Source organism: Mycobacterium sp. DL99 (genome assembly GCF_004762045.1).
GTDB lineage: Bacteria > Actinomycetota > Actinomycetes > Mycobacteriales > Mycobacteriaceae > Mycobacterium.
Genome location: NZ_SJOM01000007.1, coordinates 655,017 through 737,331, shown reverse-complemented (window position 1 = coordinate 737,331; position 82,315 = coordinate 655,017). Strand labels below are relative to the sequence as shown.

Here is an 82,315-nt window from a genome sequence, read left to right as displayed (position 1 = left end):
GCGATCTCCCTGGTCGGCAACGGCGGTACCGGCGGGGAGGGCGGCAGAGCTCAAGGGGGTCTGGGGAAGACCGGCGGCACTGGCGGCGCCGGTGGCACCGGTGGAAAGGTGCTCGGCCAGGGCGGCACCGGCGGGCGAGGCGGCGTCGGCAGCGTTTTTGGAGCCCTCCAGGGCAAAGGCGGCACCGGCGGGCAGGGAGGTAGCAGCACCGGAATTCTCGGCACCGGCGGCACGGGAGGTGCCGGCGGCAACGGCGGTGTCGCCACCAACAGCTCCACCAGCGGCGGCGGCACCGGCGGGACTGGAGGCACCGGCGGGGCCGGCGGAATCAACGGCGGCGCGGGCGGCGCGGGCGGCTACGGCGGCAGCAGCACCGGCACCAAATCCCCCGGCAGTGGCGGCAAGGGGGGCACCGGAGGCACGGGATTCGGCGGCAGCCGCGCCGGTAGCAGCGGAAAATCCGGCGGCGCACCCAGCGATGGTAGGACCGGCGGAGCCGGAGGTGCAGGCGGCGCCGGAGGTGGACTATGACCATCCCAGCCCGCAAGCGCGGCCAAAATGGCAGTGGCCCAGCATGATCCACCACAACCAGTCATGACTTCGGCATAGGAGTCCCGAGCTAGACGAGTCGCGACGACAACGATCCGCCCCCTCCGTACTCGACGGAGGGGGCGGATTGCGGTGCAGTTCAATCTATTTGACGTGCTGTTCGCACCGCCAGCCGCCTCTACGCTGTGGTCCGATATGTCGAAATGCTCTGCAAATAAGCAAGATTCAGCCAGGCCCCTGTTAGGATCGCACCTATGTCAGAGCCAAGTGTTCAGGGAGCTCGCACACGCTCGGCCTCACACGCACCAGCGCCAGAGCCCAGTCGCGCCCCCTTCGTCGTGGCGATCGTCGCGTTGGTGGCGGCGTTAGCCGCCGCAGGGGTCTCGATATGGGCGCTGTTGGATAAGACCGAGGCATCCAAGGACGCCGCGGCGGCGACGCCGGCGCCTCCCACCTCCGAGCAGATGAGTGCCGCCCGCACGCGCACCTGCGACAACTTCAAGAAGGTCGCGTCCGGGGTCGCCATTCAGACGCACACCCAACCGGACGACAATCCCGCCTCGAGGCAGGCCGTCGCGGCGAATGCCCGGCTATCGATGCTCGGCGGTGGTACGTATCTGCTGGACAATGTCGATCCTGCGGCACCCAGCGACCTCAACCATGCGGTCAAGGAATTCGCCGGGACCCTGCAGGCGGTTGCGGTGAACGCGCTGGCCGGCATCGGCAACGACGCGCCCGACCAGGTCGGCTTGTTGCAGAACGCACAAACCGAGACCGAGCGGATCGAAGCGCTGTGCAAGTAGTCGGTGCCGCCCGTCAGAGCCGCCTGGTCGATAGCGGCAAGGTCGAATCCGACAGCTCGATTAACTCCGCTCGGTTTGACCGATGCAACAGCGTCCGGGCGACCCAGGAGGACCGTGGCATGCGTCGACAGGACCGCCGCATCGGCCGCGCCAAGACCCTGCTGCTGACGACCAGCTACACCATCACCGAGATCAGCGCGATGGTGTGCTTCGCGGCACGGAACCAGTTCACCACCGCGTTCCGGCGCCGCGCCGGTGTGTCACCCCGCGACTACCGCACATTGCCCTGACTGGAATCGACGAGCAGCAGCGCGCCAATGTCACTGACCATTCGATCGGCCGACACCGGACACGGACGCGACTACTTTGGTCAGGGAACCCTGACGATAGGAACGGCCGTGGACTCCGACACGATCTGGCGCAATGTCGATGAGCAGCGTGGACAGCTCGCCGATCTTCTCGACACCTTCCAACCCGACCAGTGGTCGACATCATCACTGTGTGCGGGCTGGACGGTGCGTGAGGTCGCGATCCACATCACGCAGTCCCACGCCAGCATCGGCGAGATGTTGCCGGCCGCGCTCAAGTCGGGCTTCCGGTTCGACGCCATGGTCCGCCGGGCAGCCCAGGACGATCCCGCCGACCCGCCTGCCATCACGGCGCGGCTGCGCGCCATGGCGGGTTCGCGGAAGCGGCCGCCGATGACCAAGGAAGTCGATCCGCTGTTGGATGTGCTGATCCATACCCAGGACATCTGCATCCCGCTGGGCATCGACCGTCCGATGCCCACCGACGCGGCCGTGGCTGTCGCGGAACGGTTGTGGCACATGAAGTTCCCGTTCGCGCCGCAGCGCGATCTACCGGGTTATCGCTTCGTGGCCACCGATGCCGATTTCACCGTCGGCCCGGAGTGGGGTGGGCGCCGCGAGGCACCGATTCGTGACATCGTGCTGATGCTCTCGCGACGACGCGATGTGCCCGACGCCGAACGCGAGGCCGACGGCGAGTCCGAAGTGGACTAGCGGCCGTTCTGCACCTCGTGCAGCCGTTTGTACAGGCCGTCCTGGCCCATCAAGGTCTGATGATCGCCGCTCTGTGAAATACGCCCGTCTTCGAGCACCAGGATCCGGTCGGCCACCGCGGCAATGAAATCCAGGTCATGGCTGACCACCACGCAGGTGCGGTCCTTGGCATAGCCACGGATCACCCCGATCATCCGGGCCCGCTCGTCGGCGTCGAGGTTCTCGGTCGGCTCGTCGAGCAGCAGTACCTCGGGCCGGCGCAACAGGCAACGCGCCAGGGCGATCAGGCGTTTCTGCCCGCCGGAGGGGATCTGGACGTCCACCACCGTGTCGTAGCCGTCGTGCATCTGGGTCGTGATGATCGAGTGGATGTGGGCTTCGGTGCAGGCTTCCTCGATGTCGGCGTCGGTGGCGTCCGGCCGCGCCAGCCGAATGTTCTCCCGGATGGTGTCCTTGGTGAAGAACGGGAACTGGGCGAGTTTGGACACCTGATCGCGCAGCGACTCTATGGTTACGGTCGAAATATCGTTGCCGTCCAACAGAATTCGTCCATATTGGGGATCCCGGAACCGCAGCAGCAGGTTGAACACCGTCGACTTGCCCGACCCGATACCGCCGACCAGTCCTACCGTCTCCCCCTCGGCGATCGAAAACGACAGCCCTTCGACGATGTTCCGACCGGGCGTGTAGGCGAAAGTCACGTCCTCGAAAACCACGTTGCCGTGCACCTCGCCCAGCGCTACGGCATCCTCGGCTTCGTGCACCGAGGGCTTCGTGTCCAACAGTTCGTAGGTGGACGTCACATTCGGCGCCAGGGCCTTGTATGTGGTGTAGGCCCCGAGAACCCGTTGTGCGGCACTGAACATCACCGGAACCACACCCGCGAAGACCAAAAGTCCTGCGAATGTCAGTCCGAAGTGTCCGCTGAGCCCGACGCCGACCAGGAGCACGACCACGGTGCTGAGCGCGACGAAGATCTGTGAGCCGTTGACGGTGGCCTGCATCCACACCACCGAGGCCGCCGATCCCTTGGCGGCCTCCTCCGAAACGGCATGAAATCGCTTGCTCCGGAGCGGTTCCGCGTTGAACGTCTGGATCTCGGCGATCCCGCTGATCGTCTGCTCGACCTCGGCGGCCATCGCCCGCTCGGCATTCATCACCCGGTGCATCACCGCCTGTACGTGGCGGCCGGCGAATCTGAGGGTGATCAGCGCCAGCGGCGTGAGTACCAGTGCGGCCACCGTCATCTGCCACGAGATGGCCAGCAGGTAGCTGATCACTACCACCAGCACTGCCGCATCGATCAGCGGCGGCAGCAGACAGTCGGTCAGAAGCCGTTGCACACCGGCAGATTCCGTCATCACCCGGTGCATCAGCTCGCCGCTGCGTGAGGCCAGAAAGAAATCCAAGGACAGCGACTGCATGTGGTCGTGGACGCGCTGGCGGATGTCCACCAGCAGCACCCGTTCGACCTTCGCGCCGATCCATGCGTTGACGAAATACATGAGCTGGGTCAGGACCAGCGATGACGCCCAGACAGCCAAAAGCACCGCGAACGGCACCGTCACGGCCAGAGAATGCAGCACCCCGTCCTGGCGGGCCACCAGCGGACCGCGCAAATCCCATACGCTGCTGAGGTTTCCGCTGTTCCCGGCGTCGGCGATGACCTGGACCATCGGCCCGAAGGCGGCCACGGTGATATAGGGCAGCGCCGAGGCGATCCCGCCGATCACCAGCAGCAGGGCCAGCACTCCCCGGACCGCGCGGAGCATGCTCAGACTGCGCCACACCATATGCAGCGACGACGCCACTGTGGCCACCGGCACCCCCTTTTCCCGCGAAGGCTATCGTGCGGGTTCAGTCGCTGTCGCGCGGAGCATCCGGCACCGTGGCGGGCGCTTCGTCGTCGAAGAACTGCCGGATCGCAGCGAACCCCCCGTGCCGGTATGCCTCGTAGGCCCAGATCGCGGCGATGATCGGCAGCGGCCCGAACGCCACCCACCACCGCGCCGACGGTGGGACCAGCTCGGCGATCACCTGGGCGCTGGACTGATCGTCGACGACGGCAGGCAACCATTCGTGCAGCAGGATGGTCAGCATCCGCGTCGCCTCGAACGGTCCGGCGATGGTGGCCAGCACCCAACTCAGGCACGCGATGATCAGCGCCCACGGCCAGGCCAACAGCAGCGACTGGTCATCGACGATGTCGGCGGCCGAGCGGATCGATTCGGCGATGAAGGAGAACCCGAGCGCCACCAGCAGTACGCCGATCTGCGCGGCCAGCAGGTCGTCGAGCACCGAGTTGGCCAACTCGTCGCCGCTGCGCGTCGGCAGGCCGAACGCCAGCGACAGCAGGCCGGCCAGCAGGGCCAGCAGCATCAGCGCCGACGTGGAGTCGTCGATGCGCATGAATGAGTCGGTCAGGATGCGCATCACCAGGCGCGACGAGGATGACGGCCGGGTGCGGTACAGGATCATCACCACCAGCCCGGAGATGACGATCGAGATCAGCCAGGCGACCACGGCCGCGCAGATGATGACGAGCGCCAGGGATCCGATGACCGGGACCAGTTGCTCGTTCGCGGTTTCCCCGTTGCGGACCACGAGCAGGGGTACCAAACCGATGGCCACCACGCCCAGGGCGCGCACCAGGATCGGCAGGGTGAATCCGGCGATGTCACCGGCATCGAGGTCAGGATCGGTGCGGCGGATCGAGGCGATCTCGGCGCTCATCACCGATCGCGCCCGGCGGAACGACATTCTGCGCGCCACGAGGGGAATCTAAACGGCGCAGCGCTCCCTGACCTTGGGGACACGCCACGCTCAGCGCAGGTAGAGCTCGCCGCCGCTCGGGTAGCCACCACCCTTGGTGGTGAGGTGGACGTGGTCGTAGTGGCCGTAGCCGCCGGCCTTCGCCCCGCCGTCGGGCGTGTAATAGGTGCCCCGCCAGATGGCGTCCTGCAGGGCGAACCGGTCGGCGTTCTTCAGGGCGTAGGCGACGATCCGGTTGCCGAGCTCGATGCCGTGGGCGCTGCTCGGGTTGGGGATCATCACGTCGAGTGCGAGGCCGTTGGGGTGCCAGCGCAGCGCGTCCGGCCGGACGCCGCCGATGTCGCGGATCTCGGGGAAGTCGGCGCTGACGCTGCGCGACGCGAGGATGGTTTTGACCTGCAGGCCGCGCTCCGGGGCGTCGCCGACGGGCAGCAGCTGCGGGATGTTGATGACGCGCCAGCGAGAGGCCGCCGCGGGCGGTGCCTGCTCCGCGCTCAGGCCCACGGTCTGGGCGACAACCGTCGATGTGGACGCCGACGGCGCGGTCACGATCTCCATGCAGCACGGCGGCTCCTGGGCCGGCGCGGGTGCCGCGACAGGTTTGGCGGCGTCGGAAAAGGGGGATGAAGGAGCATCACTGCCGCCGGCGAAGAACCCAACGACCGGCGCGATGATCGCAGCAGCTACAGCCGGCAGTTTGCGCTGACTGGGGCTGGCTAATACGTGTCGGCCCACACGGGCACCATACGGGTACTTATCCGGCGTTGCAGCAACCGCTCCCCTGTTCTGAGAGTTTCCTCAGAAACCTGTCAAGGACATTTGCGGCGTGTTTACGCAGGTCAAAGGTCACGAATTGGTCACGGGCACGCGGACCTTTTTAAGGACCGCCATCACGTGGTGGCAGGTATTTCAATGCAAAAACAACCTCGTCCCTGCCTCCCGGTCGTTACGCTCCTGTCCAGATTTACGGAGCCGCAAATCGCCCAGGAGGTTGTCTCGTGTGGCGATGAAGCCCTGGAATGACGACCGGCCGCTCACCCGACGCGTGGTGTTGGGCGAGACGGCCGTGGCCACCCGCGGCCTTTCCCTGCGATTCGCCACCGAGCAGATCGACACCACGACCGATTGGTGCTGTTTCGACGACTCCCGTCACCTGGTCTTCGTGCACCGCGCCGGACGTCTGCGCTCGATGGAGACCGATCTGGACTGGGGCCCATCGGGCCGGGCGCTGCCGAGCGTGGGCGACGTGTGGGTGGTGCCGGCCGGGGACAAGTGTGCGTCGCTGGTCGAAGGGGACACCGCGGGGTACTGCGAGATCGCCATCCCGGATCACCTGCTCGGCGAGACGACGTTGATTCCCCGGGTCAAGCACCACGACCCGCTGATTCATCAGATGGTGGAGCGCATCCACGACGTCGCCGATCGCACTGACGCGGTCGCGCGTCTGCTCACGGAGTCGATCGGTGAAACCCTGCGACTGCTGATCACCGACAACTACACGGAGTCCGTCCAGCGCCGGACCGAGCGCAAGGCCGACGTCCTGGATTCAGCCACCCGTTCGATGCTCATCGCGTTCCTCGAAGACAGCATGGATTCCGAGATCACTCTGGAAACACTTGCGCGGCAGGCGAAAATGTCGGTGGGCGGCTTCATCAAGGCATTCCGGGCAGCGTTTCACACCACGCCGTACCAGTTCCTGCTGGAACGACGGATCGAACGCGCCAAATCCCTGTTGCGGAACACATCGCATACGGTCACCGAAGTCAGTGCGATGGTGGGGTTCTCGACGCCGAATCATTTCGCGACCGCGTTCCGGCGCCGCGTCGGGGTCTCGCCGAGCACCTACCGCGACCGTCGCTGAGAGCACGGCAGTCGGCCGATCTACGTCAATATTTCGAACGTGCAAAAGAATGCGAATGTCGTTCGGCGACTTTCCAGATACCTTCGCGCGGTCAGCAGTAGCTGACATCCCCGCTGTTGCGAAGGAGACCTTCTTGAACCTCGCTTTACGGCCGTATATGACGGCCGGTGTCGCCTTGGTCGGCGCCGGCGTCATCGCAGTCACCCCGGTGGCCGCGCCCCCGCCTGAGATGCAATCCCACTCGATACAACTCAGCGCGGCGATCGATGACCCCATCGGGGTATTCTCCCCGGTATTCACCCAGGCAAGCACCGTGATTCAGAATGCGATCCAGGCCGAGATAGACGATCCGTTCCCCATCATCGTCGGGCTGGCCGGCAAGCTCGCCGCGGACGGCAAAACGCTTGGTGACATCGCCAGTACACTCGGCCAGTCCTACGCCGGGCTGGTGGCCGGCCTCCCGGGGGCATTGACCACCTACGCGCAGAAACTGGCGGCCGGCGATTTCACCGGGGCGATCGGTGCGTTCATGCCTATCGCCATGGGACCGTTCATGACCACGTTCATGCAGCTTATGAACTTCCAGAGCTTCGTGAAGACCCAGTTCGATGTCGCGAGGGATTTGACCGGTGCCGCGATCCTGTCCGCATGGTCCCTCGGCCCGGGCCAGCTGCTGTCGATCTACGGCGTTATCGGCGCGGTAACGAACACTCTCGGCGAGTTCGTAAAGGCAGTGCCCACAGGCGATCCCGGCAAGATCGTCAACGTCATCCAGCACGGTGCCGCGAATGTCGCAACCGCGGTCCTCGGCGCTGCCGACTTGTGGAGGTGGTCCCTCGACGACACCCGTCAAAAGTTCCGCGACATCCTGAACCCGCCGCCGCCTGACCCCGAAGAGCTCACCACCTCGGTCACCTCGAAGGTGACGGCGCTGTCACTGCCCGCTGCCGAGGCTCCGGTAATCGAGGCGCCTGTCACAGAACACGTAAGCGAAACCACAAGCGGCACAACAGTGAGCGACGCGGCAGCGTCATCGGCGACAGACGCAACTGAAGCAGGTCCCGCCGCGGCCGCCTCGGATACTTCAGTGGAAACAGTCAGACCCGCCGTGCGCGAGAGCCTCGTCGCCGAGCCCGGGAAGCCCGGGATAACGAGCACGACCAAGAAATCCGCCACTAAGTTCGTCTCGGAGGTACGCGACGGAATCTCCACCACAGTCAACAAGATTGGCGACGACGTGAAGAAGGCACTCGCCAAGCCTGAGAAAAAGTCAACGAGTGCTTCAGCCCATGCCGACAAGGCGGGCGACGCCGGCTGACACCGACGCGCCGGCCCCTCCTCGGCGAGGGGTCGGCGCACGTCAGGCGATCACGAACGCTGACGGTAACCACTCGGCGAGATTCCCACACGCCGCCGGAACGCGTTCGCGAAGTGGCTGGGCGTGGAAAAGCCCACCGAAGACGCGATTTCCGCGACGGTCTGCGAGGTGGTCAGCAGTGATGTCTTCGCGCGCTCGATCCGCAGGTCCAACAGGAACTGGTAGGGCGTGGTGTGAAACGCGCGGCGGAAAGCACCGATGAATCCCTGAACAGGCATCCCGGTCAGCTGCGCCAGAGCGTCCAGATGGATCTCCGAATCCAGGCCGTCGCTGAGGTACTCCACGAGCATCGCGCGCGTGGCGGTGTCGAAGGCCCGGTGTTCGCGCGCCTTCGGCGGGGCCTCGGCATACTTGTCCCTGATCAGCAGGCGCATGGTCTCGGCGACGGAGTCGGTGAGCAACCGCGCGATCGCATCATCCCGATCGGCGACGGTGTAGATCTCCTCGACCAGGTGCTGCATCAGCAGATCCCGGTACTTGATGCGTGGCAGCAACGCGGTGTCGCCGATCACCCGACGCGGGATCGCGATCTCGCAGTATCCCGCGACGTCGCCCTGAACCAACGCCGCGCATGGAATACCGGCAGGCTTCCACCACACGTCCCCCGATGTCGGCGGCACCTGCCCGGACGGCCCCCAATCGAGCGCGGTCTGCATCGAATGCATTGCCCCGCCCCGATATACGTACACCAGATGATGGGTGTCACTGAAGCTGCACCAATCCGTGGGCTCCGTTATCCGCTCAGTCCCGAACGTAAACGACAGGCCCCGAGCCGCGACATCCTTCTGCTCCAGCACAACGCGCGGAGTCAGCGGCCGACCACCATCCCACGGCTTCAATCCCATGCGAAAACCCCCAGGCACAACCATCTCGATCGGCGCCAGGCTACGCCCCAAACCGCCACAAACAGACCGTTTCCCCCGACCCACCACATCTCGACACCGCTTGACCGGAATATTGTGCAAGGCAAACAGAATGTGAATGCGCTCCTGCGGTTCAGTCCGTATTTTTCGGCCCGTCAGTGACAACTGATGCCCTCATCTGAACCGAAGGAGACCGAGTTGAGTCTCGCTCTACGGCCCTACGTAACCGCCGGCGTCGCCCTCGTCGGCGCCAGCGTCATCGCCGTAACACCCCTCGCCCCACCGCCGACCGACGTCCACCTGCCCACACTGCCGTCGCATGCGGCAGTTGAACTGTCGGCGTTCACCAACCCTCTCGACACCTGGGCCTCGGTACTGACAGCGACCCTCACCGATGTCGGAGCACTCGGCCAGGCGATCGCCGACAACCCGGCGCCGATCCTGCGCCAGGTGATCGCCAATCAGCTGGCGAATGCCACCAAGCTGGCCGGTATCGGGCAGACGGTGGCCACCGCCATCGGGGGCCTGCTGAACCCCAGTAATCCATACAGTTCGGTCAGCTTGCTACAGACGGCAGTCAGCCAGGTGGCGGCTGGCAACATCGCGGACGCGATCGACAGCGTGTACAGCGCACTCATCGTGTACCCCGCCTTCAACCTCGGGTTCCCTCTGCTCGGTGCTTATGACGTGGTCAACGCGACGATGACCAACGTGCAGAAGTTTGTCGCATCGCTACCGAACCTGGTTGCCATGGCGGGAATGAACCTCGCCTTCGGCACCTTGGGGAGTATCAAAGGGGCGCTTCAGGACAGCGCTCAAGGGTTTGTCGATGCGGTCAAGACCGGTGATGTCGAAACGGCAGTAAGTATTGCGCTCAACGCACCTGCCGTTCTCGCCGGGGCGGCGCTGAACGGATACGCCCCGTTCAATCACAGCGGACTGCTCGGCGTGGATGGCCCGATCAGAGCCTTTGTGGACTGGCAAGAGCGTGCCGCCGAAGCAATCGGGAAGCCGGTGCCGCCACCTACCTTCCCCGAGGCGTCGGCGCCTATTTCGGCGGTTCCAGATGCTGCTGCGACATCGACGGTGACACTGTCAATAGATCGGGCACCTACGGCACCGGAGACCGATGCGACTTCTGTGGACTCGCCTGTGACGGAAGGCGTTACGCCCAAACCTGCCAAGCAGGCAACAGCTTCACTCGTCCGCCAGAGCTTGGTCGCAACCCCCGGCAAGTCCGGGCCTCTCGGCGCCACGAGCAAGCCGGCCGAAAAGGTGGCCTCGGATGTCCGCGACGGAATCTCGGCCACCGTCAACAAGATTGGTGAAAGCGTCAAGAAGGCCTTCGCCAAGCCAGAGAAGAAGTCGACGAGCGCGTCGAGCGGTGCCGACAAGGGAGCCGGTTCCCGCAGTTCGGGGGATGCCAAGTAGCACCGGCGCAGTCGACCTGGCCGCGATCGTCACTCGATCGCGGCCAGGCCGTAGCCGGGCAGGTTGAATCAGCCGTTGATTACTCAGGGAGTTCGCGTGTGGCACTGAATCCGTGGAACAACGATCGGCCCCAGACGAAACGTATCGTGTTGGGCGAGAGACACATCGAGGCCCGCGGCATGTCCATGAGGTTCGCGACTGAGCAGATCCACACCGCTGCCGAATGGCGCTGCCTAGACGAAGCCCGCCATCTGCTGTTCCTGCACCGTGCCGGGAAACTGCGATCCATGGAGACCGACTTGGATTGGGGCCCCTCGGGCCGGGTCCTGCCTAGGGTCGGCGACATCTGGGTGGTGCCGGCCGGCGACAAATGCGCGTCCCTGATCGAAGGCGACACCGTCGAATACTGCGAGATCGCCATCCCCGATCAAGCGCTTGACACACCGACGCTGGTTCCTCGCATCAAACACCGCAATCCACTGATCCATCAGATGGTGGAGCGCATCTACGCCGTCGCCGACCGCGATGACACAGCCACCCGACTCCTCACCGACTCGCTGGCCGAAACCCTGCGATTGGTGATCGCCAAAACCTGCGCGGTGAACCCGCCTCCCCAGGCCGCACGCCGATCCGGCACCCTGGACGCGGCCACCCGCGCAATGGTCATCGAGTCTCTGGAAGACAGCATCGACTCGGCGATAAGCCTCGAAACCCTTGCACGGCAGGCCGACATGTCGGTACCCGGTTTCATCACGGCATTCCGCGCCGCGTTCCACACCACCCCGTATCAATACCTGCTCGACCTACGGTTCGAACGCGCCAAGTCACTGCTCCGCAAGTCTTCGAGAACGGTCGCTGAAATCAGTGCGATGGTGGGCTTCTCGCGGCCGAGCCACTTCTCCACTGCCTTCCGGCGCCGCGTCGGGGTGTCACCACGGGTCTACCGGGACCACACCTGAGCCCACTGCGGTCACGGATGTCCATCAAGGTGCTGGCGCCAATTTTGATGCCACCAAATAGTTAGCCGAGATCTGAGAAGAAACGCTTGCCCATGAGTGCCTGAAGCGGGCTATTTGGCCAGAGTCGCCCCATCACCACACCGCTTGACCGGAATATTGCGCAAGGCAAACAGAATGTGAATGCGCTCCTGCGGTTCAGTCCGTATTTTTCGGCCCGTCAGTGACAACTGATGCCCTCATCTGAACCGAAGGAGACCGAGTTGAACCTCGCTCTACGGCCCTACGTAACCGCCGGCGTCGCCCTCGTCGGCGCCAGCGTCATCGCCGTCACACCCCTCGCACCACCGGCGAATACCGAATATCTGGACGCACGTCTGTCCTCGGCAGTACAAAACCTGTCCACACCAGATTCCGTGGCACCCCAGGATGCCGCCTGGGCGCCCGGGACGATGAACGCCTTCGTCCAACTGGTCGAGAAATCTTTTGCGACCAGCAGTCCCGCGGCAGTCCTAGAACAATTCACCCGCACCCAGGCTCGTACGGAAACACTTCGGGATTCGTTGGCCAATGCCCTGGCAGTGGCGTCCCCCCAGGCAGCAGGCGCCACGACCGCGGCATTCCCCAACCCGCTCGAGCAATGGTCCGGGATCGTTACCGAAGCGATCACCAACCTCACTCTGATTGGGCAGCTGATCGCGAGCAACCCAGCACCCATCCTCCAACAGATTGTCCAGAATCAGCTCGGCTATGGAGGGACCTACTTAGCAGCGCTTGAAACCGTTGGCAAGAATGCCATCACGCTATTCACGCCCGGTGCACCCGGCGGCGTGTTCACCAATCTGCAGCGGATGGCTGAGCAATTCGCGGCCGGGAACATCCAGGCTGGATTCAGCACCATCCAGAGCACGATGATGAGCCTGGTTTACCAGCTTGGCATTCCCATGCTGCCGACCCTGCAGATACCGATTTCGATGGCCAGGAATTTCGCGAATGTCGTGGAGCAACTGCCTACTTTTGCGGTCACCGCGGGTCTGGGCGCGGTCTCACTCATAGGCACCACCATCGCCACAATGGGACAATCCGGACAAGCAATCGCGGACGCGGTCAAGGCGGGCGACCCGGTCGCAGCCGTCGGAGCATTGATCAGCACTCCCGGGAACATCACCCAAACACTCGTAAACGGATGGATGGGCTTCGGTGGAGGGCTCATCGGCCCGAACGGGCTTGTGACCAATCTGCTGAAGTTCCGGGACACCGTCGCCGGTGCGCTCGGAGCCAACGGAGCCGAGGCAGCTCCCGCAGCACAGCAACTTCTGAGTAACGTCGGAAAGGTCGTCGCCACGGGAACGGCCCCAGCGCTCGCCAAGGCGCTCGCCCCTAAGACAACGGTGGCCGTTTCAGCCGATCCGGCAGGAGACCGGCCCGTGACAGCGGGTGCGATCGAGTCTGACACCGCAATCACCGACAACACCTCAACACCAGAATCGCAGCTTGTCGAGCACGCAAAGGCAATCGGAACGCCCAGCGTCACCTCGGCGGAGACGACAAAACCCGCTGTCCGGGATAGCCTCGTCGCCGTGCCAGGCAAGACTGGCACCACTCCCGCGGCGAACAAGCCCGCCGCAAGAGTGGCCTCGGATGTCCGCGACGGAATCTCGGCCACCGTCAACAAGATCGGTGAAGGAGTCAAGAAGGCATTCGCCAAGCCTGAGAAGAAGTCGACGAGCACGTCCGCCGGTACCGACAAGGGCGCCGGCGCCGGAAACTCGGGGGATACCAAGTAGCACAGACACAATCGGCCCTCGCCTGGCGGCCGGGCGAGGGCCGATTGCCGTGTGCGGCTGCTGCTATGGCGCGGTCATCACCGCGGTGAACGTCATCCGGTCACCCCGATACAAGGAGCGCCGCTGCTCGATCGGAATTCCATTCTGGTCGTAGGACACCCGGTTGAGCAGGAACATCGGTGTGCGACTGTCGACGGTGAGTAGCGCCGATTCCCGTGAGTCCGGCAGCGCGGTCTCGATGGTGTCGACGGTCCGCTCGAAGTGGATTCCGCGACTGCGGATCTCGGCGTAGAGCGACTCACGGTAGTCGAAGGTCTCCCGCAGCCCCGGGTACCGCGCGGCCGGCAGTTTGGTGGTCTCCAGCCCCACCCGGATGCCGTCGGTGGTCAGGACGCGCTCGAGCTGCAGGATGGGGGCGCCGACCTCGATGGCGAGCTGGCCGGCCAGGATGTCGTCGGCGCTCAGATCGCTCCAGCCGACCAGGATGCGCCCACCGCTGCGACCCTGCTCCTTGGCAGCCTCGGTGTAGGACCCCATCGAGAGGGGCTGCAGAATCTTGGGCGCTGCGACGATGGTGGTCCGGCCCCGGCGCTCAATACGCCCGGCCAACAACAACTCTCGCAACGCTTGGCGGACCGTCTCGCGAGCGACGTCGAATCGCTCCGCGATCTCCCGCTCTGCAGGGAAAGGGTCTCCGACCTCCAGGTCATCGAGCAATCGCTCCAGTTGCGCGCGGACGACCTGGTGCTTGAGAACCCGGGGTTCTGCGCTCGCGGACACCCGCCCACAGTAGCAAATCTTGGTATAGACCAAGACTTGCCGCGTTGTTAACCTCCTCGCCAACTTGGATGCACCCGCTGGTATAGACCAACGCACAGGGTGTGGGGCATGGCAGTGGCACGCCTCCGCCGGCGCACTGCCCGTCAACCGACCCCGCCCGAAAGGTCCCGCGCGCCATGAAGTTCCGCACTCGATCTACCTCTGCTCGCATCGCCGCCGTGGCAGCCGCAAGCGCCGCTCTCGTCTTGTCCGGTTGTTCGAGCTCCAACAACTCCAATGCGAAGACCGCCCAGGGCTTCCCGGAAACCCTCACGTTGGCCGCGATCCCGGCCGAGAACTCCACTGACCTCAAGGCCAGCTACCAGCCGCTGATCAAGCTGCTGGAAAAGGAGACCGGCGCCAAGGTGGAGTTCGTGCAGGCCTCGGACTATGCCGGGGTGGTCGAGGGCATCATCGCCAACAATGTCGACCTCGCCTTCTTCGGCCCATTCGCTTATGTGGTCGCCGGGGTCAACGGCGCCAAGATCACCCCGGTCGGTGCGGTGATCCAAGACCAGGGCGCCAAGCCGGGCTACCAGTCCTACGGCCTGGCCCGCAGTGACGCGGCGAACATCAACGGCCTCAAGGACTTTGCGAGCAAGAAGGTCTGCTTCGTGGACCCGAGCTCGACGTCAGGATTCCTCTATCCGACCGCCGGACTGATCGAAGCCGGGGTTATCAAATCCGGCTCTGAAGGCGATCTCTCCGCGGCCATGTCCCCGATCTTCGCCGGCGGCCACGACTCCTCGGCCCTGGCGATCGCCAACGGTGACTGCGATGCCGGCTTCGCGTTCGACACCATGGTCGACAAGACCATGATCGCCAAGGGCGACCTCAAACCCGGTCAGCTCAAGACGGTGTGGAAATCGGAGATGATCGCCGGGTCGGTGTTCGCCGCCAACGATTCCCTGGGCGGCGAGGCGATCGGCAAGCTCAAGACCCTCTTCGCCGACAAGGTCAACGTGCCCAACCTCGAGGCCGAAGGCTTCTGCCAAGGTGACGCCTGCCGGATCACCGACGAACGGGCCTGGGGATTCGTCCCGGTCGAGGACTCGGACTACAGCGGCGTGCGCCACGTCTGCGACATCACCGGCTCCGAGAAGTGCAAGGGCTGACACCCATGCGCGCAGACGGACCCCACCCTTCCGTCGCGGGCGACGATCTCGTCGTCATCGCCCGCGACGTCACCAAACGCTTCGGTGGCACCCTGGCCCTGGACCACGTGTCCCTTGACGTACGGCGCAGCGAGATGCTGGTGCTGCTCGGCCTGTCCGGGTCGGGCAAGTCGACATTGTTGCGCTGCCTCAACGGCCTGCAGCCGGTCACCTCCGGCAGCGTCGAGGTGGGCGGCACCCACGTCGACACCGCCTCGGCCAAACAGCTGCGCGCACTGCGCCGCAACGTGGGGTTCGTGTTCCAGCATTTCAATCTCGTCGGGCGGCTGAGCTGCCTGGAGAACGTCCTGATCGGCGGCCTCGGCCAGCTGCGGCTCCCCCGCTACGGCGCACTGACCTACCCGAAGGCGATGCGCGCCGAAGCCCTGACCTATCTGGACCGGGTCGGCCTGGCCGACTACGCCGAGCGGCGCGCCGACACCCTCTCCGGTGGCCAACAGCAGCGGGTCGCGATCGCCCGCACCCTGATGCAGAAGCCCGGCCTGCTGCTGGCCGACGAACCCGTCGCCTCGCTGGATCCCGAAAACGCCGGTGTGGTCATGGATCTGCTGTTCCGGGTGTGCATCGAGGAGAAGCTGACCGTGGTGTGCACGCTGCACCAGGTGGACCTGGCGCTGGGCTGGGCGCACCGCCTGATCGGCCTGCGCAACGGCCAGAAGATCCTGGACCGGCCCGCGGTCGGCATGACCCGCGACGATGTCATGGAGATCTATCAACGGGTCGATCCCACAGCACATTCGGCGGCCCGGCCGTCGTGAGCACCGACCTCACCGAGCGGCCGACCCCCTCCGCCCCGGCGCCTGAGCGCAGGCCACTGCCCGGCCTGCTGCACCTGGTCACCGTCGCCGCCGTGCTGGCCACCATCGTCGCAGCGTGGTCGATCGACTTCGCCCCCGCGACACTGCTGAACGGGCTCGACGAGGTTGCGGCGCTGTTGAAGCGGATGATCCCACCGCGCCTGGATGATCCCGGCCGCATCGGCGGCCTGGCGGTCGAGACCCTGTTGATGGCCGTGCTGGGGACGGTGCTCGCGGCGATTGCGTCAGTGCCACTGGCATTCCTGGCCGCCCGAAACACCACCCCACACCCGGCGGTACAGGCGGTGGCACGGGCCATCATCACGTTCTGCCGGGCCATGCCCGACCTCCTGTTCGCCGTACTGTTCGTCCGGGCCCTCGGAATCGGAGTACTGCCCGGCATTCTCGCGTTGGCGCTGCATTCCATCGGCATGCTCGGCAAGGTGTTCGCCGATGCCATCGAGCAGACCGACCCGGGTCCGCGGGAGGCGGTGCGCAGCACCGGCGTCGGATACTTCCGCGAGATGCTCAACGCCGTTGTCCCCCAGGTGGTGCCGTCCTGGATCGCCACCTTCATCTACCGCATCGACATCAACCTGCGCATGTCGGTGGTGCTCGGCTTCGTCGGCGCCGGCGGCATCGGCTTCGCCTTGCAGGATGCGTTGCGCGGGTTGATCTATCCGCGGGCGCTCGGCATCGCCTGCGTCATCCTGGCCATCATCGCCGTGATGGAACTGCTGTCCATCGTGATCCGGCGGATGCTGCTGGATTCCACGCAGTCGAACCCGACCCGTGAGCGCGTCGCGCGGTTCGTGTTCGGCGGATCCCTGATCGCCGTGTGTCTGGCCGCGCTGGTGGTGTTGAAGATCAACCCGCTGTCCCTGATCACCTGGGTGGGACCGGCCGCCGAGGTGTTCACCCGAATGATTCCGCCCAACTTCTCGGCCCTGGGTGTTGAATTGTTCGCCGCCTCAGGACAAACCGTCGCCATCGGCGTGGTGTCCACGGCCATCGGTGTGGTGCTGTCCCTTCCTGTCGGAATCCTGGCCGCCCGCAACGTCACACCCCACCCCGCGGTCTACTGGCTGGCCCGGGCCTGGATCCTGCTGGTGCGGGCCATTCCCGAGCTGATCCTGGCCGTGGTGTTTGTCGCGGCGCTGGGGCTCGGGCCGGTCGCCGGCACCTGCGCACTGGCCATCGGATCGATCGGTTTCCTGGGCAAACTGGTCGCCGACGCGGTCGAGGAGATCGATCCGGGCCCACTGGAGGCGGTCCGATCCGTAGGGGGTGGCTGGTGGAAGACGTTGTTCGCCGCGGTGATTCCGCAAGCCATGCCGGCGATGGTCGGATCCAGCCTGTACCTGTTCGACGTGAATGTGCGGACCTCGACCATCCTCGGGATCGTCGGTGCGGGCGGTGTCGGCTACCTACTGTTCGAATCGATCCGCACGCTGAACTTCGATGTCGCCGGCGCCATCGTCATCGTCATCTTCGTCATCGTCTATGCCATCGAAAGGTTGTCCGGATGGATTCGATCCCAGCTCGTGTGACGGCCGCCGCGGTCTGGACCGGCTCCGGTGTCGACGTGCGGACTGTCCCGATTCCCGAACTCGGTGCCGGCGAGATGCTGGTCCGGGTACGGCTGGCCACGGTGTGCGGTAGTGACCTGCACACCGTCACCGGCCGACGCAGCGCGGCCTGCCCGTCGGTCCTCGGTCACGAGGCGGTCGGCGATGTGGTCGCCGTCGGCGCGGGCGCGGATGTCCCAGTCGGCCAACGCATCATCTGGTCGGTGACGGTGGCCTGCGGTGCGTGCACCCGCTGCCGGTCCGGGCTGAGCGCCAAGTGTTTGTCGGTGCGCAAGGTGGGCCACGAGCCGTTCGACGGGGACTGGCCGTTGTCGGGTTCCTATGCCGCACACCTGGTTCTGCCCCGCGGCACCACGATCGCCGTTGTCCCCGAGACGCTTTCCGATACGGTGGCCGCGCCGGCCGCGTGCGCAACGGCGACGGTGATGGCCACCTTGGAAGCCGCCGGTGAACTGACTGGACGACGCGTACTCATCAACGGAGCGGGCATGCTGGGCCTCACCGCCGTCGCGGCATGTGCCACAGCCGGAGCCGACGTGCAGGTGGTCGACCGCAACGCCGACCGCATGGCATTGGTCCCGCGCTTCGGCGGCCGCGCCTCCGACGGACGTCCGGTCGATGTGGCGATCGACTACACCGGGTCTTCCGCGGCCGTCACGGATGCCTTGGCCCGTCTCGACATCGGCGGCACCCTGGTGCTGGCCGGCTCGGTCACCCCTGGGCCGCCGTTGGCTGTGGATCCGGAAACCGTTGTCCGGCAATGGCTGACCATCACCGGTGTGCACAACTACGAACCCCGGCATCTGCACCAAGCCGTGGATTTTCTCGACCGCACCCGCGAGCGCCTTCCGTGGGAGCGTCTGGTCACGCCGCCCGTGGCACTGTGCGACATCGCGTCGGCGTTACGCCCTCCGCCTGCCTGCAAGCTCCGGACTGCGATCTGTCCCTGACCGGCGCCGTCAAGAGTTTTGACGGACTCTGGCGCGACACCCTGTCAAGAGAGCTTCTAGCCGCGCGCCACAAACGCCGAAACTACGGGCTCTGACGTGAAATACGCCAGAACCCGTAGTTTCGTCGCAAGAAAAATCAGCCCTGGAAGACGCGGATCCAGTCGACCAGCATCTCGGCCGGGTAGCTGCCGCCACTCGGATCGCGGCCACCCGAGCCGCCGATGGCGATGTTGAACACCGGCACCAGGGTGTAGCCCGGGTCATTGAAGGGCCAGTCATCCAACGAGTTCGCCGGAACCGTGAAGAAGGGCTCCATGCCGGGGGCATAGTCCTTCCAGAAGTACATGCCCGTCGGCGTCCACGACATCCGCCAGGTGTGCCACCCGCTGTCGATGGGGTGCGGGTCGGTGGCGAACGATTCACCGTCCAGGCGGGCGTGCACGGTGCTGCCCGACGGCCAGTCCCGGTTGCCGTACCACTCGACGAGGTCAACCTCGCCGCCGCGGACGGGATCGTCATTGAGAAGCCAAAACGCGGGCCAGGCGCCGTCGGTCAGGCAGTTGAGCTTGACCCGGGCCTCCCAGGTGGTGCCGATGCCGCCGCGCCAGTTTCCGACGACCTTGGCGCTCGCGTACTTCTCCTGGATCGTGGTGCCCGGGCCGCGCGTCGCGCGGATCACCAGGTTGCCCTTGCCATCCTGGAACGCATGCTCGGTGTCGGTGACGTAGCGGCCCATATTGAACGGCTTGTCCCACTCGACCGGATTCTTGATCATCTCGCGCTCGGGCACCAGGTGCCACCACGCCGGGTCCGGCGGAGAGCCGGCCGGGCCGTTGAACTCATCCTGGAACAGGAAGGTCGGCTGCGCCGAGGCGGCAGCGGGCGGGGTGGGCGCTCCAGGGGCAGGCGCCGGCGGGTTATCACCAACAGCCGGGTCGGCGTTCGCCATCCCGGCAGGCAATGCAGCCGCTGCCACCCCCAGACCCATCATGAACATCACACTGCGACGATCCATCTCAGGCACAGCAGAACTTTAACCGAACTCTTACGCAGATATCTGACCCCTGCCCAAAGTTTCGCAGGGCCACACCCGTTTCCGCAGCTAGGGACACACTGCAGGCGCGTCGTCACGCACCGGAACGTCGGCGGGCAGGGTGTAGGTCACCACGACATCGGCATCGGCGGCGCCCTCATTGGTCACCCGGTGCGCCACCCCGGCGGGAATGACGGCAGCCTGGCCGGCGGTGTACTCCACGGGTGCACAATCAGCCGCGGTCTGCACCACCACGGCCCCCTCGTTGATCACCGACTGCTCCCATCCGGGATGGCTGTGCCAACCGCTACCGGCTCCGGGTTTGAGCAGCAGGCTCTGCACGTACAACGTGGTGGGCTGGCCCGCGGTGACCACCCAGATCGGTGCGGTGGTGGTGCCTTTGCCCAGATCGGTGCGCACCACGTCGCCTTCAGCGGGGGTGGCGGCGGCGGGTGCGGCCGACACACATGTGGCGATGACGGCTCCGACGACGACAGCATGGATGCGGTTCACAGTGCCTCCCGATTGTTGATCGAAAGGTAGCCCGCTCAAGCGTATTTCGTCACTGGAAAGGCTGGAACGGATACTGCGGCTGCTGCTGGTACGGGTACTGGGGTTGCTGCTGGTACGGGTACTGGGGCTGAGGCTGCTGCGTCTCACCCCGGTTCGGCACCTGGATCGGAATCGGCACCGGGACGAACGGCACGGTGACGTACGTCGTCGTCATCGGGTTCGTCGTCGTGGTGGTTGTGGTCGGCGTCGTCGTGGTAGTCGTCGGCGGCGTTGTGGTTGTTGTGGTGGTCGGCGTCGTCGTGGTGGTGGTCGTGACGGGTGGCGGCGTGGTCGTCTGCGTGACGACACGCGTCTCGGTCACCGGTGGCGGCGGTGCTTGGGTCACCGTGACCGGCGGAGGCGCCTGGGTCACGGGCTCAGGGGCCGGTGGCGGCTCGACCGGGGCCGGCGGTGGGGCCTCGACCGGGCTGGGGGCCACCTCCTGCGGAGGCAACGGCTTGGACTCGGGCGGCTTGACCTCTGAACTCGGGGCGCTGCCCGTCGCGCTGGTCAATGCATACGTCACCCCGCCGATGGCGACGAGGACCAGAGCGGCGGCCACGGCGAAAACCGTCAGCGGCAACCGCTCCCATCCGCCGCGCGGCTGCTCGATCGGACCGGTCGGCGGGACGTACTGCACGGCCGGCCGCGCCGCGGTCTCGCTGCCGTAGGAATCCACGAGGTCGGGTCCGGTGTAGGGCACCACGTCGTCGTCCGCATCATCTTCAGACCACGCCAGCGCCCGGAACGTCGATGAACCTTCAGAACCCTGTGCGGCGGGAGGGATTCCGGCCGTCGGCACCGCGGCCGCCACCCCCAGGGTCGGCGCCATACCCGTTTGCGCATCGGCCTCGGCGAGGTAGGCGGCGGACAAGGCAGCACCGATCGCCGCGTCCAGCGCGGGCTGCGGAGTGGTCACCACCACGGCCTGCGAGTGTTCCGAAAGTTGTTGAGTGACCAGCGGAATGCTCGCACCGCCGCCGATGGTCACCACTGCTGAGACAGCCGGCCAACTGATCCCGTTGCGCTCCAACGCTTTTTCGAGCGCGTCCAACACGCCGGCAAGCGGAGCCTGCATCAACGACTCGAGTTCGGTGCGGGTCACCCGCACGGTGGCGGAATAGCCGGGCAGTTCCACCACCAGATCGGTCGCGGTGTCGGCCGACAGCCGTTCTTTGGCCTGACGGCATTCCTCACGCAGCCGAGCCAACGACCCGACCGCCGCGGTGCCGGCCGGATCGATGCCGCCGGCCTGAGCGACCCCGTCAAGCACGTGCGTCAGCAACGCCTGGTCGATCTGATCACCGGAGAAATCGGGATAGCGGGTGGTCTCGTCGATCGGCTCGAACGCCGACGCGGCGTCGGCCAGCGTGATGCTGGTGCCGCCGCCACCGAAATCCAGCAGTGCCACCACGCCGTTGGGCGGCAGGCCCGGGTTGGCCCGCAGTGCGGCCAGTGAGGCGACGGCGTCGGGGACGAGCCGGGGCGGCCGGCCGTCGCGGGAGAAGCTGGGGTTGGTGCGCAGCGCATTGCGCAGGGCACGCATCGTGGGTGCACCCCAGTGCGCGGGCACGGCGATGGCCAACTGATCGGATGGTCCACCCGCGAGTTCCACCATCGCATCGAGGGCCTCGACCAGCAGAGTGTCGGCGGGATAGGACGCACCGTCGGGCGCCACGAGGGGCACCGGATCGCCGACCCGCTCGACAAAGCCGCTCAGGGTGACGCCGGAACCGGATTCGGGCATGCCGACTTGCGGCGTCCGGTCGGTCGACAAGGTCAACACCGAACGCCGGCTGACAGGTTGATTGCCGACACGCGCCGCAACCAAGTTGGTGGTCCCGATCGACAACCCCAACGGGCCGCTCATAACGCTCGTCACGATAGCCGCAGTGCAGCCCCGGAGCCTTCCGACACTCCGCGCCTGCGCGGCCAGGCATGTTCGGCCGGTGCGCTTTTGACCGCCCCAGCAACGCTAATGCGTCACACAGGAATAGCAATGGTCACCCTGGACGAAGATCAAATCGCCACGTTGGCAAACGGTTTCAGCCACTGCGGCGAACGTGCCGCTTCTCGAGCCGAACGCCGTGGTTCCGCCGCGAAGGCCTGCACGTTCACCACAGTGGTCACAGAGGCTATTGCGCCTGCCCGTGGTGTGCTCCAATGTCGGGCATGGGTGACATCGACGACATCAAGCAAGTCAAATACCGGTACCTGAGGGCCCTCGATACCAAGCACTGGGACGAGTTCGCCGACACCCTCACCGAGGACATCGCCGGCGACTACGGGCAGTCCATGGGCAAGACGCTGCACTTCACCGACCGCGACTCGCTGGTCGAATACATGAAGAGCTCGCTGGGCCCGGAGGTCATCACCGAGCATCGCGTCGCGCACCCGGAGATCGAGGTGAACGGTGACGAGGCCACCGCCACCTGGTACCTGCAAGACCGCGTGATCGTCCCCAGCGTGAACTTCATGTTGTTCGGCTCGGCGTTCTATCACGACCGCTACCGCCGTACGGCCGACGGCTGGAAGATCAGCGCCACCGGCTACGACCGCACCTACGACGCCACGCTGTCGTTGGAGGGGCTGAACTTCAAGCTGGAACCCGGTACCGCCCTTAACATTTGACGCGCTACTTTGCGACGGCGATCACGGCGCCGGGCCGTAGCCACTGCATGATCTTCACCAAGGTGGCGTCGTCGATCGCGACGCAGCCGGCCGTGGGCCCGCCATCGGTGGTGTGCACGAAGAACGCGCCACCGTTGCCGGGCACCCTGGCCTTGTTGACGCCCATCACCACGGCGTGCTTGTAGGCCGTGATGTCCAGGTTCTCGGTCCCGCTGCTCGGGTCGGTGTTGAACGGGCACTGCGCCTTCTGGCACACCTGCATGGTGTTGTAGGTCGGGCTCTTCATGTCGCCGTCCCACCAATGGTCGGGCGTGACTTGCACGTACTGCAGGCCCCCGCCGGGATTGGGTGCGGTACCGAACGCGAAGTCGAGGGTGAAAATGCCCATGGGCGTCTTCATTTCACCGTCATGAGTCTGCGGGGCCATTCCATTGGCGCCGATGTTGGCCGGTATCCCGGCACCGATCGGCTGCCATCCTGCGGGCCCCCGTTGCCAGACATCCATCTTGGCCTTCGAACCACCCACGCCGACAACCGAAATCACCTGGGTGGCGTTGCCGACCGAGGGGGCGAACCAGGGTGGGTCGACGGCACCCGCGGTGGGCGCGCATGCCAGTGCCAGCACCCCGGCACACAGCAGGGCGAGCAGTCGGCGCATCCGTCCATCGTCGTAGCCGTGGCTCTCGGCCGGATAAAGCTTGGAGCACGATCCGGTCGCGACGGTTACGTTGGCGCCATGGACGTGCGCGCGATCGGCAAGGGACTGGGCACCTTGGACCGGGAGGTCTTCGAGGCTGTGGCCGAGTCACCGAGCCCGCTACTGGACTCCGTGATGCCCGGGCTGACCAGGGCAGCAGACCATTCCAAGCTGTGGTTCGCCATCGCGGCGGCGATGGGTGCGCTGGGCAGCACCTCGGTGCGGCGCGGCGCTGCGCGCGGCGTGGTCAGCCTGGCCGTCACCAGCCTGGTGACCAATCAGGTGGCCAAGCGGATCTGGCGGCGGCCCCGGCCGGATCACCGCCTGATCCCGGTGGCGCGGCGGATCCGACGCATGCCGACATCGCATTCGCTGCCGTCGGGCCACTCTGCGAGCGCCGCGGCCTTCGCGGTGGGGGTCGGCCTGGAGTCCCCGGCGGCCGGCTTGCCGTTGGCGCTGCTAGCCGGCCTGGTCGGGTTGTCCCGGGTCGCCACCGGCGCGCACTATCCCGGTGACGTGTTCGCCGGATTCGGCATCGGCGCCGCGATCGCGGTCCTCGGCGCCCGCGTCGTCCCCACCATCCCCGCCGCCACCCTGCCGAAGTCCGATCCGCTGCGGTTCCCCACCGAGCCGCGGCCGGACGGCGCAGGCGTCACCCTGGTGATCAACCCGGCCTCCGGCGACGGGACCGGCGCGCGAATCATCGACGACGTCCGAAAAGCCTTGCCGCGCACCGAAATCATCGAACTCGGCGATGACGACGACATCGAGGCGGTGCTGCGGGAGACGGCCGCCCGTACCGATGTGCTCGCCGTGGGCGGCGGCGACGGGACGGTGGCAGGCGCGGCAGGCATCGCCGTCGACGCGGGTGTTCCGCTTGCGGTGTTCCCCGGCGGGACGTTCAACCACTTCGCCAAGGACATCGGCTGCGATTCGGTGGCCCAGACCGTCAAGGCGATCACCGAAGGCTCCGCAGCCTACGTCGACCTGGTCTGCCTCAATGAGGAACGCATGGTGATCAACACCGCCAGCATCGGCGCCTACCCGAAGTACGTGCGCACCCGGGAGAGGCTCGAGCACCGGATGGGCAAGCGCTTGGCCGGGATGTACGCGCTGTACCTCACGCTGCGCCGGGAAGCCCCGGTCCGCATCAGCTATGACAACAAGACCCTTGAGACCGAGTTGTTCTTCCTGGGCAACTCGACGTACTTCCCGTCCGGATTCGCCCCGTCACAACGCCCGCGCCTGGACGACGGACTGATCGACGTGCGCATCCTGGAGACCGGGCGGCGCTTCAGCCGGCTGCGCATCGCGACGGCCGTGGCACTCGGCCGGCTGGAACGCAGCCCGCTGTATCACGAACTACAGGTGCCGCAGTTCCGGTTCACCGCGGTCGACGGCCCCACCACCGTGGCCCACGACGGCGAGGTCGGCGAGGCGCTCAGCGAGGCCAGCTTCACGGTGCGGTACCGGGCGCTGCCGGTGTTTCGTCCGCTGCCGTGACGACTGCCGGATACGGCGGGCACAGCAGGTAGACCGCCACGAACCAGGCGTAGCCCAGTGCCCAGCCGGCCATCACATCGGAGGGGTGGTGGACATTGAGCACGACCCGCCCCACCCCGATGGCGACGACCACGAGCACCCCGGCCGCCACCCACCAGCCCCGCAGCCACGGGCGAAGCGTCGGCCAGGCAAGAACCGACAGGGCCAGCACCGAGACCATCACGCCCAGCGCGTGCCCAGACGGGAACGAGGTCGAGAGCGCGTGGACCAGCGCGGTGGCCGGGCGCGGACGATCCGCCAGAAACTTGGCCACCTCGGTCGTCACCGCGCTGACCTCAACGGTCAAGAACAGGAACAGCGCGATACGCCGTTGTCGTCGCCGCAGCGCAAAGACGATCATCACCAGCGCCAGCAACCGGAACGCGAAGGGCCCGAGCACCGTGCAGAACACGTTCCAGGCCGTCACCCAGCCCGGGTGCGCCGCGCCGTACCGGTACGGGCCGGCCAGCCCGGCGTCGTCCAGGTCGGCCAGCCACGTCCACTGCATCGCGTAGCCGACCCACAGCGCCGCATACACCGCGACGGCCACTACCGCGCTCACGATCAGCCACCTGGCCCCGGTTTTCACCAGATCATCTCTACCAGCTCCAACCGATTTGCCATGTTTGCGCGCTACCGTCGAACACATGGCACTGATCCTGCGAAAGCTGATGCACATCGGCGCTCTTCCGGAGGGTCTGCGGGCCGAAGCCGAAGCCGAAGGCATCCTCTTTCTCGCCGAATACGTCCCGGTGACCAGGCGCTTCACCGGAACGATCCCGGGCCTGCGATCGGCGGGCAGCGTCGCCAGCTATGCCGGTGCGCTGGCTCTGACCAACTACCGCGCGCTGGCCACCATGTCCACCCTGCCCAAGCTTGCCGGCCGCAGCATCGACCAACCGTGGTCGGCGCCGCAGGTCGGTGCGATGCACGCCGAACTTGACCCGACCGGGCTCACCCTGACGGCCGATGTGGCCGAGATCGACCGGCGCTGCCACGGCCGATTGTCGCTGCACTTCAAGACCGCGATACCGGACGAAGTCCTGACGCAGCTGCCCCGCCGGTCCCTGGCCTTCGACGTCGGGCCGGAATACGTTTTCCGCGCGGTCGGGGTGCCGTACCACCCTTAGCTCTGACGGTTCATCAGCGCGGCGATCACCGCGGTGAACTCGTCGTCGCGGTTGATCTCCAGCCCGCTCGCGCGGGCCGCGCCGTCCAGGACATACCAGGCGAAATCGGCCAGGTGCGTCACGATCTCTTCGCATGACCGCTCCGGCGCCGCACCGCGGATCCACGCCGACACGGTGGCCTCCACCATCGTCACCACCGCGAACGGGACCGTTTTGAACGCGATGTCATCCACCCCGATGGTCTGGGCGATCGTGGCGATGATCCCCTCGGACTGCCTGGTCATGCGGAGCTTGAGCTCGCTCATCGCGTCCAGCGAGCCGTCGCTGTCGAATGTCGGCCCGCGCCGGACGAACTCGTCGAGGCGCGGGTGATCGAGCATCCAATCCGCCACCGCCGCCACGGTGCGGGTCAGGATCTCGCGCAGCGAGCCGTAGGACACGTCGAGGTTGGTGTCGAGCACCGCCGCGAAATCGTCGAACACATAGGACCGGACCCGTCGCTCGAGCTCGTCCTTGCCGGCGAATTGGCGGTACACCACCGACTTCGCCACCCCGGCGCGGTCCGCGATACGCACCATGGAGATCTCGGCGCCCGGTGGATTCTCCTCGATCAAGGCGACCGCCGCCTGCAGGATCTGGGCGCGCCGCTCGGTGTTGTGCTGCTCCCAGCGGGCCTCATAACCGCTGACCACAGCAGGTTCGGTGGCAGTCGGCATGGCCTCCACCCTACCGACGACGCCCCGTCGAATAAGTGGCTCTCGGTGAGCCAAACGGTTGCAGGCCAGAGGTTCAGCCTGTTCGGTCGTAGGGTGAACGGAAAGGATGTGACGTGACCGAGCCGCAACAGCAGAACCTGCTGGTCGTGCACTGGCATGACCTCGGGCGCTATCTCGGCGCATACGGCCACCCCGACGTGGCCAGCCCGCACCTCGACCAGCTCGCCGCCGAGGGAATCCTGTTCACCCGCGCGCACGCCACCGCGCCGTTGTGCTCACCGTCGCGAGGATCGCTGTTCACCGGCCGGTACCCGCAGAGCAACGGCCTGGTTGGCCTGGCCCACCATGGCTGGGAGTACCGCGCCGGGGTACGCACCCTCCCCCATCTTCTCGCCGAATCAGGTTGGCACACCGCACTGTTCGGCATGCAACACGAGACCTCATACCCGGCCAACCTCGGCTACGACGAGTTCGACGTGTCGAATTCGTTCTGCGAGTACGTCGTCGAGCAGGCCACCGCGTGGCTGGCCGATGCTCCGCAACAACCGTTCCTGTTGACCGCCGGATTCTTCGAGACGCACCGCCCATATCCCCGAGACCGGTACGAACCGGCCGAATCGGAGACCGTCGAGGTGCCCGACTATCTGCCCGACACCGGCGACGTGCGCGACGATCTCGCCGAGTTCTACGGATCGATCGCGGTAGCCGACGCCAAGGTGGGCGAACTGCTCGATGCCCTGACCGCCGCCGGCCTCGACGAGAACACGTGGGTGGTCTTCATGACCGACCACGGGCCGGCGCTGCCCCGGGCCAAGTCGACGCTGTACGACGCAGGCACCGGCATCGCACTGATCGTGCGTCCGCCGCGGGGTTCCGCCGTTGCGCCGCGCCGCTACGACGAGTTGTTCAGCGGGGTCGACCTGCTGCCCACGCTGCTGGAGTTACTCGGCGTCGAAATCCCCGGCGACGTTGAAGGGCTGTCACACGCCAGCAACCTCCGGGAAACCTCCACGGAAACCGGCGAGATCCGATCCGAGGTGTACACCACAAAGACCTATCACGATTCTTTCGACCCCATTCGAGCCATCCGCACAAAGGAATACAGCTATATCGAGAATTACGCGGCACGGCCATTGTTGGACCTGCCGTGGGATATCGCCGACAGCCCACCCGGACGGGTGCTCGGCGACACGGTCCTGAGCCCCCGGCCCGGTCGCGAACTGTACGACCTCGTCGCGGACCCGACCGAACGCAACAACCTGCTCGGACCCGATGCCACCGACAAGGACGAGGCGATCGCGGAGAACCTCGCACTGTCGTTGAACGACTGGCGTCAGAAGACCCTCGACGTCATACCCTCCGAATTCGCGGGCACCCGCATCTCGGAGCGTTATACCCAGACATATCTGAGCATTCACGGCCGACCCGCCACCAGCCGATCCGCCATCGCCGCCGACCGCGGCATCACCGATACCCATCAATAGTTTTCATCTCGGTGAATAAAAACTCTTGACGCTTCTTCGAATAGGCGCCGCAAATCAATGATGGTTAGAGTCTCGCCCATGTCAGATCATCCGACTGCCTACCTGGTGCTCGCTTCCCAGCGCAGCGGCAGCACCTTGCTGGTGGAATCCCTGCGCGCCACCGGTATGGCCGGCGAGCCCCAGGAGTTCTTCCAGTACCTGCCGACCACCAGCATGTCGCCGCAGCCCCGGGAATGGTTCACCGGCGTCGAGGATGAGTCGATCCTGCGCCTGCTCGATCCGCTGGTCGAAGGTAAGCCGGATCTGGCCCCCTCGGAGATCTGGCGCGATTACGTCCGCACGGTCGGCCGAACCCCCAACGGGGTGTGGGGCGGCAAGCTGATGTGGAACCAGAGCCCGTTGCTGCTGGAGCGCGCCGAGGGCCTTCCCGAGCGTTCCGGGCCCGGTCTGCTCGCCGCGATCCGCGATGTCATCGGCAGCGACCCGGTGCTGATCCACGTCTACCGTCCCGACGTTGTGTCACAGGCGGTTTCGTTCTGGCGCGCGGTGCAGACCAGGGTCTGGCGCGGACGACCCGATCCGGTACGCGATGCGCGCGCCGAGTACCACGCCGGCGCCATCGCGCACGTGATCAAGATGCTGCAGGCCCAGGAGGAGGGCTGGCGCTCCTGGTTCGCCGAGGAGAACATCTCCCCCATCGACGTGTCGTATCCCTATCTGTGGCGCAACCTCACGACCGTGGTGGCCACAGTGCTCGAGGCGCTCGGCCTGGACCCGCGACTGGCCCCGCATCCGGTGCTGGAACGCCAGGCCGACCAGCGGTCCGACGAATGGGTGGATCGCTACCGCCGCGATGCCGAGAAGGAGGGGTTGCCGGTATGACAGTCACTGATCTGTTGCATGTCGACGAATTGCGGCTGCTGGAAGCCGAAGCGGTGCACATCATCCGCGAGGTGGTTGCCGAGTTGCAGCGCCCGGTGCTGCTGTTCTCCGCCGGCAAGGATTCCATCGTCCTGCTGCGCCTGGCCGAGAAGGCTTTCCGCCCTTCGCCGTTGCCGTTCCCGGTGCTGCACGTGGACACCGGGCACAACTTCGACGAGGTCATCGAATTCCGCGACCGCCGCACCACCGGGCTTGGCCACAAGCTGGTCGTGGCCTCGGTGCAGGAGACCATCGACAGCGGCCGGGTCGCCGATCCGGGGCCGGGAGCCTCCCGGAACCGGCAGCAGACCCGCACGCTGTTGGACGCGCTGGAGGCCGGCGGATTCGACGCGGCGTTCGGCGGCGCCCGCCGTGACGAGGAGCGGGCACGTGCCAAGGAACGCATCCTGAGTTTCCGCGACGAGTTCGGTCAATGGGATCCGCGGGCCCAGCGCCCCGAACCGTGGTCGCTGTACAACGGCCGGATCCGCAAAGGTGAGCAGGTCCGGGTGTTCCCGCTGTCGAACTGGACCGAGCTCGACATCTGGCGCTACATCGAGCTGGAAAACCTTGAGCTGCCGTCGATCTACTTCGCTCACGAGCGCGAGGTCTTCGAACGCGACGGCATCCTGCTCGCGGTGTCGGAGTACGCCCAGCCGGTCGGTGCCGAACGGGCGGCGGTGGAGTGGGTGCGCTACCGCACGGTCGGCGATCTCACCATCACCGGCGCCGTGCGGTCGGAGGCCACCACTATCGACCGGGTGATCACCGAGATCTCGGCGGCCACCGTCTCGGAACGCGGCGAGACCCGCGCCGATGACCGCACGTCCGTCGCCGCGATGGAAGACCGCAAACGGGAGGGCTATTTCTGATGTCTACTCGTCAATTGCTGCGCATCACCACCGCCGGTTCGGTCGATGACGGCAAGAGCACCCTGATCGGCCGCCTGCTGCACGACACCGACAGCCTGCCGCTGGATCATCTTGAGGCCGTGACCGATTCGGACGGTGTGGCGGACCTGGCGGCACTGTCCGACGGCTTGCGCGCCGAGCGGGAGCAGGGCATCACCATCGACGTGGCCTACCGGTTCTTCTCCACCGCCACCCGCAGTTACATCCTGGCCGACACTCCCGGGCACGAGCGCTACACCCGCAACATGTTCACCGGCGCCTCCAATGCGCACGTGGCGATCCTGTTGGTCGATGCCCGGGCCGGGGTGCTACGCCAGACCCGGCGCCATGCCCGCATCGCAAAACTGTTGGGCATCAAGCACTTCGTCGCCACGGTCAACAAGATCGACCTGGTCGACTTCGACAAGGGCCGGTTCGCCGAGGTCGAGCAGGAGCTGCAACAGGTCGCCGACCGGCTCGGCGGGCTCGACCTCACCGTCATCCCGATCGCCGCCAAGCTCGGCGACAACGTCGTGCACCGCTCCGAGAACACCCGCTGGTACGACGGGCCCACCCTGCTCGAATACCTCGAAGGCATCGAATTGGCGGCGCCCCATGCTGACCCGGCGAGCCTGCGGCTGGCCGTGCAGTGGGTGTCCCGGCCGACTACCGAACAGCGTCGCCGTTACACCGGCCGGCTGTCGGCGGGCACTCTTCAGGTCGGTGACCCCGTCGTGAGCCTGCCTGCCGGTACCCGCTCGATCGTGACGGCCCTGGACACCCTGGACGACGACCGATCGGTAGGCGTTGCGCCGCTCTCGGTTTCGATCGAGCTGGCCGACGATATCGACGTCGGGCGCGGTGATGTCTTCGTCAGCGGGTCCTCGGAGGCCGTGGTGCCGGTGCTGGCCCGGGAAGTCGACGCGACGGTGTGCTGGTTCTTCGACAACCCGCTCCGCGCGGGCGACCGGCTGGCCCTCAAGCAGGGCACCCGCACGGTACGGGCCACGGTCCAGGAGCTGCACACCAAGCTCGATCCGGAGACCCTCGACGAGGTCGAGACCCCGGTTGAGCTGGCGCTCAACGACATCGGCTCGGTCACGTTGCGCACCAGCTCGGTGCTGGTGGCCGACAACTACGCCGACAACCGCGACAACGGTGCGTTCATCCTGATCGACGAGGTGTCCAACGACACCGTCGGCGCCGGGATCATCGTGCAGGCGCGTGAACTCAAGCCCAGCGGGCACAACCGGTCCGACATCAAATGGCATCCGTCGTCACTGGACCGCGACTACCGCTGGAACAGCACGGGCCAGCGCGGCGCCACCATCTGGTTCACCGGCCTGCCCGCCTCGGGCAAGTCCACGCTGGCGGTGGCCGTCGAACGGGCCCTGGTCGAATCGGGCCAGGTGGCCTACCTGCTCGACGGCGACAACCTGCGTCACGGCCTGTCCGATGACCTCGGATTCTCGGCCGGTGACCGGACCGAGAACATCCGCCGCGTAGGGCATTTGACCCGGCTGCTGGCCGATGCGGGTGTGGTGGCGCTGGCGTCGTTGGTGTCGCCACTGAAGTCCGACCGGGACACCGCCCGGGCCCTCAACGACGCCGCCAAGCTGCCGTTCATCGAAGTACACGTGGCGACGTCACTGGCCGAGTGCGAGCGCCGCGATCCCAAGGGGCTCTATGCGCGGGCCCGGGCCGGTGAGCTCACCGGGCTCACCGGCGTCGACGCTCCCTACGAGGCGCCCGAGAATCCCGACCTGGTGCTCGACACCACCGGCGCCGTCATCGACGACCTGGTCCAGCAGGTCATTGACTTGCTCAACACCCGCCGCTAACCAGCGATTTGGGTGCATTCAGCGGCGGTCAGCGCCGTTGAATGCACCGAAATCGCGGACTAACTCGTGATTTGTGGAGTCTTGGCCGTATCGAGCACGGCTGAAACTCCACAAATCGCGGACTAACTCGTGATTTGTGCACCTCCCGTAACGGCCAGCGTTACCGGAGGTGCACAAATCGCGGCGATGACGCGGTCGACGTGGGTGACATACAGCCCGTGGGCGGCACCGGGGATCTCGATGAGCTCCGCGTTCGGCAGTAGCGCGACCGTGGGACGCCCGGAGAGCTCGATGGGCGTCGACACATCGGCATCGCCCTGGATCACCCGAACCGGAAGTTCGAGGTCGGCAAGCTCGGCACGGTAGTCGGCGTGGGCGCCCATCTGCTGGGTGCCCACCAGAGTCGCGACAGGCAGGTCGGCGACCTGGTCCACGGTCCACTCGACCACCTCGGGTGACACCTCGTGGTCTCCGAAGAAGGGGGCGGCGTTGTCGACACACCATTGCCGCACATCGCGTTCCAGCTCGGCCGTTACCGCGTCGAGGATGGCCTCATCGACACCGTCCGGGTTGTCCTCCGCTTTCACGACCATCGGGAGCTGAGGCGCCACGAGCACCGCATGATCCACCCGGTCCACCCCGTGTCGACTGAGGTAGCGCACGATCTCACCGCATCCCAGGGAGTGCCCGACCAACGTGACGTCGTCGAGATCCAGGTGATCGAACAGCGCGGCCAGGTCGTCGGCAAGCAGATCCACCGTCCACTCGCCCTCGTAGGCACCAGAACTTCCGTGGCCGCGCCGGTCGTAGCTGACACACCGAAAACCCTTGTGCACCAGATGTTCGATGATCTGATCCCACTGGCCCGCATTGAGTCCCCACGAGTGGGTGAAGACCCGGACCGGTCCGGACCCGGTGTCGGTGTAGTGGATGTCGGTGCGGTCTGCGGTCTTGAATGTCGGCATGCGTCAATGCTCACCGCCGGCGATCCGAAAATCGATTACGTCGTAGGTAATGACTACCGAACCTGAGCGACCACGAACACGCGACGGAACGGGAAGAACGTGATGCCGTCATCCCGCTTCGGATACGCCTCGGCCAGCATCGGGATGATCGCCTGGCGGTACTGCTCCCACAGCTCTTCGCTGAGCCGGCCTTTCACCTGAGTCAGAGCCGTCCCGGTGATCCAGTCCAGAACCGGTGTCTCACCTGATAATTGGTGCACATAGGTGGTCTCCCAGGCGTCCACCACGCAGCCCGCATCGGTCAGCAGTCCGGCGTATTGAACGGGTGTGTCCACCTGGCCCACGTCACGCCATGGCATATCACGCAGCGGCTCGATGAACGGCTCTCGCCGGGCCAGCGCACGCACCGCGTGGTGGGAGGGCGCATCGAAGTTGCCCGGTACCTGGAAAGCGATCCACGCCCCGGCCGGCAGCTGACCGGCCCAGCGCACCACGAGTTCGCGATGCGAGGGCACCCACTGCAAGGCCGCGTTGGAGACCACCACGTCGGTGTCGGGTTGTGGGTTCCAGTCCTCGATCGCCCCGGCGTGTGCCTCGAGCCCGCGCGCCTGCGCGGCCTCGACCATCTCCGGTGAGCTGTCCCAGGCCTCCAGCGTGGCCCCGCTCCAACGCTGCAACAGGGTCTCGGTCAGGTTGCCCGGCCCACACCCCAGGTCGACCACGCGCCGCGGCGTCTTTGCCGCAGCCCGCGAGAGCAGGTCGTAGAACGGCCGCCCGCGGTGGTCGGCAAAGGTCAGATACGTCTCGGGGTTCCACACCCACCCGATCATCCCCGCCCTCGGCGGCCGGTGCATGATCGTCGGCGATGGATGAATCGAAAAAAGTGCGGAAGATCTGGACCGAGCTGGGCCTGCCCGGCATCGTCGACGTACACACCCACTTCATGCCCAAGAACGTGATGGACAAGGTGTGGCAGTACTTCGACAGCCAGGGCCCGCTGATCGGCCGGGAATGGCCCATCACGTACCGCGCCGACGAGGCACAGCGGGTCGCCACCCTGCGGGAGTTCGGCATCCTCCGGTTCTCCTCGCTGATCTACGCGCACAAGCCCGATATGGCGGCCTGGCTGAATCAGTGGGCGCGAGGCTTTGCGCAGGACACCCCGGATTGCCTGGCCACCGCCACGTTCTACCCCGAAGAACAGGCCGCGAGCTACGTCGCTGACGCCATCGCCGCAGGCACCGAGGTGTTCAAGGCGCACATCCAGGTGGGCAACTACGAGCCGAACGATCCCCTGCTCGACGAGGTCTGGGGGCAGATCGAAGACGCCGGTATCCCCGTCGTCATTCATTGCGGCTCGGGCCCGGCGCCCGGAGACTTCACCGGCCCGGAGCCGATCGCCCGGCTGTTAGGCCGCTACCCGCGCCTGCCGCTGATCATCGCGCACATGGGCATGCCCGAGTACTCCGCGTTCCTGGATCTCGCCGAGCGCTACGACAACGTGCGGCTGGACACCACGATGGCGTTCACCCCGTTCGTCGAAGAGATGATGCCGTTCCCCACCTCGGAGATAGACCGGCTGAAAGACCTGGGTGAGCACATCCTCTTCGGCAGCGACTTCCCGAACATCCCCTACGGGTACGCCGAGGCCGTGCACCACCTGATCGACCTGCCGGGTGTCGACGACACCTGGCGCCGCAATGTTCTGCACGACAACGCCGCGAAGTTGTTCGGGCTGAGCTGAGCAGTTAGCTAGCATCGGGAATCGTGGACCCGGACCCGGTGGAACCCCCGATCCCTGTTCCCGACGTCCCCGGCGGGGAAGCCGGTGCACGCGGCCTGCCACGGCGTTCCGACCTGACCTTGCGGCAGCGGGCCATCGTCGACGCCTCCGCGATCGCCGACATCGCGTTGCGCACCGGGGTCGCCTCCATCGTGGCGACGTCGATGGTGCCGACCACGCTGGCGTCGATGCTGCATCCGTCGGCGTCGCGGACCGAGCACGACCACATGCGCTTCTACGCCGATCTGGCCGCCGCTCAAGATCCGGCGGTGTCGTTCCCGGCGCCCACCCGGCCACCCCGGGTATCCACCCGCCCGGCCAATCCAGTGGCCGAGATGATCGCCCACGGCCAGGTGGAGAACATCCGGTTCGACAGCAGCTTCACCGCGGTCAACCCCGGGCTACGCGACCTCTGGAGCGGGTTCACCCGCAACAACGTTGTGCGGGCCCAGCATTGGCGCCACAATGACGGACCGCATCCCACGTTGTGTGTGATCCACGGGTTCATGGGGTCGCCGTATCTGGCGAACGGCCTGTTCCTGTCCTTGCCGTGGTTCTACCGCTCCGGGTACGACGTGTTGTTGTACACCCTGCCGTTTCACGGTCGCCGCGCCGAACGGTTCTCACCGTTCAGCGGTTACGGATTCTTCTCTCACGGATTCGCCGGTTTCTCCGAGGCCATGGCCCAGGCCGTGCACGACTTCCGTTCCGTGATCGACTATCTGGAGTCCACCGGTGTCGATCGGGTGGCCCTGACGGGCATCTCCCTGGGTGGCTTCACCTCGGCACTGCTGGCCAGTGTGGACGACCGGATTCAGGCCGTGGTCCCGAATGTCCCGGTGGTGACGCCGGATCGCACGGTCGACGAGTGGTTCCCGGCCAACAAGCTGGTGGCCCTGCAACGGTGCATGTCCGGAACCGACCCGGCGTTGACGGAAGCGGCGGCGCGGTACGCCTCACCGCTCAACTACCGGCCCCTGGTCCCCAAGGAACGACGGCTGATCATCACCGGCCTCGGTGACCGGCTGGCCCCGCCGCAGCAAGCCGAGATGCTGTGGGAACACTGGGATCGCTGCGCGTTCCACTGGTTCCCCGGCAACCACCTGCTGCATGTGAGCCAGCCGGACTACCTACGCCGGATGACCCGCTTCCTGCAGGACTTCATGTTCGACTGACGCCGCCGCCTGCGGCACCGCGACGGGGGTGCCGTCCAGACGGTCCGCAGACAACGGGTTCAACGCTGCCAACGCCGGGCGATGCCGGCCGGCGGCCGATTTCAGGCCCGCCAGCGGAGCCTTGCGTGCCGGGCGGTCCTCGGTGCGGAACACCGCTCCCACTGTCAACTGCGGTTGCGCCGGAGATCCGGTGAACTCCAGTGCGGTCCAGGTCTCCTGGGCCGGCACCGCGCCGATCTCGGCCAGCACGGCCTCCAGCTTGTCGCTGACGCTGACACGGTATGCCGCAACATATCCGGAGTCATCCTTGACGCCACGCCAGGTTTCCTTGCCCGGGTCGGGAAGCGGTGAATCCACCCCGTCGACGAGCGTGACCGTCCAGCCTTGCTCGCGCAGATGATCGGCGAGCCGACGCCCGACAATTTCCGTGGTGTCCCGCAACGGGATTCGCGAGGACCGGGCACGCAACGCATCGAGGTTGTCGGTGGCGGCCACGGTCAGGCTGATCCAGCTACGTCGCGCACCACCGGCGTCGCGGTGGGTCACGCGGACCTTGTCACAGCGGATGCCGTACCGGTCCAGGTAGCTGACCACGACCGGAAGCTGGGCCGGGTCGGCGGGATCGACCCGCAGCACGACGGTCTCCGAATCGACCGCCTCCGTAGGCTGCTTCTTGGCCAGGTTGCGCCGCCACACCCCGATGCACCGGGCGATGCGCGTCGTCAGGAACAACCCACCCCACCACGCCAGCAGCAGCACCACCGCGGCGACGGAGACGCCGAGCACCCACCGCTCGGTGTCGGTCTGCCACGGCCGGGCCAGTACCGCCGCGACGATGAACAGGGACGCCAACGCAAGTCGGGCGGTCATGAATGGTCCTTCCGTCTGTATGCGCTGAACGCAACGGCGATGGCCGCCAGCGCAAGTGCTCCGGTACCGGCGAAAGCGACGATTCGCCCGGTGTTGTCACGCGGGGCCGGTTCTGCCGGTGCGGCAATGGGTTTGCCTGCGGGATCCGCCGGACCGTCCAGCGGCATATCGGCGACGTCCCAGGTGAGCGCGGCCACCGGATCGACACCTCCGGCACCGATCACGTTCGACGGCGAGCGGGCGGCGCCCTGGGCGGTCGTGGTCAGCCGGTGCACCACCTGCCGCGCGTTGAGGTCGGGAAACTTGCTGCGCACCAGGGCCGCAACGCCGGATACGTACGCCGCGGCATAGCTGGTGCCGTTGAGCGGGACCAGCTTGTCCCGATCGGTGGGCATGGCGTTGGACAATCCACCGCCTGGTGCGTTGCTCACCGAGGAGATGTTCTCCCCCGGCGCCGCGATGCCCACCCATGGCCCGGCCATGGTGAACCCGGAAGGCTGACCGGTCGCGTTCAGCGACCCGACCGACAGCACGTAGGGCTGCCACCACGAGGGGATGGAAACCGAGGAGACGCCGCCCCAGTTACGCGGATCGCCCGGAACGCCGGCATCGCCAAGCGGATTGGACCCGCACGCCGATCCGGTGGTGACCCCGCCCTGGGTGTTACCCGCGGCCGCGACGATCACCGCGTCCTTCTCGACCGCCGCATAACGCAGTGCCGCACCGAGTTCGGTCTGATCGATGTGTTTGTCGGCGGGCATGCAGGTCACGACGGAGATGTTGATGACGCGCGCACCCATGTCTGCCGCGCGCACCACGGCCCGGGCCAGGCTGGCCACGTCGGCCGCGGCGCGGGCCTCGGCCATATCGGTGCCGGTTGCGCGCGGGGCAAATCGTGGCGAGTTCTGCCGGATCGAGATCAGCCGGGCTTCCGGCGCCACACCGGAGAAGCCGTCGGGTCCGGGCTGCCCGGCGATGAGACCGGCCACCGAGGTGCCGTGGCCGTCACAGTCGGTCAGCCCATCGGTGGACTCGATGAAGTCACCGCCGCCTTCGACGTGAGGCAGCCGGGGTCCCGGCTGCACCCCGGTGTCGATGACGGCGACGGTCTGGCCCTGTCCGCGGCTCTGCTTCCATGCACCGGACAGGTTGAGCGCCAACTGATTCGGGTTGACCGCGCCGGGATCGGTACCCGGCAGCACGCCGGTGGTGGCGCACGCCGAGCGCTGCGCCATCGCCTCCACCGGACCGGCACTGCCGGCCGGCGGGGCGACCTGTGGGTCGACCTCGGGCGGGCTGACGGCGCCCGCCGACGGGGAGCCGACCAACAGCACCAGACCGGCTGTGGCCAGAACACCCAGGCTCTTGTGGATCACCGATTCATCACCTGTCGAGGACGAGGCTGAACAGCCCGATGAGGAAAGCCATCACCGGAATCAGCGAGGCGTCGAGGCCGGTGGCCAGGAAGCCGACCAGGCGGCGCATCGGCAGCGAGTACGTGTCCGGCGACGCGGCCCGCGGATTCAGCGCCGCGACAACCCACACCACCACCAGGGCGGCCAGCACGGCCAGCGCCCACCACGCGGCCTGATAGCGGCCGTCGATCGCGAAGGCCACCAACAAGACAACGGTCAGCAGGTAGGGATGCCCCAGCAGCCATGCCTTGCACGAGGCCGAGTCCCAGACCCGGGCCCGCAGGGCGGCACCGAGCGCACCGGCCACCACGACGTACCAGGCCCACGGCGACGCGGTCGGCGAACCGACCAGCGCCAGTGACCCGGCCACACCGAGCAGCACGCCCGCGGCGATCACACCGGTCTGATGCGACTGGCTCACCCGGACCCGGCGCGGCAGGTCGGCCAGCACCGAAAGCGGCTGCGCCGACGGGGACGGATCGCCCGGCGCCGGGATGACCGGCAGCGGGAATCGGGCCCACATCGCGGACAGCTGGGCGGCCTGAACGGTGACCACGAGGGCGATGACGATCAGCGCACACCCGATGACCGTCGAGTTGATCTCCCACAGCGAGGCCGCTCCGGCGACCAGCAAGACGCCGGCTCCGGCCACCGCGGTCGCGGTGAACACCGCGATGCCCCGGTCATCGGGCGAGCTCGCCATGCTGATCAAGGACCATGCGGCGACTCCGGCCGCCGCCAGCAGAATGCTGGGCGCACCGAAATCGCCTGGCACACCGAGCGCGAACACCGCCGCGACAGGAACCAGCGCGGTGGCGGCCAGCGCGGTGGCCAGTACCGGGGAGCGGCCCCTGGTCGACAGCGCGGCCAGCACGGTGGCGATGGCGATGCCGCCGACGACGAACAGTCCGAGCAGTTCACCGGTCACCACGCGGTGGGCGACGGCCAGGCCGGTGCCCACCAGGATCAGCCCGATCAGGGCCAGCGACGCGTACCGCGCGATGTTCGCAGGGCCCCACGGGCGCTCGCGGGCCGCGGAGAAGATCACGGCGGCGTCGGCGATGTCCTCGACGATGCGCGGGGCAGCCGGCCCGGCGGGAACGGCTTGCAGCGCAAGCAGATCACCGTCCACCACACCGACGGTGTCGAGCGTGGCATCCAGGCTGTACGGCGCACCCCCGACCGGGGCCAGGCTCAGCCGTACCGGGTCGCCGGCGCCGTTGTCGCCGCTATCGGCACCGTCGCCCCCGGCGGGGAGCACGATGCGCTGGACCGCGGGCAGGATCTCACGCAACGGCAGCTCGGACGGCAGGGCCATCTCGGTCAGCCGGCCGCCGTCGTCTCCAGCGGCCAGCACGGCCACCCGGACGATCGGCATCACAGTGTTGTCGGACATTCCTATGCTTTCTGGGTTCTTCTCATGGAGCGTGAATCTCGGTGGGCGTGGTCTTCGGTTGTCGCAACTTCGTCGAAGTCGCGGATGAGCGGCTGGTCGGGGAACCAGGAGCCGCTGGGCAGCGAGGCGGTCAGCCGTTCGACCGCCATCGCGATCGCTTCGGACGTGCCCGCCGTGAAGGTCGAAATCCATTCCCCGTCAAAGGCTTTTGACGGGGAGGCCAGAATCCGTCCCTCGGGGGTGTCGATGATGCTGACCCCCACCTGGGTGGTGACCCGGTGACCGTCACGGTGTTCTCCGGCGACGATCTCGACGTAGGTACGCCGTCCGTCGAACACCGATTCCACGATCGGGCGGGCCGAGGCCGGGACACCGAGGAATCCCAGCACTTCGATCAGCGGGGTGCCGTTGCGGATCTGCTCGTCGGCACGGGCGCCGGCCGCGGCCGGCAGGGCGAACTCCCCGAACCGCGCCGGCCTGCGTTGCGACAGACCGGCGGTGAGCACCGGGACCAGCGCGTGGGGGTGGTGGATGTCCATCTCGGTGAACGTCACCAGCTGCGCGTTGCGCAACACCACAACAGTCCGGCCGGTCGGACCACCTGACCGCGCAACGATGCCGCGCAGCAGATCCCCCGGACCGGAGACAAACCGCAGGTCGAGCCACTGAGTTGCCCGGCAAGCCAGCCGAACCCATTGCGCCACGCGCGGATTGACCTCACCACTGGCGTCGAGCACACCCATCCTGGTCAGTTCAGCGGTCTGCTCGGCGGCGAAGCCGAACCGCTGCGCCGGTTCGCTGTAGGGCGGCGTGATGGCCAGCACCCACGGGTACGCCCCGGCACCGAGTACCTCGGCGAGGAACCAGGCCTGATCGGTGGTCAGCTCGACCGCGTTAGCTCCCACTTGTGCCCGGCATCAGCCCCACTTGGCCCCTTCAGCCGCGTCGCGCGCGCTCATCGACATGGTGTTCATCTCGTGAGTGGACGCCATCGCGCGGTAGGCCCGGGTCAGCTCTTCCATGGCCTGGTTCCACTGCGCCTGCCAGGCCTGGTAGGTCATGGCGGTGTCACCCTGCCAGGCGCTGCTCAGCGCGGCCTGCTCGGCGGCGATGTCGGCGCCGACGGCGTGCAGAGCACCCGAGTAGGTGTTCATCTCCCCGGCGTGAGCCAGCATGGCCGGGTAGTTGTACATGATCTGAGACATGAAAACTCCTGTATCCGTTGCGTGTTCGGCTAGACCGAGGTGTAGGTGCTGGCGGCGGCGGCATCCTGGGCGACGTAGGTGCCCGCGGCGTCGCCGAGGTTGAGCTGCGCGATGTCGAGCAGCGCGTTGACCTTGGCCGACACCTCGACGAACCGGGCGTGTGCGGCCTGGAACGCGGCGGAGGCCTCACCCATGTGGTAGGCCTGCGACGACATGGCGGCCTGCTCGGCCTGCGCGATGGTGCTGCGCATCAGGGCGGCCTTGGCGCCGAACGCGGCCTCGGAGGCGATCAGCTGGGGGATGTGAGCGTCCAACAGACTCATGGTGTTTCCTTTCGGATCGTTGGTGGTGGGTAATGCATCCAGAAATGCAAGAGCGGTCTGGTCAGCTGCGCGAACCCCCTTCCGGATCACCCGGGGCCTCATCGGGGTCCCAGGAACCGGGCAGCATCGGCGAGACGGGGCTCTCGTCGAATCTCTCGCCGGCCAAGGTGGTCAAGCCGGCCGCGGCCGCATCGGATTTCGTTTCGGTGCCGGTGAATCCCACGGTCCCTGCGCCGCTTTCAGATGCACGGACCCGTGGTTCCGGCCGAGGCGCGGGCTCCGGATCCGGCTCCTCGTAGTCCATGTAGGCATCCGCGTAGGCGTGGTCCTCCAGTGCCGCGCCCCGCTTGCGCCGGCGCTTCCGCCGGGCCGCCAGCGACGCCGCCACACCCGAGGCCGCCGCGGGAATTCCGGCGGCCGGTGCCGAGGCACTGGACTTGCCGCCCACTGTCGGGCTGAAACCTTCATCGGGGTCGTTGCCCATCACCGCATATGGCGCTAACGCCGCGGCCGCAACCGGAGCCGGTGCCGCGACTCCACCCGCACCGGCAGCGGGTGCGCCCGCCGGAGCGGCCGGTGCCCCGGCGCCGATCCCTGCCGGGCCCAGGCCCGCCATCGGCAACCCCTGATCAGCCCGCATCGGCACCGGCGGTGCATCGGCCTCGGCGGGAACATCTGCCGGGGCGTCGGTGGGGAGCAGGTCGAGCAATCCCAAGAAGGCAAGGCCGATCCCGAGGAGAGGTACCAGGAAGGGCGACAACGCAGCACCGATCCAGGTGCCCCAACCCACGGGCTGGAAGATCGCCTGATAGAGCACGGCGCCGAGCATCGGACCCCACTCGGCGAGGAAGGCACTCGGATTGGTCAGCAGCGTCTCGATCATCCCCCGGATGCTGCCGAGCGGATCATTCAGGAACTTCAGCAGCTGATCGCTGCTGGGCAACGTCTTGACGTAATCGATCAGCCATTGCGGCAGATTCGGGTACTCGCTGTCTGCCGTCGCGTCGGCACTGGTCAACGCTGAACCGGAATCCGTCGCGGTGGCCTGCGCCATCATCTGCTGCGCGTTGGCCGAGGCGGTACCTGCCTCCCCCACACCGGGTTTGAGAAGCATCGGCGACGGCGTGCTGGCCGGGGCCGCCATGACCGCGGCTCCCGACACGGCCTGGTAGGTGGCCATGGTGGTGGCCGCCTGGATCCACATCCGGACGTAGTCGGCCTCATTGACCGCGATCGGAATCATGTTGATACCGAAGAAGTTCGTGGCGATCAGGACGCCGTGCACGACGTGGTTCAGCGCGAGCTCGGGCAGCGTCGGCATGGTGGCCACCGCCGTGGTGTAGGCCGCGGCCGCCGACTCATGTTGCACGGCCACCGCCGCGCTGTTCGCACTCTGCTGCGCCAGCCAGGTCAGGTACGGCCCGTGGGCGGCGACGTACTGCTCCGAACTCGGGCCCTCCCACGACCCGGCTTGCACCCCACCCAACACGCTGGTGAGTTCTGCTGCCGCCGAGGCGTATTCAGTGCTCAGCGACTGCCAGGCCCCCGCTGCGGCCAGCAACGACCCGGCGCCTGGACCGCTGGAGAGCAGCGTCGAGTGCACCTCGGGTGGTAGGGCCATCCAGATGGGGGCGGTCATGTCAGAGGCCGCGCGCAATCATGTAGGACGAGGCAGCCATCGCGTCGCCGGTGACGTAGCTGGCGCCGGACTCCGCGACGCCGGCACCCGAGCGGCCGAGCTCCTCGACGCCCTGGGCGGCCAGCGTCGAGTGCTGGGCGCCGTGCACGCTGAACCCCGTCGCGGTCTGCAACGACACGGCATCCGCGGCAGGCGGGATCACCGCCGAGACCAGGGGGGCGGCCGCGGCGTGAGCGGCGGCCAGACGCGCGGTGAGCGCCTCCACGGCCGCACTCGCGGCGGTCAATCCTTCCGGAACTACCCGCAATGTCATCAGAATTCCTTTCTCCCGTTGTTCACGGACACCGCCGCGTCATCGATGAGTGGGTTGACGAGCTGGACGAACTCGGGCGCGTCGCCGTCGCCGAGCAACATGCCGCGTCCCGCGGGGAACCGGGCGAACCGGTGCCCGCGGAGCTTGCCGCTGTCGGCCGGATTGCCCGACAGCATCAACGTGGTCGCTTGCAGATCATTGAGGCGACGCAACAGCGCCGCGGTCATCACGGCGTGCGCCGATCCGGTGGCCCGTGCCGTCACGATGACGCGCAGACCCAGATCGGAGGCCTCGGCCAGCAGACCCACGATGTTGGTCCACGGGCGCTGCCCCGCGAACGGCCCGCTGACCGCGGGTCCGTCGGGGATCTGGTCCACGTCGTCGATGATCAGGTAGTGGATGTGGCCGTCCGGAGCCGTCCGCTGACGCCAGGCGCTGAGCTCCTGCGGGCTCAAACCGGCCGGCGGACGGCGCTTTTCGATGAGCGCCGACAGACCCAGCATCGCCGGCAGCACGCGGTCGATGTTGGCGGTGTACTCGTTGTCCGGGAACAACGGCTCCTCCACCAGATGCAGCCGTCGGTCGATCACCGTGAAGGCCACCTCGTCCGGCCGCGAGTTCTCGCGGATGGTCCGGATGATGTGACGCAGCAGCGTGGTCTTGCCCGACCTCGTATCGCCGAACACCGCCAGCAGCGGGTTGTTCTTGAAGTCGAGCAACACCGGTGCCAGGTCCTCTTCACGCTGCCCGATGACCACCTGCTCGGGCGCCGGGTACAGCGGCGCCAGCGCGGCCGGGGCCAGGGCGGTGGGCAGCAGGCGCACCGGCGGTGCGCTCTGACCCGAGTAGCGGGCGTTGATGACGACGATGTCGCTCAACTGCGGCTCGGCGAACAGGAAGTGCTCGGCGGCCATCGTCAGGCCGCGGCCCGGCTGATCGGCGGGTACCGAATCGGCCGGCCGACGCAGCGCACCCACCACGCGCACGATGCTGTCGTGGCTGTCGTGCAGCTTGAGCTCCAGGCGCAGGCCCAGGCCGTCACGCATCGCCAGCGGCACCTCCAGCCAGTTCGGCGTGGTGATCACGACGTGGATGCCGTAGGCCAGCCCGGTGTTGGCCAGCTCGGTCACCCTGGCCAGCAACGGGTTACGGGTGTTGAACGTATCCGTGTTGTCCCGGCTGAACGCGTACAGGTTGTCGATCACCAGGAAGACTTCGCCATACCCATCGGCATAGCTGCCCACCCGGCTCACCGCGCCCTGCCGCTGACGGGCCTGCAGCAGCTGCTCGAGCTCGCCGAAAGTACGGCGGATCCGCTCGGGCTCCAGCGGGGTGGCCACACTGCCGACGTGGGCCAGGTCCTCCAGGCCGGCGAGCTGTCCGCCGCCGTAATCCAGGCAGTAGAAGCTCACTTCGCTCGGCGAGTGCAGCGCCGCGGCCGACAAGACGAACGTCTGCAGTGCGGTCGACTTGCCCGATCGCGGACCACCGTGGATCAGCACGTTGGCTGCCGACGAGTTCGCGTCGAACACCAAAGCTTCCCGGCGCATCTCGAACGGCTTGTCGATTTCGCCCAGCGGCCAACGCAGTTGACCGGGCTCCACCTCGGTACGGGCCAGAACGTCGTCCAGGGCGATCGCGTCGTCCAGCGGCGGCAGCCACAGCTTGGGTGCCTGCGGGCCGTAGGCGGCCAGCTGGTCGCCGATGGTGGCGATCAGCTTGCGCGGCGGCGCGGCGTCGAATTCCGGCTCGTTGGTGACGATCACAGTGTCGGGCTCAGGCTCGACGCGCGAGGCGGTGAACAGCTGCGGCTGCGGCAGGGCCCGCACCACGATCGACTTCTCCGCGCGCGGCGGATCGTAGATGCCGTCGACGTAGGTGCTGCGGAACTTGACCGGCACCGCACCCGGCGCGGGCACCAGGAAGCCCTCGCCTTTGTGCTCGCGACCCGATTCGATGTGATAGGCGTCCTCGACCCCGATGATCTGACGGGAGATGCTGGGGCTCGACACCTTCAGGCCGATCCGGTACGACGTGTTCTTGTCGATGTCCTTGATCCGGCCGATGTCCAGGGTCTGCGACGCGAACAGGATGTGAATCCGGAACGAGCGGCCCTTGCGCGCAACGTAATCGAACAGATCCGCGTACTCGGGATGCTCGGCGAGCATCAGGGTGAACTCGTCGGCGACCACGAACAGCGTCGGCATCGGGGGCAGATCATGTCCGGCTGCGATGGCGGCCTCGTACTCGGTGACCGAGTTGAAGGCGCTGCCCTGAACCCGCCGGCCGGCCTCCTTGAGCATCTGCTCACGGCGGGCCACCTCACCGCGCAGGGTATCGGCGAACCGGTCGGCCAGCGACCGCTTCTCGGCCATGTTCGAGATGACCGCGACGACCTGCGGGAAGTTGCGGAAGATGTCGGCGCCGGCCTCGCCCTTGAAGTCGGCGTAGATCACGATGAGCCGCTCGGCGGAGTGAGTGGTCAACAGCGACAACAGGATCGACATCAGCGTCTGGGACTTGCCCGAGCCGGTCATACCGATCATCAGACCGTGCGGACCCATGCCGCCCTCGGCCTCGTCCTTGAGGTCGAAGTACAGCGGCTCGCCGGTGGCGGTGACGCCGATCGGCACCCGTAGTTCGTCGTCGCGGTTGCGCGGAGCCCACAGGTCGGCGACATCCAGCGCCGCGGCATCCGGGATGTCGAGCAGCGTGGTGAAGGTGGCGCCGCCGGTAGCGGTCGACCGCACGTAGCCGGGGTTGGAGTCCCAGCGCGACAACCGCCGCGCGATGTGGGCGGCCGCGGCGGCCGACATCGCGTCGGCCTTGTCGACGTAGGGCTGCCATCCGCTGCTCTGCCACCGCTCGATCCGGCCCTCCGTGACCCGCAGGATGGGCCGCTCGGGGTCGGGGTACTGCTCGCGGTTGGGCAGCTTGTCGCTGCGGTGGATCACGGTCACCCCGGTCAGGCCCGGCTTCCGCGCGATGTCGTCGGGGTCGGCCTCGGGGTCGTCGAGCACGACCAGCAGGTGCTTCAGCGCCTGATCCGCCTCGGCGGGGAATGCCGGCCGCCCAGCCAGGGCCGAATCGAGTTGTCCGCGAAGCTCCGTCACACCGGTGGTCAGGTACCGGGCCGGGCCGACGCCGTCGGCCTGGGACGGAATATCCACGTGCGGCAGCCATTTCAGCCACGACCAGTCATCGGCGTCCACATCGGGCGAGGCCAGCGCCACCCCGAGCATGGTCGGGTCGTGCCAGGTGACGGCCTGGGCGATCCAGGCCCGCAGCGCGTCGCGGACTTCCTCGGCCTCACCGATCACGGTGATCCGGGCGAGCTTGGTGACGTCGATGCCGGAGGGGGCGTCGCGCACGGTGCGCTGCACGTCGAGCAGACCGCGAAGGGTGCTGTGCGACACCGGTTCCAGGTCGATCTCGTCGGCGGAGTCCTTGACCTTCAGCGCCGCATCCAGCGGCACATCGTGCAGCCCGGCGCGCAGCACCAGGAAGTCACGGTCGCGCGGATCGCGCTCCCACTGCCGACGGGTGCCCGGAATGATGGCCAGCGCCTCGGGTTCCGGGTGCGACCACTCCAGCGCCGCACGCTGCTCGGCGGCATGAGCGCGGACGTTGTCCCGTACCACCGACAGGTAGCGCAGGTAGTCGGCGCGCTCGGCGTCGACCTCCTCGGTGCGCATCTTGTTGTCCGACCCGCGGTACATCGCGGTGGCCGCCAGCAGCAGCACGAACGGGAAGAACAGCGTCGTCGGCGAGATCATCCGCATACCGGTGGCCACCAACGCCACGATCATGCCGACGATCAGGATGACGATCAGGAACGGCAGCACGCGACGCAGCAGCGACGGCGGAACCAACCGCGGCAGCTGCGGCGGCGGCTCGATGGTGATGGTGCCCTTGCGGGTGGTCGGCGGAGCCAGCCTGCGCTGGTGCTCGAAGATCAGCCGGCTCATCGAGTTCCCTCCAGGCGGGCAGCATTTGCATTGGACGACAGCGCATCATGTGCGGTCAGGGCGTCGCCACGGGACAGGGTCGGACCGGCCGCGAACTGCGTCAGGATCGACCACGGGATGGGTAGGGCCGGCGCGGTGAGGCCAAGCGCGGCAAGGGTTTTGTCGTGGTCACCGGTGGTGTCGATGCCGTAGCGCACACCGGTGTCGCTGACCCAGAACTGTGATCCGGCGGTCGGCGATCCGGGCTCGGCACCCACGGTCTGCACCAGGTACCCGGTTCCGGGTGCCAGAGCGACGCGGCTGGCGGCACCGTTGGCGCCCGCCCCGACCAGGTCGACGCTGCGCTGTCCGGCAGGAACCGGCACGGCAGCACCGGACAGCAGGCTCAGTCGGCTCTCGGTGGCACCCGCCGGCTTGCTCCACTGAGCGCAGGTCACCGGGACCGCCGAAGCGGACATCAGCTCGAGAACCCGGTCCGGGTAGGCAGCGGTGTCGATGCTGTGGACCGCCGGAGTGCGGGCCACCTCGTCGGCTCCGAGTCGCGGCGGCTGTTGCAGCCCAAAGGAATCGGTGTTGCGCATGATCGCGGCGAGCACCGGGGAGATCGGCTGCAGGCCGTCGGAAAGCACCGCGTAGTAGCGGACGGTGTTGTCGGCCTCGGCGGCCGAGACCACCGCGCCCACCGGCGCCGGCGTCGACAGTTCGAACTGTGCGGGCGCACCCGCCCCGGCGATCGCCGGCGCGGTCAGTGCGGGCGCCTCGGGGATCGCGTTGAACAGGCCCGCCGCGATCGGCCGCGGGGCCGGGATGTCGGAGCCGAAACCGAGTGCATCGGTGACGGCACGGTTGTTCAGGTCGATCGGGCTGCGCTTGCCGTCCCACAGCAGCCAGTCACCTGGGGTGGGGCCGCCGCTGTGGTGCACGAGCACGGCCTGGCCCGCCGGCAGCGGCAGGGCCCGCTCCTCACCGGATCCGAGCGTTCCGGCGATCAGCGTGACTCCGGCGGTCGTTCCCGTATTGCTGTCGCACACAGTCCAATCCGCGTCGGCACTGGTGCTCTGTACCATCCGTTCGGGCGCACCGGGGATACCGAGCAGGTTGCCTCGCGGGTACTTGTCGATCTCACTGGTCTTGACGGTGCTCGGGTTGTCCGCCTTGCCGGTGATCAGCCGGGCCGAGGTCAGGTTGAGCACCGGATGCAGCTGTTCACCCACGCGCACATACAGCGCCGCGGTGGACCGGTCGGCCAGCACAGTGTCGTTACCGGCCGTCCCGCCGGGGCGGATCAACGAGAAGATGAAGCAGCCGACGAGGCCGGTGACCAGGATCAGCGCGCCGGTCAGCACCGCCCGGCTCTGCGTACGCAACGGGTCGACCAGCATGCGGGTGTCGTGCAGCGCCACGCCGGAAGCGATGCGGCGCATGACGAATCGCCAGCCCGAGACCTGATGACGCGTGACGAAGCCGCGCCGGTAGGCGACCTGATCGGGGTTGTCGTTGGACGGTGTGCGGGAGGAGAAGGAGCGGCGCTCGTCAGGTCCCTGGGTGGTCATGCGGGCACCGTCAGGCCCAGGCCACGCAGCAGCGGGGCAGCCGAGTTGTTCACGTCACCGGCGGTGATCGTCATCATCTCCTCGTCGGTGAAGTCGTCGTGGTCGGAATGATCGAGGCGGTACTCGCGCTCCTCCTCGGAACGCTCGACCAGGTTGCGGACGAAGCGGCCGTTACCGGCGATGTCGAGGCTGCGCCGCGGCACACCGTTGGTGTCCGGCATGGTGGCTGCGGCCAGATAGCCGAACAGCTTCTCCATGTCGTCGTGGGCAGCCTTCTCGAATGTGCTGTCGCGCTTCTCGGCCATCCGCTCGGCGATCTCGACGAGTTCGGACGAGGAGTACGACGGGAAGTCGATGCTGCGGGTGAAGCGCGAGCGCAGACCTTCGTTGGTGTCGAGGAACATGTCGAGGTCCTTGCGGTACCCCGCGACGATTACGACGAGCCGGTCGCGGTCGTTCTCCATGCGGGCCAGCAGCGTGTCGATGGCGACCAGACCGAAGTCGTTCTTGGCTCCGGTGGACACCAGCGCGTAGGCCTCGTCGAGGAACAGCACGCCGTCGAGCGCGCTGTCGATGATCGCGTTGGTCTTGGCCTCGGTCTCACCGATGTGCTGGCCGATCAGATCGGCACGGTGCACCTCGCGGACCGTCTCCTTCTTGAGAAGTCCCAGGCCGCAATAGATCTTGGCGACGACGCGGGCGATGGTGGTCTTACCCGTACCGGGAGGACCCGCGAACACCAGGTGGTTGGTGCGCTGGGCCACGGCCAGTCCGCGTTCCTGGCGACGGATCGACATGGCGACCGAACTCTTGAGCCGCGCCACCTGGAACTTCACTTCTTCCAGACCGATGAACTCGGCCAGCTCGGCTTCGGCCTCGACGAGCAGGTGCGCCTTGCGCTCCTTGGCACCCGGGTCGACGAAGTCCGACTCGGTCGGTTCGGTATCCGGGTCCCACGGATCGGTTCGGGCGTCGATGCGTGCGGCGGTGGTGATGAGCAGCCCGAAGGACGAATCCAAAAGGGCCTCTTCGACCTGCTTGTTCTCCGGGTGGGCCGCGAAGAGGTCCTGCAGTACTTCGTTGGCGTCCTCGTCCTCGCCCTGCGAGCGCAAGGTCAGCCCCTTGGCCAGCGCGCCGTCGAGCGCCGCCACCGCGATCGGGCCGGACGGGTCCTCCAAGTACGACAGCGCGGGTGCCAGCATGCCGAGGCGCGCCAGCGCGATGCCGAGGGTGACACGTGCGGCGTGCGCGGTGACCTCGTCGAGCGACGGGTTGGTGACGACCGGGGTGAGCAGACGCACCACATCGGACCAGCGTTCGGCGTGGTGGTTGAACGCCACCCGGAGCCAGGTGGCGTTCAGCCACCCGGGGCGACGGGCCAGCAGTTCGGCCACCAGCGCGTCGGCCTCGGCCCGAGCACCCGAGGCATAACGCCCCGCGGCGTAGGCGAGCTGGAAGTCGTCGACGTCGACGGCCCGGAACTGCAGGTACAGCCCACTGTCATAGGTGAACCCGAGGTCGCCGGCAGCCAGGTCGATCTCCCGCTGCAGCAGACCGGCGCTGCCCCGGGTGCGCCACACGGCGTCGATGACCGGTCCGGACACATCGCCCGCGGCGGCCAGGCCGGTCCAGGCATCACAGTGGTCATGCGCGATCCGCGTCAGACCAGCAAAGCCGGCGCGGGCTGCGTCGAGATCGGCCGGCCGTTGCCGGTCGTTCACCGTCAAGCCCAGCGCACGACAACATGTGGCGAAGCGGCTGATCACATCGCGATCGAGCCGGGGCGCTCCCTGTGTTGGAGCCGCAAGCGTGTCACTACCCATATGCGTGCACGGGAGCGAAGCCCCCGATTCTCTCCCTTATGTATGGCTAAGCTAACTTTTGCTGAAGTTAGCATTGCATAACTTAAGTGTCGAGAGGCACGTACTCGAGCTAGGTCGTGAACTGCCTCACCTTTTAGTCGCAGACACGAGGCTGATAGTTCCCGTCATCCCGCCGGATTCGGTGTCAGGTTCGGGCACGGGCCGACCTACTTCGGCCAGATATTCATGCAACGGTGTCGCCACCGCGTCCCAGCCCCGCGAGCCGAACCACCGATCCGCCGGCTCGTGTTGCTGGTTGTACACGAGCGTGAAAAAGGCATTCTCATCGCCGGAAGACACCGCTTCGGCGCGCTTGGCCTCGAAGGCCTCGTCCGGCATCGGCACCGCCTCCTCGATGCCGACAAAGCTGCCCGGCGCGGCCAGCGCATCGATTCCAGCAAACAGCTGTTCCTGTGCTGCGGCGGGCAGATAGATCAACAATCCCTCGGCGATCCACGCCGACGGCCGCGACGGGTCGAAGCCGCTCTCTTGAAGGGCGCGCGGCCAGTCGTCGCGCAGATCGATCGCCACCTCGCGGCGCTCGGCCGTCGGCGCCTCGCCCAACTGATCCACGGTGTCTCGCTTGAATTCGAGCACCCGGGGCTGGTCCAACTCGTACACCACGGTGCCGTCGGCCCACGGTAGGCGGTAGGCCCGCGAGTCCAGGCCGGCCGCCAACAGCACCACCTGTTGCACCCCGGCTTCGATGGCCCGAGCGAAGTACTCGTCGAAGTACTTCGTGCGGGCGCCCTGGAAATTGACGAAGTTCTCGCCGAATTCGGTCTGCAGCGGATGCTCGGGGTCCGTGCCCTCGACCGCGGTCGTCCACTCGCCCCCGACCGTGCGGCAGAACACCTCGGCATATTGGTCGACGGCGAGAGGATCGTCCTTCTGCGCCTCCAATGCCCTTGAGGCAGCTACGAATAACGCTGTCTGCCCAACGCTCGTGGTGATATCCCAGTTGTCATCATCGGTACGCACCGACGCGAGGGTACGCCGCGAATCTGACAGCTACACCAGTGGTCGACCGGTCCGGATCCGCCAGTCGAGGTCTTTGAGCAGCACGTTGAAGGGGAACTGCCGCAGGAACGCCGGCAGCAGATCGTTGACCGTGCGCAGCACCGCGATCAGCCGGTCGAACCGCTTCTGACTCTTGGCATCCCACGGCAACCGCATCTCGTCGCGGAACCGCTGCGGCAGAAAGCCCGTGGTGATCAGCAGTGCCACCGCATCGAGCCGGCGTTGCACCGCGCGGGGCAACCTCGGATTCTTCGGCCGGCCCGCGGCGATCGGATACAGGTACCCGCGCACGGTGTCGTCGATGTGCAGTTTCTCCAGCGACTCTTCCCAGAAGCGATCGAATGCAGCGCGGTCGGCCGGCCACATCTCCTCGGGCACCTGCAGGGTGGTGCCCATCGTCACGCTGTCCCGGTAGTGACGGTCGGCGGTCTCGTCGTCCAGCTCACCGATGAACATCCGGAACACGTCGACCCCGCCCTTGTAGAGGCACGCCGCCACCCACAGCTGCAGATTCTTGTCGAACGCGTTGTACTTCACCGGGCTGTCCTCGGTGGAGTACACCTGCGCGTGGGCCTTGTTGACCGCGCGCCGGTAGGCCGCCTTCTGGGCATCGGTGCCGCGGGTGGCCACGGCCAGGTAGGTGAAGGTGGTCCTGGCCCGCTTGACCGGGTGCAGATCGGTGCGGCCGCTGTCGACGCGACTCTCGACGACGCCGTAGCCCACGCCGGGGTTCGCCAGCTGCATGATCACGTTCGCCGGACCGGCCAGCAGCGCCACACCCATCAGTCCGTCGTCGAAACTGGCGGTCCGCCGGCGGCGCCTGGGCGCAGCCCCCGGGCGCGACGAGTCACTCATCGCCCGTTCGACATGCGGGATCGGTTCGCTGACCGTCATGGCCACCCCTTCTAAAACTGAGAACATCTGATTCCTGATATTGGCCCGCCGGCCTGACAGGTGTCAAGATGTTGGGGTGAAACAGGTCCGCCCGTACCGCGGCATCGAGGCAGCCGACCGCCTCGCGCAACGGCGCAGCCAGCTGCTGGAGGCGGGGCTGGACTTACTGGGCGGCGAGGACGCGGAGGTGACGGTGCGCGCCGTGTGCCGCACCGCCGGGCTGGCCGCACGGTATTTCTACGAGAGTTTCGGCGACAAAGACGACTTCATCGGCGCGGTCTACGACTGGGTGATCGCCGATATCGCGACCTCGACGCAGGCCGCCGTCGCCGCCGTTCCGCTGGCCGATCAGACCATGGCCGGGATGGCCAACATCGTGCACCTGATCGCCCAGGACCGGCGGATCGGCCGGCTGCTGTTCAGCGTCAAACTGTCCAACGAGGTGCTGGCCCGCAAACGGGTCGAATCCACGGCGCTCTTCGCCACTCTGCTCGGTCAGCACGCCGGCGACGCACTGCACCTGCAGGAGAACGACTACCTCAGGGCCATCTCATATTTCGCGGTCGGCGGGGTGACCCAGACGATCAGCGCATGGCTGTCCGGTGAGGTCGCGCTGTCTCCCGAACAGCTCATCAAGCAGTTGCGCTCGATGCTCGACGCAGTGGCCGGCATGCAGCAACCGGGGAGTTGACCGTGCCGCGCCCGGTGTTGCTGCGTCCCGGCGCGGCACCGCACGTGGCTGCCCAGCCATGTCGGCGTCAGCCCCGGCCGGTGAACCTACGCGTCACCGATGCAGCCCAGCCTGGATCACCCGTGGTGGCATAGCCGACCCAGGCACCGTGCATCTGATCGGCCAATGTGGCGGGAGGCTCGCCGGGCCCGAGCAGCGCAGCCGGGCCGCGCAACGACTCCAGTCCGATCCGGTCGAACACGAACGGCAGCTCAACCCCATGGGCTGCACCCAGCGCGCCGTCCACAGCTTCTGAGCGCCAAGAGAATTCGTAACGGTGGGTACCTGCGCCAGCCAGTTGCTCATGAGCGCGGGCAGTGCGGTCGCTGCCGGAGCGGAACAACGCGTCACCGAGAATCGCTGCACGCAACTCACCCCAGCCCGCACGAGGAAAGCTCGCGCGGTACTGCCGGACCAGGCTCGCCGGGTCGGGGTCCACGCGCGCGGCGAGTCGCTCGACGTCGTCGCGGGTGGTGGAGGCGAGTTGAGACTGCGGAACCAGGTACAGGTTGCCCTCCTCTGTGTTGGTCCCGATGAGCAGGCCCACCTCGGGGTTGAGCTGTTGTGCGGGCTGTTCGGCCAGCACCAAGCTGAACGGGCTCAAACCCAGCAGCGGATCGAAATGTTCTTCTGTGCGCAGATCCAGCCCGGCAAGCTTCGGCACCACCTCGACCAGCCGTTCATCCGAGAGCCGGTCGAAGCCGGCCGCGGTGGGTTCGACACCCAGGGCCTCGGCCGCCGCCTGGGTGACTTGAGTGGCCTGTTCGGGAGCGAACGCACCGAAACCGTTTCCGCTCTGCATGATTGCGCGACGGATCAACCGCTCCACGCCACGAGTCGCCAGCACTCCGGCGGCGACCGTCGCGCCCGCGGACTGGCCGAACAGGGTGACGTTGCCGGGATCCCCGCCGAACTCCTCGATGTTGGTCTGCACCCAGGCCAGCGCGGCCAGCACGTCGAGCAGCCCCCGGTTGGGTACCGCCCCGGGCAGATCCAGAAATCCGGTGATCCCGAGCCGGTAGGTGACCGTCACCAGCACCACGCCGTCGCGGGCGAAGGCGGTTCCGTCGTAGAGCGCCGAGCGGGTGGAGCCGGCTACGAAGCCGCCGCCGTGGACGAACACCATGACCGGACGGCGCTGCGCGTTTGGCGGAGCCCAGATGTTGACCGTGAGATAGTCGTCGCCGCGCACCCAGCCCGGCCCGAAGAAGGGCGACATGTCCAGGCGTCCGAAGCCGTTGCGGGGTGGCTGCGGAGCGGTCGGTCCAGGCCTGGTCGCATCGCGTAGGTCCCGCCACGGTTCGTGGGCGATCGGCACCGCGAAGCGGCCCGCGGCCATAGGCGCTGCGGCGTAAGTGATTCCGAGAAATACCTGCGCCTCCGGGGTCTGGAAACCACGCACGGCACCGGTTGCCGTCTCGACGATCGGATCGTCCATCCTCACGAACCCTCGCTCACCCGGTCGAACGGTGCCCATGCCTTGATCGCGTACCTGTCGCCGTCGCGCATCACCTCGGCACCCCCGTGCCCGCCGAAATGCGCCGGTATCACCAGTGTGTTGGTGTCGGCGGCCTGACCCAGCACCCGCCGCCGGGTGGCCCGCGCCTGCACCGGGTCCTCGCAGTAGCAGCTGTTGGTGTCGGGTTCGACGATCTGCAGCGCCGTGTGCATCATGTCGCCGACGAAGACAGCGCGGTCACTGCCGGACTGCAGCCTGACCACCGCCGAGCCCGGGGTGTGGCCCGGGGCCGCCTCGAGCGCGAGGTTGGCATCGATCTGAAAACCGTCCTCCCACAACACTGTTTGTCCCGCTGCACGGACCGGGGACACACTGTCGAGGAACACGTTGTCCCGCCCTGCGACCGGGTCGCCCCGATTGGCCGGGTTCCAGAAATCGAAGTCGGCCAACGGCATCAGATAGGTGGCGTTCGGAAAGGTCGGGATCCAGTTGCCGTCGTCGAGGTAGGTGTTCCAGCCGACGTGGTCGACATGGAGGTGGGTGTTGATCACCACGTCGACATCCTCGGGAGCGACACCGGCCCGGGAGAGGTTCCCGAGAAAATCGGTGTCCAGGTGATGCCAGACCGGGGCATGCGGCCGGTCCTTGTGATTGCCCACCCCGGTGTCGACCAGGATGGTCCTGCCCTCGCTGCGCAGCAGCCAGGTCTGAATGGCGGAGACGCACACGTCGTTATCGGGGTCGTAGAAGTCGGGCGCCATCCATCCCTCGTTGCGTCGCCACACCTCGTCGGAACTCTCCGGGAAGAACTCCTGGGGCGACAACCGGACCGAGCCGTAATACTCCATCACCCGGGTCACGCTGACGTCGCCCAAAACGATTTCGTTCATGGAACCCAGCCTGGTCACGCCCTGTCAGCTCAGCCAGGCCCCACTGTGCCTACCCCTGGCCGGGATAGGCACGGCTCATCAGACCGCAGGCATAGTGGGGTCATGACCACCGGACAACTCGGCGAATTCCTGCGGGCCCGGCGCGGTCGGCTGCATCCAGAGGATGTGGGCTTGTCCCGGTACGGCGAGCGGCGCCGGGTCGAGGGGCTGCGACGGGAAGAAGTTGCCCAGCTCGCCGGCGTCAGCGTGTCGTATTACACGCGGCTGGAACAGGGACAATCGGCCAATGCCTCGGCGGCAATCCTCGAAGCGCTGGCGCGGGCTCTGCAACTGGATGTTCACGAGCAGACGCATCTGCGGGAGCTGGCATCACGGCGCGTGCAGCCGCCTCGACGTCCTCCCGTCGAGCACGTCAGCGCGTTGACGCGCGATCTGTTGCGCTCGCTGGACCATCTGCCGGTGCTGGTGCTCGGACGCCGCACCGATGTGCTGGCCTGGAACGAGCTGGGCCACGCGCTGCTGGCCGGCCACGTGGATTTCACGTCGGTGGACAACCCGGCGACCCGGCCGAACCTGGCCCGGCTGCTGTTCCTCGACTCCCATAGTCGCGATCTCTACGTGGATTGGCACCGCAAGGTCCGGACGGTGGTCGGCAGCCTCCGCCTGGCAGCGGGCCGGCATCCCGACGACGCACTGCTGTCCGCCCTGATCGGTGAATTATCGGTCAAGAGCGAGGAATTCGTGTCGCTCTGGGCCGATCACCGGGTCAAGCCCTGCGAGGCAGACTCCTATGACCTGCGCCATCCGCTCGCCGGACCACTCACGGTCACGATGCAGAATCTGACGCTGGCCCGCGACGCCGAGCAATCACTGGTTGTGGTGACGACGGCGGAGGGCTCGAGTTCGGCGGACGCGTTACAGCTGCTTGCGCGGGAATCCCGGGGCAAAAATATCCAAGACCCGATGACTGCCGAACGCGCATGATGGCGATATGACCAACTCCGGACAGACTCCAGGTCGGGCAGTGGCCGACACCGGCGTCCTGGTGGCAGCCATCCGCGCCGAGGAAACCCGCCGCCCCGACCGGCTTTTCGATGATTCGTTCGCAGAGCGCCTGGCCGGTGAGTCCGGTCAGCGGATGCTCGCTGAAGCCGTCGCCGCCAGCGGTGACAAGTCCACTCTGCAGATCGTGGTGCGCACCCGCTTCTGGGACGAGGCGCTGTTGAACGCCGTGCCACCGGTCCGGCAGGTGGTGATCCTCGCCGCGGGCCTGGACGCCCGGGCCTACCGGCTGCCGTGGCCCGACGGCACCACGGTGTTCGAACTCGATCAGCCAGCGGTGATCGCGGCCAAGGCCGAGGCGTTGGCCGGCGACGAACCACGCTGCCGGCGGGTGGCCATCGGCGTCGACCTGACGCAGGACTGGACTGACGCCTTGCGGGCCAACGGCTTCGACCCGGAGCTGCCGGCCGTCTGGTTGATGGAAGGGCTGCTGCAATACCTCGACGAGGGCGCCGTGCGCACGCTGTTCGAGCGGGTCGACGCGCTCTCGGCGCCCGGTTCGGTATTGCTCTACGACATCGTCGGCAAGGTACTGCTGGACAGCGTCATGCTGGCCGCGGTCCGCGAACGGATGTCCCGCAACGGAGCGCCGTGGCTGTTCGGCACCGATGCCCCGGAGCAGCTGTGTGAGCGCCTGGGCTGGTCGGCGGTCGTCACCGATGTGGCCGAGCCGGGCAACAAGTGGAACCGGTGGTTCGCCCCCGCGGTGCCGCTGGATGTCCCCGGCGTGCCGCGCGGATATTTCGTCACCGCCACCAAGTAGGGACCGGGTACTACCCCGCCGCCACCGGCGGACGGCGATCGGCGGCCGTCTTCGGCGCCGCCTGCGCGTCATTGTCGGTGAATTCCTTGGTCCAGCAAGCGAATTCCAGAGTGATCCCGTCCGGGTCGAGGAAGTAGAACGACCGCACGTAGACGCCTGGGTGCACCGTCGCCGACGCCTGCATCGGGCTGTCGTCGTGGTTGAGAACCGGGCCGACCCGAACACCCTTGGCCTTGAGCTTCTGCCGGTACTCGTCGAACTTCTCGGCGGGCACGTGCAGGGCGATGTGGTTCAGGGACCCGGTGGCGCTGACGAATTCGCCGATGCCGGGGAGCGCGGCGGGGGCCGAGATCCCGGGCACGCCGTCGGGGGCCTCGCGGAACCAGAAGAACGCGATGCAGTCCCCGTTGCCCGCGTCGAAGAAGAAGTGCTGCCCCATGCCGCCGGGCAGGTCGAGCGATTTGATCAGGGGCATGCCGAGCACGTTGGTGTAGAAGTCGACCGTGCGCGCCATGTCCGCGCAGACCAGTGCCACATGGTTGATACCGCCGAACTCGAACTCCGGGTTGGGGTTGTTGGGCTTGATCACGTCATACACCTCCGGGGTGGACACCAAACACTGGCGCAACTGCGAATCTGAATCTAACATCAGATTCAGATGTGATCAATGACCGTGAAAGATTTCCCGGCCCGCCGGGAGTGAGGAAGTCTGTGACCGTCAGCCCCCGTTCCCCGTTGCCGACCGCGCGTGGCCGCCAGACCCAGGCGGCGATCGACAGCGCGGCCCGTGCGGTGATCGCCCGCAAGGGCATCCTGGCCACCACGATCGCCGACATCGCCTCCGAGGCGGGCCGGTCGGCCGCGTCGTTCTACAACTACTACGCCTCGAAAGAGGCCATGGTCCGCGAATGGGCCCTGCGATTCCGCAACGAGGCCCGCGAACGCGCACTTCCCGCGACCGGCCCGAATCTGACCAACTGGGAACGCTGCCACCAGGCGGCCTCCGCCCACTGGATGACCTACCGGCACCGCCTGGCCGAGATCATCGCCGTGTCCCAGATGGCGATGGTCGACGACGACTTCGCCGAATACTGGGACGAGATCTGCCAGCTGCCGATCGCCATGATCACCGAGATGATCAAACATGCTCAGCAGCAAGGGTTCTGCCCCGACGACGACGCCCACCTGACCGCCGTCGCATTGGTGTCGATGCTCAACCAGTTCTGCTACACCCAGTTGTCCGGCGGGCGCGACGCCACCGCAGACGACTCCGCCTGCATCACCACCCTGGCCAACGTGTTCTACCGGACCATCTACCACGAGGAGACCTCCCGCTCATGAACAATGCGTCACCGGAAGTGGTTCGCGAGTTCATCGGCCTGGAATCGCCGACGGCCCAGCGCGCCGGTGCGGGCGGATACCCCTGCCAGGGCCTGTATTACCGAAGCGCGGACCACAAGCCCACGGTCGCGGTGATCGCCACGCACTACCAGATCGACTTCTCCGAGCACTACATCGCCGACCACCTGGCCGCCAGGGGCATCGGCTTCCTCGGCTGGAACACCCGCTTCCGCGGATTCGAGAGCAGCTTCCTGCTGGACCACGCAGTGGTCGACATCGGGGTGGGCGTGCGCTGGCTCCGTGAGGTACAGGGCATCGAAACCGTTGTTCTACTGGGCAATTCCGGTGGCGGTTCCTTGATGGCGGCCTACCAGTCCCAAGCCGTCGATCCGAACGTACGGCCACTCGAAGGCATGCGGCCCGCCGCGGGCCTGACCGATCTACTGCCCGCCGACGGGTATATGGCCAGCGCGGCCCATCCGGGCCGCCCAGATGTGCTGACCGCCTGGATGGATGGGGCGGTCGTCGACGAGAACGACGCCATCGCCAGCGACCCCGACCTGGACCTGTTCGACGAGCGCAACGCGGCACCCTTATCGGCAGAATTCGTGGCGCGCTACCGCGCGGCCCAGGTCGCACGCAACGAGAAGATCACCGACTGGGCTGAGGACGAACTCAAAAGGATTCAGGCGGCTGGATATTCGGACCGCCCGTTCACCGTCATGCGCACCTGGGCCGACCCGAGAATGGTCGATCCGACGGTCGAGCCGACCCGCAGGCAGCCCAACCTGTGTTACGCGGGGGTGCCGATCAAGGCCAACCGGTCGGCCCGCGGCATCGCCGCGGCCACCACCGTCCGCAACTGGATCGGCATGTGGAGCCTGCGGCACGCCCAGACCCGGGCCGAGCCGCACCTGGCCCGGATCACCTGCCCGGCCCTGGTGATCAATGCCGACCAGGACACCGGGGTGTATCCGTCCGATGCCAAACGCATCTACGACGCGCTGGCGAGCACGGACAAGTCCCAGTGCTCGATCGACACCGACCATTACTTCACGACTCCGGGCGCGCGCGGCGAGCAGGCCGATACCATCGCCCGATGGATCGCGAAGCGGTGGCGGTGAACCCAGGCCGGATCAAGGTCCTGGCGCATTTCACCCCCGGTGACAAGGTGATGGATTTTCTTGCACCTCACCAGGACTGGCTCGACGTCACGTTCTGCGCCGAAGACGACGACGCCACCTTCTACCGAGAACTGCCGTCGGCCGAGGTGCTCTGGCACGTGTTGCGGCCGGTGTCCGGCGATGACCTGGAGCGCGGGCTGCGACTGCGTTTGGTGCACAAGTTGGGCGCCGGGGTGAACACCATCGACGTCGACACGGCTACCCGGCTGGGCATCCTGGTGGCCAACATGCCCGGGGCCAATGCTCCGTCGGTGGCCGAGGGCACCGTGCTGCTCATGCTGGCGGCACTGCGCCGGTTGCCTGAACTCGACCGCGCCACCCGGGACGGCACGGGTTGGCCCTCCGATCACAGCCTGGGTGAAACCGTGCGCGATATCAGCGGGTGCACCGTGGGCCTGCTCGGCTACGGCAACGTCGCCAAGCGGGTCGAGAAGATCGTCGTCGCGATGGGCGCCGATCCCTCCCAGGTGATCCACACCAGCACCCGCGACACCGGCCATCCCGGGTGGCGCAGCCTGCCAGACCTGTTGGCCGCCAGCGATATCGTCTCGCTGCATCTCCCGCTGACCGAGGCCACCCGTGGGCTACTCGACAGCAAGGCCCTGGCTTCGATGAAACCAGGCGCCGTCGTCGTCAACACCGCGCGCGGTCCGATCATCGACGAGCCGGCCCTCGTCGAGGCGCTGCGCAGCGGGCAGTTGGCCGCGGCCGGCCTGGACGTCTTCGCCGAGGAGCCCGTACCGCCCGGCAATCCCCTGCTGGAGCTGCCCAATGTGGTGCTCACCCCGCACGTCACCTGGTACACCGTCGACACGATGCGGCGCTATCTGACCATGGCGGTCGACAATTGCCGGCGCATCCGCGACGGCGAACACATGGCCCACGTAGTAAACGGGGTTAGATAGGCCGCCGGAGTGGCGCGCGTCACGCCGGGGTACCCTCGGCCCCAACCGACCGGTTAACCGATATGCCCGGGATGGAGGTGCCGCATGCCCATTGCGATCACGTCTGAGCACAGCGATCTGGCCGATTCTGTTCGGTCCCTGGTAGCGCGGGTGGCGCCGTCAGAGGTGCTCCACGAAGCTCTCGAAACGCCCATCCCCAACCCCCCTCCGTACTGGAAAGCCGCGGCCGAGCAGGGCCTACAGGGCGTCCATCTCTCGGAATCCGTTGGCGGGCAAGGCTTCGGAATCCTGGAGCTGGCCATCGCATTGGCCGAGTTCGGGTACGGCGCGGTGCCGGGACCCTTCGTCCCGTCGGCGATCGCCGGCGCGCTGATCTCGGCCGACAATTCCGAGGCCAAGGTGCTGGGCGGCCTGGCCTCGGGTGAGACCATCGCCGCCTACGCCATCGACTCCGGCCTGACCGCTACCCGGCACGGCGACGGCCTGGTCATCCGCGGCGAGGCACGCGCGGTGCCCGCCGCGGCGCAGGCCTCGGTGCTGGTACTGCCGGTCGCGATCGAGTCCGGTGTCCAGTGGGTGGTGCTGGACGCCGCCCAGCTGGAGATCGAGCCGGTGCGCAGCGTCGACCCGCTGCGGCCGCTGGCCCATGTGCGGGCCAACGCCACCGAGGTGACCTTGGACGAGGACGCTGGTCGCGTTCTTTCTCGGCTCAGCCGCGCCCACGCCCGTGCCCTGATCACGACCCTGCTGTCGGCCGAGGCGATCGGTGTCGCCCGCTGGGCCACCGACACCGCCACCGCATACGCCAAGATCCGCGAACAGTTCGGCAGGCCTATCGGCCAGTTCCAGGCGATCAAACACAAGTGCGCCGGGATGATTGCCGAGACCGAGCGGGCGACCGCCGCCGTCTGGGACGCTGCCCGCGCATTGGACGAGGCGCGGGAAGACCCTTCTGCACAAACCCATTTCGAGTTCGCCGCCGCAGTGGCCGCCACCCTGGCACCGGCCGCCGCGCAGCACACCACCCAGGACTGCATCCAGGTGCACGGCGGCATCGGATTCACCTGGGAGCACGACACCAACGTCTACTACCGGCGCGCACTCGTGCTGGCCGCGTGCTTCGGCCGGGCCTCGGACTACCCGCAGTCGGTGGTCGATACCGCGACCGCAACCGGAATGCGCCCGGTCGACATCGACCTGGATCCCGACACCGAGAAGCTGCGTGACGAGATCCGCGCGGAAGTCGCTGGGCTGAAGGCAATTCCGAGTGGCGCCGAGCGCAACACCGCGATCGCCGAGGGCGGATGGGTGCAGCCGCACCTGCCCAGGCCGTGGGGGCGGGCGTCCGAACCGATCGAGCAGATCATCATCGCCCAGGAGTTCAGCACCGGCCGGGTACGGCGCCCGCAGATGGGCATCGCCTCGTGGATCATCCCGTCGATCGTGGCGTTCGGCACCGACGAGCAGAAGCAGCGCTTCCTGCCGCCGACGTTCCGCGGCGAGATGATCTGGTGCCAGCTGTTTTCCGAGCCGGGCGCGGGTTCCGACCTGGCCAGCCTGACCACCAAGGCCACCAAGGTCGACGGCGGCTGGCGCATCACCGGGCAGAAGATCTGGACGACCGGTGCGCAGTACTCGGCGTGGGGTGCCCTGCTGGCGCGGACGGACTCGCACGCTCCGAAGCACAATGGCATCACGTACTTCCTGCTCGACATGACGGCTCCGGGCGTCGAAGTGAAGCCCCTGCGGGAACTGACCGGCAACGCGATGTTCAACACCGTGTTCATCGACGACGTGTTCGTGCCCGACGACATGGTGCTCGGTGAGGTCAACCGCGGCTGGGAGGTCAGCCGCAACACGCTGACAAACGAACGGGTGTCGATCGGCAGCAGCGAGCCGCCGTTCCTGGCCAACCTGGAACAGTTCGTGGCGTTCCTTCGCGACGGGCAGTTCGACCAGATCGAGCAGAACCACGCCGGCCGGCTGATCGCCGAGGGCCACGCCGCCAAGGTGCTGAACCTGCGGTCGACCCTGCTGACATTGGCCGGCGGCGATCCCATGCCCGCCGCGGCGATCTCCAAGCTGCTGTCGATGAAGACCGGCCAGGGCTACGCGGAGTTCGCGGTGGCCTCCTTCGGCACCGACGGGGCCGTCGGCGATCCCCAGCAGGAATTCGGGCGCTGGGCCGAGTACCTGTTGGCCAGCCGCGCCACGACGATCTACGGCGGCACCAGCGAGGTGCAGCTCAACATCATCGCCGAACGACTGCTGGGCCTGCCCCGCGATCCGTAACCCTTGCGCTAGCAGACGCAAAACTGCCCCTTTTCGCTGGAAAAGGGGCAGTTTTGCGTCTGCTCGCCGGGGTCAGGCTCACGAGTGCGTCGCTTTGGCGACGAGTTCGCGTACGTCGCGCAGGTGGTCTTCCATGGCCCGACGCGCGGCGAGTCCGTCGTGGGTCCGAACCGCATCGAAGATCTCCTGGTGACCACGCACCGACGCGCAGCGCCCGTGTCTCGTGGAATGCGAGTGCTTGCGCACCTCACCGGTCCACTCGCTGGCCAACGTCTGCAGTGCAGTCAGAAGCGGGTTCTGCGCGGCCTGCGCGAGCAGCAGGTGGAATTCGACGTCGAGGCGAAGTGACTCAGCCTGCAGAAGGTTCTCGTGCGACTTGTCGAGTACATCCCGAAGCTGCAGCAGGTTCGCCGACGTAGCCCGGTGTGCCGCGAGTTCTGCGATCGAGGGTTCGATGACAGAACGCAATTCGGCGGCATGTTCTTGTTCTGTACCGCCACCGGCTATCGCCAGTAGCTCGTCGACGCTTGCCGTCGGCGCCAACACGACGGTTCCGCGGCCCCGGACCCGCGAGACGAGACGCTTCGATTCGAGTTCGTGCATCGCCTCGCGAAGCGAGGACCGCGATACTGACATCGACGCCGCGAGCTCACGTTCCGACGGGAGTCGCGTTCCGGGCGAGATCTCGCCCGTCGCGATCAGACGCTCGAAATGCGCTGCCAGCGCCACCGATACGCTTTGCGGCCGCTGGATCAACGGCGGGATCGCCCCGCCTGCAGGTGCGTTCAACTCGTTTCCTGCCTCCCTGTTCAGATCCCAACATAGGTCCGATGGTCGGGCCAAGCAGTCCAAAAACCGACGCTGGCCGTTTCCGTCGGGATAACTCTTTGTTACCCGTGTTACGAGACGCGTTCCCGGCGTGCTGCTCCCTTGGCGGCCACCTAATTTCAATGCCAGTTGGCCGGACCATCCGGCCATGACCGCCCCGCTCCCCTTCCGCGTCAGTGAATAGGACCTGCCATGAATCGCTCGCGTTGCACTGCACTTCTCGCCGTGGCCGTCGGTATCGCACTCGCCGGTTGTTCCTCCTCGACCGAAGCGGCAACCACCGAAAAAACCGGTGAATACGGCGATCTGGCCTCATCTGCCTCATGCACCGACCTGCGGGCCAAGAATCCGGACCTCAACGGCAAGACCCTCACCAATGCGATCAACCCCTACACGCCCGGGTATGAGACGGTAAATCCGGAAAACCCCAGTGAATACCACGGTTTCGATATCGATCTCGGAAACGCGCTTGGCGCCTGCCTGGGCTTCGACAACGACTACATCCCCGTCGGGTTCTCCGAACTCATCCCGACCGTCGCCAGTGGCCAGGCCGACTGGATCCTCTCCAACCTCTACGCGACGAAGGAGCGCGCTGCCGGCGGCGTCGACTTCATCAGCTACTCAAAGGTATTCGACGGAATCCTGGTGGCAAAGGGCAACCCGAAGAAGATCACCGGGATCGACAACTCGCTCTGCGGGCTCACAGTCGGGCTCAACAAAGGATACGTCGAAGTGCCACTCGTCGAGGCTGTCGGGCCCGAATGCGCTGCGGCCGGCCTCAAGGCGCCGACCGTCAGCCTGTTCGACTCGAGCGCCGACTGCACACAAGCGGTGCTCGCCGGCCGCGCAGATGCGTACATGAATGACGTCAACACGGTCAACGGATTCGTTGCGGCCCATCCGGACAAGCTCGACTCCGCCGAGACCGTCATGCTCGACTACACGATCGGTATCGGGGTGCCGCAGGGCAAGCACGAGTTCCGCGACGCCATCCAGGCCGCGCTCACCGAGGTGCAGTCGAGCGGGCTGCAGGACAAGCTTGCCGCCAAATGGAAGCTGACGGAGAACGCGGTCGCCGAACCGACGATCCTCAGCGTCGGCTGATGTCGCCGCTCAACATCAAAGCGACCCAACGTATATGACAGAAGTGAGGTGAACTCATGGACAAATTCCTGCACTATCTGACGCTGCCGTGGCTGCTCGACGGCATGCTGTTCACCCTCCAGCTCACGCTGTACGGCTTTGGCGGCGGTATCGTGCTCGGCGCTCTCCTTGCCGCACTGCAACTTACAAGATCTCGCGCGCTCACCGCGATCGGCCGTACCTACGTCGTCATCTACCGTGGCACGCCGCTGATCCTGCAGCTGGTCTTCGTCTTCACCGCGCTCCCCCACATCGGAATCACCCTGCCGCCCGTGGTCGCCGGCTCGGTCGCCCTCGCGATGAACGAAGCGGTGTTCATTTCCGAGATCCTGCGCTCGGGAATCAAGGGCGTGGACCCGGGACAGTCACTCGCCGGTCGAGCTCTCGGCCTCGAACCCCGCAAGCTCATGCGACGCGTGATCGCCCCTCAGGCATTCCGATCGATGGTCCCCGCCCTGGGCAACGAGTTCGTCTCCACCATGAAAAACAGTGCGCTGGCGTCGGTTATCGCGGTACCCGAGCTCACCCTGCGCACCCAACAGCTCGCCTCGGCGACCTTCGACTATTTCTCGATCTATTTCGCCACAGCCGTCATGTACCTCACCCTCACCGCCGTGCTCAGCGTCATCCAGCTGATTCTCGAGGACGCACTCAACCTCGACCGCGATCACCGGTCCCTGCTGTCCCGGCTGGGGATCCGGCGCCGGGCGAGCACACCGGCTCCGCCGACGAACCCCGAGGTCGCGGCCACGCCTTCCGCCGTGCGTCAGGAACTCGGCAACACCATCCTCGAAATCCGTGACCTCAACAAAGCCTATGGCGATAACCACGTGCTCAACGGCATCGGCATGTCGGTGCGGCAGGGCGAAGTCATCGCGCTGCTCGGGCCGAGTGGATCCGGGAAGAGCACCCTGCTGCGCACGATCAACCATCTCGAATCGGTCGACACCGGAACGATTCGCGTCGCCGGGCAGACCCTCGGCTACAGCCAGTCCGGTACGCCGCTTCCCGAGGGACAGATCGCCCGCGCCAGGATCGCCGCCGGTATCGGCATGGTCTTTCAGCAATTCAATCTGTTCAAACACATGACGGTGAAGGAGAACATCGCGGCGCCGCTGCGCTGGATCCAGGGACTGAGCAAGGAGGAGGCTGCCGAGCGTGCTGCCCTACTGCTGTCGCAGGTAGGCCTGGCGGACAAAGCCGATGTTCTCCCGCACCGGCTGTCCGGCGGGCAGCAACAGCGGGTCGGGATCGCGCGGGCCCTGGCCGCCCGTCCCAGGGTCCTGCTACTCGATGAACCGACAAGTGCGCTCGACCCCGAACTTGTCGCGGAGGTCCTCGGCGTCATACGCGGCCTGGCCCACCACCACGGCCTCACGATGATCATCGCGACGCACCAGTTGCGGTTCGCTCTTGAGGTCGCCGACCGGGTCGTGTTCATGGCGGGCGGAGTCGTCGTAGAAGAGGGCAGCGCCGAGCAGGTGATCACCCGGCCGCAGAACCCGGTCACGGCCCGCTTCGTCAACGCGATGCAGCTGGCCAACGCATGATCGCGAAACAGTCCTTCAGTTTCGCTGCCGTCGAAGGCATTCCGCCGCAGGTCGGTCCGTTCGCCCACGCAACACGTTGGGGAGACACCCTGTACGTGACCGGCCAGATGCCCACCGATCCCAGGACCGGCCGACTCATCGCCGGCGACGTGGCCGAGCAGGCGAATCAAGTCATGGCGAATCTTTCGGCAGTACTCGCCCAGTTCGACGCCACGCTCGACGACGCCCTGATGGTGCGCGTCTACCTCACCGACTTCGACAACTTCGACGTGTTCAACGCCGAATACGTCAAGTGGTTCGCCGGCCCCCTGCCCAGCCGTACCTGCGTCGGGGTCACCGGCCTTGCGGTGGAAGCGGCCGTCGAGATCGATCTCATCGTCGGGCTTTCCCGGCCGCAGTCCAACCCCACACCGGCACCCACGGAGGCACCATGATCTTCCCGACCCTTCATCCAGGCGAAGGCCACATCGGTGGCGAGCACTACCTGCAATCACACCCCGACGACGTGCTCTGGGGATGGCTTCCCAACGCGAGGACAAAGGCCGTGCTCTCGGTGACGTCCGGCGAGACGGTGACGATCGACACCGTGAGCCATGAGGGAATCCTCGAAGACCAAGGGCGAGACCCCGTTTCGTACTTCGCGCAGTTCGGCATCCAAAACGTCCTCAAGGACGTCATCGACATCGCGGCGAGTCCCCTCGCTCATGACGACACCTGTGGGCCGCACATCGTCACGGGGCCGATCCATGTGGCCGAGGCGCGCCCCGGCGACGTACTCAAGGTCGAGATTCTCGACCTCGCGATGCGGGTTCCCTACGGCTTCATCAGCAGTCGGCACGGCTACGGCGCGCTTGCCGGCGAGTTCCCCGAGTTTCCCGACTCCGAGCCGGTGCGTGCGGTCGACCAGATCGTCTCGATGGGCACCATCAGTCACTTCAGTTGGGTCGAGAAGCACCATGGGAAGCGTTACGGCATGCTGTCCGCGGGCAGCGGCACCGGCCGCACCGTGCGATTCCCGATCAACCCGTTCCTCGGCATCATGGGCGTCGCGCGGGCAACCGAGGACCCGGTGCCATCGGTACCTCCCGGGGACCACGGCGGCAACATCGACATCAAGCATGTTGTGGCGGGTTCGACCCTGTATCTGCCCGTGCAGGTCGACGGGGCCGGGTTTTTCACGGGTGACCCGCATTTCGCACAGGGAAATGGCGAGGTCGCGCTGACGGCACTCGAGGCACCTCTCCGGGCCACCATGCGATTGACAGTTCTGAAGTCCGATGACGCCCGCGCAGCGATAGGGGCCGTCGCAAACCCGGTGGTGGAAACCGCGACGCACTGGATCCCGACCGGCATGGACGCCGACCTCGACGAGGCGATGCGCATCGCGGTCCGAAATGCCGTCACGTTCCTCAACACTCGGCTCAACGTCCCGCGTGATGTCGCCTTCGCGTACCTCTCAGCTGCCGGCGACTTCGAGGTGAGCCAGGTGGTGGACGCGGTCAAGGGGGTGCACTGCATGATCCGGAAAGCCGACTGGGCCGCCTGGTCCTAGGCGCATCGCAGTCCGCCCCGGAAAACGGGCGGCGCACTGACCTGCCCGTGCGCCACCGCTGGTGCTACCGTCGAAATAGGCAGCTAGCAGAAACGGTTGACTCTCAACGATGAGCACGTCACGACTACGCATTCTGCGCCCGGTACTGCTGGGCGCAGCTGCGCTGTCGGTCGTCATCGCGCCGACCGCCGTGTCGGGCCAACTCTCCGCGGGGCCCGTCGAAATCCAGGCCGACCCATGCGTGAACGGCGTCATCCCGTGGAACCCGTACGTGGTGAACTGCAACCTGCAACCCAGGCCACCCCGGGTGCGCGGGTCCGCTCCCGACGCCGGCGCCATCATCGCGTGCCGGGGCAAGCCGGGATGCCTGGCCTGGTACGTCAACGGGCCGCCGTGACGATCTGAGTGGACCTCATGGGCAGCGACGAGGACGACGTCGAAAAGCGTTGGCACGATCCGGAGATGTTCCGATCCGCGGTGGGTTACGTGCTGGCCGTGGTCGCTGTCGCCGGGGTCGCCCTGACGTTCTACGCCTTTGACCATTCCACCCTCTCGGCGTCGCTGGTCCCGACGATTCTCTTCGTCGGCGGCGTCGGCGCATTCGTCCGTACCTACCAGGTATGGAAAGCCGAGGGCACCTGGCCGATCTGGCAGGGCGCAGGCTGGTTCCTGCTGGCGTTGTCGCTGATGTGCCTGGCCGTGCCGGGCTCAGCGATGCTCGACTAGGACCCTGCGATGCCGGCGGCTTTCACGGCGCGGCTGCGATTGAGCGCCACCTTCGCCAAGCGCAATGACAACCGGGGCGATAGCCGCTCCAGGTACCAGAGCATCTTCCACCACGCAGGAACGATGATCATCGCGTCACCACGCATCACCGCACGCACCACCCGCTCGGCAAATGCCGCAGGGGCCATGGGCCGCAACGGTTCCCAGAACTTCTTGACGAACTCTTCGTCACTGATACCCAGGGCGTTGAGTCGCCCGTACTTGCCGCCGGTGAGGATCGGGGTCCGCACCACCCCCGGGCAGAGCGCCGAGACCAGCACGTTGTGTCGCTCGGCTTCGACTCTCAAGGTCCGCGAGATGGCCACGACGGCGTGTTTGGTGGCCGAATAGCTCGCCGTGCCCGCGCCGGTCATGAGCCCCGCCATCGACGCGGTGTTCACGATGTGACCGCTGCGCTGCCGGATCATGATCGGATACACCGCCTGGATGCCGTGCACGACACCGCGCAGGTTCACATCGAAGACGTCGTTCCAGTCATCGAGCGTGTACGAATCGACCTCGCCGGCGACCCCGATACCCGCATTGTTGAACAGGTAGTCGATGCGCCCCGACTGCTCCACGATCTCGGCGGCCACCCGCTCGAACGATGCAGGATCACGCACGTCGAGTTCGATCGCGTGTGCTGTGCCGCCGCTCGCACCGAGGCGGCGGGCAAGGTCCTGTGCGGCATCGATCTGCCGGTCGGCTATCCAGACTTCGGCGCCTTCGCCTGCCAGTCTGGCTGCCAGCGCCGCACCGATACCGGACGCACCACCGGTGATGACGGCGACCTTGCCCGACGGACTCGCACCCATGGCCGCAGAATACGTTCGAACTCGCGGACCCGCCGGGGGTTGTGGATTTAGGGCAGGATCGAGTCGACGTACCCGCCGTCGACCCGCAGCGCTCCACCTGTGGTTGCCGAGGCCAACGGAGACGCCAAGTAGGCCACCATGTTTGCGATCTCCTCAGGCTCGATCAGGCGCTGGATCAACGACTGCGGCCGGTGCTTGATCATGAATTCGCGTTGCGCTTCATCCCACGGCAGCGATTTGTCGACCAGTTGGTAGACGAAGTCTTCGACGCCCGCGGTGTGGGTCGGCCCGGCGATCACCGAGTTCACGGTCACGCCGGAGCCGGCGGCCTCCTTGGCGAAACCGCGCGACACCGCTAGCAGCGCTGTCTTGGAGACGCCGTAGTGGATCATCTCGGCCGGCGTGACAATGGCGGAGTCACTGGCGATCTGGATGGCCCGGCCCCAGCCCCGCTCGGTCATCCCGGGCAGGTAGCTGCGGATAAGTCGGACTGCGGCAAGGACATTCACGTCGAAGTAAGTGCGCCACTGCTCATCGGTGATCTCCAGCGGCGGTACGGCACCGAAGATGCCGAGGTTGTTCACCAGGATGTCGACCTCGGGCAACTCACGTAGCAGGTCCGCTGTTCCCTCCTCGGTGGAGACATCGGCGGCGACACCAAGGACGTCGAACTCGCCCAGCTTCGCGACGGCTTCATCGACCCGGGCCGGCGTGCGACCGTTGACGGCGACACGGGCACCGCTGCGCGCCAGTTGCTCGGCGATGGCCAACCCGATGCCCTGGGTCGAACCCGTGACGAGTGCGGTCTTTCCGGTCAGTTCGATGTTCACAAGGCTGTACTACCACCGATCGGAGCGAACTATTCCAGGTTGCGGAGTTCGCGCTTGAGGATCTTGCCGGTCGGGTTGCGGGGCAATTCGTCGAGGAAGACCACCTCACGTGGCACTTTGTAGCGGGCCAGATGTTCTTTGACGTAGGTCTTGATCGCGTCCTCGTCGAGGCTGGCGCCCTCGGCCTTCACCACGAAGGCCTTGAGCCGGGCACCCCATTCCTTGTCCTCGACCCCGAGTGCCGTCGCCTCGATGACATCGGGATGGCCGCTGATCAGATCCTCCACCTCGGCCGGGAACACGTTCTCCCCGCCGGACACGATCATCTCGTCATCGCGGCCGCTGACATAGAGGAGACCGTGCTCGTCGAAGTATCCGACATCGCCGGAGGACAGCATGCCGTCGATGATCTCCTTGCCCCCGCCACCCGTATAACCCTTGAACGGGAACGTGTTTCGCACGAAGATGCGGCCCACCTGCCCCGGGGGAAGCTCGTTGCCGTTGTCGTCGATGATCTTGACGGTGATGCCCTTGACCACCGGCCCGACCGTGGCCGGGTTGATCGACAGATCCTTGGGCCGGGCGATGCTCGCGAAGGCGATCTCGGTCGAGCCGTAGAGGTTGTAGATGACCGGCCCGAGCTCCTTGAGGGCGCGGGAGGCCAGCTCGGCACCCAGCTGGGATCCGGAGACGAAGACGATCCGCAGCGAGGACAGATTGGGCTTGGGCGTCACCTGCTCGAGGTAGTCGAGCATCCGCGAGAGCATGACCGGCACCACCACCATGGCGGTGACCTGATGTTTCTCAACATCTTCGAACACCGTGGCGGGCTTGAACCGGCGACGCAGCACCAGGGTCGTGCCCAGCATCATCGCGAGGGTGGCGTGCAGGAACCCGAGCGCATGGAACATCGGCGCGGGAAGCGCGGTCACCTCGCCGCCCCGGAACGGGACGTGCGACAACACTCCCCCGATCGGGGCCAGCGACGGCGGGGCGGCACGGTTGGCGCCCTTGGGCGTTCCGGTGGTGCCGCTGGTCAGGATGATGATCGCGGGATGCTTACTGGCCTTCGGTGCCGGACGCCCATTGCCGCGCGCGATGACGTCGGCCAGCGTCTCATCGGTGCTGCCGGACGGCTTGTCCGAATCCGGGTTGACGCCCAGCGCCCGTAATCTGCCCAGTTCCGGTTCGGCGTGGGCCACCGCGGCGGTGTATTCGTCGTCGTAGATGATCACCTTGGCGCCCTCGCGCTCGGAGACCTCCTTGATCTGCGGCCCCGAGAACTCGGAGTTGAGCAGGATGATCCGGGCTCCCACCCGGGCCGCACCGTACAGCGCGACCAGGAACCAGCGGTGGTTGCGGGCCAGTATCCCCACCCCGTCACCGCCCCTGACGCCCATGGTGAGCAGTTCGTGGGCCACCGCGTGCGCCGCCGAGTCGAGCTCACCGAACGTGAATTCGCCCTCGTCGTCGATGACCGCGACCCGGTTGGGATGCCGACGCGCGTTCAGCGCCGGGATCATTCCGATCTCACCCCAGGTGCGGATGTCACCCAGCATGGCCAGGATGTTCTGTGGCGGTTCCAGCCGCAGCGCACCCGCCTCGAACATCTTGCGCGCGTAGTGCAATTCCGCCGCGCCCCGCTCCGCGTACTGCTTGGCCTTCGCAGTCAGGTTCGCCGGCAGATCAGACAGACTTGGCATGTCGCCACAATAAGTGACATCTATCGCACTTCGGGCCTTAACTACCATGTGGTCATGGCCGGGGCAGTATCGCTGGAGATCGACGGCCTCGAGGTGGCCGTCACCAACCCTGACAAGGTGGTTTTCCCTGACGCGCACGTGACCAAGCTGGACTTGATCAACTACTACCGATCAGTGGCCGACGGCGCGCTGCGCGGGGTGTACGGACGTCCGATGATCCTCAAACGGTTCGTCAAGGGCATTGCCGCCGAGGCCATCTTCCAGAAACGGGCACCGGAGAAGCGGCCGGACTATGTGGACGTGGCCGAGCTCAAGTACCGGTCCGGCACATCCGCCAAGGAAGCCGTGCTGCGCGACACGGCGGGTCTGGCATGGGCGGTGAATCTCGGGTGCGTCGACTTGAACCCCCATGCCGTGCGGGCCGAGGACCTCGACCATCCCGACGAACTGCGGGTCGACCTGGACCCGATGCCCGGGGTCGGCTGGTCGCAGATCGTCGACGTCGCCCAAGTCGCCCGCGCGGTGCTCGAAGATCATGGTCTGACCGCGTGGCCCAAGACGTCGGGCTCGCGCGGCTTCCACATCTATGCCCGCATCCACCCGAGGTGGCCGTTCACCAAGGTGCGACTGGCCGCCGAGACAGTGGCGCGTGAGGTCGAGCGGCGCGTTCCCGATCTCGCGACGGCGCGCTGGTGGAAGGAGGAACGTGGCGCCCGGGTCTTCGTCGACTTCAACCAGAACGCCAAGGACCGCACGGTGGCCTCGGCCTACTCCGTGCGAGCCACCCCCGATGCCCGGGTATCCACCCCGCTGCGCTGGGACGAGGTCGACGGGTGCCGTCCCGAGGCGTTCACGGTCGCCACAGTGCCCGAGCGGTTCGCCGAGATCGGCGACCCGTGGGAGGGCATGGACATCACAGTCGGCGGGTTGGACGCGTTGCTTGCGCTCGCCAAAGAGCTCGGCCCGGCCGAGAAGGCGCCGAAAGGCGCCGGACGAAGCGGTGCCGGCAGGCGCGTTTCTTCGATGCCGCTGATCGAGATCGCCAAGACCAAGACCAAGGACGGGGCCATGGCGGCACTGGACGTGTGGCGCGATCGCCATCCCGCGGTGGCCGCGCGTCTGGAACCCGTCGACATCCTGCTCGACGGGATGCGCGGCCCGAGCTCGATCTGGTACCGGGTGCGGGTCAACCTCCAGCACGTACCCGAGGCCGAGCGCCCACCCCAGGAGGAGCTGCTCGCCGACTACAACCCGTGGGAGAACTACCGCGGCGCTCAGTGGAAGCGCTGAGTTTATGGGCCGCGTTCGGCAACGAGCAAGGCAAGAAGACCTGGAAACCGATGTTCGACTTCCGCGCGCTTGAGTAGCACGCCTTTGCGATTGCCGTAATCGGTCAGCTGGATGAGTCCGCTCTCGCCGAGTACTCGAAAATGATGTGTTGCAGTAGATTTGGTTACCTTGAGAGCAAACGATGAGCAGGTGCGCTCGACGTCCTCGGTATCCGCTGCAAGCTCGGCGACCACCTGCCTCCGGTGCGGGTCAGCCAGCGCCGCCAGCACGACGCCCAGCGTCATCTCGGATTCCACTGCAGCGCAACCCCTCCCCAGCAGGTACGGTTTGCATCGTACCTTCAATACGGCTAACGTCGTGTACGAAAGTCATCGTACCTCCCTGATGGCATTCAGTCGCGTTCGAGGAGTGCCGTGAACCAGATCAACAAGACCATCGCCATCACCGGCGCCACCGGCGCGCTCGGCAGCAGAATCGCCGCCGAGCTCGCTGCCCGAAAAGCCCCACAGCTCATGGTGGCGCGCAACCCAACCGTCCTGCCCGAACTGGCCAACGCGCAGCGGCGCGGCCCCGCCGAGTACGCCGATGCCGCGGCCATGCGCCGTGCACTCGACGGCGCGTCGACCTTGATCCTGATATCCGGACATCCGACCGGCCGGCGCCTGGAAGAACACGCGAGCGTCGTCGAGGCCGGCCTCGACATTGGAGTTGAACGCGTCTTGTACGTCTCGCTCCTCGGAGCGGGTCCCGTGGCCACCTACCGCAATGCCCGCGACCACTGGCTCACCGAGCAGTTCATCGCCGGAACAGGCGTACGGCACACCATCTTCCGTGCCGGCTTCTACGGCGTGACGCCCGCCGCTCTGGCCGACGAGAATCTCGTCATCAGCGGACCAGGCGGCACCGGGCAGGCTGCGTTCGTCACGCACGGCGATATCGCCGCGGTCGTTGCCGCGGTCGCGACGGATTCGAGTACCGAACACGACGGCGAGATCCTGGAGGTCACCGGACCGGAACTGCTCACCCTTGAGCAGGCAGTGGCCAGGATCGCCGCGGCGACGGGGCGGCCGTACCGCTATCACCCGGAGACGTTGGAGGAGGCGTTCGGCCGGCGCTGGAAACAGGGCGTCAGCGGGAACCAGATCGAGGCCTGGATCTCCTGGTATCAGGCCATCGCACGGGGAGATCTGTCAGCGCTGACCGATGTGGTCAAGACGGTGACGGGTAGTGCGGCCAGCCCGATCGAAAACTCGGATTGGTGGCCCGAGCCGAACACCGCGTACTGAGCTTCGTTACGGCGGCGTGCTCCCACCGGCCTGAATACAGGATTGCGGCTCCGGCGGAGGTTGCACTCGAGGTGAAATACTGCGGCCGTGGTCGACGCCAGAGCCGTTCGGGTATTCCCCGTCGCCTCCCGAGATCTTGTGCCGTCCCTGAGTGGGCCGACCACGCTGCTTCTGCAGCATCTGGTGGCCGGCGGCGCCGCGTTGGGTTGGGTCGATCCGCCGTCCGAGGCTGAGGTCGCCGAACTACTCGGAGAGGTGGTCAGGGGAACGGCCGACGGCGACTCGGCCCTGCTCGTCGCGGAGGTCGACGATCAGTTGGCCGGGTTCGGCCACTGGCGCCGGTACCCGCGTCCGACCCACCGGCCCCATGCCGACGTGGAGAAAGTTGCCGTCGACTCGCGGTGGCAGGGCCTGGGGATTGGCCGCCGCCTGATGGAGGGACTGATCCAGGCCGCGGTGGAGTCTGATGTGGAGGTACTGACGTTGGACCTCCGGGGCGACAATGATCGCGCTGCCCGACTCTACGAGTCGTTGGGCTTCAAGAGGTACGGCGTGCTTGAGAGGTTCGTCGCAGTGGGTGAACAGCGGTACGACAAGTTGTTTTACGCCTTGGATTTGCGTGTGCAGCCCTGATTTCGAAACGAAATACGCGTCACCACCCAGTCGGTACTGTGGTCAGATCACGCTTTAGGAGTGCGTATGCGAATCGCCCTGTTCGCGACCTGCCTGGCGGATGCGATGTTCCCACCCGCGGCGATCGCCACGGTGCAGTTGCTCGAGCGCCTCGGCCATCAGGTGGAGTTCCCACAAGGCCAAACCTGTTGCGGCCAAATGCATATCAATACCGGCTATCTCAAGGAAGCCACCGCGCTGGTGCGCAATCACGTCCAGGCTTTCGAATCCGCGAACTGCGACGCCGTGGTGGCCCCGTCGGGCTCCTGTGTGGGTTCGGCACGTCACCAGCACGCGATGGTGGCCCGTCGCGCCGATGACGAAGCCCTGGCCACCCGCGCCGAGAGCCTGGCGGCCAAGACCTACGAGTTGTCGGAACTGCTGATCGACGTGCTCGGGGTCGACGATGTCGGCGCCTACTATCCGCACCGCGTCACCTATCACCCGACCTGCCACTCGCTGCGCATGCTCGGCGTGGGTGACAAACCGCTGCGACTGCTGCGCAAGGTGCGGGGGCTGACACTGGTGGAGCTGCCGGAGGCCGAATCGTGTTGCGGCTTCGGCGGAACGTTCGCGATCAAGAACTCCGACACGTCCACGGCCATGCTGACCGACAAGATGGCCCACATCCTGGAGACCGGCGCCGAGGTGTGCAGCGCCGGGGACTCCTCCTGCCTGATGCACATCGGTGGCGGGCTGAGCCGGCTGCGATCCGGAGTGCGGACCGTGCACCTGGCCGAGATCCTGGCGGCCGAGGCATGACCACATTTCTGGGCACCCCCGGCGTCGGCAACCTGCGCGGCGACGAACCGTTCCCCGCCGCCGCCCGCACCGCGCTCGCCGATTCCCAGCTGCGCCGCAACATCGGCCATGCCACCCACACCATTCGCACCAAGCGGCTCAACGCAATACGCGAGTGCGACGACTGGGAGCAGCTGCGCGCCGCCGGCAGCGCCCTCAAGCAGGACGTCATGGCCCGGCTTCCCGAGTTGCTCGAGCAGCTCGAGGACAACGTCACCCAGCGCGGCGGCGTGGTGCACTGGGCCCGCGACGGCGATGAGGCCAACCGCATCGTCGCCGGCCTGATCCGCGCCACGGGCTCCGACGAGGTGGTCAAGGTCAAGTCGATGGCCACGCAGGAGATCGGGCTCAACGAATATCTGGAAGCCCAGGGCATCGCCGCGTTCGAAACCGACCTGGCCGAGCTCATCGTGCAACTCGGCCACGACAAACCCAGCCACATCCTGGTGCCGGCGATCCACCGCAACCGCGCCGAGATCCGTGAGATCTTCACCCGCGAGATGCCCGACGCGGGTGAGCTCACCGACGACCCCCGGGTACTGGCGATGGCGGCCAGGGCCCATCTGCGGCGCAAGTTCCTCACCGCGAAGGTCGCGATCAGCGGCGCGAACTTCGGCATCGCCGAAACCGGCACACTCGCGGTGGTGGAATCCGAGGGCAACGGGCGGATGTGCCTGACGCTGCCGCAGACGCTGATCACCGTGATGGGCATCGAGAAGATCGTGCCGACGTTCGCCGACCTCGAAGTCTTCATGCAGTTGCTGCCACGCTCGTCGACGGCCGAACGAATGAACCCGTACACCTCGATGTGGACCGGCGTGCACCCCGGCGACGGTCCACAGGAATTCCACCTGGTCCTGCTCGACAACGGCCGTACCCGGGTGCTGGCCGACGAGGTGGGACGCGCCGCGCTGCACTGCATCCGATGCAGCGCATGCCTCAACGTCTGCCCGGTCTACGAACGCACCGGCGGCCACGCCTACGGCTCGGTGTACCCGGGACCGATCGGGGCGATCCTGAGCCCCCAGCTCACCGGCACCACCGGTCACGATGACCCCAACGCCAGCCTGCCGTATGCCTCGTCGCTGTGCGGGGCCTGTTTCGAAGCGTGTCCGGTACGCATCGACATCCCGTCGATCCTGGTCCACCTGCGCGCGAAGCAGGTGGACCAAGAAAGAGGAGGGCTACCCGGCGGGCAGGATCTGGCGATGAAGGCCGCGGGCTGGGCAATGGCCGGCGCGGGCCGGTTCTCGCTGGCCGAGAAGGTTCTGGGCGCCGGTCGGTTGATCGCGGGGCGCGATCACCGCATCTCTTCGCTGCCCTGGCCGGCCTCCAAGTGGACGGCCAGCCGGGACATTCCCGAGCCGCCGGCCGAGACGTTCCGGCAGTGGTGGAACCGGACTCATCAGGGAGGGCGGGGATGACCGGCCCGACGCCGGAGGCCAGGGCGGCGGTGCTCGGCCGCGTTCGCGGCGCTCTGGCGTCCGCGCCGCCGCAGGCCGTCGTGGTGCCGCGGGACTATCACCGCGAGCCGCTGACCGGCGCCGGGAATGTCGAGAGGTTCGCCGAGACGGTCGCCGAGTACCAAGCCCGGGTACATCGCATCGAGGTCGACGCGATCGCGTCGACCGTTCTGGAACTGGTCGGGCCGAGCGCCACCGTGGTCATCCCGGCCGACCTGCCGCCCGAATGGGTGGCGGGGCTGACGACGGTCGCCGATGCGCCCGAGCTCGGTGTCGAGCAACTCGACAGAGCCGATGCGGTGCTGACCGGATGCGCGCTGGGGATCGCAGCGACTGGGACGATCGTGCTGGATGCCGGCCCCACACAAGGGCGGCGCGCGCTGACCCTGGTACCCGACCATCACATCTGTGTGGTGTGGGCTGATCAGATCGTCGACACCGTCCCGCAGGCATTCGGCGAGCTGGCGCCGACGCGGCCCCTGACCTTCATCTCCGGACCCAGCGCCACCAGCGACATCGAACTACAACGTGTAGAAGGCGTCCACGGACCCCGAACGCTCGACGTGCTGGTGGTGTGAACCTTACCGACGAGTAGGCCCCGGAGGGTTCTTAGCAAAGTATTAACGCTGGCTCCCAGCCGCCTTAGATTGCCCGCATAACGTCATGGACAGGTTGACGCGAAGGAGCTCAGCCCAGAGCTCAGGAAAGACGGCGGGAGGCTGATCATGGCATTCACGAACAACACCCCGGCATTGGATCGACACTTTCGGTACGGGAACTCGGCGGTTATCTGCGAGGGCGCATCGATGCGTGCGCAATGCCGCCAGCTGGCAACAGTGGTGACCGTCAAGGGAGATGTCGACACCAACAACATCGACCAGATCGCATCGTATGTGAATCGGTTCATCCTCGCGGAGAAGCCGTTGGCACTCGATTTGAGTGGCGTGAACAGCTTTGCACCGCAAGCGATCTCGCTGTTCTACGACATCGATGAACGGTGCGGCGCAATCGGTGTGGACTGGACGGTGGTCGCCAGCCAGCCGGTCATCGCCGAGATCCACCACCAGGAGGTGGACGTACCGGTCAGTTCGTCGGTGCCCGAAGCCCTGCATCACTTCGCCGAAGGCAACACGGCACGCCGCCGGTTGCTGCCCCTGCTTATCAAGAGCGCCTGAGAGAAAGGCCAACGCAATGTTGATCGATGTTCGCTGGTTGACCCGCCTGCTTCGCCATCGTCACCGGGCGGTGCACACGTAGTTCATCGCACATCAGACAAACGTCGAAATGGCTGCCAGACCCGGTCTGGCAGCCATTTCGCTTATTTATATGGCAAATCGTCTTACTGAACCTTCGTGATGGCCGGTGGCTTCCACGTGCCATCGATGATCGACGGTGACGTTTCCGTCGGCCAGTACAGGCGCAGCATGAGGTTGAACTTGCCGGCCGGTGCGGGCAGCCAGTTGGCTCCTTGCCCGGGCCGGGGTTCTCGTGCTGCAGGTAGGTCTGCGGGCCCGTCCCGGTTGTGCGCTTCCCGGGAACCTCGAAGGCGTTGGTGTAGCCGTCGAGGTTCCCGGGAACAGGTAGTAGCGGTCGTGAGCGTCCGGCCAGCTCAGCGCCCACGGCTCGCCGACTAGGTGTAGGCGACGTGGACGCGGTGAATCTGACCTTCAAAGGGGAAGGGCGCGCGTTCGCGGTAGTCGAGCGATACCGGTGAGCCGAGGCAGGTGCCGATGTCGAGGCAGTCATTGGCGGTGAACAACAACGGTGCGCTGATCGGGACCTGGCCACTGGCGATCGTTTCGCCGTTGCGCGCGACGGTGATGTCGAGCGGACCGGCCGGGCGCGGATCCGCGTACTGGGTGGTCACGGTGATGGTGGCACGACCCGGGGGCACCTTGCCCTCAGCGCGGATCTTGGTGCGCGACAAGATGAACAGGTTGTACTCGTAGCAGAGTTGGCCCTCGTCGAGGTAGACCGTCAGCCCGCCGGCCGCCGCACCCAGGGCGTACAGCACCCCGTTCGCATTGGCGGGGATGTCGACATCGATGGTGACGACGTTGTTCTTGTTGCCCAGCGCCGGGGCACAGAATTCCGGCATCCGGATGGTGTCACCCGAGAACGCCCACTCCTTGTAGGGCGGGGCGATCCGCAACTCGGGGTGGTAGATCGGAACCCACAGGCCACCGCCGATCGGCAGCACCGCATTGCGGGCCGCTTCGACCATGAACACCTCCCGCATCTGGGCAAGCTTCTCGGGCTGTTCGGCGGCGAGATCGTGGGCCTGCGACCAGTCTTCGTCGAGGTGGTACAGCTCCCACGTGTCGTTGTCGGGGGTCCAGGTGGCGATACCCGGCGGCTGGCCCGGCACCCACGGCAGCCGGGGCCCACGCGCCGATGCCATCCAGCCGTCGTGGTAGATACCGCGACTGCCCATGACCTCGAAGTATTGGGTCTTCTTGCCGCCGGGCGCCTTTCGGTCCCCCAACGTACGGGCGAAACTCGCTCCCGCCAGCGGCATCTGGGGTTCGCCGTTGACCATCTGCGGCGGCGCGATACCGACGATGTCGTAGATGGTCGGCACGATGTCGTTGCAGTGCAGGAACACATCGCGGGGAGCGGCATCCGCGTTGATCCGGGCAGGCCAGCGCACCGCCATCGGATTACGGGTGCCGCCCAGGTGGGAGGCGAGCAGCTTCATCCCCTTGTAGGGCGTACTGCCCGCCCACGCCCAGGCCGCGTGGTACTGGTTGTCAACCAGCGGGGAACCCAGGACGTCAAGGCCGCCGAGCTCCTCGAGGGCGTCGATGTGCTGGCGCACCGTGGTGGGAATCCCGTTCTGCGCCAAGAGTTCGGCGATCGTGCCGTTCTGGCCTTCGCCCGACGAGCCGTTGTCACCCCAGATATAGAAGAACAGGGTGTTGTCGGCGTAACCGAGTGATTCGAGCTCATCGGCGAGGCGGCCGACCTGGACGTCGACGTGCTCGGCGTAGCCGGCGGCGACCTCCATCAGACGGCGCTGGAACGGCTTCTCGTCCTCGGGGATTTCATCCCAGGCCGCCATCGCTTCATCGCGTTCGGTCAGGACACAGTCCTGAGGAATCCAGCCCTTGTCCTTGGCACGCTCGAACACCCTCTGCCGGTAGGCATCCCAACCGTCGTCGAACTTGCCCGCGTACTTGTCGGCCCACTCCTTCATGATGTGGTGCGGACCGTGCAGGCAACCGCTGGCCCAATACATCATGAACGGCTTGTCGGCGTTGAATGCCTTGTGCCGGCGCAGCCAGGAGATGGCGTCGTCGGCCAGATCCTCGGACAGGTGGTAACCCTCTTCGGGAGTCTTCGGCGGGGCGACGACGGTGGTGTTGCGCACCAGGTTCGGCTCGTACTGTGAGGCCTCACCGGCCAGGAACCCGTAGAAGTACTCGAAACCCAAACCGGTGGGCCAGTTCTCGAACGGCCCGGCGGCAGTGGTCTCTTCCGCGGGGGTGTTGTGCCACTTCCCGAAGGCCGATGTCGCGTAGCCGTACTGCTTGAGCACTTCGGCCACGGTGGCACTCGACCGCGGAATCTTGCCGGCGTATCCGTCCCAGTCGTTGGCCAGCTCAGCGATCTGGCCATTGCCGATCTCGTGGTGATTGCGGCCGGTGAGCAGCGACGCCCGGGTCGGCGAGCACATGGCGGTGGTGTGAAAGCGGTTGTAGGACACGCCTTCAGCGCAGATGCGGTCGAGCGTCGACGTGGTGATCTCACCGCCGAAGGTCGAGGGCAAGCCGGGCCCCGCGTCGTCGATGAGCACGATGACGATGTTCGGCGAGTCATCGTGTAGTCGCTTCGGGACTTGACGAGGTTGGTACGTCGACTCCTGCAACGTGCGGCCCGCGATACTGCCCGACGGAACCGGCGGGAACGGCAAAACACCTCCGTCCGGTAGAACCGCCGCCACCAACTGGTCACCCTGCACGTCAGACACCGCGCCCCTCTCCTCCATAGGAACTCGGTCTGCGCAGCAGGCCACTGTGGGGCAAGCCGCGCAGCCGATTCACCCCGACCCGGTCATCTACTGTGCAGCAAACTGAGAGCCGATGTCTTGACATTCCAGGACAAATCTTTGACAGTCTGGGACATGGCCTGATTCGCGGGACGGCACTCACGACTTTTCACCAACTCGTCACCGAACTCGGCGGAGACAGTCGCGCACTGATCGCGGCCGCCCACATTCCCTACGACGATGTCGGTCGTCACGACCGGTTCATCTCCCTGCCCAACGGCGCCCGGATGCTCGAAGACACCGCCGCCGCACTCGGAACCCCGGATTTCGGACGGCGTTTGGCACTTCGTCAGGGCGTCGACATCCTGGGCCCGGTCGGCCTTGCCGGCCGCAATGCCGCCACCGTTGCCGAAGCCTTCACGATCTTCGAGAA

77 protein-coding genes and 2 pseudogenes (1 of these 79 running past the window's edge) are annotated in these 82,315 nt (G+C 66.6%); 43 read left to right on the top strand and 36 right to left on the bottom strand.

The window, feature by feature from the left end:
• From EYZ64_RS31955 to EYZ64_RS03670, 4 genes and pseudogenes are all read left to right on the top strand, one after another.
• Nucleotides 1-531, top strand: a pseudogene (locus EYZ64_RS31955) (hypothetical protein); the annotation flags it as partial.
• Nucleotides 532-905: 374 nt separating this feature from the next.
• Complete coding sequence (locus EYZ64_RS03680; protein WP_135451907.1) at nucleotides 906-1,352, top strand: hypothetical protein; 447 nt, start codon at nucleotides 906-908, stop codon at nucleotides 1,350-1,352.
• A 119-nt stretch (nucleotides 1,353-1,471) separates the two neighbouring features.
• Nucleotides 1,472-1,642, top strand: a complete 171-nt coding sequence (locus tag EYZ64_RS03675) for a helix-turn-helix domain-containing protein (RefSeq protein ID WP_135451906.1) — start codon at nucleotides 1,472-1,474, stop codon at nucleotides 1,640-1,642.
• Between the two features lie 108 nt (nucleotides 1,643-1,750).
• Nucleotides 1,751-2,374, top strand: coding sequence for a maleylpyruvate isomerase family mycothiol-dependent enzyme (locus tag EYZ64_RS03670; RefSeq protein WP_135451905.1), 624 nt, complete (start codon nucleotides 1,751-1,753; stop codon nucleotides 2,372-2,374).
• Here the strand turns inward: EYZ64_RS03670 and EYZ64_RS03665 are convergent.
• The 3 genes from EYZ64_RS03665 to EYZ64_RS03655 all read right to left on the bottom strand — a co-directional run bounded on the left by EYZ64_RS03665 (nucleotide 2,371) and on the right by EYZ64_RS03655 (nucleotide 5,881).
• Nucleotides 2,371-4,194, bottom strand: coding sequence for an ABC transporter ATP-binding protein (locus EYZ64_RS03665; RefSeq protein ID WP_135451904.1), 1,824 nt, complete (start codon nucleotides 4,192-4,194; stop codon nucleotides 2,371-2,373). The genes EYZ64_RS03670 and EYZ64_RS03665 overlap by 4 nt on opposite strands.
• Nucleotides 4,195-4,231: 37 nt before the next feature.
• Nucleotides 4,232-5,134 (bottom strand): hypothetical protein, encoded by a 903-nt coding sequence (locus EYZ64_RS03660; RefSeq protein ID WP_135459792.1) that lies wholly within the window; start codon nucleotides 5,132-5,134, stop codon nucleotides 4,232-4,234.
• 63 nt (nucleotides 5,135-5,197) lie between these two features.
• Nucleotides 5,198-5,881 (bottom strand): VldE C-terminal domain-containing protein, encoded by a 684-nt coding sequence (locus tag EYZ64_RS03655; RefSeq protein WP_135451903.1) that lies wholly within the window; start codon nucleotides 5,879-5,881, stop codon nucleotides 5,198-5,200.
• Nucleotides 5,882-6,152: 271 nt separating this feature from the next.
• Between EYZ64_RS03655 and EYZ64_RS03650 the strand changes: the two genes are divergently transcribed.
• Both EYZ64_RS03650 and EYZ64_RS03645 read left to right on the top strand, forming a co-directional pair.
• Nucleotides 6,153-7,007, top strand: coding sequence for a helix-turn-helix transcriptional regulator (locus EYZ64_RS03650; RefSeq protein ID WP_135459791.1), 855 nt, complete (start codon nucleotides 6,153-6,155; stop codon nucleotides 7,005-7,007).
• 55 nt (nucleotides 7,008-7,062) lie between these two features.
• Nucleotides 7,063-8,325: a hypothetical protein gene (locus EYZ64_RS03645; RefSeq protein WP_135451902.1), complete on the top strand. Its 1,263-nt coding sequence runs from the start codon at nucleotides 7,063-7,065 to the stop codon at nucleotides 8,323-8,325.
• Between the two features lie 50 nt (nucleotides 8,326-8,375).
• On the opposite strand, the gene EYZ64_RS03640 is transcribed toward EYZ64_RS03645, so the two are convergent.
• Nucleotides 8,376-9,413: a helix-turn-helix domain-containing protein gene (locus tag EYZ64_RS03640; RefSeq protein WP_353653660.1), complete on the bottom strand. Its 1,038-nt coding sequence runs from the start codon at nucleotides 9,411-9,413 to the stop codon at nucleotides 8,376-8,378.
• Nucleotides 9,414-9,446: 33 nt separating this feature from the next.
• Between EYZ64_RS03640 and EYZ64_RS03635 the strand changes: the two genes are divergently transcribed.
• From EYZ64_RS03635 to EYZ64_RS03625, 3 genes are all read left to right on the top strand, one after another.
• Complete coding sequence (locus EYZ64_RS03635) at nucleotides 9,447-10,679, top strand: hypothetical protein (RefSeq protein ID WP_135451900.1); 1,233 nt, start codon at nucleotides 9,447-9,449, stop codon at nucleotides 10,677-10,679.
• 98 nt (nucleotides 10,680-10,777) lie between these two features.
• Complete coding sequence (locus tag EYZ64_RS03630) at nucleotides 10,778-11,638, top strand: helix-turn-helix transcriptional regulator (protein WP_135451899.1); 861 nt, start codon at nucleotides 10,778-10,780, stop codon at nucleotides 11,636-11,638.
• 260 nt (nucleotides 11,639-11,898) lie between these two features.
• The gene (locus EYZ64_RS03625; RefSeq protein ID WP_135451898.1) at nucleotides 11,899-13,422 is read left to right on the top strand and encodes a hypothetical protein; all 1,524 of its coding nucleotides are present in this window, start codon (nucleotides 11,899-11,901) and stop codon (nucleotides 13,420-13,422) included.
• A gap of 63 nt (nucleotides 13,423-13,485) precedes the next feature.
• Here the strand turns inward: EYZ64_RS03625 and EYZ64_RS03620 are convergent, their stop codons facing one another.
• The gene (locus tag EYZ64_RS03620; RefSeq protein ID WP_210115459.1) at nucleotides 13,486-14,202 is read right to left on the bottom strand and encodes a GntR family transcriptional regulator; all 717 of its coding nucleotides are present in this window, start codon (nucleotides 14,200-14,202) and stop codon (nucleotides 13,486-13,488) included.
• A gap of 176 nt (nucleotides 14,203-14,378) precedes the next feature.
• On the opposite strand from EYZ64_RS03620, the gene EYZ64_RS03615 reads away from it, so the two are divergent.
• From EYZ64_RS03615 to EYZ64_RS03600, 4 genes are read left to right on the top strand one after another with little or no spacing between them, the layout of a single operon-like run.
• Nucleotides 14,379-15,356: a phosphate/phosphite/phosphonate ABC transporter substrate-binding protein gene (locus tag EYZ64_RS03615; RefSeq protein WP_135451897.1), complete on the top strand. Its 978-nt coding sequence runs from the start codon at nucleotides 14,379-14,381 to the stop codon at nucleotides 15,354-15,356.
• Between the two features lie 5 nt (nucleotides 15,357-15,361).
• The gene (phnC, locus tag EYZ64_RS03610) at nucleotides 15,362-16,174 is read left to right on the top strand and encodes a phosphonate ABC transporter ATP-binding protein (protein WP_135451896.1); all 813 of its coding nucleotides are present in this window, start codon (nucleotides 15,362-15,364) and stop codon (nucleotides 16,172-16,174) included.
• Entirely contained in the window at nucleotides 16,171-17,763 is a 1,593-nt protein-coding gene (gene phnE / locus EYZ64_RS03605) for a phosphonate ABC transporter, permease protein PhnE (RefSeq protein ID WP_135451895.1), read from the top strand. Before phnC ends, phnE begins: the two co-directional genes overlap by 4 nt.
• Nucleotides 17,739-18,752, top strand: a complete 1,014-nt coding sequence (locus tag EYZ64_RS03600; protein ID WP_135451894.1) for a zinc-binding dehydrogenase — start codon at nucleotides 17,739-17,741, stop codon at nucleotides 18,750-18,752. Before phnE ends, EYZ64_RS03600 begins: the two co-directional genes overlap by 25 nt.
• Nucleotides 18,753-18,888: 136 nt before the next feature.
• Here EYZ64_RS03600 and EYZ64_RS03595 read toward each other — a convergent pair whose 3' ends face one another.
• The 3 genes from EYZ64_RS03595 to EYZ64_RS03585 all read right to left on the bottom strand — a co-directional run bounded on the left by EYZ64_RS03595 (nucleotide 18,889) and on the right by EYZ64_RS03585 (nucleotide 22,207).
• Nucleotides 18,889-19,767: a glycoside hydrolase family 16 protein gene (locus tag EYZ64_RS03595; RefSeq protein WP_167858073.1), complete on the bottom strand. Its 879-nt coding sequence runs from the start codon at nucleotides 19,765-19,767 to the stop codon at nucleotides 18,889-18,891.
• Between the two features lie 87 nt (nucleotides 19,768-19,854).
• Entirely contained in the window at nucleotides 19,855-20,298 is a 444-nt protein-coding gene (locus tag EYZ64_RS03590; protein WP_135451893.1) for a cupin domain-containing protein, read from the bottom strand.
• Nucleotides 20,299-20,347: 49 nt separating this feature from the next.
• Nucleotides 20,348-22,207 carry an Hsp70 family protein gene (locus EYZ64_RS03585; protein WP_135451892.1) on the bottom strand — a complete coding sequence of 620 codons (1,860 nt, stop codon included), beginning with the start codon at nucleotides 22,205-22,207 and terminating at the stop codon, nucleotides 20,348-20,350.
• 302 nt (nucleotides 22,208-22,509) lie between these two features.
• On the opposite strand from EYZ64_RS03585, the gene EYZ64_RS03580 reads away from it, so the two are divergent.
• Entirely contained in the window at nucleotides 22,510-22,968 is a 459-nt protein-coding gene (locus tag EYZ64_RS03580; protein ID WP_210115458.1) for a nuclear transport factor 2 family protein, read from the top strand.
• Between the two features lie 4 nt (nucleotides 22,969-22,972).
• On the opposite strand, the gene EYZ64_RS03575 is transcribed toward EYZ64_RS03580, so the two are convergent.
• On the bottom strand, nucleotides 22,973-23,626 hold the full coding sequence (locus EYZ64_RS03575) for a L,D-transpeptidase family protein (RefSeq protein ID WP_135451890.1): 654 nt from the start codon (nucleotides 23,624-23,626) through the stop codon (nucleotides 22,973-22,975).
• 78 nt (nucleotides 23,627-23,704) lie between these two features.
• Between EYZ64_RS03575 and EYZ64_RS03570 the strand changes: the two genes are divergently transcribed.
• On the top strand, nucleotides 23,705-25,168 hold the full coding sequence (locus EYZ64_RS03570) for a bifunctional phosphatase PAP2/diacylglycerol kinase family protein (protein ID WP_135451889.1): 1,464 nt from the start codon (nucleotides 23,705-23,707) through the stop codon (nucleotides 25,166-25,168).
• Here the strand turns inward: EYZ64_RS03570 and EYZ64_RS03565 are convergent.
• A complete protein-coding gene (locus EYZ64_RS03565) occupies nucleotides 25,122-25,769 on the bottom strand; it encodes a phosphatase PAP2 family protein (protein WP_286174601.1) in 648 nt (215 codons plus the stop codon). The two genes, EYZ64_RS03570 and EYZ64_RS03565, sit on opposite strands and share 47 nt — an antisense overlap.
• 85 nt (nucleotides 25,770-25,854) lie before the next feature.
• Here EYZ64_RS03565 and EYZ64_RS03560 point away from each other — a divergent pair, with 85 nt between their 5' ends.
• Entirely contained in the window at nucleotides 25,855-26,337 is a 483-nt protein-coding gene (locus EYZ64_RS03560) for a hypothetical protein (RefSeq protein ID WP_135451887.1), read from the top strand.
• Here EYZ64_RS03560 and EYZ64_RS03555 read toward each other — a convergent pair.
• Nucleotides 26,334-27,053: a TetR/AcrR family transcriptional regulator gene (locus tag EYZ64_RS03555; RefSeq protein ID WP_135451886.1), complete on the bottom strand. Its 720-nt coding sequence runs from the start codon at nucleotides 27,051-27,053 to the stop codon at nucleotides 26,334-26,336. The genes EYZ64_RS03560 and EYZ64_RS03555 overlap by 4 nt on opposite strands.
• Nucleotides 27,054-27,166: 113 nt before the next feature.
• Between EYZ64_RS03555 and EYZ64_RS03550 the strand changes: the two genes are divergently transcribed.
• The 4 genes from EYZ64_RS03550 (at nucleotide 27,167) to cysC (ending at nucleotide 32,189) form a co-directional block, all read left to right on the top strand.
• Complete coding sequence (locus EYZ64_RS03550) at nucleotides 27,167-28,537, top strand: sulfatase family protein (RefSeq protein WP_135451885.1); 1,371 nt, start codon at nucleotides 27,167-27,169, stop codon at nucleotides 28,535-28,537.
• 78 nt (nucleotides 28,538-28,615) lie between these two features.
• Nucleotides 28,616-29,419, top strand: coding sequence for a trehalose 2-sulfotransferase (gene stf0 / locus EYZ64_RS03545; protein ID WP_135451884.1), 804 nt, complete (start codon nucleotides 28,616-28,618; stop codon nucleotides 29,417-29,419).
• Nucleotides 29,416-30,330, top strand: a complete 915-nt coding sequence (cysD, locus tag EYZ64_RS03540; protein ID WP_135451883.1) for a sulfate adenylyltransferase subunit CysD — start codon at nucleotides 29,416-29,418, stop codon at nucleotides 30,328-30,330. The genes stf0 and cysD overlap by 4 nt, the downstream gene beginning before the upstream one ends.
• A complete protein-coding gene (gene cysC / locus EYZ64_RS03535) occupies nucleotides 30,330-32,189 on the top strand; it encodes an adenylyl-sulfate kinase (RefSeq protein WP_135451882.1) in 1,860 nt (619 codons plus the stop codon). Before cysD ends, cysC begins: the two co-directional genes overlap by 1 nt.
• Nucleotides 32,190-32,311: 122 nt before the next feature.
• Here cysC and EYZ64_RS03530 read toward each other — a convergent pair whose 3' ends face one another.
• Complete coding sequence (locus EYZ64_RS03530) at nucleotides 32,312-33,154, bottom strand: alpha/beta fold hydrolase (protein WP_135451881.1); 843 nt, start codon at nucleotides 33,152-33,154, stop codon at nucleotides 32,312-32,314.
• Between the two features lie 53 nt (nucleotides 33,155-33,207).
• A complete protein-coding gene (locus EYZ64_RS03525) occupies nucleotides 33,208-33,972 on the bottom strand; it encodes a trans-aconitate 2-methyltransferase (RefSeq protein WP_135459788.1) in 765 nt (254 codons plus the stop codon).
• A gap of 47 nt (nucleotides 33,973-34,019) precedes the next feature.
• On the opposite strand from EYZ64_RS03525, the gene EYZ64_RS03520 reads away from it, so the two are divergent.
• Complete coding sequence (locus EYZ64_RS03520; protein WP_135451880.1) at nucleotides 34,020-34,898, top strand: amidohydrolase family protein; 879 nt, start codon at nucleotides 34,020-34,022, stop codon at nucleotides 34,896-34,898.
• Nucleotides 34,899-34,921: 23 nt separating this feature from the next.
• Nucleotides 34,922-36,112 (top strand): alpha/beta hydrolase family protein, encoded by a 1,191-nt coding sequence (locus EYZ64_RS03515; RefSeq protein WP_135451879.1) that lies wholly within the window; start codon nucleotides 34,922-34,924, stop codon nucleotides 36,110-36,112.
• On the opposite strand, the gene eccE is transcribed toward EYZ64_RS03515, so the two are convergent.
• The 13 genes from eccE to EYZ64_RS03450 all read right to left on the bottom strand — a co-directional run bounded on the left by eccE (nucleotide 36,068) and on the right by EYZ64_RS03450 (nucleotide 52,570).
• Nucleotides 36,068-36,982, bottom strand: a complete 915-nt coding sequence (eccE, locus tag EYZ64_RS03510; RefSeq protein ID WP_135451878.1) for a type VII secretion protein EccE — start codon at nucleotides 36,980-36,982, stop codon at nucleotides 36,068-36,070. The two genes, EYZ64_RS03515 and eccE, sit on opposite strands and share 45 nt — an antisense overlap.
• The gene (gene mycP / locus EYZ64_RS03505) at nucleotides 36,979-38,358 is read right to left on the bottom strand and encodes a type VII secretion-associated serine protease mycosin (RefSeq protein WP_135451877.1); all 1,380 of its coding nucleotides are present in this window, start codon (nucleotides 38,356-38,358) and stop codon (nucleotides 36,979-36,981) included. Before mycP ends, eccE begins: the two co-directional genes overlap by 4 nt.
• 7 nt (nucleotides 38,359-38,365) lie before the next feature.
• Nucleotides 38,366-39,793, bottom strand: a complete 1,428-nt coding sequence (gene eccD / locus EYZ64_RS03500) for a type VII secretion integral membrane protein EccD (protein WP_135451876.1) — start codon at nucleotides 39,791-39,793, stop codon at nucleotides 38,366-38,368.
• Between the two features lie 2 nt (nucleotides 39,794-39,795).
• Nucleotides 39,796-40,698: an ESX secretion-associated protein EspG gene (locus EYZ64_RS03495; RefSeq protein ID WP_135451875.1), complete on the bottom strand. Its 903-nt coding sequence runs from the start codon at nucleotides 40,696-40,698 to the stop codon at nucleotides 39,796-39,798.
• 12 nt (nucleotides 40,699-40,710) lie between these two features.
• Nucleotides 40,711-40,998: a WXG100 family type VII secretion target gene (locus EYZ64_RS03490; protein ID WP_135451874.1), complete on the bottom strand. Its 288-nt coding sequence runs from the start codon at nucleotides 40,996-40,998 to the stop codon at nucleotides 40,711-40,713.
• 29 nt (nucleotides 40,999-41,027) lie between these two features.
• A complete protein-coding gene (gene esxG / locus EYZ64_RS03485) occupies nucleotides 41,028-41,321 on the bottom strand; it encodes a type VII secretion system protein EsxG (RefSeq protein WP_067765159.1) in 294 nt (97 codons plus the stop codon).
• Between the two features lie 61 nt (nucleotides 41,322-41,382).
• Nucleotides 41,383-42,960, bottom strand: coding sequence for a PPE domain-containing protein (locus EYZ64_RS03480; protein ID WP_135451873.1), 1,578 nt, complete (start codon nucleotides 42,958-42,960; stop codon nucleotides 41,383-41,385).
• 1 nt (nucleotide 42,961) lies between these two features.
• Nucleotides 42,962-43,273, bottom strand: a complete 312-nt coding sequence (locus EYZ64_RS03475; RefSeq protein ID WP_135451872.1) for a PE family protein — start codon at nucleotides 43,271-43,273, stop codon at nucleotides 42,962-42,964.
• On the bottom strand, nucleotides 43,273-47,241 hold the full coding sequence (gene eccCa, locus EYZ64_RS03470) for a type VII secretion protein EccCa (protein ID WP_135451871.1): 3,969 nt from the start codon (nucleotides 47,239-47,241) through the stop codon (nucleotides 43,273-43,275). The genes EYZ64_RS03475 and eccCa overlap by 1 nt, the downstream gene beginning before the upstream one ends.
• Nucleotides 47,238-48,794: a type VII secretion protein EccB gene (gene eccB / locus EYZ64_RS03465; protein ID WP_135451870.1), complete on the bottom strand. Its 1,557-nt coding sequence runs from the start codon at nucleotides 48,792-48,794 to the stop codon at nucleotides 47,238-47,240. Before eccB ends, eccCa begins: the two co-directional genes overlap by 4 nt.
• Nucleotides 48,791-50,560, bottom strand: a complete 1,770-nt coding sequence (eccA, locus tag EYZ64_RS03460) for a type VII secretion AAA-ATPase EccA (protein ID WP_135451869.1) — start codon at nucleotides 50,558-50,560, stop codon at nucleotides 48,791-48,793. Before eccA ends, eccB begins: the two co-directional genes overlap by 4 nt.
• Nucleotides 50,561-50,743: 183 nt before the next feature.
• Nucleotides 50,744-51,637 (bottom strand): class I SAM-dependent methyltransferase, encoded by an 894-nt coding sequence (locus EYZ64_RS03455; protein WP_135451868.1) that lies wholly within the window; start codon nucleotides 51,635-51,637, stop codon nucleotides 50,744-50,746.
• Nucleotides 51,638-51,667: 30 nt separating this feature from the next.
• Complete coding sequence (locus EYZ64_RS03450; protein ID WP_167857694.1) at nucleotides 51,668-52,570, bottom strand: oxygenase MpaB family protein; 903 nt, start codon at nucleotides 52,568-52,570, stop codon at nucleotides 51,668-51,670.
• Between the two features lie 76 nt (nucleotides 52,571-52,646).
• On the opposite strand from EYZ64_RS03450, the gene EYZ64_RS03445 reads away from it, so the two are divergent.
• Nucleotides 52,647-53,261 carry a TetR/AcrR family transcriptional regulator gene (locus EYZ64_RS03445; RefSeq protein WP_135451867.1) on the top strand — a complete coding sequence of 205 codons (615 nt, stop codon included), beginning with the start codon at nucleotides 52,647-52,649 and terminating at the stop codon, nucleotides 53,259-53,261.
• Nucleotides 53,262-53,328: 67 nt separating this feature from the next.
• Here the strand turns inward: EYZ64_RS03445 and EYZ64_RS03440 are convergent, their stop codons facing one another.
• Entirely contained in the window at nucleotides 53,329-54,738 is a 1,410-nt protein-coding gene (locus EYZ64_RS03440) for a carboxylesterase/lipase family protein (protein WP_135451866.1), read from the bottom strand.
• A 2-nt stretch (nucleotides 54,739-54,740) separates the two neighbouring features.
• The gene (locus EYZ64_RS03435; protein ID WP_135451865.1) at nucleotides 54,741-55,649 is read right to left on the bottom strand and encodes an MBL fold metallo-hydrolase; all 909 of its coding nucleotides are present in this window, start codon (nucleotides 55,647-55,649) and stop codon (nucleotides 54,741-54,743) included.
• 102 nt (nucleotides 55,650-55,751) lie between these two features.
• Here EYZ64_RS03435 and EYZ64_RS03430 point away from each other — a divergent pair, with 102 nt between their 5' ends.
• On the top strand, nucleotides 55,752-56,633 hold the full coding sequence (locus EYZ64_RS03430) for a helix-turn-helix domain-containing protein (protein WP_135451864.1): 882 nt from the start codon (nucleotides 55,752-55,754) through the stop codon (nucleotides 56,631-56,633).
• A 7-nt stretch (nucleotides 56,634-56,640) separates the two neighbouring features.
• Complete coding sequence (locus EYZ64_RS03425; protein WP_135451863.1) at nucleotides 56,641-57,474, top strand: SAM-dependent methyltransferase; 834 nt, start codon at nucleotides 56,641-56,643, stop codon at nucleotides 57,472-57,474.
• 10 nt (nucleotides 57,475-57,484) lie between these two features.
• Here EYZ64_RS03425 and EYZ64_RS03420 read toward each other — a convergent pair whose 3' ends face one another.
• Nucleotides 57,485-58,063: a VOC family protein gene (locus EYZ64_RS03420; protein WP_135451862.1), complete on the bottom strand. Its 579-nt coding sequence runs from the start codon at nucleotides 58,061-58,063 to the stop codon at nucleotides 57,485-57,487.
• A gap of 122 nt (nucleotides 58,064-58,185) precedes the next feature.
• Here EYZ64_RS03420 and EYZ64_RS03415 point away from each other — a divergent pair, with 122 nt between their 5' ends.
• From EYZ64_RS03415 to EYZ64_RS03400, 4 genes are all read left to right on the top strand, one after another.
• Nucleotides 58,186-58,815 carry a TetR/AcrR family transcriptional regulator gene (locus EYZ64_RS03415; protein ID WP_135451861.1) on the top strand — a complete coding sequence of 210 codons (630 nt, stop codon included), beginning with the start codon at nucleotides 58,186-58,188 and terminating at the stop codon, nucleotides 58,813-58,815.
• Nucleotides 58,812-59,939 (top strand): alpha/beta fold hydrolase domain-containing protein, encoded by a 1,128-nt coding sequence (locus tag EYZ64_RS03410; protein ID WP_167857693.1) that lies wholly within the window; start codon nucleotides 58,812-58,814, stop codon nucleotides 59,937-59,939. The genes EYZ64_RS03415 and EYZ64_RS03410 overlap by 4 nt, the downstream gene beginning before the upstream one ends.
• Nucleotides 59,915-60,904, top strand: a complete 990-nt coding sequence (locus EYZ64_RS03405; protein WP_210115456.1) for a 2-hydroxyacid dehydrogenase — start codon at nucleotides 59,915-59,917, stop codon at nucleotides 60,902-60,904. Before EYZ64_RS03410 ends, EYZ64_RS03405 begins: the two co-directional genes overlap by 25 nt.
• A gap of 84 nt (nucleotides 60,905-60,988) precedes the next feature.
• Entirely contained in the window at nucleotides 60,989-63,196 is a 2,208-nt protein-coding gene (locus EYZ64_RS03400; RefSeq protein ID WP_135451860.1) for an acyl-CoA dehydrogenase family protein, read from the top strand.
• Between the two features lie 78 nt (nucleotides 63,197-63,274).
• Here the strand turns inward: EYZ64_RS03400 and EYZ64_RS03395 are convergent, their stop codons facing one another.
• On the bottom strand, nucleotides 63,275-63,985 hold the full coding sequence (locus tag EYZ64_RS03395) for a FadR/GntR family transcriptional regulator (RefSeq protein WP_135451859.1): 711 nt from the start codon (nucleotides 63,983-63,985) through the stop codon (nucleotides 63,275-63,277).
• 231 nt (nucleotides 63,986-64,216) lie between these two features.
• On the opposite strand from EYZ64_RS03395, the gene EYZ64_RS03390 reads away from it, so the two are divergent.
• The 6 genes from EYZ64_RS03390 (at nucleotide 64,217) to EYZ64_RS03365 (ending at nucleotide 68,995) form a co-directional block, all read left to right on the top strand.
• Nucleotides 64,217-65,128 (top strand): ABC transporter substrate-binding protein, encoded by a 912-nt coding sequence (locus EYZ64_RS03390; protein WP_135451858.1) that lies wholly within the window; start codon nucleotides 64,217-64,219, stop codon nucleotides 65,126-65,128.
• A gap of 56 nt (nucleotides 65,129-65,184) precedes the next feature.
• On the top strand, nucleotides 65,185-66,717 hold the full coding sequence (locus tag EYZ64_RS03385; RefSeq protein WP_135451857.1) for an amino acid ABC transporter permease/ATP-binding protein: 1,533 nt from the start codon (nucleotides 65,185-65,187) through the stop codon (nucleotides 66,715-66,717).
• Nucleotides 66,714-67,151: a RidA family protein gene (locus EYZ64_RS03380; protein WP_135451856.1), complete on the top strand. Its 438-nt coding sequence runs from the start codon at nucleotides 66,714-66,716 to the stop codon at nucleotides 67,149-67,151. Before EYZ64_RS03385 ends, EYZ64_RS03380 begins: the two co-directional genes overlap by 4 nt.
• Nucleotides 67,148-68,269, top strand: coding sequence for an acetamidase/formamidase family protein (locus EYZ64_RS03375; RefSeq protein ID WP_135451855.1), 1,122 nt, complete (start codon nucleotides 67,148-67,150; stop codon nucleotides 68,267-68,269). Before EYZ64_RS03380 ends, EYZ64_RS03375 begins: the two co-directional genes overlap by 4 nt.
• 109 nt (nucleotides 68,270-68,378) lie before the next feature.
• Entirely contained in the window at nucleotides 68,379-68,666 is a 288-nt protein-coding gene (locus EYZ64_RS31950; protein WP_167857692.1) for a hypothetical protein, read from the top strand.
• Between the two features lie 17 nt (nucleotides 68,667-68,683).
• Complete coding sequence (locus EYZ64_RS03365; RefSeq protein WP_135451854.1) at nucleotides 68,684-68,995, top strand: hypothetical protein; 312 nt, start codon at nucleotides 68,684-68,686, stop codon at nucleotides 68,993-68,995.
• Here the strand turns inward: EYZ64_RS03365 and EYZ64_RS03360 are convergent.
• From EYZ64_RS03360 to fadD2, 3 genes are read right to left on the bottom strand one after another with little or no spacing between them, the layout of a single operon-like run.
• Nucleotides 68,992-69,849 (bottom strand): SDR family NAD(P)-dependent oxidoreductase, encoded by an 858-nt coding sequence (locus tag EYZ64_RS03360; RefSeq protein WP_135451853.1) that lies wholly within the window; start codon nucleotides 69,847-69,849, stop codon nucleotides 68,992-68,994. The genes EYZ64_RS03365 and EYZ64_RS03360 overlap by 4 nt on opposite strands.
• A 47-nt stretch (nucleotides 69,850-69,896) precedes the next feature.
• Nucleotides 69,897-70,679 (bottom strand): SDR family NAD(P)-dependent oxidoreductase, encoded by a 783-nt coding sequence (locus EYZ64_RS03355; protein ID WP_135451852.1) that lies wholly within the window; start codon nucleotides 70,677-70,679, stop codon nucleotides 69,897-69,899.
• Between the two features lie 29 nt (nucleotides 70,680-70,708).
• On the bottom strand, nucleotides 70,709-72,382 hold the full coding sequence (fadD2, locus tag EYZ64_RS03350) for a long-chain-fatty-acid--CoA ligase FadD2 (protein WP_167857691.1): 1,674 nt from the start codon (nucleotides 72,380-72,382) through the stop codon (nucleotides 70,709-70,711).
• Nucleotides 72,383-72,436: 54 nt separating this feature from the next.
• Here fadD2 and ligD point away from each other — a divergent pair, with 54 nt between their 5' ends.
• Entirely contained in the window at nucleotides 72,437-73,672 is a 1,236-nt protein-coding gene (gene ligD / locus EYZ64_RS03345; RefSeq protein WP_135451851.1) for a non-homologous end-joining DNA ligase, read from the top strand.
• Nucleotides 73,673-73,674: 2 nt separating this feature from the next.
• On the opposite strand, the gene EYZ64_RS03340 is transcribed toward ligD, so the two are convergent.
• Nucleotides 73,675-73,956 (bottom strand): ArsR/SmtB family transcription factor, encoded by a 282-nt coding sequence (locus EYZ64_RS03340; protein ID WP_135451850.1) that lies wholly within the window; start codon nucleotides 73,954-73,956, stop codon nucleotides 73,675-73,677.
• A gap of 129 nt (nucleotides 73,957-74,085) precedes the next feature.
• On the opposite strand from EYZ64_RS03340, the gene EYZ64_RS03335 reads away from it, so the two are divergent.
• The 6 genes from EYZ64_RS03335 to EYZ64_RS03310 all read left to right on the top strand — a co-directional run bounded on the left by EYZ64_RS03335 (nucleotide 74,086) and on the right by EYZ64_RS03310 (nucleotide 79,069).
• Nucleotides 74,086-74,958, top strand: a complete 873-nt coding sequence (locus EYZ64_RS03335) for an NmrA family NAD(P)-binding protein (RefSeq protein ID WP_135451849.1) — start codon at nucleotides 74,086-74,088, stop codon at nucleotides 74,956-74,958.
• 87 nt (nucleotides 74,959-75,045) lie between these two features.
• Nucleotides 75,046-75,591, top strand: a complete 546-nt coding sequence (locus tag EYZ64_RS03330) for a GNAT family N-acetyltransferase (protein ID WP_135451848.1) — start codon at nucleotides 75,046-75,048, stop codon at nucleotides 75,589-75,591.
• A gap of 66 nt (nucleotides 75,592-75,657) precedes the next feature.
• Nucleotides 75,658-76,392 (top strand): (Fe-S)-binding protein, encoded by a 735-nt coding sequence (locus EYZ64_RS03325; RefSeq protein WP_135451847.1) that lies wholly within the window; start codon nucleotides 75,658-75,660, stop codon nucleotides 76,390-76,392.
• Nucleotides 76,389-77,855 carry a LutB/LldF family L-lactate oxidation iron-sulfur protein gene (locus EYZ64_RS03320; protein WP_135451846.1) on the top strand — a complete coding sequence of 489 codons (1,467 nt, stop codon included), beginning with the start codon at nucleotides 76,389-76,391 and terminating at the stop codon, nucleotides 77,853-77,855. The genes EYZ64_RS03325 and EYZ64_RS03320 overlap by 4 nt, the downstream gene beginning before the upstream one ends.
• The gene (locus tag EYZ64_RS03315) at nucleotides 77,852-78,472 is read left to right on the top strand and encodes a LutC/YkgG family protein (protein ID WP_135451845.1); all 621 of its coding nucleotides are present in this window, start codon (nucleotides 77,852-77,854) and stop codon (nucleotides 78,470-78,472) included. The genes EYZ64_RS03320 and EYZ64_RS03315 overlap by 4 nt, the downstream gene beginning before the upstream one ends.
• Nucleotides 78,473-78,619: 147 nt before the next feature.
• Complete coding sequence (locus EYZ64_RS03310) at nucleotides 78,620-79,069, top strand: STAS domain-containing protein (protein ID WP_135451844.1); 450 nt, start codon at nucleotides 78,620-78,622, stop codon at nucleotides 79,067-79,069.
• Between the two features lie 164 nt (nucleotides 79,070-79,233).
• Here the strand turns inward: EYZ64_RS03310 and EYZ64_RS32185 are convergent.
• Nucleotides 79,234-79,377, bottom strand: a pseudogene (locus EYZ64_RS32185) (DUF1214 domain-containing protein); the annotation flags it as partial.
• A 147-nt stretch (nucleotides 79,378-79,524) separates the two neighbouring features.
• Nucleotides 79,525-81,882, bottom strand: a complete 2,358-nt coding sequence (locus EYZ64_RS03300; protein WP_135451843.1) for an arylsulfatase — start codon at nucleotides 81,880-81,882, stop codon at nucleotides 79,525-79,527.
• A 140-nt stretch (nucleotides 81,883-82,022) separates the two neighbouring features.
• Here EYZ64_RS03300 and EYZ64_RS03295 point away from each other — a divergent pair, with 140 nt between their 5' ends.
• Nucleotides 82,023-82,315 carry the start of an AraC family transcriptional regulator gene (locus EYZ64_RS03295; RefSeq protein ID WP_135459782.1) on the top strand. It continues 718 nt past the right edge of the window, so the window shows 293 of its 1,011 coding nt (coding positions 1-293); the start codon lies at nucleotides 82,023-82,025; the stop codon falls past the right edge of the window.

What these genes read in the sequence shown, in the direction of transcription:
- EYZ64_RS03675 (WP_135451906.1), top strand. Translation starts at nt 1,472, where the DNA reads ATGCGTCGACAGGACCGCCGCATCGGCCGCGCCAAGACCCTGCTGCTG.
- EYZ64_RS03660 (WP_135459792.1), bottom strand. Translation starts at nt 5,134, where the DNA reads ATGTCGTTCCGCCGGGCGCGATCGGTGATGAGCGCCGAGATCGCCTCG.
- EYZ64_RS03650 (WP_135459791.1), top strand. Translation starts at nt 6,153, where the DNA reads ATGAAGCCCTGGAATGACGACCGGCCGCTCACCCGACGCGTGGTGTTG.
- EYZ64_RS03645 (WP_135451902.1), top strand. Translation starts at nt 7,063, where the DNA reads ATGTCGTTCGGCGACTTTCCAGATACCTTCGCGCGGTCAGCAGTAGCT.
- EYZ64_RS03615 (WP_135451897.1), top strand. Translation starts at nt 14,379, where the DNA reads ATGAAGTTCCGCACTCGATCTACCTCTGCTCGCATCGCCGCCGTGGCA.
- phnC (WP_135451896.1), top strand. Translation starts at nt 15,362, where the DNA reads ATGCGCGCAGACGGACCCCACCCTTCCGTCGCGGGCGACGATCTCGTC.
- EYZ64_RS03600 (WP_135451894.1), top strand. Translation starts at nt 17,739, where the DNA reads ATGGATTCGATCCCAGCTCGTGTGACGGCCGCCGCGGTCTGGACCGGC.
- EYZ64_RS03595 (WP_167858073.1), bottom strand. Translation starts at nt 19,767, where the DNA reads ATGGATCGTCGCAGTGTGATGTTCATGATGGGTCTGGGGGTGGCAGCG.
- EYZ64_RS03585 (WP_135451892.1), bottom strand. Translation starts at nt 22,207, where the DNA reads ATGAGCGGCCCGTTGGGGTTGTCGATCGGGACCACCAACTTGGTTGCG.
- EYZ64_RS03580 (WP_210115458.1), top strand. Translation starts at nt 22,510, where the DNA reads ATGGGTGACATCGACGACATCAAGCAAGTCAAATACCGGTACCTGAGG.
- EYZ64_RS03575 (WP_135451890.1), bottom strand. Translation starts at nt 23,626, where the DNA reads ATGCGCCGACTGCTCGCCCTGCTGTGTGCCGGGGTGCTGGCACTGGCA.
- EYZ64_RS03570 (WP_135451889.1), top strand. Translation starts at nt 23,705, where the DNA reads ATGGACGTGCGCGCGATCGGCAAGGGACTGGGCACCTTGGACCGGGAG.
- EYZ64_RS03560 (WP_135451887.1), top strand. Translation starts at nt 25,855, where the DNA reads ATGGCACTGATCCTGCGAAAGCTGATGCACATCGGCGCTCTTCCGGAG.
- EYZ64_RS03555 (WP_135451886.1), bottom strand. Translation starts at nt 27,053, where the DNA reads ATGCCGACTGCCACCGAACCTGCTGTGGTCAGCGGTTATGAGGCCCGC.
- stf0 (WP_135451884.1), top strand. Translation starts at nt 28,616, where the DNA reads ATGTCAGATCATCCGACTGCCTACCTGGTGCTCGCTTCCCAGCGCAGC.
- cysD (WP_135451883.1), top strand. Translation starts at nt 29,416, where the DNA reads ATGACAGTCACTGATCTGTTGCATGTCGACGAATTGCGGCTGCTGGAA.
- cysC (WP_135451882.1), top strand. Translation starts at nt 30,330, where the DNA reads ATGTCTACTCGTCAATTGCTGCGCATCACCACCGCCGGTTCGGTCGAT.
- EYZ64_RS03530 (WP_135451881.1), bottom strand. Translation starts at nt 33,154, where the DNA reads ATGCCGACATTCAAGACCGCAGACCGCACCGACATCCACTACACCGAC.
- EYZ64_RS03520 (WP_135451880.1), top strand. Translation starts at nt 34,020, where the DNA reads ATGGATGAATCGAAAAAAGTGCGGAAGATCTGGACCGAGCTGGGCCTG.
- eccE (WP_135451878.1), bottom strand. Translation starts at nt 36,982, where the DNA reads ATGACCGCCCGACTTGCGTTGGCGTCCCTGTTCATCGTCGCGGCGGTA.
- eccD (WP_135451876.1), bottom strand. Translation starts at nt 39,793, where the DNA reads ATGTCCGACAACACTGTGATGCCGATCGTCCGGGTGGCCGTGCTGGCC.
- EYZ64_RS03490 (WP_135451874.1), bottom strand. Translation starts at nt 40,998, where the DNA reads ATGTCTCAGATCATGTACAACTACCCGGCCATGCTGGCTCACGCCGGG.
- esxG (WP_067765159.1), bottom strand. Translation starts at nt 41,321, where the DNA reads ATGAGTCTGTTGGACGCTCACATCCCCCAGCTGATCGCCTCCGAGGCC.
- EYZ64_RS03480 (WP_135451873.1), bottom strand. Translation starts at nt 42,960, where the DNA reads ATGACCGCCCCCATCTGGATGGCCCTACCACCCGAGGTGCACTCGACG.
- EYZ64_RS03475 (WP_135451872.1), bottom strand. Translation starts at nt 43,273, where the DNA reads ATGACATTGCGGGTAGTTCCGGAAGGATTGACCGCCGCGAGTGCGGCC.
- eccCa (WP_135451871.1), bottom strand. Translation starts at nt 47,241, where the DNA reads ATGAGCCGGCTGATCTTCGAGCACCAGCGCAGGCTGGCTCCGCCGACC.
- eccB (WP_135451870.1), bottom strand. Translation starts at nt 48,794, where the DNA reads ATGACCACCCAGGGACCTGACGAGCGCCGCTCCTTCTCCTCCCGCACA.
- EYZ64_RS03450 (WP_167857694.1), bottom strand. Translation starts at nt 52,570, where the DNA reads ATGACGGTCAGCGAACCGATCCCGCATGTCGAACGGGCGATGAGTGAC.
- EYZ64_RS03440 (WP_135451866.1), bottom strand. Translation starts at nt 54,738, where the DNA reads ATGGACGATCCGATCGTCGAGACGGCAACCGGTGCCGTGCGTGGTTTC.
- EYZ64_RS03435 (WP_135451865.1), bottom strand. Translation starts at nt 55,649, where the DNA reads ATGAACGAAATCGTTTTGGGCGACGTCAGCGTGACCCGGGTGATGGAG.
- EYZ64_RS03430 (WP_135451864.1), top strand. Translation starts at nt 55,752, where the DNA reads ATGACCACCGGACAACTCGGCGAATTCCTGCGGGCCCGGCGCGGTCGG.
- EYZ64_RS03425 (WP_135451863.1), top strand. Translation starts at nt 56,641, where the DNA reads ATGACCAACTCCGGACAGACTCCAGGTCGGGCAGTGGCCGACACCGGC.
- EYZ64_RS03410 (WP_167857693.1), top strand. Translation starts at nt 58,812, where the DNA reads ATGAACAATGCGTCACCGGAAGTGGTTCGCGAGTTCATCGGCCTGGAA.
- EYZ64_RS03405 (WP_210115456.1), top strand. Translation starts at nt 59,915, where the DNA reads ATGGATCGCGAAGCGGTGGCGGTGAACCCAGGCCGGATCAAGGTCCTG.
- EYZ64_RS03400 (WP_135451860.1), top strand. Translation starts at nt 60,989, where the DNA reads ATGCCCATTGCGATCACGTCTGAGCACAGCGATCTGGCCGATTCTGTT.
- EYZ64_RS03390 (WP_135451858.1), top strand. Translation starts at nt 64,217, where the DNA reads ATGAATCGCTCGCGTTGCACTGCACTTCTCGCCGTGGCCGTCGGTATC.
- EYZ64_RS03385 (WP_135451857.1), top strand. Translation starts at nt 65,185, where the DNA reads ATGGACAAATTCCTGCACTATCTGACGCTGCCGTGGCTGCTCGACGGC.
- EYZ64_RS03380 (WP_135451856.1), top strand. Translation starts at nt 66,714, where the DNA reads ATGATCGCGAAACAGTCCTTCAGTTTCGCTGCCGTCGAAGGCATTCCG.
- EYZ64_RS03375 (WP_135451855.1), top strand. Translation starts at nt 67,148, where the DNA reads ATGATCTTCCCGACCCTTCATCCAGGCGAAGGCCACATCGGTGGCGAG.
- EYZ64_RS31950 (WP_167857692.1), top strand. Translation starts at nt 68,379, where the DNA reads ATGAGCACGTCACGACTACGCATTCTGCGCCCGGTACTGCTGGGCGCA.
- EYZ64_RS03365 (WP_135451854.1), top strand. Translation starts at nt 68,684, where the DNA reads ATGGGCAGCGACGAGGACGACGTCGAAAAGCGTTGGCACGATCCGGAG.
- EYZ64_RS03360 (WP_135451853.1), bottom strand. Translation starts at nt 69,849, where the DNA reads ATGGGTGCGAGTCCGTCGGGCAAGGTCGCCGTCATCACCGGTGGTGCG.
- fadD2 (WP_167857691.1), bottom strand. Translation starts at nt 72,382, where the DNA reads ATGCCAAGTCTGTCTGATCTGCCGGCGAACCTGACTGCGAAGGCCAAG.
- ligD (WP_135451851.1), top strand. Translation starts at nt 72,437, where the DNA reads ATGGCCGGGGCAGTATCGCTGGAGATCGACGGCCTCGAGGTGGCCGTC.
- EYZ64_RS03340 (WP_135451850.1), bottom strand. Translation starts at nt 73,956, where the DNA reads ATGACGCTGGGCGTCGTGCTGGCGGCGCTGGCTGACCCGCACCGGAGG.
- EYZ64_RS03325 (WP_135451847.1), top strand. Translation starts at nt 75,658, where the DNA reads ATGCGAATCGCCCTGTTCGCGACCTGCCTGGCGGATGCGATGTTCCCA.
- EYZ64_RS03320 (WP_135451846.1), top strand. Translation starts at nt 76,389, where the DNA reads ATGACCACATTTCTGGGCACCCCCGGCGTCGGCAACCTGCGCGGCGAC.
- EYZ64_RS03315 (WP_135451845.1), top strand. Translation starts at nt 77,852, where the DNA reads ATGACCGGCCCGACGCCGGAGGCCAGGGCGGCGGTGCTCGGCCGCGTT.
- EYZ64_RS03310 (WP_135451844.1), top strand. Translation starts at nt 78,620, where the DNA reads ATGGCATTCACGAACAACACCCCGGCATTGGATCGACACTTTCGGTAC.
- EYZ64_RS03300 (WP_135451843.1), bottom strand. Translation starts at nt 81,882, where the DNA reads ATGGAGGAGAGGGGCGCGGTGTCTGACGTGCAGGGTGACCAGTTGGTG.